The organism is Klebsiella sp. JN_Kp126 (assembly GCF_033843325.1).
GTDB classification, from domain to species: Bacteria; Pseudomonadota; Gammaproteobacteria; order Enterobacterales; family Enterobacteriaceae; genus Klebsiella; species Klebsiella michiganensis.
Genome location: NZ_JAWXQV010000054.1, coordinates 1 through 84,415, shown reverse-complemented (window position 1 = coordinate 84,415; position 84,415 = coordinate 1). Strand labels below are relative to the sequence as shown.

General features: G+C 55.2%; 78 protein-coding genes. 48 read left to right on the top strand and 30 right to left on the bottom strand.

Going from position 1 to position 84,415, the window contains the following annotated elements; translation table 11 throughout:
- Positions 1-114: 114 nt before the first annotated feature.
- Together mobB and mobA are read right to left on the bottom strand one after the other, a co-directional pair.
- Positions 115-633 carry a molybdopterin-guanine dinucleotide biosynthesis protein MobB gene (gene mobB, locus SIK97_RS11470; protein ID WP_032751769.1) on the bottom strand — a complete coding sequence of 173 codons (519 nt, stop codon included), beginning with the start codon at positions 631-633 and terminating at the stop codon, positions 115-117.
- On the bottom strand, positions 630-1,211 hold the full coding sequence (gene mobA, locus SIK97_RS11465) for a molybdenum cofactor guanylyltransferase MobA (RefSeq protein ID WP_057174238.1): 582 nt from the start codon (positions 1,209-1,211) through the stop codon (positions 630-632). The genes mobB and mobA overlap by 4 nt, the downstream gene beginning before the upstream one ends.
- Positions 1,212-1,282: 71 nt before the next feature.
- Here mobA and SIK97_RS11460 point away from each other — a divergent pair, with 71 nt between their 5' ends.
- From SIK97_RS11460 to dsbA, 3 genes are all read left to right on the top strand, one after another.
- On the top strand, positions 1,283-1,552 hold the full coding sequence (locus tag SIK97_RS11460; RefSeq protein WP_004855810.1) for a YihD family protein: 270 nt from the start codon (positions 1,283-1,285) through the stop codon (positions 1,550-1,552).
- 75 nt (positions 1,553-1,627) lie between these two features.
- Complete coding sequence (locus SIK97_RS11455; protein ID WP_014227364.1) at positions 1,628-2,614, top strand: serine/threonine protein kinase; 987 nt, start codon at positions 1,628-1,630, stop codon at positions 2,612-2,614.
- A gap of 27 nt (positions 2,615-2,641) precedes the next feature.
- Positions 2,642-3,265: a thiol:disulfide interchange protein DsbA gene (dsbA, locus tag SIK97_RS11450; RefSeq protein WP_004855816.1), complete on the top strand. Its 624-nt coding sequence runs from the start codon at positions 2,642-2,644 to the stop codon at positions 3,263-3,265.
- 49 nt (positions 3,266-3,314) lie between these two features.
- On the opposite strand, the gene SIK97_RS11445 is transcribed toward dsbA, so the two are convergent.
- Entirely contained in the window at positions 3,315-4,214 is a 900-nt protein-coding gene (locus tag SIK97_RS11445) for an acyltransferase (protein WP_032751768.1), read from the bottom strand.
- 396 nt (positions 4,215-4,610) lie between these two features.
- Here SIK97_RS11445 and polA point away from each other — a divergent pair, with 396 nt between their 5' ends.
- The gene (gene polA, locus SIK97_RS11440; RefSeq protein ID WP_025106523.1) at positions 4,611-7,400 is read left to right on the top strand and encodes a DNA polymerase I; all 2,790 of its coding nucleotides are present in this window, start codon (positions 4,611-4,613) and stop codon (positions 7,398-7,400) included.
- Positions 7,401-7,749: 349 nt separating this feature from the next.
- Here the strand turns inward: polA and yihA are convergent, their stop codons facing one another.
- Complete coding sequence (gene yihA / locus SIK97_RS11435) at positions 7,750-8,382, bottom strand: ribosome biogenesis GTP-binding protein YihA/YsxC (RefSeq protein WP_004855823.1); 633 nt, start codon at positions 8,380-8,382, stop codon at positions 7,750-7,752.
- A gap of 583 nt (positions 8,383-8,965) precedes the next feature.
- Between yihA and yihI the strand changes: the two genes are divergently transcribed.
- Both yihI and hemN read left to right on the top strand, forming a co-directional pair.
- Positions 8,966-9,472 carry a Der GTPase-activating protein YihI gene (gene yihI, locus SIK97_RS11430; RefSeq protein ID WP_014227367.1) on the top strand — a complete coding sequence of 169 codons (507 nt, stop codon included), beginning with the start codon at positions 8,966-8,968 and terminating at the stop codon, positions 9,470-9,472.
- A gap of 188 nt (positions 9,473-9,660) precedes the next feature.
- Positions 9,661-11,034, top strand: coding sequence for an oxygen-independent coproporphyrinogen III oxidase (gene hemN / locus SIK97_RS11425; protein WP_032751767.1), 1,374 nt, complete (start codon positions 9,661-9,663; stop codon positions 11,032-11,034).
- 36 nt (positions 11,035-11,070) lie between these two features.
- On the opposite strand, the gene SIK97_RS11420 is transcribed toward hemN, so the two are convergent.
- The 4 genes from SIK97_RS11420 to glnA form a co-directional block, all read right to left on the bottom strand.
- Positions 11,071-11,181, bottom strand: coding sequence for a YshB family small membrane protein (locus tag SIK97_RS11420; RefSeq protein ID WP_004855828.1), 111 nt, complete (start codon positions 11,179-11,181; stop codon positions 11,071-11,073).
- Positions 11,182-11,292: 111 nt separating this feature from the next.
- Positions 11,293-12,702: a nitrogen regulation protein NR(I) gene (glnG, locus tag SIK97_RS11415; protein ID WP_004107350.1), complete on the bottom strand. Its 1,410-nt coding sequence runs from the start codon at positions 12,700-12,702 to the stop codon at positions 11,293-11,295.
- An 8-nt stretch (positions 12,703-12,710) separates the two neighbouring features.
- Positions 12,711-13,760, bottom strand: coding sequence for a nitrogen regulation protein NR(II) (gene glnL, locus SIK97_RS11410; RefSeq protein ID WP_004127098.1), 1,050 nt, complete (start codon positions 13,758-13,760; stop codon positions 12,711-12,713).
- Between the two features lie 188 nt (positions 13,761-13,948).
- Positions 13,949-15,358, bottom strand: a complete 1,410-nt coding sequence (gene glnA / locus SIK97_RS11405; RefSeq protein WP_004127100.1) for a glutamate--ammonia ligase — start codon at positions 15,356-15,358, stop codon at positions 13,949-13,951.
- A 378-nt stretch (positions 15,359-15,736) separates the two neighbouring features.
- Between glnA and typA the strand changes: the two genes are divergently transcribed.
- The 5 genes from typA to fabY all read left to right on the top strand — a co-directional run bounded on the left by typA (position 15,737) and on the right by fabY (position 20,567).
- Complete coding sequence (gene typA / locus SIK97_RS11400) at positions 15,737-17,560, top strand: ribosome-dependent GTPase TypA (RefSeq protein WP_004127103.1); 1,824 nt, start codon at positions 15,737-15,739, stop codon at positions 17,558-17,560.
- A 133-nt stretch (positions 17,561-17,693) separates the two neighbouring features.
- The gene (gene yihX, locus SIK97_RS11395) at positions 17,694-18,293 is read left to right on the top strand and encodes a glucose-1-phosphatase (RefSeq protein WP_004127106.1); all 600 of its coding nucleotides are present in this window, start codon (positions 17,694-17,696) and stop codon (positions 18,291-18,293) included.
- On the top strand, positions 18,287-19,147 hold the full coding sequence (locus SIK97_RS11390) for a virulence factor BrkB family protein (RefSeq protein ID WP_004127107.1): 861 nt from the start codon (positions 18,287-18,289) through the stop codon (positions 19,145-19,147). Before yihX ends, SIK97_RS11390 begins: the two co-directional genes overlap by 7 nt.
- On the top strand, positions 19,144-19,581 hold the full coding sequence (gene dtd / locus SIK97_RS11385) for a D-aminoacyl-tRNA deacylase (protein WP_014227372.1): 438 nt from the start codon (positions 19,144-19,146) through the stop codon (positions 19,579-19,581). Before SIK97_RS11390 ends, dtd begins: the two co-directional genes overlap by 4 nt.
- Positions 19,582-19,625: 44 nt before the next feature.
- The gene (gene fabY, locus SIK97_RS11380) at positions 19,626-20,567 is read left to right on the top strand and encodes a fatty acid biosynthesis protein FabY (RefSeq protein ID WP_009652900.1); all 942 of its coding nucleotides are present in this window, start codon (positions 19,626-19,628) and stop codon (positions 20,565-20,567) included.
- Between the two features lie 17 nt (positions 20,568-20,584).
- Here fabY and SIK97_RS11375 read toward each other — a convergent pair whose 3' ends face one another.
- The 5 genes from SIK97_RS11375 to fdnG form a co-directional block, all read right to left on the bottom strand.
- Positions 20,585-21,502 carry an alpha/beta hydrolase gene (locus SIK97_RS11375; protein WP_032751765.1) on the bottom strand — a complete coding sequence of 306 codons (918 nt, stop codon included), beginning with the start codon at positions 21,500-21,502 and terminating at the stop codon, positions 20,585-20,587.
- 195 nt (positions 21,503-21,697) lie between these two features.
- The gene (gene fdhE, locus SIK97_RS11370; protein WP_004132861.1) at positions 21,698-22,627 is read right to left on the bottom strand and encodes a formate dehydrogenase accessory protein FdhE; all 930 of its coding nucleotides are present in this window, start codon (positions 22,625-22,627) and stop codon (positions 21,698-21,700) included.
- 342 nt (positions 22,628-22,969) lie between these two features.
- Positions 22,970-23,605, bottom strand: coding sequence for a formate dehydrogenase cytochrome b556 subunit (gene fdoI, locus SIK97_RS11365; RefSeq protein WP_004107380.1), 636 nt, complete (start codon positions 23,603-23,605; stop codon positions 22,970-22,972).
- Entirely contained in the window at positions 23,602-24,504 is a 903-nt protein-coding gene (gene fdxH / locus SIK97_RS11360; RefSeq protein ID WP_014227375.1) for a formate dehydrogenase subunit beta, read from the bottom strand. Before fdxH ends, fdoI begins: the two co-directional genes overlap by 4 nt.
- A 12-nt stretch (positions 24,505-24,516) precedes the next feature.
- Entirely contained in the window at positions 24,517-27,567 is a 3,051-nt protein-coding gene (gene fdnG, locus SIK97_RS11355) for a formate dehydrogenase-N subunit alpha (protein ID WP_014837000.1), read from the bottom strand.
- Positions 27,568-27,723: 156 nt separating this feature from the next.
- Between fdnG and fdhD the strand changes: the two genes are divergently transcribed.
- The 9 genes from fdhD (at position 27,724) to SIK97_RS11310 (ending at position 34,221) form a co-directional block, all read left to right on the top strand.
- Positions 27,724-28,560: a formate dehydrogenase accessory sulfurtransferase FdhD gene (fdhD, locus tag SIK97_RS11350; RefSeq protein WP_025106528.1), complete on the top strand. Its 837-nt coding sequence runs from the start codon at positions 27,724-27,726 to the stop codon at positions 28,558-28,560.
- 128 nt (positions 28,561-28,688) lie between these two features.
- Positions 28,689-28,901 (top strand): YdgH/BhsA/McbA-like domain containing protein, encoded by a 213-nt coding sequence (locus tag SIK97_RS11345; RefSeq protein WP_004127125.1) that lies wholly within the window; start codon positions 28,689-28,691, stop codon positions 28,899-28,901.
- A 499-nt stretch (positions 28,902-29,400) separates the two neighbouring features.
- The gene (locus SIK97_RS11340; RefSeq protein WP_004855882.1) at positions 29,401-30,381 is read left to right on the top strand and encodes a 6-phosphofructokinase; all 981 of its coding nucleotides are present in this window, start codon (positions 29,401-29,403) and stop codon (positions 30,379-30,381) included.
- An 11-nt stretch (positions 30,382-30,392) separates the two neighbouring features.
- Positions 30,393-30,707, top strand: coding sequence for a PTS sugar transporter subunit IIB (locus tag SIK97_RS11335; RefSeq protein WP_004855885.1), 315 nt, complete (start codon positions 30,393-30,395; stop codon positions 30,705-30,707).
- Positions 30,700-32,067, top strand: a complete 1,368-nt coding sequence (locus SIK97_RS11330; RefSeq protein WP_004855887.1) for a PTS sugar transporter subunit IIC — start codon at positions 30,700-30,702, stop codon at positions 32,065-32,067. The genes SIK97_RS11335 and SIK97_RS11330 overlap by 8 nt, the downstream gene beginning before the upstream one ends.
- Positions 32,054-32,896, top strand: a complete 843-nt coding sequence (locus tag SIK97_RS11325) for a class II fructose-bisphosphate aldolase (protein WP_014227379.1) — start codon at positions 32,054-32,056, stop codon at positions 32,894-32,896. The genes SIK97_RS11330 and SIK97_RS11325 overlap by 14 nt, the downstream gene beginning before the upstream one ends.
- A 57-nt stretch (positions 32,897-32,953) precedes the next feature.
- Complete coding sequence (locus SIK97_RS11320) at positions 32,954-33,223, top strand: hypothetical protein (RefSeq protein WP_014227380.1); 270 nt, start codon at positions 32,954-32,956, stop codon at positions 33,221-33,223.
- Positions 33,224-33,232: 9 nt separating this feature from the next.
- Entirely contained in the window at positions 33,233-33,670 is a 438-nt protein-coding gene (locus SIK97_RS11315) for a PTS sugar transporter subunit IIA (RefSeq protein ID WP_014227381.1), read from the top strand.
- Positions 33,667-34,221, top strand: a complete 555-nt coding sequence (locus SIK97_RS11310; RefSeq protein ID WP_014837010.1) for an AAA family ATPase — start codon at positions 33,667-33,669, stop codon at positions 34,219-34,221. Before SIK97_RS11315 ends, SIK97_RS11310 begins: the two co-directional genes overlap by 4 nt.
- A gap of 87 nt (positions 34,222-34,308) precedes the next feature.
- Here SIK97_RS11310 and SIK97_RS11305 read toward each other — a convergent pair whose 3' ends face one another.
- Positions 34,309-34,632, bottom strand: a complete 324-nt coding sequence (locus tag SIK97_RS11305; protein WP_009653628.1) for an AzlD domain-containing protein — start codon at positions 34,630-34,632, stop codon at positions 34,309-34,311.
- Positions 34,632-35,291 carry an AzlC family ABC transporter permease gene (locus SIK97_RS11300; RefSeq protein WP_057173624.1) on the bottom strand — a complete coding sequence of 220 codons (660 nt, stop codon included), beginning with the start codon at positions 35,289-35,291 and terminating at the stop codon, positions 34,632-34,634. The genes SIK97_RS11305 and SIK97_RS11300 overlap by 1 nt, the downstream gene beginning before the upstream one ends.
- A 100-nt stretch (positions 35,292-35,391) precedes the next feature.
- Here SIK97_RS11300 and SIK97_RS11295 point away from each other — a divergent pair, with 100 nt between their 5' ends.
- A complete protein-coding gene (locus SIK97_RS11295; protein ID WP_004855902.1) occupies positions 35,392-35,940 on the top strand; it encodes a helix-turn-helix domain-containing protein in 549 nt (182 codons plus the stop codon).
- 58 nt (positions 35,941-35,998) lie between these two features.
- On the opposite strand, the gene SIK97_RS11290 is transcribed toward SIK97_RS11295, so the two are convergent.
- Genes SIK97_RS11290 through SIK97_RS11270 form a run of 5 tightly spaced genes read right to left on the bottom strand, consistent with a single transcriptional unit; the run spans position 35,999 to position 43,122 of the window.
- Positions 35,999-36,916: a GNAT family N-acetyltransferase gene (locus SIK97_RS11290; RefSeq protein WP_032693306.1), complete on the bottom strand. Its 918-nt coding sequence runs from the start codon at positions 36,914-36,916 to the stop codon at positions 35,999-36,001.
- Positions 36,913-38,247, bottom strand: coding sequence for a phenylacetate--CoA ligase family protein (locus SIK97_RS11285; RefSeq protein WP_032751759.1), 1,335 nt, complete (start codon positions 38,245-38,247; stop codon positions 36,913-36,915). The genes SIK97_RS11290 and SIK97_RS11285 overlap by 4 nt, the downstream gene beginning before the upstream one ends.
- A gap of 41 nt (positions 38,248-38,288) precedes the next feature.
- A complete protein-coding gene (locus SIK97_RS11280; RefSeq protein WP_032751757.1) occupies positions 38,289-40,697 on the bottom strand; it encodes an acyl-CoA reductase in 2,409 nt (802 codons plus the stop codon).
- A 1-nt stretch (position 40,698) separates the two neighbouring features.
- Positions 40,699-41,826 carry an acyl-protein synthase gene (locus SIK97_RS11275; RefSeq protein ID WP_032751755.1) on the bottom strand — a complete coding sequence of 376 codons (1,128 nt, stop codon included), beginning with the start codon at positions 41,824-41,826 and terminating at the stop codon, positions 40,699-40,701.
- A gap of 36 nt (positions 41,827-41,862) precedes the next feature.
- The gene (locus tag SIK97_RS11270) at positions 41,863-43,122 is read right to left on the bottom strand and encodes an MFS transporter (RefSeq protein ID WP_032751749.1); all 1,260 of its coding nucleotides are present in this window, start codon (positions 43,120-43,122) and stop codon (positions 41,863-41,865) included.
- Positions 43,123-43,656: 534 nt separating this feature from the next.
- On the opposite strand from SIK97_RS11270, the gene SIK97_RS11265 reads away from it, so the two are divergent.
- From SIK97_RS11265 to SIK97_RS11155, 23 genes are all read left to right on the top strand, one after another.
- Positions 43,657-44,652 carry a substrate-binding domain-containing protein gene (locus tag SIK97_RS11265; protein WP_025106535.1) on the top strand — a complete coding sequence of 332 codons (996 nt, stop codon included), beginning with the start codon at positions 43,657-43,659 and terminating at the stop codon, positions 44,650-44,652.
- Between the two features lie 113 nt (positions 44,653-44,765).
- Positions 44,766-46,889, top strand: a complete 2,124-nt coding sequence (locus SIK97_RS11260; protein WP_032751747.1) for an alpha-galactosidase — start codon at positions 44,766-44,768, stop codon at positions 46,887-46,889.
- Positions 46,890-46,930: 41 nt separating this feature from the next.
- A complete protein-coding gene (locus SIK97_RS11255; protein WP_032751995.1) occupies positions 46,931-48,196 on the top strand; it encodes an MFS transporter in 1,266 nt (421 codons plus the stop codon).
- A gap of 54 nt (positions 48,197-48,250) precedes the next feature.
- A complete protein-coding gene (locus SIK97_RS11250) occupies positions 48,251-48,841 on the top strand; it encodes a DapH/DapD/GlmU-related protein (RefSeq protein WP_032751746.1) in 591 nt (196 codons plus the stop codon).
- A gap of 597 nt (positions 48,842-49,438) precedes the next feature.
- Complete coding sequence (locus SIK97_RS11245) at positions 49,439-50,134, top strand: winged helix-turn-helix transcriptional regulator (RefSeq protein WP_032751994.1); 696 nt, start codon at positions 49,439-49,441, stop codon at positions 50,132-50,134.
- Positions 50,135-50,459: 325 nt separating this feature from the next.
- Positions 50,460-51,020, top strand: a complete 561-nt coding sequence (locus SIK97_RS11240; protein WP_049079694.1) for a fimbrial protein — start codon at positions 50,460-50,462, stop codon at positions 51,018-51,020.
- A gap of 71 nt (positions 51,021-51,091) precedes the next feature.
- The gene (locus SIK97_RS11235) at positions 51,092-51,649 is read left to right on the top strand and encodes a fimbrial protein (protein WP_014227395.1); all 558 of its coding nucleotides are present in this window, start codon (positions 51,092-51,094) and stop codon (positions 51,647-51,649) included.
- 46 nt (positions 51,650-51,695) lie between these two features.
- Complete coding sequence (locus SIK97_RS11230) at positions 51,696-52,433, top strand: fimbria/pilus periplasmic chaperone (RefSeq protein ID WP_025106542.1); 738 nt, start codon at positions 51,696-51,698, stop codon at positions 52,431-52,433.
- A gap of 19 nt (positions 52,434-52,452) precedes the next feature.
- Positions 52,453-55,083 carry a fimbrial biogenesis usher protein gene (locus tag SIK97_RS11225; RefSeq protein WP_077270586.1) on the top strand — a complete coding sequence of 877 codons (2,631 nt, stop codon included), beginning with the start codon at positions 52,453-52,455 and terminating at the stop codon, positions 55,081-55,083.
- A complete protein-coding gene (locus SIK97_RS11220; protein ID WP_181251329.1) occupies positions 55,083-56,141 on the top strand; it encodes a fimbrial protein in 1,059 nt (352 codons plus the stop codon). The genes SIK97_RS11225 and SIK97_RS11220 overlap by 1 nt, the downstream gene beginning before the upstream one ends.
- 9 nt (positions 56,142-56,150) lie before the next feature.
- Positions 56,151-56,693 carry a fimbrial protein gene (locus SIK97_RS11215; RefSeq protein ID WP_049079695.1) on the top strand — a complete coding sequence of 181 codons (543 nt, stop codon included), beginning with the start codon at positions 56,151-56,153 and terminating at the stop codon, positions 56,691-56,693.
- On the top strand, positions 56,693-57,208 hold the full coding sequence (locus tag SIK97_RS11210) for a fimbrial protein (RefSeq protein ID WP_048263232.1): 516 nt from the start codon (positions 56,693-56,695) through the stop codon (positions 57,206-57,208). The genes SIK97_RS11215 and SIK97_RS11210 overlap by 1 nt, the downstream gene beginning before the upstream one ends.
- A 7-nt stretch (positions 57,209-57,215) precedes the next feature.
- On the top strand, positions 57,216-57,911 hold the full coding sequence (locus SIK97_RS11205; RefSeq protein WP_049079696.1) for a molecular chaperone: 696 nt from the start codon (positions 57,216-57,218) through the stop codon (positions 57,909-57,911).
- Position 57,912: 1 nt separating this feature from the next.
- A complete protein-coding gene (locus SIK97_RS11200; RefSeq protein ID WP_223852522.1) occupies positions 57,913-59,637 on the top strand; it encodes a PglL family O-oligosaccharyltransferase in 1,725 nt (574 codons plus the stop codon).
- 170 nt (positions 59,638-59,807) lie between these two features.
- Positions 59,808-60,098: a hypothetical protein gene (locus tag SIK97_RS11195; protein WP_025106549.1), complete on the top strand. Its 291-nt coding sequence runs from the start codon at positions 59,808-59,810 to the stop codon at positions 60,096-60,098.
- Positions 60,099-60,297: 199 nt separating this feature from the next.
- A complete protein-coding gene (mscS, locus tag SIK97_RS11190; RefSeq protein ID WP_032751741.1) occupies positions 60,298-61,155 on the top strand; it encodes a small-conductance mechanosensitive channel MscS in 858 nt (285 codons plus the stop codon).
- A gap of 13 nt (positions 61,156-61,168) precedes the next feature.
- A complete protein-coding gene (locus SIK97_RS11185; RefSeq protein WP_057174187.1) occupies positions 61,169-61,441 on the top strand; it encodes a YceK/YidQ family lipoprotein in 273 nt (90 codons plus the stop codon).
- Positions 61,442-61,472: 31 nt separating this feature from the next.
- Positions 61,473-62,054 carry a helix-turn-helix domain-containing protein gene (locus SIK97_RS11180; protein WP_032751739.1) on the top strand — a complete coding sequence of 194 codons (582 nt, stop codon included), beginning with the start codon at positions 61,473-61,475 and terminating at the stop codon, positions 62,052-62,054.
- Between the two features lie 323 nt (positions 62,055-62,377).
- Positions 62,378-63,388, top strand: a complete 1,011-nt coding sequence (locus SIK97_RS11175) for a LacI family DNA-binding transcriptional regulator (protein WP_025106553.1) — start codon at positions 62,378-62,380, stop codon at positions 63,386-63,388.
- Between the two features lie 70 nt (positions 63,389-63,458).
- The gene (locus tag SIK97_RS11170; protein WP_032751738.1) at positions 63,459-64,880 is read left to right on the top strand and encodes a glycoside-pentoside-hexuronide (GPH):cation symporter; all 1,422 of its coding nucleotides are present in this window, start codon (positions 63,459-63,461) and stop codon (positions 64,878-64,880) included.
- Positions 64,864-66,552 (top strand): glycoside hydrolase family 32 protein, encoded by a 1,689-nt coding sequence (locus SIK97_RS11165; RefSeq protein WP_057174186.1) that lies wholly within the window; start codon positions 64,864-64,866, stop codon positions 66,550-66,552. Before SIK97_RS11170 ends, SIK97_RS11165 begins: the two co-directional genes overlap by 17 nt.
- Before the next feature lie 59 nt (positions 66,553-66,611).
- Complete coding sequence (locus SIK97_RS11160) at positions 66,612-67,973, top strand: NosD domain-containing protein (protein ID WP_032751737.1); 1,362 nt, start codon at positions 66,612-66,614, stop codon at positions 67,971-67,973.
- 157 nt (positions 67,974-68,130) lie between these two features.
- On the top strand, positions 68,131-69,510 hold the full coding sequence (locus tag SIK97_RS11155) for a carbohydrate porin (RefSeq protein ID WP_057173941.1): 1,380 nt from the start codon (positions 68,131-68,133) through the stop codon (positions 69,508-69,510).
- Positions 69,511-69,557: 47 nt separating this feature from the next.
- Here SIK97_RS11155 and rhaM read toward each other — a convergent pair whose 3' ends face one another.
- The 9 genes from rhaM to rhaB all read right to left on the bottom strand — a co-directional run bounded on the left by rhaM (position 69,558) and on the right by rhaB (position 79,550).
- Entirely contained in the window at positions 69,558-69,872 is a 315-nt protein-coding gene (rhaM, locus tag SIK97_RS11150) for an L-rhamnose mutarotase (protein ID WP_014227413.1), read from the bottom strand.
- On the bottom strand, positions 69,869-71,017 hold the full coding sequence (gene fucO, locus SIK97_RS11145) for a lactaldehyde reductase (protein ID WP_057173940.1): 1,149 nt from the start codon (positions 71,015-71,017) through the stop codon (positions 69,869-69,871). Before fucO ends, rhaM begins: the two co-directional genes overlap by 4 nt.
- Before the next feature lie 115 nt (positions 71,018-71,132).
- The gene (locus SIK97_RS11140; RefSeq protein WP_014227415.1) at positions 71,133-72,137 is read right to left on the bottom strand and encodes an ABC transporter permease; all 1,005 of its coding nucleotides are present in this window, start codon (positions 72,135-72,137) and stop codon (positions 71,133-71,135) included.
- Positions 72,134-73,138, bottom strand: coding sequence for an ABC transporter permease (locus SIK97_RS11135; protein WP_025106559.1), 1,005 nt, complete (start codon positions 73,136-73,138; stop codon positions 72,134-72,136). The genes SIK97_RS11140 and SIK97_RS11135 overlap by 4 nt, the downstream gene beginning before the upstream one ends.
- Positions 73,138-74,649 (bottom strand): sugar ABC transporter ATP-binding protein, encoded by a 1,512-nt coding sequence (locus SIK97_RS11130; protein ID WP_057173939.1) that lies wholly within the window; start codon positions 74,647-74,649, stop codon positions 73,138-73,140. The genes SIK97_RS11135 and SIK97_RS11130 overlap by 1 nt, the downstream gene beginning before the upstream one ends.
- A 143-nt stretch (positions 74,650-74,792) precedes the next feature.
- Positions 74,793-75,779 (bottom strand): rhamnose ABC transporter substrate-binding protein, encoded by a 987-nt coding sequence (rhaS, locus tag SIK97_RS11125; RefSeq protein WP_004127197.1) that lies wholly within the window; start codon positions 75,777-75,779, stop codon positions 74,793-74,795.
- Positions 75,780-75,860: 81 nt separating this feature from the next.
- A complete protein-coding gene (gene rhaD, locus SIK97_RS11120) occupies positions 75,861-76,691 on the bottom strand; it encodes a rhamnulose-1-phosphate aldolase (RefSeq protein WP_032719438.1) in 831 nt (276 codons plus the stop codon).
- A gap of 136 nt (positions 76,692-76,827) precedes the next feature.
- On the bottom strand, positions 76,828-78,087 hold the full coding sequence (rhaA, locus tag SIK97_RS11115) for an L-rhamnose isomerase (protein ID WP_025106561.1): 1,260 nt from the start codon (positions 78,085-78,087) through the stop codon (positions 76,828-76,830).
- Positions 78,084-79,550 carry a rhamnulokinase gene (gene rhaB, locus SIK97_RS11110; RefSeq protein WP_032751727.1) on the bottom strand — a complete coding sequence of 489 codons (1,467 nt, stop codon included), beginning with the start codon at positions 79,548-79,550 and terminating at the stop codon, positions 78,084-78,086. The genes rhaA and rhaB overlap by 4 nt, the downstream gene beginning before the upstream one ends.
- 311 nt (positions 79,551-79,861) lie before the next feature.
- On the opposite strand from rhaB, the gene rhaS (SIK97_RS11105) reads away from it, so the two are divergent.
- Complete coding sequence (rhaS, locus tag SIK97_RS11105; RefSeq protein ID WP_004107487.1) at positions 79,862-80,698, top strand: HTH-type transcriptional activator RhaS; 837 nt, start codon at positions 79,862-79,864, stop codon at positions 80,696-80,698.
- A gap of 73 nt (positions 80,699-80,771) precedes the next feature.
- A complete protein-coding gene (gene rhaR, locus SIK97_RS11100) occupies positions 80,772-81,620 on the top strand; it encodes an HTH-type transcriptional activator RhaR (protein ID WP_004127212.1) in 849 nt (282 codons plus the stop codon).
- Positions 81,621-81,625: 5 nt separating this feature from the next.
- On the opposite strand, the gene rhaT is transcribed toward rhaR, so the two are convergent.
- The gene (gene rhaT / locus SIK97_RS11095; protein ID WP_004107493.1) at positions 81,626-82,660 is read right to left on the bottom strand and encodes an L-rhamnose/proton symporter RhaT; all 1,035 of its coding nucleotides are present in this window, start codon (positions 82,658-82,660) and stop codon (positions 81,626-81,628) included.
- Positions 82,661-82,951: 291 nt separating this feature from the next.
- On the opposite strand from rhaT, the gene sodA reads away from it, so the two are divergent.
- On the top strand, positions 82,952-83,572 hold the full coding sequence (sodA, locus tag SIK97_RS11090; RefSeq protein WP_004127220.1) for a superoxide dismutase [Mn]: 621 nt from the start codon (positions 82,952-82,954) through the stop codon (positions 83,570-83,572).
- A 71-nt stretch (positions 83,573-83,643) separates the two neighbouring features.
- The gene (gene yiiM, locus SIK97_RS11085; protein WP_032751724.1) at positions 83,644-84,318 is read left to right on the top strand and encodes a 6-hydroxyaminopurine reductase; all 675 of its coding nucleotides are present in this window, start codon (positions 83,644-83,646) and stop codon (positions 84,316-84,318) included.
- Positions 84,319-84,415: the final 97 nt, after the last annotated feature.

The following is an 84,415-nucleotide window of genomic DNA, read 5'->3' as shown; positions in this document are numbered from 1 at the left end:
GCATCAAACAAGTGAAGAGCCCATCCTGACGGATGGGCTTTTTGCGTTTTTGTCGCCTGAAAATATCAGCAGATGCCTTCAGAAGGCGCGATCATGGCTATATCTCTGCAATAACTATCGGTCCTCGTTAAACCCCGTTAACCACTGCATAATAAAAGCGGCTATTTGCGGGACATCATTTAAATCTAACAATGGAAGCGACGTCTCGACCGGCGTATCGCTGGCTATGGCAATCACGTCATCGTCATAAGCTAATTCTTCAATACTATGTCCGCTGTTTTGCCGAAAAAGCAGGATTTTGGGCACAGCTTCATGCTTAAAACCCTCAACCAGCACTAAATCTAACGTTGATGCATCCATTCGGCTAACCAGCCATTCCAGATCCAGCGGAGGCTCTTCGGGTGTTTCCGTCATTAATGCCCAACGCTGGGAGCTGGCGACAATCGTCTGAGCCGCTCCGGCTTTACGCAGTTCATAGCTGTCTTTACCGGGCTTATCCACGTCCATATCGTGATGAGTATGTTTAATTAGCCCTGGCCGTAAGCCTTCCGCGCGCAGTGCCGGAATCAGCGACTTCAGTAGGGTGGTTTTACCTGTACCGCTCCAGGCTGCGATGGCTAAAAGCGGGATCATGATGGCACCTGCATACGTTGCAAATCGTCGAGAGTATTGACGTTAATAAATGCTGATTTTACATCGCTAAAATCGACGCTATGACCGCCAATTTTGCGCAGAAATACCATTACCCGTCTTTCTCCTGCCGCCAGATACGTTTCCAGTTCGCCGATCGCCTCGCGATTCACCAGAGCAATGGCCGGATGGTCACGTTCACCATCGTATACCCAAACGGCTGGAGAGGATTTTCTCTGCTGTATTAAGCGCGTCGCCAGAAATGATGGGATAAATGGCGTATCACAGGGACAAAACAGAAACCACTCGCCCTCAACCTGATGCATTACGGAAAGCATGCCGGCCAACGGCCCGGGAAAGTCGTTCAGAGAGTCGGTAATAATCGGGTAGCCGCTGCTTCGCCAGCAATCAAGATTGCGGTTAGCGCTAATTACCAGCTTTGTAACCTGCGGCTGCAGCGCATCGGCGACATGACGCCACAGGGCTTTACCTTTCAGCAGCTGTAATCCTTTATCTATTCCTCCCATGCGCGAGCCTCTTCCTCCCGCCAGCACGACGCCGGTTATGACCTTGCCCTGCATATTAATATCGCCTCTTTCATTGTGGGATTGTCCCTGCTAACGTATTCCTATCAAGAGTAAGGAGCATTGCTATGAAATGTAAACGTCTGAATGAAGTCATTGAACTCCTCCAGCCAGCCTGGCAGAAAGAACCCGAGCTGAATTTAATGCAATTTTTGCAAAAACTGGCGAAAGAGGCCGGATACACCGGTGAGTTGAACGATCTCTCCGACGATATTCTGATTTATCATCTGAAGATGCGCGACTCGGCAAAAGAAGCCGTTATTCCCGGAATTCAGAAAGATTATGAAGAAGATTTTAAAACCGCGCTGCTACGCGCTCGCGGCGTGATTAAAGAGTAAAAGGTTGTAAGCGCTGCCGCGGAATCGGCAATGAGATGATATCCTGTATCATTCGTACGATTATCGGATGTCAGGATGCACGATAAGGCTTTCACTTTTCAGACGCTTCACCCGGATACCATCATTGATGGCTTATTTGATCTGGGAATGCGGGTGGACTCCGGTCTCACACCGCTTAATAGCTATGAGAACCGGGTTTACCAGTTTCAGGACGAAGATCGTCGCCGCTATGTGGTGAAGTTCTATCGTCCTGAGCGTTGGTCAGCCCAACAAATCCTCGAAGAACATCAGTTTTCCCTCCAGCTCGTGCAGGACGAAGTCCCTGTAGCGGCGCCGTTGTCGTTTAACGACAGTACCCTTCATCAGCATCAGGGATTCTTTTTCGCCGTATTCCCAAGCCTGGGTGGACGTCAGTTTGAGGCGGATAACCTCGATCAGATGGAATGGGTTGGGCGCTACCTTGGCCGTCTGCATCAAACTGGACGCAAACAGCGTTTTGTCGCGCGTCCGGAGATAGGGACGAATGAGTATCTTCTTGAGCCACGCCAGGTCTTTGAGCTTTCCCCGCTGATACCTGCAGGTCTGAAAGAGGCTTTTCTCAGCGCTACCGATAAGCTGATTGATGCGGTAATGGCGCAATGGCACGGACGCGCCAATATTTTACGGTTACACGGTGATTGCCATGCGGGAAACATCCTCTGGCGCGATGGGCCACTGTTTGTTGATTTAGATGATTCACGTAATGGACCTGCTATCCAGGATCTGTGGATGTTGTTGAACGGCGATAAAGCCGAACAACGGATGCAGCTTGAGATGATCATTGAAGCGTATGAAGAGTTCAGCGCTTTCAATACCGATGAAATTGCCCTCATCGAACCTTTACGTGCAATGCGGTTAGTTTATTATCTGGCGTGGTTATTAAGGCGCTGGGAAGATCCCGCTTTTCCTAAAAACTTCCCGTGGTTAACCGGGGAAGATTACTGGCGCGGGCAGACAACAACTTTTCTTGAGCAGGTAAAGGTTCTGCAGGAACCGCCTCTTCAGTTAACGCCAATGTATTAATGTGATATATCCAGGAGAGAATTAATCATGAAAAAAATTTGGCTGGCGCTGGCTGGTATGATTCTGGCTTTCAGTGCATCCGCTGCCCAGATCACCGACGGTAAGCAGTATATTACCCTCGATAAGCCCGTTGCCGGTGAGCCGCAGGTGCTCGAGTTTTTCTCGTTCTACTGCCCGCACTGCTATCAGTTTGAGGAAGTTCTTCATGTATCAGATAACGTGAAGAAAAAGCTGCCTGAAGGCGTCAAAATGACGAAATACCACGTTGAGTTCCTGGGTCCGTTAGGCAAGGATCTGACTCAGGCGTGGGCCGTTGCGATGGCGCTGGGTGTGGAAGATAAAATTACCGTGCCGATGTTTGAAGCGGTACAGAAAAACCAGACCGTCCAGACCGTGGCCGATATCCGTAAGGTCTTCGTTGACGCCGGCGTTAAAGGTGAAGATTACGATGCAGCCTGGAACAGCTTCGTGGTGAAATCCCTGGTGGCTCAGCAAGAGAAAGCCGCCGCTGATTTCCAGCTGCAGGGCGTGCCGGCTATGTACGTTAACGGTAAATACCAGCTTAACCCGCAGGGTATGGATACCAGCAACATGGACGCATTTGTTGCCCAGTATGCCGATACCGTTAAGCAGCTCGTTGAGAAGAAATAAAAAATAAACGCCGGTTATTGACCGGCGTTTTTCTTTTCTGTGCCCACAATTATTTCTCTGCCTGCTGCATTATTTCCGTTAGCTGCCGATCTTTCTCTTCCCAAAGCCTGTTTAGCCAGCGCTGAAAGCGTCGCTTAAAGTTTTTGTCATTGACATAATCGCCGTGCAGCTCTTCCGTCACAGGTTCAAGACTGACTCTCACCACAATCCGCGTCAATCGGCCGCTCAGCATGTCATAAAACGGCTTTTGGTTGTTTTCCGGATAGCATAACGTGACGTTCAAAAGCTTATCAAACTGCGAGCCGAGCACGCTTAATGCCATGGCAATACCCGCAGCCTTTGGCGATAACAGATTCTGGTAAGGCGAACGGGTCTGCTGTTGCTTTTCTTCCGTGAAACGAGAGCCTTCGACAAAGTTAACAATCGTTGTTGGATGCGCGCGGAATTTCTCGCAGGAGCGGCGAGTGGTTTCAACATCTTTGCCCCGGTGCTCTGGATGGCGGAGTAAATAACCTCGGGAATAGCGGCGCATAAAAGGCATATCCAGCGCCCAGCAGGCCAGCCCAATAAACGGCACCCAGGCGAGCTGTTGCTTGAGGAAATATTTATTCATCGGGATATGTTTGCGAAACAGCACGCAAAGCACCACGATATCTGCCCAGCTATGGTGGTTGCTGATGAGCAGATACCAGTTTTTCTTATTCAGGCCATCCAGGCCCTGTACATCCCATTTAAGCCAGGGATTAAGACGCAGCAGCAGGGCCAGCCCTTCACACCAGCAGTACATCATAAAATTGCAAAAAACGGATATCGAGCGCCAGACCGCAGGAATAGGCACAAGAAGTTTAATCAGCCCGGCGACGATGATTGGCACCGAGCAGATTATGGTGACTATGATAGTCAGGGCGATACTCAGCGGGAGCGTTATCGCGGCGAGTAATCTCGACATAGTTAATTTATTCAGAAAGTTAGACTGACAAAGAACGCGTTTAAACGGCGCAAGAGGCTGATTTTACCAGAAAATAGCGTAAATAACGGGTCTTACCAGAACAGAAAAATTTTCGGATCTTATATCCACATGGAACATTGAGTCGCCATGGTGTTATTAAAGCAAATTATGCGTGTATAACTCAATGATAAATATGAAATAATTTGTTTATGGATGATTTAATTAACGATTGTTTGGCTGTCGTTATAAAAATATTCACAAAGTTATCCACAGGATAGCCCATAACGCGATCGAAAGGATCGCAGAATCTTTTCGACGAAATGCGGGAAAAATTCAGGATTTAATGCCCGTCTGTGGCATCCTTTACCGATAATCTGATAAACAGGCACGGAAATTATGGTTCAGATCCCAGAAAACCCTCTCATCCTCGTTGACGGCTCCTCTTACCTTTATCGGGCATATCACGCGTTCCCCCCGCTGACGAATAGCGCTGGTGAACCGACAGGCGCAATGTATGGCGTGCTGAATATGCTGCGAAGCCTGATCCTGCAGTATCAACCGACCCACGCTGTCGTCGTGTTTGATGCCAAGGGGAAGACTTTCCGTGATGAACTGTTTGAGCACTATAAATCTCATCGCCCGCCGATGCCGGACGATCTGCGTGCGCAGATCGAGCCGCTGCATGCCATGGTAAAAGCGATGGGCCTGCCGCTAATGGCTGTTCCTGGCGTAGAAGCCGATGACGTCATCGGTACCCTGGCGCGTGAAGCTGAAAAGGTCGGGCGTCCGGTACTGATTAGCACCGGCGATAAAGATATGGCCCAGCTGGTTACGCCGGGTATTACGCTGATTAACACCATGACCAATACTATCCTTGGCCCCGATGAAGTGGTGACGAAATACGGCGTACCACCGGAGCTGATCATCGATTTTCTGGCTCTGATGGGAGATTCATCGGACAATATTCCAGGCGTACCTGGCGTGGGAGAAAAGACTGCGCAGGCGTTACTGCAGGGGCTGGGTGGTCTTGATACGTTATACGCTGAGCCTGAAAAAATCGCCGGGCTGACCTTCCGCGGCGCAAAAACGATGGCCGCAAAGCTGGAACAGAATAAAGAGGTGGCGTACCTCTCTTATCAGCTGGCGACGATCAAAACGGACGTTGAGCTGGAGCTGGGCTGTGAAGATTTGCTGGTTGCGCAACCCGTCGCTGATGAACTGCTCACGCTGTTTAAAAAATATGAATTCAAACGCTGGATCACCGATGTAGAGTCCGGCAAGTGGATGCAGGCAAAAGGCGCTAAGCCTGCGGCAAAGGCGGTTGTAGCGGTGGCTGACGTGGCCGATGCGGAGGAGGAAACCGCGACGGCGCTCTCTTCTGAAAATTATGTCACGATCCTTGATGAAGAAACGTTGTTGACCTGGGTTGAGAGCCTGAAGAAAGCGCCGCTTTTTGCCTTTGATACCGAAACTGACAGCCTCGATAACGTATCCGCCAATATGGTCGGCTTATCCTTCGCCATTGAGCCTGGCGTTGCGGCCTATGTACCGGTTGCCCATGATTATCTGGATGCACCGGATCAGATCCCGCGCGACCGTGTCCTTGAGCTGCTGAAACCGCTACTGGAAGATGACAAGGTTCTGAAGGTTGGGCAAAACCTCAAATATGACCGCGGTATCCTGGCTAACTACGGCATTGAACTGCGCGGTATTGCCTTTGATACCATGCTGGAATCCTACATTCTTGACAGCGTGGCGGGCCGCCATGATATGGATAGCCTCTCCGATCGCTGGCTGAAGCACAAAACCATTACCTTTGAAGAGATTGCGGGTAAAGGTAAAAACCAGCTCACCTTCAATCAGATAGCGCTGGAAGAAGCGGGCCGCTACGCGGCGGAAGATGCCGATGTCACGCTGCAGCTGCACCTCAAAATGTGGCCTGAACTTCAGCAAAATGAAGGCCCGCTGAACGTCTTTAAAAATATTGAAATGCCGCTGGTGCCGGTGCTATCCCGCGTGGAGCGTAACGGGGTGAAGATTGATCCGGCCGTGCTGCATGCGCATTCTCAGGAGATAGCCAAACGCCTGATTGAACTGGAGAAGAAGGCGTATGATATCGCGGGTGAGGAGTTTAACCTCTCTTCGCCGAAGCAGCTGCAAACCATCCTGTTTGAAAAACAAGGTATTAAGCCGCTGAAGAAAACCCCGGGCGGCGCGCCGTCTACCTCGGAAGAGGTGCTGGAAGAGCTGGCGCTGGACTATCCGCTGCCGAAAGTCATCCTCGAGTATCGTGGTCTGGCAAAACTCAAATCCACCTATACCGATAAGCTGCCGCTGATGATCAGCCCGAAAACGGGCCGGGTTCACACCTCTTATCACCAGGCGGTTACGGCAACGGGACGTTTGTCGTCTACAGACCCGAACCTGCAGAACATTCCGGTGCGCAACGAAGAAGGGCGGCGTATCCGTCAGGCGTTTATTGCTCCGGAAGATTATCTCATTGTCTCTGCTGACTACTCGCAAATTGAACTGCGCATCATGGCGCATCTTTCCCGCGACAAGGGCCTGCTGACCGCGTTTGCGGAAGGGAAGGATATCCACCGCGCGACGGCGGCAGAGGTCTTTGGTTTGCCGCTGGAGAGCGTCAGCAGCGAACAGCGCCGCAGCGCGAAGGCGATCAACTTCGGCCTGATTTACGGCATGAGCGCATTCGGCCTTGCGCGCCAGCTCAATATTCCACGCAAAGAAGCGCAAAAGTATATGGATCTCTACTTTGAGCGCTATCCGGGCGTGCTGGAGTATATGGAGCGCACCCGCACCCAGGCCAAAGAGCAGGGGTATGTTGAAACGCTTGATGGCCGTCGTCTCTACCTGCCGGACATCAAATCCAGCAACGGCGCGCGCCGCGCCGGTGCCGAGCGTGCGGCGATCAATGCGCCGATGCAGGGAACCGCTGCCGACATTATTAAGCGCGCGATGATCGCCGTAGATAGCTGGTTATTAAGCGAAAAACCGCGCGTGCGGATGATTATGCAGGTACACGATGAACTGGTCTTTGAAGTGCATAAAGACGACCTTGAGGCGGTTGCGAAAAAGATCCACGAACTGATGGAAAGCAGCACGACGCTGGCGGTTCCGCTGCTGGTGGAAGTGGGTAGTGGAGAAAACTGGGATCAAGCGCACTAAGTATTCGGTAAGGAAGGTCATTTCTTGTAAGTGAGTAACATAACTTATCGCATTTTGTGATGATCATTTGAATTTGCTATGTAAAGAGTGAAAAAAAACTACAAAAAATGCTTTATCCGTAACCGAAAGAAGAGTAGAGTTAAAGACGTAGGGTACAGAGGTAAGATGTTCTATCTTTCAGACCTTTTACTTCACGTAATCGGATTTGGCTGAATATTTTAGCCGCCCCGGTCATTTATGACCGGGGCGTTTTTTATTGCGCGAAAGAAAATTTTTTGCGTATCGATGCTGATCAGGCGGGCTACCCGGATAGAGCCTCACGCGCCGCTATCCGGAGAGGTTAGCGAGATTATTCGCCGTCTTCAGAGGCTTCCTGAGGAGGGATATCGTTATACCAGCTATCCAGCTTCTGCCGTAGTTTATCCACGCCCTGCTTCTTCAGGGAAGAAAACGCTTCGACCTGCACATCTCCGTTAAAGGCGGTGACCGCTTCACGAACCATGGCGATCTGCGCTTTTCGCGCGCCGCTGGCCAGCTTATCGGCTTTGGTTAGCAGCACCAGTACCGGGATATCGCTTTCCACCGCCCATTGGATCATCTGCTGATCGAGATCTTTAAGCGGATGACGAATATCCATCAACACAACCAGCCCTTTCAGACAGAGGCGTTTCTCCAGATATTCACCCAGCGCGCGCTGCCACTTGATTTTCATCTCTTCCGGAACCTGGGCATATCCATAACCCGGCAGGTCGACCAGGCGCTTGCCTTCAGCGACTTCAAACAGGTTGATAAGCTGCGTACGGCCTGGCGTCTTCGAAGTACGCGCGAGGCTTTTCTGGTTAGTCAGCGTGTTCAGCGCGCTGGATTTCCCGGCGTTAGAGCGGCCAGCAAAGGCCACTTCAATACCGGTATCGGCAGGAAGATGGCGGATATCTGGCGCGCTAGTGACAAAATGCGTCAGTTGATAATTCCAGTTGGTCAAGACGGTCGTCTCCGTTAAATCAGGCTTTGACGGGGATTATACCTGAACAACAGAAAAAGGCTGTTTTTACCGCACCTCATCGCTGTAAGTTAAAACCACAGTCTTTGTGAGACATTGGCTATTAGTTATATGCGAAATTCATGAGAAAAGTCTGATTAAAAATAATACAAAGATATATAAATCATTGCGTTAAAATGAAAGAAAATTCTGAAACTCGTTTTTTTTCTGTACAGTCGGTTGTAGGTTTCCCGCAAACCAGTAAAGTAGCGGTCAAGGGCGAGGATGCTAACAGGATTATGACTCAGGATGAGGAGTCAGGAAGCGCCAGGAGGCGAAGACTACGGATTGTCAGGATGACAAACGTCTGGAGACGTTTTAAAAGGAAATGGATGTAACAGGGATTGTTGGTAGCTAAAGGAAAGACAGGGTGTGTCGTTAGCTAACATGGAAAGTAGAAGCCCATTAAGGGTTATCAGTGCGGAAAAAGGCGACAGAGTAATCTGTCGCCTTTTTTCTTTGCTTGCTTTCTGCTAGATTCCGCCTCAATTCTATACTGAAGAAAACGGCCTGAAGATTACACAACATGAAAAAACCGACATCCGTACCTCGCGGCAAAAAAAATCGCAAAACGCGTGAAGAATTGAACCAGGAAGCCCGCGAGCGCAAGCATCAGAAGAAGCATCGCGGCCACGCGGCAGGAAGTCGTGCGACCGGCGGCGACACCGCTTCAGCAGGTAAAAAACAAGGTCAGCAGCAAGATCCCCGAATTGGCAGTAAAAAACCAATCCCGCTGGGCGTAACTGAGAATGCTCCGGCGATTAAGCAGCATAAACCAAAGAGCGAGAAACCTATGCTTTCACCGCAGGCTGAGCTGGATTTGCTGGAGAACGATGAGCGCCTGGACGCGCTGCTGGAACGTCTGGAAGAGGGCGGTACCCTGAATGCTGAAGAGCAAGCCTGGGTTGACGCTAAGCTGGATCGTATTGATGAGCTGATGCAGCAGTTGGGCCTCTCATACGATGATGACGAAGATGAAGAAGAGGAAGAGCGCAAAGAAGATATGATGCGCCTGCTGAAGGGTGGAAACTAACGTTTGCACCCCATCGGATTCCCGGTCCTGCTTATAACCCTTCTGGTTATATGTTATCTGCTGTGGTTATTCGTTAAACTACGACGGTTGTCGCGGCGTCAGAAATGGCTGCGCAACCGGCTCATTACCCGAGGTGCGGTTGGGCCGGGGCGGCGTACCCGCCGACGGTACCATCGGAAGGAGTGAGCATGTCTGTGCAGTTAATCGACTGGGATCTGGCCCTGATCCAGAAATATAACTATTCCGGGCCGCGTTATACTTCGTATCCCACCGCGCTGGAGTTTTCTCCAGAATTTGGCCCCGCTGAATTTGATGCGGCGGTAGCCCGCTATCCGCAGCGTCCCCTCTCGCTGTACGTGCATATCCCGTTTTGCCATAAACTCTGCTATTTCTGCGGCTGCAACAAAATCGTCACCCGTCAGCAGCATAAGGCCGACCAGTATCTGGATGTGCTTGAGCAGGAGATTATTCATCGCGCGCCGCTTTTTGCTGGCCGCAAAGTTAATCAGCTGCACTGGGGCGGCGGTACGCCAACCTATTTAAACAAGACGCAAATTAGTCGTCTGATGGGTCTGCTGCGTACCCATTTCAATTTTAACGCGGATGCAGAGATCTCCATTGAGGTTGATCCGCGCGAAATCGAACTCGATGTCCTGGATCATTTACGCCTCGAAGGCTTTAATCGCCTGAGTATGGGCGTGCAGGACTTCAACAAAGAAGTGCAGCGCCTGGTGAACCGCGAGCAGGATGAAGCGTTTATCTTCGCGCTACTCAACCACGCGCGCGATATCGGCTTTACCTCTACCAATATCGACCTGATTTACGGTCTGCCGAAGCAAACGCCGCAGAGCTTCGCGTATACGCTACAGAAAGTGGCGGAGCTCAACCCCGATCGTCTGAGCGTATTCAACTATGCGCATCTGCCAACGCTCTTTGCTGCGCAGCGCAAAATCAAAGACGCCGATCTGCCTTCTGCAGAACAGAAGCTGGACATTCTTCAGGAGACGATTGTTTCGCTGACGGCCGCGGGATATCAGTTTATCGGCATGGACCACTTTGCCCGTCCGGATGATGAGCTGGCGATAGCCCAGCGTGAAGGTATCCTGCATCGTAACTTCCAGGGGTATACCACCCAGGGAGACACCGATCTGCTGGGGATGGGCGTCTCGGCGATCAGCATGATTGGCGATTGCTATGCGCAGAACCAGAAAGAGCTGAAGCAGTATTATCAGCAGGTTGATGAAACCGGAACGGCGCTGTGGCGCGGTATTGCGTTGACGCGCGATGACTGCATTCGTCGCGACGTGATTAAGGCGCTAATTTGTCACTTCCGTCTCGACTTCGCTGCGGTAGAAGCGCAGTGGGATCTTACCTTCGATAGCTACTTTGCCGACGATATGAAATTGCTGGCGCCGCTGGCCAAAGACGGGCTGGTGGAGGTGGATGAGAAGGGCATTCAGGTGACGCCGAAAGGCCGGCTGCTGATACGCAATATCTGCATGTGTTTTGATACGTATCTGCGCCAGAAAGCGCGGATGCAGCAGTTTTCCCGCGTGATATAAAGCATACCCCCACTCCAGGAAGGAGCGGGGGTATTATCAGCTAAACAGCCCAACCATCGCCGCGCACAGAACGGCAGCTACCGCCGTCTGCGGCGTATGACCCGCTGCAACACCGCTCGATATAATATTAATAAATGATTCAAGCATGATTTCTCCCCCATCTTTCCGGGCAAGATCATACTCAACGCATGGCAACAGTAAAGTACAAAATAGCAGCAGTTTGCGCTGGATGACTATTTTTTACTCGCCGCCGCGCTGCTACTCCATTCCCAGCTCTTTTAGCTTACGCGTCAGGGTATTACGACCCCAGCCCAGCAGGCGAGCCGCCTCTTGTTTATGCCCCTGCGTGTGGCGTAACGCGGTGGTCAGCAGCGTGCGCTCCATCTCCGGCTGCGCTTCCGAGAGCAGGTTTTGATGACCGGAACGCAAAGCGCGATCGGCCCATTGCCCCAGCAGCGTGGCCCAGCTATCCGGCAGCATTTGCGTCGGGTTATCCGGTATCGCCGTTTCAAACAGCTCGCTGGGAAGATCCTGCGTCAGAACCTCCTGACCTGCGGCCATTACCGTCAGCCAGCGACAGGTGTTTTCCAGCTGACGTACGTTGCCCGGCCATGCCAGTCGGGTTAACGCCATCTCCGTCTCCGGATGCAGCTGTTTGGCCTCGACGCCCAGCTCACGGGCGGCGATTTGCAGGAAATGTCTCGCCAGTCGCGGGATATCTTCCCGACGCTCGCGCAGCGGCGGCAGATGGACGCGAATCACGTTCAGGCGGTGGAATAAATCCTCGCGGAATTTTCCTTCCTGGACGCGCAGCTCAAGGTTCTGGTGGGTGGCGGCAATAATGCGTACATCCACCTTCACCGGCGCATAGCCCCCCACGCGATAAAACTGGCCATCGGCCAGTACGCGCAGCAGACGTGTCTGTACGTCCAGCGGCATATCGCCGATCTCGTCGAGGAACAGCGTGCCGCCGTCTGCCTGCTCGAATCGCCCCTGGCGCACGGTATTGGCGCCGGTAAAGGCCCCTTTCTCGTGGCCAAACAGTTCTGACTCAATCAGATCTTTCGGAATGGCCGCCATATTTAGCGCGATAAACGGCGCCTTGGCGCGCGGGCTGTGGCGGTGGAGAGCGTGGGCAACCAGCTCTTTACCGGTACCGGACTCGCCGTTGATCAGTACGCTGATTGATGAACGCGACAGGCGGCCGATAATGCGGAAGACGTCCTGCATGGCCGGCGCTTCGCCGATGATATCGGCCGTTGGGCTATTAATCGGCGCATTACGCGGCTGCTGCTGTTCCTGGTAATGGCTAATGGCACGATCAACCAGCGCCACCGCTTCATCGATATCAAACGGTTTTGGCAGATAATCAAAGGCGCCCTGCTGATAGGCGCTGACCGCCGCGTCAAGATCCGAATGCGCCGTCATTATGATGACCGGGAGCATTGGATGGCGCTGTTTAATTTGCTTTAGCAGCGCCAGTCCGTCCATTCCCGGCATGCGGATATCAGACAGCAGCACATCCGGGGTTTTGGTCGTGAGGGCATCAAGCACCTCGTTGCCGCTTTCAAACGTTGTACAACTTAAGCCTGCCCCGGTGAGCGCGCGTTCAAGCACCCAACGGATGGAGCTATCGTCGTCAACGATCCATGCTATCCCTCGTTGCATAAACACCTCTACTTCCGAATAGGCAGGTACACCGAGAATTCGGTATGCCCTGGCCAACTGGTAAATTCAATTTTGCCGGAGTGCTGATCGATAAGGCTGCGGGCGATAGACAGCCCGAGTCCGGTGCCGCCTTCGCGCCCGCTCACCATCGGATAAAACAGCGTATCCTGTAAGTGAGACGGTATTCCCGGGCCGTTATCTTCAACGTCGATACGCGCAGCGAGGCGGTAGCGCACGCCGTGCAGGGTTAACTGAAAGGCCGTACGGGTGCGCAGAGTGATTTCGCCGCCCTCCGGTCCCAGAGCCTGCAGCGCATTACGGACGATATTCAGCAGCACCTGTTCAATTTGGTCCGGGTCGTGCGGCAGTTCTGGCAGGCTGGGGTCATAGTCGCGAACCAGCTTGACGTTATCCGGCAGCTCCATCGACACAAGCTTTACCACCCGCTCAGCGACCTTGTGGATGCTTTCTGTTACGTGCATTCCGGGATGCTGTGGTCCCAGCAGACGGTCAACCAGATTTCTTAACCGATCGGCCTGTTCAATAATGACTTTGGTATATTCCATTAGCGCAGGATCGGGCAGCGCTTTGCTCAGCAGCTGTGCCGCGCCGCGCAGACCGCCCAGCGGATTTTTAATCTCGTGGGCCAGGCCACGCACTAAGTCGCGAGCGGCAATCTGCTGTGCGTGCTGTAGCTGCTCCTGGCTCAGACGGCGCTGATTATCCATCGGCGCCATTTCCAGCAGGATATAGCCTTCAGGCAGGCGTTGCGCCGTCAGGGAAAGGATGTGCGAGCGGCCATCAATGACCAGCGTCACTTCGTTATCGGTAAACCCTTGACCCGCAGCGAGGCTCTCCTGCATGAGGCCGATATTCAGCGAGAAATAGCTCAACAGCTCCGGCAGCGGCGTGCCGAATAATTTACGCGAACTTTGCGCCAGCAGCTGCTGCGCCGCCGGGTTCGCGTAATGCACCGCCAGGTCGTCATCGACCAGTAAGATACTGTTGATTAAAGAGTTAAGGATCTGCCCAGCATCGGGCAGTGTGCCTGTTGCCATTCGACAGTCTCCTGAAAATGAGTGCACTATTTTAGTGCATTATAGCTTTTTATGTATAAAAAGCTCATGAGATCAGCGTGTTGGTGGAGAAAAAAGCCCATCCTGAGATGGGCTGAAAGTTTCCACGGCAACAAAACATCCTTGGTATCCCACGCCACAACACGGAATACCGCGGATTTACAGCAAAATTAGACGCTGTAGTACAGCTCGAACTCAACCGGGTGCGGAGTCATACGTACGCGGTCGTTTTCTTCAATACGCAGGGCGATGTAAGCATCGATAGCGTCGTTGGTGAATACGCCACCGGCGGTCAGGAATTCACGGTCTGCGTCCAGCGCGTTCAGTGCTTCTTCCAGAGAACCTGCAACCTGTGGGATCTCTTTCGCTTCTTCCGGCGGCAGATCGTACAGGTTTTTATCCATGGCTTCGCCCGGATGGATTTTGTTCTTGATACCGTCAAGGCCAGCCATCAGCAGCGCAGCGAAGCACAGGTACGGGTTAGCCGCCGGGTCCGGGAAGCGAACTTCGATACGGCGCGCTTTCGGAGAGGTGACAACCGGAATACGGATAGACGCGGAACGGTTACGGGCAGAGTAAGCCAGCATAACCGGCGCTTCGTAACCCGGCACCAGACGCTTGTAGGAGTTGGTGGTCGGGTTAGCCAGGGCGTTAATCGCTTTAGCGTGTTTGATAACGCCGCCGATGTAGTACAGCGCTTGTTCAGACAGGCCTGCGTATTTGTCGCCAGAGAACAGGTTTACGCCGTTCTTGGAGAGGGACATGTGGCAGTGCATACCGGAACCGTTATCGCCAAACATCGGTTTTGGCATAAAGGTCGCGGTTTTGCCGAAACGGTGTGCGACGTTGTGCACAACGTATTTGTAAATCTGAATTTCGTCCGCTTTTTTGGTCATGGTGTTAAAGCGGGTAGCGATTTCGTTCTGACCCGCAGTCGCCACTTCGTGGTGGTGAGCTTCAACAACCAGGCCCATCTCTTCCATGATCATACACATGGTGGAGCGGATATCCTGAGAGGAGTCTACCGGCGGAACCGGGAAGTAACCGCCTTTCACGCCCGGACGGTGGCCTTTGTTGCCGCCTTCGTATTTGGTGGAGGAGTTCCATGCGCCTTCGATATCATCGATAGCAACGTGGGAACCGGAGATGGACGCACCAAAACGGATGTCGTCGAACAGGAAGAATTCTGGTTCTGGCCCGAACAGTACGGTGTCAGCCAGGCCGGTAGAGCGCAGATACTCTTCAGCGCGCTTAGCAATGGAGCGCGGGTCACGGTCATAGCCCTGCAGCGTGCCGGGTTCCAGGATGTCGCAGCGGATGATCAGCGTCGGTTCTTCATAGAACGGATCGATCAGCGCGGTGGTTGCATCCGGCATCAGGACCATGTCGGATTCGTTAATACCTTTCCAGCCGCCAATCGAGGAGCCATCAAACATTTTGCCTTCTTCGAAGAATTCGGCATTTACCTGATGAGAAGGAATAGTAACGTGCTGTTCTTTACCTTTGGTATCGGTGAAGCGCAGATCGACAAACTTCACTTCATGCTCGTTCAGCATCGTCAAAACGTGTTCAGCGGACATACTTAAACTCTCCCGGATTGGTCATTGTCGTCGTGGAAACGAAAACTTTTTAACTACGAAAAGTGGCGTTGTTGCCTTAAAAAATATAAAGCGAAATCTGTGCCAACTTTTAAATTGCCCCCAAAAGGCGTTATCATGCACATCATCGTGCAAAAGGGCTGCACCAAAATGAATGCATTGCACCAATATAGTGCATTTGTGTGAACATTGGGCACTTATTTGGTGCAATTGACCTTTAATAACCCTTTTAACGCTCCGTGAAAGCGATCACAAAGAATCTCTGCAATACTTGTTTGCGGAGGATGTTTGTGATCCTGTTTTGTACTGCGATTAATCCGTGTACAATAACGCGCTATTTCTAATGCCTGAGGCAAAGTTGTGATCGAAAATTTGCGTAATATCGCCATCATCGCGCACGTTGACCATGGTAAAACTACCCTGGTTGATAAGCTGCTACAGCAATCCGGTACGTTCGACGCGCGTGCCGAAACTCAAGAGCGAGTGATGGACTCCAACGATTTGGAGAAAGAGCGCGGGATTACCATCCTGGCTAAAAACACCGCTATCAAATGGAATGACTACCGTATCAACATCGTTGATACCCCAGGGCACGCCGACTTCGGTGGTGAAGTTGAACGTGTCATGTCCATGGTTGATTCCGTTCTGTTGGTCGTTGATGCAATGGATGGTCCGATGCCGCAAACGCGCTTCGTGACCAAAAAAGCCTTTGCTCATGGCCTGAAGCCAATTGTTGTTATCAACAAAGTTGACCGTCCGGGCGCGCGTCCTGACTGGGTTGTCGATCAGGTATTCGACCTGTTCGTTAACCTCGACGCTACCGACGAGCAGCTGGACTTCCCTATCGTTTACGCTTCTGCGCTGAACGGTATCGCGGGTCTGGATCACGAAGATATGGCTGAAGACATGACGCCGCTGTATCAAACCATCGTCGATCGCGTACCGGCGCCGAACGTTGACCTTGATGGCCCGCTGCAGATGCAAATCTCCCAGCTGGACTACAACAACTACGTTGGCGTCATCGGCATCGGCCGCATCAAGCGCGGTAAAGTGAAGCCGAACCAGCAGGTCACTATCATTGATAGCGAAGGCAAAACCCGTAACGGTAAAGTCGGTAAAGTTCTGACCCATCTGGGCCTTGAGCGTATCGAGAGCGACGTCGCAGAAGCTGGCGATATTATCGCGATCACCGGTCTGGGCGAACTGAACATCTCTGACACCATCTGCGATACGCAGAATGTTGAAGCGCTGCCGGCGCTGTCCGTTGATGAGCCGACCGTCTCTATGTTCTTCTGCGTTAACACCTCGCCGTTCTGTGGTAAAGAAGGTAAGTACGTTACCTCTCGTCAGATCCTTGACCGCCTGAACAAAGAGCTGGTACATAACGTCGCGCTGCGCGTTGAAGAAACTCCGGATGCAGACGCATTCCGCGTTTCTGGCCGTGGTGAACTGCACCTGTCCGTTCTTATCGAGAACATGCGTCGTGAAGGTTTCGAAATGGCGGTTTCCCGTCCGAAAGTTATCTTCCGCGAAATCGATGGCCGTAAGCAAGAGCCGTTCGAAAACGTCACGCTGGACGTTGAAGAGCAGCACCAGGGTTCTGTGATGCAGGCGCTGGGTGAGCGTAAAGGCGATCTGAAAAACATGAATCCAGATGGCAAAGGCCGCGTACGTCTCGACTACGTGATCCCAAGCCGTGGTCTGATCGGCTTCCGTTCAGAATTCATGACCATGACCTCCGGTACCGGTCTGCTGTACTCCACCTTCAGCCACTACGACGACGTTCGTGCGGGTGATGTGGGTCAGCGTCAGAACGGTGTTCTGATCTCCAACGGCCAGGGTAAAGCGGTTGCGTTCGCACTGTTCAGCCTGCAGGATCGCGGTAAGCTGTTCCTGGGCCACGGCGCAGAAGTTTACGAAGGCCAGATTATCGGTATTCACAGTCGTTCTAACGACCTGACGGTAAACTGCCTGACCGGTAAGAAACTGACCAACATGCGTGCGTCCGGTACTGACGAAGCAACGGTTCTGGTTCCGCCGGTTAAAATGACCCTGGAGCAGGCTCTGGAGTTCATCGATGACGACGAACTGGTAGAAGTCACCCCGACTTCTGTCCGTATCCGTAAACGTCACCTGACCGAGAACGACCGTAAACGCGCGATGCGCGGTGCGAAAGAAGATTAATTAACGCTTCTTTCTGCTATCTGAACCCTGCCTCAATGGCAGGGTTTCTTTTTTGTACAAAGCCCTGCCGCCCGTAGTCAAACTCCCCCTTTCCCGCTACAGTTAATTTTCCACGGTGCAAAAGGAGAGGACCATGCTCTATATCTTTGATTTAGGTAATGTGATTGTCGATATTGACTTCAACCGGGTGCTCGGGACGTGGAGTGATTTAACGCGCATTCCCCTTGCGACGCTGCAGCAGCATTTCACCATGGGCGAAGCGTTCCACCAGCATGAGCGCGGTGAAATCAGCGACGAAGATTTTGCGGCGGCGATGTGCCATGAAATGAACATGTCGCTAAGCTACGAGCAGTTCTCCCACGGCTGGCAGGCGGTTTTCGTTGCCCTGCGCCCGGAGGTTATCGCGATTATGCAAAAATTACGCGAGCAGGGGCATCGCGTTGTGGTTCTGTCCAACACGAACCGTTTGCATACGACTTTCTGGCCGGATGAGTACCCTGAGATACGCGCCGTTGCTGATCATATCTATCTTTCTCAAGAGATGGGGATGCGTAAACCGGAAGCGCGGATCTATCAGAGCGTCCTCGACGCTGAAGGTTTCGCCGCTGACGATACGGTCTTCTTCGATGATAACGCGGACAATATCGCCGGGGCTAACCAGCTGGGCATAACCAGTATTCTGGTGACCGGGAAGGAAACCATCCCCAACTACTTTGCTAAACAGCTATGCTAAAAACCGTTCATCAAAAAACAACGCGCCATCTGCGGCCGCTGGTCGCCTGGCTAAAGCTGTTATGGCGGCGTATTGATGAAGATAATATGACGACCCTGGCAGGCAATCTTGCCTACGTGTCGTTACTCTCCCTTGTGCCGCTGATTGCCGTCGTGTTCGCGCTGTTCGCGGCATTTCCGATGTTTTCTGATGTCAGTATTCAGATTCGCCACTTTATTTTCGCCAATTTCATTCCGGCAACCGGAGATGTCATTCAGGGCTATATTGAGCAGTTTGTCGCCAACTCCAGCCGGATGACCGCCGTGGGCGCTTTCGGCCTGATTGTGACATCGCTGCTGCTGATGTATTCGATTGATAGCGCGTTGAACACCATCTGGCGCAGTACCCGAACCCGGCCCAAAACCTACTCCTTTGCGGTTTATTGGATGATCCTTACCCTGGGGCCGCTGCTGGCGGGGGCCAGCCTGGCGATCAGCTCCTATCTCCTGTCGTTACGCTGGGCCAGCGACCTGAATAGCGTGATTGACGATGTGCTGCGTATTTTTCCGCTCATTTTATCCTGGGTAGCATTCTGGCTGCTTTACAGCATTGTGCCGACGGCCGAGGTGCGTAACCGCGATGCGATAATCGGTTCCCTGGTCGCGGCGCTGCTCTTTGAGGCGGGTAAGAAAGCTTTTGCTTTATATATCACCGCGTTCCCGTCATATCAGCTGATTTATGGCGTGCTTGCCGTGGTGCCTATTTTGTTTGTCTGGGTGTACTGGACGTGGTGTATCGTCTTGCTTGGCGCTGAAATTACTGTCACTCTCGGTGAATACCGCAAACTGAAAAAAGAAGAAACAGAACAATCATGATTGCATTAATTCAACGCGTATCCCGAGCTAGCGTTACCGTGGAGGGTGAAGTGACGGGCGAAATCGGCCCCGGGCTTCTGGTGCTGTTAGGCGTCGAGAGAGACGATGATGAGCAAAAGGCGAACCGCCTGTGCGAGCGCGTGCTGGGATACCGTATTTTTAGCGATGCTGAAGGCAAAATGAATCTGAACGTGCAGCAGGCTGGCGGCAGCGTGCTGGTGGTTTCGCAGTTTACGCTGGCAGCCGATACCGAACGCGGGATGCGTCCTGGTTTTTCGAAAGGGGCTGCACCGGATAAAGCGGAAGCGCTGTACGAGTATTTCGTTGAGCGCTGCCGCCAGCAGCAAATGAATACGCAGACCGGGAGATTTGCTGCCGATATGCAGGTTTCTCTGGTGAATGATGGTCCCGTGACCTTTTGGTTGCAGGTATGAGCCAGCTTCCGGGCAGGCTGCGGGTAACAAAAGAGAGTACAGCTATGTATCACCTTCGTGTACCGCAAACAGAAGAAGAGTTAGAGAGCTACTACCAGTTCCGCTGGGAGATGCTGCGTAAGCCGCTGCATCAGCCGAAAGGGTCCGAGCGCGATGCGTGGGATGCGATGGCGCACCATCAAATGGTGGTCGATGAAGAGGGCAATCTGGTTGCCGTCGGGCGGCTGTATGTGAATGCGGAAAACGAAGCTTCTATCCGTTTTATGGCCGTCCATCCGTCAGTACAGGATAAAGGGCTGGGAACCCTGATGGCGATGACGCTGGAGTCCGTCGCCCGTCAGGAAGGCGTTAAGCGCGTGACCTGTAGCGCCCGCGAAGATGCGGTGGAGTTCTTCGCTAAGCTCGGTTTTGTGAACCAGGGCGAAATCACGACGCCGACGACCACGCCGATCCGTCATTTTCTGATGATTAAGCCGATAGCCTCGCTGGACGATATTTTACATCGCGGCGACTGGTGCGCTCAGCTGCAGCAGGCCTGGTATCAGCACATCCCTCTCAGCGAGAAAATGGGCGTGCGCATTCAGCAGTATACCGGGCAAAAGTTTATCACCACCATGCCGGAAGCCGGTAACCAGAACCCGCACCATACGCTGTTCGCCGGCAGCCTGTTTTCTCAGGCAACGTTAACCGGCTGGGGGCTTATCTGGCTGATGCTGCGCGAGCGGCATCTTGGCGGCACAATTATTCTTGCCGATGCGCATATCCGCTACAGTCAGCCTATTAGCGGACGCCCCAGCGCCGTTGCCGATCTTGGCTCGTTAAGCGGCGATCTTGACCGGCTGGCGCGAGGCCGCAAAGCGCGCGTTCAGCTGCAGGTTGAGCTATTTGGCGACGAGCGGCTGGGCGCGGTTTTTGAGGGTATCTATATTGTTCTTCCCGCGAAACCGTTCGGCCCCTATGAAGAGGGCGGTAACGAAGAGGAGTAGTCTCCCTTTACGCTTAACTATCGGCCTGGTGTTTTAACCCGCCAGGCGATATCTCTCATCGCGCTGCCTGCCGCCGGGCTGATGCCGCCCAGCTGAAAGAAGCCGTGAATCACCCCGAGATAACGCTGACAGGTGCAGTCAACGCCCTGCTCAAGCAGGCGCTGGTAAAGCGCTTCGCCTTCATCACGCAGAGGGTCGTATTCCGCAGTCAGAATATGCACCGGCGGTAAGCCGTGAAAGTCTTTACGCCACAGCGGGCTGGCTTCCGGATGGTGGAGCGCCGTCGCGGAAAGGTACATTTCATAGCCGCTGAGCAGGGTATCTTCGGTGATGATGTAATCTTTACCGTTATCGATATAGCTCTTCATGCTGGCGGTGGCGTCCAGCATCGGGTAAATCAAAACCAGCTGCGCGGGTTGCCAGGCATGCGCTGTTTTGAGCCGCAGGGCGGTCACTAATGCCAGGTGTCCCCCGGCGCTGTCGCCAGCCAGCGTAATACAGGAAGCGTCGATGCCTAACTGCTCCGCGCGGCGGTGAATAATCAGCGCGCCTCTCTCCGCATCGTCATGGGCGGCAGGGAAAGTATGCTCCGGCGCCAGCCGGTATTGCACGGCGATAACGCGGCAGCCGCTGTGGTATGCCAGCTGGCGGAGCTGATGGTCATGCGTGGCGAAACCGCCGCTGATAAAGCAGCCACCGTGGTAATAGATAATGGCAGGCAGTGCGCCGGAAGCGTTAAGGGGAGAAACAACGCGAAATGCCATGCCGTCGAGCTCGATATCTGCTACCTGAACGCGCTTTTCCTGTTCCCCAGCCAGTACCGTACTGGCGAGATAGCCGCGCCTCCGGTCATCAATATTCTGTTCGCGCGATGAGGGGCGGCCCGCATCGATAAATTCCCGCACCAGCTCTGCGATACCCTTTTCAAGCGCCATTTTTCATTCCCTTAAGCTGTTTGGATATACAGTGTTATAGCCTGATTGTGAACAAAAGAAAACCGGGGATTTTCGTCGGGAAGTGATTCTGGAAAGCGGCTCGCAAAACCAAAGATTTTGCCGGCATACCGGGAGTGTTTACGCCTTATCAATGGTAAGCCGGGCAGCAGGCGCCGCCCGACATGATGCCTGCCGTTATTCCCCTTCGCCAGGGAACAGGAACGGGTTGATGGAGCTGCGGGCGAAGCCCTCTTGTTCCATCCGTGCGTCCAGTACCAGCGAGGCGAGGTCGTCGGCTACGGCCTCCACTTTTGGGTCTTTTTCCTGATAGAGAATCTTCAGGTAGGTACCGCAGTCGCCGCAGGTTTCGGCTTTAATCGCCGACTGCTCGTTATCCAGTGACCAGTAGTGCAGATCGCGCGTCTGTTCGCAGTTGCTGCACTTCACGCGCACCACGTGCCATTCGGTTTCGCACAGGTTGCAGTGCAGATAGCGCAGGCCCTGTGTGGTACCAATTTGCACCATGCTGGAGACCGGCATCGAGCCGCAAACCGGGCAGAACTGACGCTGTTCACCATATTCAGCGCGGGCCTTTCCGGGGATCAGGCTGGCCATCTGCGCCCAATAGAGCGAGAGCGCGGCCCAGATAAACGGCGCTTTATCGCTGCTGACAGAGGCAAAATCGGAAGCAAACAGCGCGCTTGCCATCAGTTCCAGCTCCTGCTCGGAGGCTTTTTCCAGATTCTCGATGACCGCCAGCGCCGGGCCGCTCATCTCCGGCTTCAGTTCGGCAATCAGAGAATGCAGCAGCTTGTGCCAGTGCTTATCGCGCGGTAAAACGTGGATATCCAGCGGTGGTTTACCCTGGTCGTTCGCTTCTTTGATGCGCGCGGTGAGATCCATCTGCAGCGGATGGTCGTACAGCACCACTTCCTGCGCGTGGGCGATAAGCGCGGCAAAGCGCAGGTAATCACCCAGCGGGTTATTTTCAGCCAGTTCACGCAGGCGTTCGGCGCGACGGTTATATAAATTTTTGAGCCGGGGAAACAACAACGGCGGGATCATATCCGTCGCGCGTTTCTCGCTCTTTTCCAGCTCATCTTGCGGGATGATACGAATGCTCATTCAGTCACTTCCTGGTTTCAGCAGATTCGGCGATGGTCACGTCCGCTCTGCGATTTGGCGGGCATCATGCGCCCGCTCTGGTGATGTCATTAATGATAACCGCAATCGGCATACGGGATATAGCCACGACATCGCAATGTGTGCGCTACGATACCTGATATCGATACCCCCGACTATGCACCGTTAGGATTAGCTGCCCTGCGCCATGGCCTAAGCGAAACGGGAAACGTGCCGCTCCCGCCTGCGGCGCACTCTGGCTAACGTTGTCAAAACAGCGCGTTATCCGCAAAAAAATGGCGTCGATATACGACGCCATTTCAGAGACGAACAACGCGCTCGGGCCTACGACTGGCGCTTATCCTGCTTTTCGCGGACTTCACGATACCAGCGCGGGTGATGTTTCTTCGCCCAGGTCTTCGTAACCCAGCCTTCCACCATCGCGGTAATGGTGCCCTTCACCCACAGCGCAGCGTAAATATGCACCATGATCACCACAATCAGCGCCACCGCAGAGAAGGAGTGCAGCATCAGCGCGAAGCGGATAACCGGGATGGAGAAGGCCGGCGCAAAGTACGGACGCCAGATGATCACGCCGCTCACCAGCAGCAGCACCAGGAAGATAATCGCCGCCCAGAACACGCATTTCTGGCCGAAGTTATAGCGCCCGGTGTCGCCCACTTCCTCGTTGACGACAATCTTGCGAATATTTTTCGCCCAGAAAATATCGTCCCGGTTGATCAGGTTGTGGTGCCAGTAGCGGAAGAACATGATGATGAATGAAGCAAACATAATCACGCCCACGAACGGGTGCAGAATACGCGCCAGCTGCGGGGTGCCCATGATTTGCATCAGCCAGTTGAAGGACGGGAAGAAAAAGCCCAGCCCGCTCACCGCCGCCAGCACGAAGCAGAAGGCGGTGACCCAGTGGTTGATTCGCTCCGGCGCGGTGTAGCGCACGATGGTGTCACGTCTTTTCATTTGCGCACCTCGTCTTTCTCTTCATCCAGATTGTCCTCTTCCTCTTCCGCGCGGTTCGGGCCGACGCCGACGTAGTGGAAGATGCTGGCGGCGAAGGTGGCCGCAAAGCCGACCGCCGCGAGAGGCTTCCAGATCCCTTTCCAGAACTTAACCGTGGCGCTGATTTCCGGGTTCTCCGGCAGGCCGTGGTACAGATTCGGCTTGTCGGCGTGGTGCAGCACGTACATCACGTGCGTGCCGCCAACGCCTGCCGGATCGTACAGGCCCGCGTTGTCGTAACCGCGGGTTTTCAGCTCGGCGACGCGCTCGCCCGCCAGCGTTTTCATATCCTCTTTGGAGCCAAAGTGGATAGCGCCGGTCGGGCAGGTTTTCACGCACGCCGGCTCCTGGCCAACGTTAACGCGGTCCACGCACAGCGTACATTTGTAGACGCGGTTATCTTCCGGGTTCAGGCGCGGCACGTTGAACGGGCAGCCGGCGATGCAGTAGCCGCAGCCGATGCACTGCTCGGACTGGAAGTCGACGATGCCGTTGGCGTACTGAATGATTGCCCCTTCCGCCGGGCAGGCCTTCAGGCAGCCCGGGTCGGCGCAGTGCATACAGCCATCCTTACGGATGAGCCACTCCAGTTTGTCGTTCTGCTCCACTTCCGAGAAGCGCATCACGGTCCAGGATTTGGCGGTCAGGTCGGCGGGGTTATCGTACACCCCGACGTTGTGACCGACTTCATCCCGGATGTCGTTCCACTCGGAACAGGCCACCTGGCAGGCTTTACAGCCGATACAGGTGGTGACGTCGATAAGCTTCGCCACCTCTTCCTGATGGTCCCGAGCGCGGGGCGCGGGGGTGAAGCCGTTAGTCGCGGAACGACGGATAATGTCTTGCGATTGATAAGCCATAATTCGTCTCCGTTACGCCTTTTCCACGTTCACGAGGAAAGCCTTGAACTCCGGCGTTTGCGTGTTCGCATCACCGACAAACGGCGTCAGGGTATTAGCGATAAACCCTTTCTTCGCCACGCCTTCGTAGCCCCAGTGAATCGGAATACCGATAGTATCGATATCCTTACCGTCCGCTTTCAGCGTGCGAATACGCTTGGTCACCACCGCCTTGGCTTTGATATAGCCGCGGTTAGAGGAGACCTTCACGGTATCGCCATGGGCGATGCCGAGCTTGTTCGCCAGCTTCTCGCCGATCTCCACGAACTGTTCCGGCTGCGCGATGGCGTTAAGCAGCGCGTGCTTGGTCCAGTAGTGGAAGTGCTCGGTCAGGCGGTAAGTAGTACCGACGTAAGGGAATTTCTCCGCTTTGCCCATCTGCTCAAGGTCGCCTTTAAAGACGCGAGCAGCCGGGTTAGAGACCACGTTCGGGTGCAGCGGGTTGGTGCCCAGCGGCGTTTCAAACGGCTCGTAGTGTTCCGGGAACGGCCCTTCCGCCATCTTATCGATAGCGAACAGACGCCCCATCCCTTCCGGCTGCATGATAAACGGCCCGACATCGCTGTCCGGCGCCGCGGCGCTGTAGTCTGGAATATCCACGCCGCCCCACTTCGCGCCGTCCCATTTCAGGAGCTGGCGCTTCGGATCCCACGGTTTACCCTGCGGGTCCGCGGAGGCGCGGTTATACAGAATGCGGCGGTTAAGCGGCCACGCCCATGCCCAGCCCAGCGTATTGCCGAGGCCCGATGGATCGGCGTTATCGCGACGCGCCATCTGGTTGCCGTCAGGCGTCCAGCTACCGGCGAAGATCCAGCAGCCGCTGGAAGTCGTGCCGTCGTCACGCAGCTGCGCAAACGAGCTGAGCTGCTGGCCTTTCTTGACGATCACCGCCCCGGTTGCCGGGTCGGTAATGTCTGCCAGCGCCTTGCCGTTGCTCTCCATTGCCACTTCTTCCGACGCTGGTTCATGCGGCGTGGCGTAGTTCCACGTCATGTTCAGCACCGGTTCCGGCGCCGGTCCGCCCTGTTCGGCGTACATCTTGCGCAGGCGTAAGAAGATACCGGCAAGGATCTCACCGTCGGTGGTCGCAATCCCCGGGGCGTCCGCGCCTTTCCAGTGCCACTGCAGCCAGCGGCCGGAGTTAACGATAGAACCGTTCTCTTCGGCGAAGCAGGTGGACGGCAGGCGGAACACTTCGGTCTGGATTTTCGCCGGATCGACGTCGTTCGACTCCCCGTGGTTTTGCCAGAAGGTGGAGGTTTCGGTGTTGAGCGGGTCGATGGTCACCAGGAACTTAAGCTTCGACAGCGACGCGACAACCTTGTTTTTGTTCGGGAACGACGCTACCGGGTTGAAGCCCTGGCAGATATAGCCGTTCACTTTGCCCTGGTTCATCATCTCGAAATATTGCAGGACGTCGTAGCCCTTATCCCACTTCGGTAGCCAGTCAAAGCCCCAGCTGTTTTCCGCCGTGGCTTTATCGCCAAAGAAGGCCTTCATCATTGAGACGAAGAATTTCGGGTAATTACCCCAGTAGTTCACCTGGTCCTTCAACAGCGGTTTCGGCGTGTTGGCGGCGAGGTAGGTTTGCAGGTCAGTCTGTTTCTCGCTCGGCAGCGTCATATAGCCAGGCAGGCTCTGTGACAGCAGTCCCAGGTCGGTAAGACCCTGAATATTGGAGTGGCCGCGCAGGGCGTTTACGCCGCCGCCCGCCATGCCCATATTGCCGAGCAGCAGCTGGATCATCGCCATGGTGCGGATGTTCTGCGCGCCGATGGAGTGCTGCGTCCAGCCCAGCGCGTACAGGAACGAGGCAGTTTTATCGTGCGCGCTGGTTTCCGCGATGTACTCGCAGACTTTGAGGAAGTCAGCTTTTGGCGTTCCGCAGATGTTTTCGACAACTTCCGGCGTATAGCGGGAAACGTGCTGCTTCAGCAGGTTCCAGACGCAGCGCGGATGCTGCAGCGTGGTATCGCGTTTGGCAAAGCCGTTCTCATCCAGCTCATAGTTCCAGGACGTTTTATCGTACTTGCGGGCTTCGGCGTCGTAGCCGCTGAACAGACCGTCTTCAAAGCTGTAATCCTCACGCACGATCAGGCTGGCGTTGGTGTAAGCCTCGGTATATTCACGGTTAATTTTTTCGTTGTTCAACAGGTACAGGATGACGCCTGACAGGAAGGTAATGTCAGTACCGGAACGAATTGGGGTATAGAAATCAGCTACCGCCGCGGTACGCGTAAAGCGCGGATCGATCACAATCAGCTTCGCGCCGTTGCGAATCTTGGCTTCCATTGCCCAGCGGAATCCAACCGGGTGAGCTTCAGCGGCGTTGCCGCCCATCACCACGACGAGATTGGCGTTCTTGATGTCGACCCAGTGGTTGGTCATCGCACCGCGACCAAATGTTGGAGCAAGACTTGCTACCGTTGGTCCGTGTCAGACGCGCGCCTGGTTGTCGACCGCGAGCATACCGAGCGCGCGGGTAAATTTCTGGGTTAAATAACCGGTTTCGTTACTGGAGGCGGAGGCGCACAGCATACCGGTGGTTAGCCAGCGGTTGACGGTGGTGCCTTCGCTATTCTGCGCGACAAAGTTGGCGTCGCGGTCCTCTTTCATCAGCTTAGCGATGCGATCGAACGCTTCATCCCAGCTGATTTTCTGCCATTTATCAGAGCCTGGCGCACGGTATTCCGGAAATTTCAGGCGACTTTCGGAATGGATAAAGTCCACCAGACCGGCCCCTTTAGGGCAGAGCGCGCCACGGTTGACCGGATGGTCCGGGTCACCTTCGATATGGAAGATAGACGCTTTGGCATTTTTTGCGCCGTCGCCGAGGCTGTACATTAACAGCCCGCAGCCAACGGAACAGTAAGTGCAGGTGTTACGGGTTTCGCGGGTGCGCAGCAGCTTGTACTGCCGTGTTTCCGCGAGTGCTAAACCGGGCGCAAAGCCCAGCGCCGCTGCCGTGGTTCCTGCCATACCGCCAGCGCAGATCTTAAAGAACTGCCTTCTGCTGACCTGCATGGTTCGCTCCTTGTTTCGACATTGTCACGTATAGTTATTTGCTTTGCGGTAAGGGCCGCAAAGGTTCAGAATTGGGGGTAATTTCCCTCGTTCCCGAAGGGATATAAACAGAATACCACATTGTGTGTATGCCTGTTCCAATACGGTTAAGACAAAGTGAACAAGAAGCCTCTTGAACAAATCGAAAATGTGACAGATATCACAGGTTATCGCCAGGTGTCGCTCTGGAAGCGCCAAAATTTGCAACATCCTCAGCCAGACGAGTTAGCTGAAGAGGTACCCGTTGCGCTGGTTTATAACGGCATCTCGCACGTGGTGATGATGGCGACGCCGAAAGACCTGGCGCAGTTCGCCGTCGGCTTTTCCTTATCCGAAGGGATTATCGAAAACCGGGGCGAGATTTATGGTATGGACGTCGTTCAGGCCTGTAACGGCCTGGAAGTACAAATCGAACTCTCCAGCCGCCGCTTTATGGGGCTGAAAGAGCGCCGTCGCGCGCTGGCCGGACGCACCGGCTGCGGCGTATGCGGCGTTGAGCAGCTCAACGATATCGGGAAGCCCGTGCAGCCGCTGCCCTTTACCCAGACGTTCGATCTGGCGAATCTCGATCGCGCGCTGGCGCACCTGCATGATTTTCAGCCGATAGGCCGCCTTACCGGCTGTACTCACGCTGCCGCCTGGGTAAGTCCTTCCGGCGAGCTCGCGGGCGGCCATGAAGACGTGGGTCGCCACGTGGCGCTGGACAAGCTCCTGGGACACCGCGCGGAATCAGAAGGCGCCTGGCAGAACGGCGCGGCGCTGGTCTCCAGCCGCGCCAGCTATGAAATGGTGCAGAAGGCGGCCATGTGCGGGGTGGAAATCCTCTTTGCGGTCTCTGCCGCGACCACGCTGGCGGTTGACGTCGCCGAGCGCTGCAACCTGACGCTGGTGGGATTCTGCAAGCCGGGCAGGGCTACCGTTTACACGCATCCGCAGCGGTTAATCGCGGGTTAAATTTAAGTCAGTTTTTTTGAATGATGACAACAAATCCTTCCGCTTTTTGTTTGGCGATGTGAGGGCTACTATTTATCACATCAAGGCACGGCGCCTTATTCAAACAACTAACGTAAAGGGTTTATATCATGAAAAGCATCAAAACTTTTGTCGCAGTTATCGCTCTGGCCGCTTCTTTTGGTTCTTTCGCTGCGGAAACCGTGACCGCGACCGCCGCAACGATGGACGGTGCGGAAGCGAAAATCGCCGCTCAGGCCCAGGCCGCTGGCGCTTCATCTTACAAAATTACCGAAGCGTTTACCGGTAACCGCGTGCACATGACTGCGGAACTGAATAAATAAGCGTAAAGCTACTGTCGAAAGAGCGCCCAAGGGGCGCTTTTTTTGTGTCTGAGATTTATTCCCAGGGGGCTTAACGCAGGTGCTTTTGCCGTGAGGGGCGGCGATATCAGAATCAAAACAGGCTGAATGCAGCTTTACGTGTTGGTCCCTGCAAGAAGGCAGACAACAGATGAGAAAGCCGTGGACCTTCCTGACGCAAAAAAATGCGCTATTTATCACATTTCTGTCTTTTCATCATCGCTGGGTTTATGGGAGAAAACAGGCAGCCCACCCGCGCAATTATCGCTTCAAGCAACTTAATGATCTTAAAGAAAATAAAAAGATAATTGTTAAGGCGATCTCATTTTATAAAAGAGATATGCATCACAAAAAATGAGGAAATAAACCCACTGTCAATATTAGGCTCGGAGGAATTTATCAGCATATTGTGATCTCTATTGCAAATAACGGTCTTGAACTCAGGGAAAAATGTGGGCAAGCAAAGCAACGGAGACAGGCAATGAAAATTGGCATGGTTATTAGCGGCGGCGATGTTTCTGGAATTAATAATTTTATATTCCAGATAGCCAGACTGGCGAGTGCCGATATCACCCTTTTTAATGGCGGAATACCCGGACTGCTGGATAAAAATCATCACGAAGTCGCCTGGCGCGATCTGGTTGATTTCTCCATTGCCTCTATTCCGATCATCACCTCCGGGCGAACCAGCCGCAGGCTGCTGCGCAGTGAATATGAAACCATAGCTAAAAAAATTAAATCACTGCGCATTGATGTGCTGATTATGGCCGGCGGCGACGGCAGCCTGCAGTTTCTCAATACGCTGAGCGAATTTGATATTAACTGCTTTGGCGTCGGGATGACTATCGATAATGATGTATACGGCAGCGATTATACCATTGGTTTTTCCACCGCCTGCGAGCAGATTATTAAGGAGGTTTCCCGTTTAAGAAATACCGGAAGAGCATTACCGGGCCGCGTCTTTATGGTCGAAATATTAGGAGGCTATTGTGGAGAGTTAACGCTGCAATCCGCGATTAAATCTAATGCTGATATCGCCCTGATTCCGGAATCGCAGATGCCGTTAGAAACGCTGGCCGAGCGGGTGAAGCATAAGCTGACACAGCAGAACAGCGTGGTGATCCTGTGCTCTGAAGGCTACACCAGGGAGTACTCCCCCGGCTTTCAGGGGGCCATTGATACCATGATTAAGCAGCTTGAACCGCAAATTGGCGTGCGTATTCGTAAAACCATCGTAGGCTACGGTTTGCGCAATGGCGATCCGACCTGTGAAGAAATTTACCAGGGCACGATTATGGCCAGTGAAGTGGTTCGCTGTATTCAGTCAGGGATGAAAAATAAAGCCATCATAATTAATTCAAGCAACAAACCTATTCCGATTGATTTAGTTAGTATGAAAAAACGTCTGGTCGACACTGAAGGACATCATTATAAACTTGCCAAACAACTCAATATTATTTGAGGAGACCCTACATGCTGAAAATTCTATGCGTATGTGGCTGCGGCCTCGGTTCAAGCTTTGCCATTGAAATGACGGCGAAGGCAGTTTTAAAGAAGCTGGAGATTCCCGCACAGATTGAACATACCACTATTTCCGAAGCCGGGGCGTTTAAATCAGATATGATTCTGACGCAAAAAACCTTCGCCGATATATTAACGGCGGATGCCAGTGCGGAAGAAATTAAACGCGTGGTGGTACTGCATAAGCTCACCGATAAAGATGAAATTGAAGCTAAGATCGTCGCATTCTTAAAAGAGCGTAACCTGAAGGTAGCGGACTATGAATAGCTTTGTAGAGTTTATCGTTAAAGATTTACTCGGCCAGGCTTCAATATTAATTGCATTTATTGCGATGCTGGGCCTGATTCTGCAAAAAAAATCAGCGGGCAAAACGGCGGAGGGGACGTTTAAAACGCTGCTCGGTTTCTTAATTATGATGGCCGGCATCAACATTATTGTCGCCACGCTAACGTTCCTTAACGATATCTTCACGCAGGGATTCGGCATGAAAGGCTACATTACCGATGTCGCCGCCATCGCCGGATTAGCCAACCGTGAATTAGGTTCCGAAGTCGCGCTGACCCTGATGGTGATTTTTGCCGTCAACATCATTATCGCCCGCCTGACGCCGCTGAAATATATCTTTCTGACCGGCCAGGCGCTGCTGTGGATGGCAACCATCGGCGCGGTGATTGGCTATAAAGCCGGGCTGACCGGACTGCCGCTGATTTTAACCGGCGGTATTTTCGGCGGCGTGATGGCGGTACTGATGCCCGCCCTGGCGCAGCCGGTCGTCAGGCGCATCACCGGTTCCGATGACGTGGCGCTGGGGCATTTCTGCACTATCGGCTATCTGGTGCAGGCGGCGGTGGCTAAAGTGGTGGGTAAAGGTTCCCGCTCAACGGAAGATCTTGAATTACCGGATAACTTTAAGTTCCTCCAGGACACCTATCTCGCGATGGCTGTGGTGATGGTGCCGATGTATCTCATTCCCGCGATTGCGGCGGGCCCGGAATATATCGCTCAGTTCTCCAACGGCATTAACTACCTGATGTACGCCTTTATGCAGTCCATTCAGTTTGTGGCGGGGGTATTCGTTCTCTACAGCGGCGTGCGCCTGTTGCTCAACGAGCTGGTGCCGGCATTTCGCGGAATTGCGATGCGCATTGTCCCGGACGCTAAGCCTGCGCTGGATTGCCCGGTGCTGTTCCCGTATGCGCCCAATGCGGTGATCGTCGGCTTCCTGGCGACGACCGTCGGCTCCATCATTGGCATGCTGGTGTTCCCGATGTTTGGCCTGGCGATGATCCTGCCCGGTCTGTTAACCAACTTTTTTGCCGGCGGTACGGCGGGCGTCTTCGGTAACGCGCTGGGCGGCCGCCGCGGGGCGATGATTGGCGGCGTCATTCACGGCCTGTTTATCACCTTCCTGCCCGCCATTTTGGTACCGATGCTGGAAAGCTACGGTTTTACCGGCGTCACCTTCAGCGATTCGGACGTTATTAGTTCCGGTCTGGTATTAGGCCACGCCTTCCAGAACAACTGGCTCTTTGTCGCCTTGTTCATTGTTTTTGTTGCCGCACTGGCATGGTTCGTAAACGGTAAATCAGCGAAGCCGAAAGGGGAAAATGTTCATGAGTCTGTATAACTTCAACGCTATTCTGAAAATTGCGCAGGAAAGAGATTTTAAAGCCATTGGCTCATTTAATTTGCACTGTATTGAAATGCTGCCCGCCTTTTTTAAAGCGGCGCAACAAAGCGATAGCCCATTAATGATTCAAATCTCTACCGGGACGGCGGAATATCTCGGCTATCGTTTACTGGTGGATGCGGTTCGTTCATTAGCGGAAAGTGAAAACGTGCCGACCTGCCTGCACTTGGATCACTGCTCTGATATCAGCGCCATTGAAACGGCCATGGATGCCGGATTTTCATCGGTGATGTACGACGGCTCCCATCTGGATCTGGAAGAGAATATTGGCAATACCCGCATCGTGGTGGAAATGGCGCGCCCGCGGAATATCACGGTAGAAGGCGAGCTGGGGGCGATCGGCGGATCGGAAGATGGCAAAGCCGTGGCCGCGGAGGATATCTGCTTCACCACGGTGGAGGACGCCAAACGCTTTGTGGAGGAGACGCAGGTGGATATGCTGGCGGTCTCCGTGGGCACGGTGCACGGCCTGTATACCGGTAAGGCGCAAATTCAGCACCAGCGGCTGAAAGAGATTAGCGCCGCGACCGGCGTGCCGTTAGTGCTGCACGGCGGCACCGGCGTCAGCGATGAAGATATGCGCCTGGCCGTCACTGAAGGTATCAACAAGGTGAACGTCGGCACTGAAATGAATGTGCAGTGGGTCGATCAATGTAAAAGCACGTTTGAAAAAGGCAAAGTGAACGACAGCGTGCGCAAATTTTTAATTCCGGCGAATAACGCGGTCACCCATGTATTAATGGAAAAAATCGCTCTGTTTAAATAAACGCATATTTTTAAACCGTATTCCGTTGCCCTGCTGTCCGTCGGGGAGGAGCTCGCTATGTTTGAATCTTTGAAAACGCTGTGGAAAAAAGAGAATCAACCCCCGCAGGATTATGACGAACAGTCTCGCCAGCTGGCGGGGGAAATTGCCAGGCTGGAAGGCGAGTTACGGGGCAACCCGGCTAATGGCGAAGTGCAGAAAGCATTAATGCTGATATATAACCGGGCGCTGTCGGTCTATGCCAAAAGTCATACGCATCGCGAGGAAATCGATGCGCTTTTTATGCGCATTGATGAGTTACGTAACATTATTCGCCATAATATATAGGAAGTGATAATGACGATAAAAGAACTGCTGATTGAGGCCGATGCGATTCAGGTCGGCGTCACGGAGTCCGACTGGCAGAAGGTGATCCAGCTGGCGGCCAGCCCGCTGGTTGCAAAAGGCTATATCTCGGCAGATTACGGCCAGGCGGTGATCGATAATACCCTGCATCATGGCGCCTATTACGTGTTTGATGAAGGTGTCGCCATCCCTCACGCCAGGCCGGAATGTGGCGTCAAACGCAACTGCTTCAGCCTTGTGGTGTTGAATAAGCCGATTCAATTTGCCGATAGCGAGAAGGCGGATATCGTCATTATGTTCGGCGCGCAGGACAGCAATGCCCATATTGAAGAGGGGATTCGGGCGATTGTCGCTCTGCTTGATAATAACGAGACCATGGCGAAGCTGCGGGCCGCCAGCAGCAGAGAGGAGGTCGTCGCGTTGTTATGAACAGACATCTCACACCCGGCTGCAAAACGGTGATTTTAATTAATGGCATTCCCGCATCGGGTAAAAGCACCGTCACCCGGCAGCTATCGGCAGCGTTTAATCTGCCGCATCTGACCATAGACGGTATTAAAGAGCCGTTTATGGCGTGCTTTACCGGGATCGACCGGACCTTCAACCGGCAGCTGGGCTGCGCCGCGTATGAAGTCATCTGGTCGATCGTCGGCCAGTCGCCGGCAGGCTGTATCTGGCTCATTGACGCCTGGTTTGGCTTTCAACCGCGCGACACGCTACAGCAGCTGCTGCAACGCGCGGGCGTAGAGAAAGTGCTGGAGGTCTGGAACCACATCTCGCCTGAGCTTGCGGTGTCGCGCTATGCCAGCCGGTTGCAGGATCGTAAGCCGGGGCACCCGGGCGAGGAGTATCTTCCGGAACTGGCGCAGCTGGCGCAGCAGGCGGAACCGATGCGGCTGGGGCCGGTGTTCACCGTGGATCAGCACAAGCCGCTGGATATGGCGTCCGCTACCCGTTGGATCGAAGCACAAATAGCGTAAGCCCTTAAGGGCAGCTGCCCGGCGGCGCTTCGCTGGCACGGCCTACAATTGCATAACAATATGATGTTTCGCGTTTCGTAGGCCGGATCAGGCGACGCCCGCCATCCGCAGCAGCGCCGTCGCCACGGCGGCGGCGATAATCACCACGATCAGCGGCATCTTACGCCAGGCGAGGAACACCGCCAGGCCCACGCCCAGCACCCGCGCCATCCCGGCAAAATGTTCGCCTTCGTAAAAGGTGGTCGCCAGCGCCACGGAAAAGAGCAGCACCGTCGCCGCATCGGAGAGCAGGGCCTGGGCGCGCTCGGAAAACGCCAGCCGGCTGCCGAGCTTCGCCCCGCCTAAACGCATTAAGTAGGTGCCCAGCGACAGAATCGCAATACCGGCGATAAATAGCGTCATATTGCCCATTATTTTTTCCTCGTCAGCAGGCCAAACAGCGACAGCAAAACCGGCAGGCCAACCGGTGCGAAAGGAACGGCGGCCAGCGACAGGGCCGCTCCGCTGCAGGCGCGGATCAGGGTGGTGCGGTTTTTAAAGGCCGGCACCACCAGCGCCAGCAGAATCGCCGGGAATACCGCATCGAGGCCAATGGTTTCCGGGGCCGGGAGCAGTTTGCCGACCCCCGCGCCCAGGAGCGCCCCCAACGGCCAGATCAGCGCCACGCCCAGGCCGCACAGCCAGTAGGCGGCCCGCCACTGCTCGGGGGTTTTCTGCGACAGACCAAACACCACGCTTTCATCGTTCATAATATGGCAGCCGAGGAAGCTGGCGGCGCGCTGGCCGACCAGGTCGCGAACCGTCACGCCGAAGGGAATATGCCGCGCGTTGACCAGCAAACCGGCCGCCGCTGCCGCCAGCGGGTTGCCGCCGCTGGCGACAATGCCGATAAACATAAACTCTGAGGCTCCCGCCAGGACGCAAACCGAAAGCACAAAGGGGACCCAAATCGGGAAGCCGTAGGCGACGGCCAGCGAGCCGTAGGACATCCCGACGATGCCTACCGCGAGGCAGACTAAAACAATTGCTCTGAGGGTGTCGCCTTTAAGCGTAGCGAAGTGTTGTTTCATACTCTTTAGCCATATCGAACGAATTTCCATTATAATGAACGCAACAGAATCGCATTTCAAGACGAACGAAACGTTCGTTATAAAAAACACGGAGGGCTGTATGACTCAGCCAATTAGCCTGATTGCCAAAAGCCTGGTGCGGGAACGCGCGCGCACCGGTCTTTCCCTTGCCGAAGTTGCGCGACGGGCGGGAATCGCCAAATCAACGTTATCGCAGCTGGAGTCCGGCAACGGTAACCCGAGCCTGGAAACCCTCTGGGCGCTGTGCGTGGCCCTCGATATCCCCTTTGCCCGGCTGCTGGAGCCGCAGGTGAATACCACCCAGGTGATCCGCCGCGGCGAGGGAACGAAAGTGATCGCCGAGCAGGCAAACTATCAGGCGATTTTACTGGCCGCCTGCCCGCCGGGCGCGCGGCGCGATATTTATCTCCTGCTGACCCAGCCGGGCGCGGACCGCATTTCCCACCCTCATCCGCCGGGTTCGGTGGAGCATATTATTGTCACCCAGGGGCGCGCGCGGGTCGGCCTGACGGAAGCGCCGGAGGAGCTGGGGGAGGGAGATTACATCTGCTATCCCGCCGATCGGGAGCACGTTTTCCAGGCGCTGGAGCCGGATACCCAGGCGCTGCTGGTCGCCGAGCAGAACTAGTCAGGCCCGACACTGGGCCTTCGGTGTGCCAAAAACAGGCGTCAGATAAAAGGGATTGTCAGGCGCGCGCGTTATGATTGATATCGCCATCGGCCGTTTTCTGCAGGGCAATAGCGATAGGGCAGGAGAGGTCGAGCTGCCGGGGATGATAGCCGCGCTGCAGCAGCCAGAACCACTCTCCTCCGGCCGCTGGCTCCAGCCCCATATCGGTAAAACCTGCTCGCCGCAGCCTGGGTCGTAGCGACATCAGCGCGCCATCCACGCGCGCCCGGATATAAATCAGTTTACGGGCCGGCAGTCGGGAAATCTCGTCGACCATCTGTTGCGTTGATATATTCATCGTGACGTCCACCCGATCATCACAAAGGGCAATTTCAACGGGGGCTGCACAAGTTTCCCTGGCGGGCGGGATCTGCGCCGCGCCAAATTTTTCCTTTAGCAAGTTTATCCAACCATCATCACGGCTATCATCCGCGGTGAGCGGGACGGGGCGTGGCTGCAAGGGTAATACGCCGAGGATAATGCTTTCACGCAGGCCGGATTGAAAGGGGGAGGGGACGTAATCTCTGAGCAACCCCGTTGAGTAAAAGCCCAGCCTCTGCGCCAGGCGCTGCGAGTGTGGATGGCTGGATACCATTTTGATGGTTAGCGTGCCCAGGCCAAGCCTGCTTGCGGCAAGACGCAAATATTCCCCCAGTTGGGTGGCTACGCCCCGGTTTCTGAAGGCGGGGTGCACCGCGAACATGGCCAGTTCGGCCGTCTGCTTATCCGCGTGGTGCCGCCATAAGGCGGCATGCCCGATGATGATGCCATTCTGTTCGGCTATCGCGCTGTGCCATTCGTCCCGGGCGTTGCGCCAGCCAATCAGGCTGGGCATATAGATATCAGGATAGACATAGCGATCGCCATAAACCGTGCGAAATAAGGCGCTGATGCCTTCGCCGTCTTGTCGCTGGAACGCTCTGATTTCAATCATTTCACCGCCTCCTGCGCGAGGTAGGCGCGTTTGTCGATCACCCGCTGCAGCTTACCTGTTCGGGTATTGCGGATAAGTTCCGCCTGGCTGCACCAGTGAACCTGAACGCACAGCTGGCCGGCAGCCTGTAGTTCTGCGAGAGCGTGATCCCTGGCGAGTAATTGACCGCAGAGCCTGTCGGCCTGCTGCCGGGTACCGGAAAAGGCGATACGTAAGCTCAAACGATCCCGGTTATCGGCGTGCTCCAGCATCAGCTGCCACTGCTGATGCCCCATCTCTTCCGTAATAAGGGCCGCTATTTCATCAGGAAATAGCGAGGCGTAACCTACCCGCAAGCGGTGCCCGAGGCTACTGCGTCCCTGCAAAATAAACTTGCGATGTTTGCTTCCCGGAGGTTCACGCCAGGCGGCCAAATCGCCTACCGGATAGCGAATCAGCGGCATCAGCGTGCGCGTAAGGCTGGTGACCACCAGCATTCCGGAACGATTGATTTCGTCGATCGGCTCGCCCGTCGCTTCATCAATAATTTCCACGATAGTTTCGGGTTCAAAGACCCGATGCTCGTCCGCCAGGCAATCCGGCGTGCTGAGTCCGATAAGCCCGGCATCCACGCAGGCGCAGCCGATAGAAGCAATACGGGCGTTGGGAAAGGCGGATTTCAGCAGCTGTAGCTGTTCAGTAAAAAGACTCTCGCTGCCGTAAAGGATGGTCTCGATACCGGGCAGACGGCGGTTTTTTCCAGCGAGCTCTGCCGCATATTGCAGCAGCATCGCCGGGACGCCCACCAGTACGTTGATATCGTGCTGGACGATCTGTTCGGTGAGGGTGTGCGGTTCAAGCGATCCGGTGAAAGGGTACTCGCATACCGGTATCGACATGTGCGAAAGCGCGCCGTGGATAAATAAGAAGCTCGCGTACAAATCACCGGCGAAAAATAAATTTGCCACGCGCGCGCCTGGCTTGAGCTGGCTGGAGAGGCTGCGGCCAAAACTGGTGACGAACGCACGCCACTCCTGGCGGGAAAAAACCGACAGCTTGCCGCCGCCGGTGGTACCGCCGGTCTTAAAGACAATACCGTCCTCCACCGGCCCGGTGAGGACGGGCCAGTTTTTCAGGCCCTGGCTCCCCTCCCAGTAGCGTTCGGGATTAATAAGCGGCAGGTCCTTCAACTGCCAGCCGCGGGTGGCGAGATGGCGATAGTGTTCGGCATAGAAAGGCGAGCGGCAGCGAACCCTCTCGACAAGCTGTTCGAGACCCGGTGGGCTTACGGCTACTTCTTCCGTTTGGGTGGATTGCGGATCAAAGTGACCCATCATCTTTGCTGTTGTCATATTCAAATATCCTTATTGTGAACCGATCGGCGGGAGTGCGCTCAACGGCGTTTATCAATGACCAGCGGCGTCTTGCCGCTTTGCGGATGCCGTTCAAATTCGCTGAACGGGCGGCTGGTCACGGCTAACTCCAGCAAATGGGCGTCCAATGCCATTTTGAGCTCAGGGTCGGTGCAGACCCGCTGTTTGACAGTATCAATATTGCCGTCGGTGAAGATGTGGATACATTCGAGCCCGCTGCGCGGGTTATGTTGAAGAATCAATTGAACAGGGGCATCGGCGAGCGTTGCCAGCCGCTGGGGTTGAATAAACATCGTGCCGATACGCACCAGGCTGCCGTGGCGGCCTAAAAGTTCAAAGCGGGGGCTGGGGGCGCCGCAGGGGCATTCGCCCGGCAGCCAACGGCCCATATCGCCGATGTCATAACGAATCACCTTCTGACCTTCGCGGGCCGTCGAGGTAAAGAGCAGGCGGCCGGCATCGCCGGGCGCGACGGGCCGATCGTCGAGCGGGTCGACAATCTCCAGCCATTGAATATCCGTCATCAGGTGAAACACGCCATCCGGGCAATGCGTACAGGCATGTCCCAGCGGCCCGGCATCAACCGAACCATACAGCGCCGAGCGAATGGTTTTCACCCCGAAACCGTGAATATAGTCACGCTGGGCGACGCCCATATGTTCGCCGCCCAGCAGCAGTTTCTGAATACCGCCGTAGTCGCGCAGAATGGCCTCTTCTCGCGTAAAGAGCTGATACAGCGTGCTTGGCATACCAATGAGCGTGGTAACGCCCTGATTCACAATGGTCCGGGCGATCTCGTGATAGTCATCATCATGGGGGCCGCCCATGGGAAGATGGGTCACTTCAAGCATTTCCAGTAGGGTGAAAAAGCTGAGTAAACCACCGTAGAGATTGCCCGCGTACATCAGATTGAGCACTTTGTCGTGGGCGGGATCCAGCCCGGCGGCGAACATGCCTGCGGCGGCGGCCTGCATCTGGCGGCGATAGTCGCGATAGGTAAACCCGGCGAGTTTAGGCACGCCGCTGCTGCCGCCGCTGCGAAAGAAAAGCTGGGCGCTGGGCCGCATTGCGTGCTGTAAGAATGCCGTTTTATCCATAATCGGCTGCTGCGCCGTCAGCATCGGCGGCGGCGGGTTCGGATCGAGCGTGGCCTGCTGCGGCAGGACATCGGCATCCAGCGTCACGGTGACGCGGCGAGCCAGCTGACTTAAGGCGTAAACGCCGTCATGCGGTTCGCCGTGATAGCCGTCATGCATTTTACCGACGGGGGTAATTCGATTGACGCCGGCTGCCAGCAGCAGTTGGCTGAGGGGGATTCTGTCCCGATCGGCGACAACCAGCCCGCAGGTTTGCAGGTGGGTTCGCCAGGGGCGCAGCGTTTGCATCACTTTATTTTGCGGTAGCGGCCGCAGCAGGACGGTTCGGAACAGCGGTGAAGGCGTTATGGCCGAGGTGTGTTGCTGAATGATGCGCCAGCCATCTCCTGCCAGCACAGCGTTGTCAGCCCCGGCAAATACGGCGTCCAGCTGCGCGAAGGCGACGGCGCGGGTGATATCCGCCGCCGCCTTTTCATCGGGCATTAACGGTTGCCACCGTGCGTGACGGCGCCGCATGGTCTCCGCCAGTCTTTCGCCAATATCCTGCAATACCGCCGAATCATCGCTATCAACAAAAACGATTTGCGGGCTGGAACAGGCCTGCTGGTCAAAACAGCAAACGTCATCCGCCAGCGCGAGAAGGCTTTCTTCATTAACGGCATCCGGTTGTAGCCAGGCAAAGCTGATTTTATGTCCCCATGGGATCCAGCGACACCCGCCAGGGAGCTGTTGACGAATCGCCTCGAGGGCGGTATCGCCACCCCAGGCCGATATACCATCGGCGTGGGTAAGCAGTAGGGAAAGGCGCGTGGTTTCGACGGGAACCACGGCGACGAAGTTAGCCAGCTGGTCCGTTAAATCGCAGTGGATAAACGCCCGTAGCAGATCGATTGTCATTCCTTGTTCGCTGGCGCTCGGGCGCAGCCAGTTAATATTCCCGACCAGCAGGCTCTCTATTATTGCGAAGAAGGGAAGCAGTTCCGCATTGGCTGGGGTGACATGCACCACGACGCCCAAAGGACGCCAGCCTTCAAACTGCGGTTCACGGTAGTTAATGCGGCGCACGGAGAAGGGGTTATCGCCCAGCTCATGCTCGAGCTTTTGGCGCAGCGCGTCCGGTTGGCAAAACTTTCTGACCTCTTCCCGATAAGCCGGGCCCAGTTGAGGAAGGAAAGCGTGGTCTTTTAGCTGTTCGATAAAACGCCCGGCGCAGGCAAGCACGGTTTCCGGACGCGGCGGTTGGCTCAGCGCGCTATCCAGCCCGCTCGTCAACATGGCGATGGCCTCTTCTGGCGTGAGCGAGGGATAGTTTTTTCCCTGAATGAGATACATATTAATTTCCCTTAATCAGTTCTGACGCCGCCAGTGCGCAGCTACGTGCTTTGCTATGGCTGGCCCGGCCCAGCAGCTCAAACCAATCGGTTGTCACACCGCATCCGCACTCTTCGGCGCGGTGCAATTGTGCAAGATCGCTCATGACCACGCTGTGCGCAGGGCAGGAGGTGATATAAGGCGACACAAACTGTATAAAACCGCGCTGCCCATAATCTTTCACCGCCAGAGAGGCGGTATCGCGGATCCAGGCGCGGGAATAAACGGGAATATGGAAATGGTGATGCGCGCATTCAATGTAGGGCACGCAGTGCTCCACGGAACCATAGCCGTCGCGGCATCGGCTATCGGGGATCCCGAGCTGTTGGGTCAGCCGCGCATAGAACGCGGATTTAGGGATTTCACGGTCGGCATGCGTTTTCCAGCCGCCGCCGAAAAAGGCCAGCGATTGATGATGAAGCTGGAGCGGCGGTAGCTGCATTTCTCGCATCCGTTCAAGTATGAACCACATAAATGCCGGGAAACCCAGGATTCGTACCGGTAACCCCTCTTCAGCAAACTCTTGTAACGCGCGAATCACGTCGAAAGGGGCGAACTCATGCCCGCTCCCGGTGTGACGCAGCGCGTAAACGGCGCGTTTGACCGGCGCGTATTTACACAAGAACTGGTCGGTAAAAGAGGTGCCAAGCGTGATGATATCGGCGGGTTCGTAGCTGAGGAGCAGGTAGTTGCAGGGCGCATCGGGCGTTTCCCAGCCATAATGGCGGAAAATGCGATCGACCATTCCCTGGGCGGCTCCGATACTGCGCGCATCATAGCGCATTCGACTTTTCTGCCCGCTGGTACCGGAAGAGGTGAGTTCAAGCGCATCCTCACCGGAGCGGCCGATCGGCAGATTCTGTTTGAAATAGTCGGCAAAGATCGGCGGCAGCTGCGACCACGAATCTATATTGGCCGCATCTGCCGGAATATTGTGGCGGGCCAGCCACTGGCGGTAGCCCGGCGTATTCATAACATGAAATGCAACGATTTCACGCATGGCTTCATCAAAGAGCCGTTGTGAATCGCTATCTTCATGATAAGGGCTGTCGAGTGCGCAGAGGGCATCGACGCAGGATAAAGTGTCCATTTTATTCATCCTTAATAAAAAGTCGTCCGTGAGTGATTAATGGCCTGAAGCTGTTATTTTCGTTTTACTCCTCTTCTGCCTGGTGAATATATTAACGATAATGAATAATGCTGCCAGCATCGGAATAGTGGCCGCGATAATATATGCGCTGAGGCTGTCGCCGGCGCCCAATCCGGCCATTAATGCCCCCCCGAGGCTAAAAATAGCGACGGAAATCATGCCTATCATTGCCGATACTGAACCTTTTCCATGCTCGCTGGAAAATAGCGTGAGGCGATACAGCGTGGCGTTGCAAATGCCCAAGCCAAAAGCATAAATAGCCATGCCGATAATCAGCGCAATAATATTTTGCCATATTAGCGTCATGACCAGCGCCAGCATTATGCCGATAAATATGGGAGAGAGTGAAAAGTATAATAACTGCTCCGGCTTAAATTTTTCAGCGGTAAAGTTAAGGACGATATTCCCCGCAATCAACGCCGCAAAAACAGGTAATTGCCATAGCGCGTACTCCAGCATACTCATTTTTAGATGATGCACCAGCAGCAGCGGGGAGAGCGCGATCCACGCCATCAGCGGCAGCCCGACGAGGCCAAGCGCAACGCTGCCGGATATACAGCGTGGGTTCGTAAGCAAATCGCCATAAGCGCGCGCGAGGGTTTTTACCTCGAGCGGCTGACATTCAATTTTACTGCCATCCTCACGTACAACGCCGATCGTCTCCGGCATCCAGCGTAGCAAACCGAACCAAGTGAGCCCCGCCATCAATGCGATAGCAATAAAAAGCGTGCGCCATGACAGGTATGCAAGCACAACGCTACCGACCAAAGGGCCAAACAGCGGCGACAGCAGCGCGATATTGGCAAACAGGGCAATTAAGCGGATCGCATCCGATTCGTTGAATGCTTCCTGCAGGGCCGGATAGCTCACCACCACCACAAACCCCAAACCTATTCCCTGAATAAACCGCAGGAGAGTAAAAACCTGGATATTGTCTACCCATGGCGTGGCCAGGCAGGAAACAGAAAAAAGCGCACAGCCGATGAGTAATAAAGGCCTGCGGCCAAATCTATCCGACGCCGGTCCAATAAGCCACTGAAAGCTGACGCCGCCAAGTAAATAGGCATTAAGTGACCACGGTACGTAATGCGGTTGAGCATTTAAATCTTTAATAACCGTTAGCATTCCCGGCATTACTACATCGCTGGCGACATAAGTTAACAGCTCGAATGTTGAAAGAAATAAACAAAAAAATAAAGCGTGCCGTGAAGAAACAGGCAGTAGTGAGTTATACATAAAACCCTGTTATTAACATATTCCATTATTTTGCTTTTATATCACTCCCTCTTTTTAAAAACTTTTATCAAGTGATTCTTAGTTGATAAATATCAATGAACAGACCGTGTTCATGTTTGTTTTAACTGCGAATTATAATTACGATACATACTTCATATTTTAATTAAAAATAAATCGAATGATTTATGGGGATTAAATGTGCGTTTTCCAGACGCTGCGTTATTTTTCCAGGGTTGAGCGCGCAAGTCATTCATCTATCAACCATATGATTTGTATAGGGTAAACCTGTCGGATTCAAATATATTCAGCTTGGTGAATCACAGCGTATCTTCGTCTCTTTCTTATGAGGAAGGGGGCGTTTAATTTACCGCCACATTGAATAAACGGTCTTGCTGCCTCTCATTTCTTTGCGACGTATCATCAGGCGCCGAGGGCCGCGGTGTTCAGGTATTGCCGCGCGGCGTCGCTCTTGCTGGACGCCATGCCCGTATTGCGGGACACTAGCCGCATTCTCCCGCGAAGACAGGGATACTTATGTCGCTGAAAGCCATTGCTAAAGAACTTGGGATCTCGGTAACGACCGTCAGCCGTGCGCTAAACGGCTATGATGACGTGTCGCAGGAGACGCGCGCCCGCGTGGAGGCCGAAGCCCAGCGCCGTGGATATCGGCCAAATACCTTCGCCCGCCGCCTGAAAATGGGCAAAATTGACGCCGTTGGCCTCGTTTTTCCCGTGCGCCCCGCGCCGTTGAATAACAACGTCTTTCTCGAAATGGTGGGAGAAATCAGTCACGAGCTGGCGCGCTATGAGATTGATTTACTGCTGATTGCCGACGATGAACAGGCCGATAAGCACGGCTATATGCGTATGGTGCAGAGTCGTCGCGTCGATGCGCTGATCGTGGCCCATACCCTGGACGACGACCCGCGTCTGATTCAGCTGCTCTCTTCCGGCTTTCCTTTTCTCGCCCTGGGGCGCAGCCGCCTGCCGCAGCCCTACGCCTGGTTTGATTTCGATAACCAGGCGGGAACGTACCGCGCCACCCGTCATCTGATTCGCCAGGGGCATCAGCGCATCGCGCTGCTGAGCGAAAATAACAATCAGGCGTTTATTACCCAGCGCCGCAACGGTTACCTGCAGGCGCTGCGCGAAGCGGGCCTGGCGGAAACCTGGCTGCGCAGCGTGCCGCCCACCCGCCGCGGCGGGTTTCAGGCAACGATGGAGCTGCTGCGCTTGCCTGAACCGCCAACGGCGATTGTCACCGATTGCAACACCCACGGCGACGGCGCGGCGATGGCCCTGGCTCAGCTCGGACGCCTCACCGGCGCCGATCGCGTCTCGCTGGTGGTTTACGACGGCTTGCCGCAGGACAGCATCATCGAAACCCCGGTGGGCGCGGTGGTTCAGTCCACCCGGCAGGGCGTGGGCCGCCAGATAGCCACCATGGTCCGCCGCTTAATCGCCGGCGAGGATCTCGCCTCTCTCCAGGTGCTCTGGCAGCCTGAATTTATTCCCGGCGAAACCGCCTGATTCTCCTCCCGTCAGATTAATTTCCTGAACTCGATCACGGATCCGAAACGTTTTGGTTGGCACCCGAAACGTTTCGGATCAACAGTAAGGCATTCCTTGTTTGGAGATGTCTCATGTCTGATTCGATTTTACGCCTGCAAAGCGCAGCGGCCGATGTGGTGATAAAAACTCGTCCGTTCGCCGAAATTATCTACTGGGGGCCGCATTTAAGCCACTTTTCGCCGCAGGATGCGGCCAGCATCGCCCGCCCGGTGGCCAATGGCCGCCTCGACGTCGATTCCCCGGTAACCTTAATGGCCGAACTGGGCCACGGTCTGTTTGGCGCGCCGGGCATTGAAGGCCACCGCCAGGGGCTGGACGCCTCACCGATGTTTACCACGACCGAGGTGGTGCAGGATGGGCAGAATTTAACCCTTCTCAGCGAAGACGCGCAGGCGGGCCTGCGGCTGTGCAGTGAAATTCAGCTTGATAGCAGCGGCGTGCTCAGCGTTCGTCATGGTTTAACCAACCTGCGCCCGCAGCCGTGGCAGGTGGACCGCCTGGCGGTCACGCTGCCGGTCGCCGAGCGCGCCCGCGAAGTCATGGCCTTTCATGGCCGCTGGATCCGCGAATTCCAGCCCCATCGTCTGACCCTTGAACACGACAGCTTTGTGCTGGAAAACCGTCGTGGACGCACTTCTCACGAACATTTTCCGGCGCTGATTACCGGCAGTCGCGCTTTTAGCGAGATGCAGGGCGAAGTGTGGGGCGTGCATCTGGGCTGGAGCGGTAACCACCGCCTGCGGGCGGAAGTGAAAACCGACGGTCGCCGCTATCTGCAGGCGGAAGCGCTCTATCTGGCGGGAGAAATGGCGCTGGCGGAAGGGGAAACGCTGTGGACGCCGAACCTCTACGCCAGCTATTCGGCGCAGGGGCTGAACGGCATGAGCCAGCAGTTCCACCGCTATCTGCGCGAACAGATTATTCGCTTCCCGGACAACAAGCCGCGCCCGGTGCATCTCAATACCTGGGAAGGGATCTATTTCGACCACGACCCGCAGTACATCATGCGCATGGCGGATGAGGCGGCGGAGCTGGGCGTGGAGCGCTTTATCATTGATGACGGCTGGTTTAAAGGGCGCAACGACGACTGGGCGGCGCTCGGCGACTGGTATCTTGATGAGGAAAAATACCCTGACGGTCTGACGCCGGTTATCGACCATGTGAAGTCGCTGGGGATGGAGTTCGGCATCTGGGTTGAGCCAGAGATGATTAACCCGAACTCCGATTTATACCGCGCCCATCCCGACTGGCTGCTGGCGCTGCCGGGCTATACGCCGATCCCCGGGCGTCATCAGTTTGTCCTGAACCTGAATATCCCTGAAGCCTTTGATTATCTGCTGGAACGGATGAGCTGGCTGCTGGGCGAACACGCGGTGGACTATGTGAAGTGGGATATGAATCGCGAGCTGGTGCAGCCTGCCCATAACGGCAAAGCCGCCGCCGATGCGCAAACTCGTCAGTTCTATCGCCTGCTGGATACGCTGGTGGCCCGTTTCCCGCATATTGAATTTGAATCCTGCTCCTCCGGCGGCGGGCGTATCGATTATGAAGTGCTGAAGCGCAGCCATCGTTTCTGGGCTTCCGACAATAACGATGCCCTTGAGCGCAACACCATCCAGCGCGGCATGAGCTACTTCTTCCCGCCGGAAGTGATGGGCGCGCACATCGGTAACCGCCGCTGCCACGCCACCTTCCGCCAGCACAGCATTGCGTTTCGCGGCCTGACGGCGCTGTTCGGTCATATGGGGCTTGAGCTGGACCCGGTGACCGCCGATGAGCAGGAGCGCGCGGGCTATCGCAAATACGCGGCGCTGCATAAGCAGTGGCGCGATGTCATTCATCACGGCGTGCAGTGGCGTATCGATATGCCGGACGCTACAACCCTTGCGCACGGCGTGGTGAGCGAGGATCGGCATCGGGCGATTTTCCTCGTCAGCCAGCTGGCGATGCCGGACTACACCCTGATGGCGCCGCTGCGCGTGGCGGGGCTGGACGCGGGCGCCCGTTACGAGGTGACGCTGCTCGACCATCCCGATATTCAGATTACGGGAGAGGGCGGCCATACCATGCGTAAGCTGCCGGAATGGATGACGACGCCGCAGACCGTCAGCGGTGAGTGGTTGCAACAGGCGGGGCTGGCGCTGCCAGTCCTCGATCCGGAAAGCGCCATTTTGATTGGCCTGCAACGCGTGTGATGACGACGGGCCGCGCGTCGGCCCTTTTTGAGGAATACACCATGAACCCGACCGTCTGTACCCATAAAAACAACCCCAATTTCTGGATTTTCGGGCTGTTCTTCTTTCTCTACTTTTTCATCATGGCCACCTGTTTTCCGTTTTTGCCGATCTGGCTATCGGACGTCATCGGCCTGAATAAAACCGAGACCGGCATTGTTTTCTCCAGCCTGTCGCTGTTTGCCATCTGTTTTCAGCCGATACTGGGCGTGATCTCCGATAAGCTGGGGCTGAAAAAGCATCTGATGTGGATCGTGACGGTGCTGCTGGTGCTGATCGCGCCCTTTTTCCTTTACGTTTTTGCGCCGCTGCTGAAAACCAATATCTGGCTCGGGGCGCTGAGCGGCGGGGCCTACATCGGCTTTGTGTTCTCCGCCGGCGCCGGGGCGATGGAAGCCTATATCGAACGCGTGAGCCGCAACAGCGGGTTTGAGTACGGCAAAGCGCGGACTTTTGGCTGCCTCGGCTGGGCGCTGTGCGCCACCACGGCGGGGATGCTGTTCAGCGTTAACCCCGAGTGGGTGTTCTGGATGGGGTCGGCCGCCGCGCTGGTACTGGTCGTGCTGGTGGCCATCGCGAAACCGCAGGCCAGCCAGACCGCACAGGTGATGGACTCGCTGGGCGCTAACCGCTCATCGGTGGATTTAAAAACCGCCGTACGCATGTTCCGTCAGCGCAAAATGTGGATGTTTATTCTCTACGTCATCGGCGTCGCCTGCGTCTATGACGTTTTCGATCAGCAGTTCGCCACCTTCTTTAAATCCTTCTTTGCCACCCCGGAATCGGGCACTCGCGCCTTTGGTTTTGCGACCACCGCCGGGGAAATATGCAACGCGATTATTATGTTCAGCTCGCCGTGGATTATTAACCGCATCGGCGCGAAGAATACCCTGCTGATTGCCGGCATGGTGATGGCGGCAAGGATGATCGGATCATCGTTCGCCACGACGGCCGCTGAAGTGGTGGCGCTGAAAATGCTTCATGCGCTGGAAGTCCCGTTCCTGCTGGTAGGCGCGTTTAAATATATTACCGGCGTGTTTGACGTCCGCCTGTCGGCGACGATTTACCTGGTTGGCTTCCAGTTTTCCAAACAGGTGGCGGCGATCTTTCTCTCCGCTTTTGCCGGGAATATGTATGACCGTATCGGTTTCCAGGATACCTATATGATCCTTGGCGGCATCGCCCTGAGCGTCACGTTAATCTCCGCCTTTACCTTATCGGGTAAGGCAACGTCGGAAAAGATGAGCGATAGCGCGATGACGGTGTAGAAAACAGTCCGATAATTCACAAGGATGTGATTGATAAATGAGGAAATATTGACCATGGATATGAAGGAAAGAATGAACAGCGGCGAGCTTTATCTTGATTCAGGATATGGGTTACCGCAGCAGCGGCTGATGGGCAAGGCGCGAGCTTACGAATACAACCACTCGCACCCCTTTAATCAGGAATTAAGAAACGACATTATTCAGCGGATGTTCGCCGCCGTGGGCGAGCAGTGCTGGATAGAGCCTCCGATTCATGTGGCCTACGGCACCCACACCACCATTGGCGATAATTTTTACGCGAACTTCAACCTGACGCTGGTCGATGATGCCGACATTATCATCGGCAATAACGTGATGTTTGCGCCCAACGTGACCATTTCCACCGCCGGCCATCCGATTCATCCGGATCTGCGGCACACCCAGCAGCAGTTCTCTCAGCCGGTGGTGATTGAAGACGGCGTCTGGCTGGGCACCGGGGTGATTATCAACCCAGGCGTCACCATCGGAAAAAACTCGGTCATTGGCGCCGGCAGCGTGGTGAACCGTTCCATACCGGCGAACGTGGTCGCCGCTGGGGTCCCCTGCCGGGTATTAAGAGCGATCGCCGATAGCGATAAAGAGAAATTTCAGCTGTTTACAGCGTAAATTATCGCGGCGCCGGGCGGGCGCTTCATGCCCCCTCCCGGGTAGACGTCGCGCAATCTGCCTGCGCGGACGCATTTCCGCCGGGACATCATGATGCTTTTGCCTGACTATTCATTGCCCGGGTACTGCGCGCGTTACGCAGAATGCTTATTTCCCGTGAAAGTTAGCCCCTTCCACTATAATCAGACAAACGTTTGCCATCGTTATTTTTCGATTTTTTATTCATTTTCTGCGTCTTTTTCGGCGGAGGAGAGTACGCGTTAATATGGTTATTTACTGGCTTATTAATTATCATTTTAGCCATTATTTTTTATGATAATGTGATTTTTTATAGCATTTTTATGTGGTTTTTATGTGAATAAATTTATATCTTATGGATGGCGAAAGTAATGGATTTCTCCCCGATGAGCGTATTTTTTGCATGCAAAAAAAGAGAAATGCTTTTGTCGATATATCACCAGGGGGAGCGGCAACTTAAAAATAGAGTGATGATGTTAAATTATTGAACTTAAAGGATGTTTTAATTTTTTTTATTTCCTTTAAATTTGGTGCTAGTATTTTAATTGAGTAATGTCGCAGGCCAAAAATGAGAAAAAAATGTTTATTATCGATGAAGATTTTGACCGTGGTGCCTTACGCTCCTTTGCGTTTGGCCGTAATACCCGGCCTTTGTTGGCGATCCAGCGTATTATGCAGGCGCTGCTGCCGGTTAGCACGCCGTTTGAGCTGCAGCCGGACGAGCGATTTGAATTTTGCGATACTGAAAATAACGCGAATATATTCCTCCTGCTCGAGGGAACCGGCGTGGTTTGCCATAGTGAAAATAATATGGCGATAACCACGCTATTTTCCCCCTCGGTACTGGGGCTGATTGATGGATATAGTACCTTTTACGACGTAGAGGCCAGGCCGAAGCACTTTTTCTCTGCGGAAACCTCTTGCTCTGGTCAATTGGTTCCGCTTGCTAAGTTTGTGGAGATTATGGACGAGCAAAATCTCTGGCATGATATCGCCCGGATTCTGGCCCATCGCTTATTGGTAATGGCCATCCGCGAGAAGGAGTTTATTGGCGTGGAATCATTCATCATGATCCGGACGTTGATCCTGGAACTCGGCTCCTATCCTGAGGAATATCGCGAGCAGATTAACGTGCTCAATTTTATCCAGCGGCGCACCAATCTTTCCCGCAGCGGAATACTGTACGTCCTGTCTGAACTGCGCAAGGGGGAGTACATCAGCGTCCATCGAGGCGTGCTGAAGGGAATTAATAAACGAATTCCTATCGATTTTTAAATAACTTCATAACAGTATACTAACAACAACGCCTGTTTTTTAGACACACCAGCTCTTTGCATTATTAACATCATGATTTTTATACGTAATTATCATTATTGACTTGCATCATTTTCGAATGTCCAGTTTTGGACGAAAAAATTGATTTAGATTAATAAAATTCTCTGTAAGAATTATTCCCAGGACAACACGGAGTGTCTTCTTATATTTAAACCGTCTTTTTTATCGCCGCGGGGAACGTTCCCTGGTAATTGCTTCGGCCATAAAAAAGTAAACGGTAATTAATGAGGGAATACAAAATCAATTTAATGTGTATGGATTAAAAATGAAAAAAGCATTTATGGTAAAAAGCGTCGTTCTGGCAATGGTTATGGCTGGCGGTATTTCTTCTGCGATGGCAGCGACCAGCGGGTCTTCTTCCACCGTTCAGGGCGGCACCGTTGAGTTTAAAGGCTCTGTTGTCGATGCAGCCTGTGCGGTAACCGCAGATACCACCAACCAGGTGGTGAACATGGGCCAGGTTAAACTGTCTGCCTTCACCGGTAAAGACTCCGTGGCTAACCAGAAAACCCCGTTCACCATTAAGCTGGCTGACTGCGATACCACCATCGCTTCTCAGGCATCTGTGACCTTCGACGGTAACGCGGCGGCGGGCGAAGCTGGCGTGCTGGACAACACCTCTGGCGCGGGCAACGCGGCAGGCGTCGGCATCCAGATTTATGACAAAGACGGCTCTGCGCTGGATCTGGGTACCGCGTCTCAGGCAGTTACGCTGATCGACGGCGACAACACCCTGAACTTCTCCGCTGACTACTACCAGACTGCGGATACCGCGACTGCCGGTAGCGTGGACACCACTGCCACGTTCAACGTGACTTACCAGTAAGGTCGCGTCAGTCATTTTCATTTAGGGATCCTGTGCCAGGGACGGCGGCTGTGTCATTGAAAGGAGTAGATATGAATTTCACTACACAACGGCTGAAGGCGTTTTCCCTCGCGGGGGCGTTTTTGTTTCCCGCTCTGGCACAGGCGGGCAACCACCACGTGGTAACGGTAAAGGGCGGCGACGTTGAGTTTCAGGGCGCCGTGGTCAATGCCGCCTGCGCGGTGGATGCCGGTAGCGAGGATTTAACCGTTGAGATGGGGCAGGTGCGCTCCAATGAATTTCATGGGCTGGGAAGCTGGACAGATCCGCAGGCGTTTACCATTACGCTGAAGGATTGCGATACCACGGTAAGCCAGCAAGTCAGCGTGGCCTTTCGCGGCCTGACGGATGGCAAAGATCCGGGGGTACTGGCGGTGACCGACGGTGCGCAGAGCGCGCAGGGCGTCGGGTTAGGCATTTTTGATAATCAGGGAAATCAAATTATCCCGAACACGCAGCCGATGAATTTTACCGCTATTCAGGACAATACGACCGTACTCAATTTTGTCGCCAAATATCGCGCGACCTCGAGAACCGTCGTGGCAGGGGATGCAAACGCACAAACCTGGTTCACGTTAACCTATTTGTAATTTCCTGATGCCGTCCGCGGCAAATCTTTATTGTGAAAGGCACTTTATGTCCGTTATTTCTTTTTCCCGCCTGTCTCTGGTTGCGCTGGCGTTAGCCGGTGCCGGTCTGGCCGCGCCCGCGGCGCAGGCGCAAACCGAAACCCAGGCGCACGCCGCGGCGAACGGCGGGGTATCATTAGGTTCCACCCGCGTCATCTATCCGCAGGGCAATAATCAGGTCTCACTGGCGGTGAATAATACCGACCCGAAGGCCACCTTTTTAATTCAGTCATGGGTGGAAAACGCCAGCGAAAGCAAAAGCAGCGATTTTGTCATCACCCCGCCGCTGTTTGTGATGAAGCCGCAGAAAGAAAATACGCTGCGCATTATGTACGTCGGGCCGAATAATCTGCCGGCGGATCGCGAAAGCCTCTATTGGGTGAACGTTAAAGCGATTCCCTCGGCGGCAAAAGACACCAAAGGGAAAAATACCCTGCAGATCGCGGTGCTGAGCCGGATTAAACTTTTTGTCCGCCCGAAAAATCTGCCGATGGCCTCGATCGATGCGCCGGCGAAGCTGCGCTTCCACGAAAGCGGTAATACCCTGACGGTGAAAAATCCCACGCCCTATTATATGACGCTGGTACAGATTCACGCCGGTACCGCAACGTTACCGACGACAATGGTGGCGCCGATGTCGCAGGCGGATTTAAAACTGCCGGCGAACGCGCAGGGAAATATCACCTTCCAGACCATTAATGATTACGGGGCAAACTCGCCCGAACAGAAAGCCATAATAGAATAATAAACAGGTCGGCAAAATAATGACGTTAAAAATAAAATATATCACCCTCGCGGTGATGCAGGTTCTATTTGCCCGGCGTCGGGTATACCGTATTATTTTGCCGGCAACCTTATCGGCATTACCGTTATCCGCGCTGGCGGATAACTATTTTAACCCCGCATTCTTATCGGACGACCCTAACGCGGTGGCCGATCTTTCGCATTTTGAAAAGGGCGATAGCCAGGCTCCGGGTAAATATCACGTTGATATTTATCTGAATAAGCAGCTGGTCTCCACGGAAGACGTGAACTTTAAAGCGGCAAAAGGCGGCCAGGATGATACCGGGCTGGCGCCGTGCTTCACCACCGCGCGTCTGGAACAGATGGGGGTCAATACCAAAGCCTTCCCGGACCTGGCGAAGCTGGCGCCGGAGCAGTGCGTGCCCTTTGCCGCCATACCGGAAGCCACCACTGAGTTCGACTTTGAGCATCAGCAGCTGAACATCAGCGTGCCGCAGGCGGCGCTGAAGCAGAGCGCGCGCGGTTACATTCCTCCGGAAGAGTGGGACCAGGGGATCAACGCGCTGCTGCTGAACTATGACTTCACCGGCGGCAACAGCGGTGGTGATAGCAAAGAGGACAGCTACTATCTCAACCTGCAAAGCGGCCTGAACCTCGGCGCCTGGCGCCTGCGCGACTACTCCACCTGGAACTACACCAGCGGCGAGGGTGAAACGGAGAACAAGTGGGAGCATATCAGCACCTACGTCGAGCGTACGATTGCGCCGCTGAAGGCGGAGCTTACGCTCGGGGAAAGCTACACCCCGTCGGACGTTTTCGACAGCCTCGGCTTTCGCGGCGTCCAGATTGCCTCCGACGACAATATGCTGCCGGACAGCCTGAAGGGCTTTGCGCCGACGGTGCGCGGGATTGCGAAGAGCAATGCCAGGGTCACCATCAAGCAGAACGGCTACGTTATCTACCAGACCTACGTCTCGCCGGGCGCCTTCGCCATTAACGATCTCTACCCGACCTCGTCGAGCGGCGACCTGCAGGTGACGGTAAAAGAGAGCGACGGCAGCGAAAATACCTTTACCGTGCCGTACTCCGCGGTGCCGCTGCTGCAGCGCGAAGGGCGGCTTAAATACGCCCTGACCGCCGGTAAATACCGCAGCACCAACGACGATCAGGATGAGGTTAATTTCGCCCAGGGAACGGCAATCTACGGTTTGCCGCATGGCTTCACGCTATACGGCGGTTCGCAGGTCAGCAACGACTACCACGCCTTTGCGCTGGGCGCCGGGCTGAACATGGGGGACTTCGGCGCGATCTCCGCCGATATCACCCAGGCCAACAGCACCCTCGCCGACGGTAGCCAGCACGACGGCCAGTCGGTGCGCTTCCTCTACGCCAAGGCGCTGAACGATCTCGGCACCAACTTCCAGCTGCTGGGCTACCGCTACTCGACGGAGGGGTTCTACACCCTCGACGAGACGACATATAAAAGCATGAGCGGCTATACCGGCGACAATGAGTGGAAAGATGAGGATCACGACGGTAAGCAGGATAAGCCGGTGTGGACCGATTACTACGATCTCTACTACACCAAAAAAGGCAAAGCGCAGCTTAATATTTCGCAGCAGGTCGGCAAAATCGGCTCGATTTTTGTCACCGGCTCCGAACAGACCTACTGGCACACCGATGAGAAAGATCGCATGTTGCAGGTGGGCTATAACGGCAGCTGGAACGGCATCTCCTATAGCCTGACGTGGAACTATGACAAGTCGCCGGGGGAAGATGAGGCGGACCAGATCTACGCCTTTAATATTTCGCTGCCGATTGGCCAGTGGCTCTCCAGCAACCATAGCGCGGATATCTACCGTTCGGCCAACACCACCAATATGAGCTTTGGCACCACCACCGATCAGCACGGTAAGACCACCGGGACCACCGGCATCAACGGGACGCTGCTGGCGGATAACAACCTGAGCTATAACGTGCAGGAGAGCGACGGCAACCACGGCACCAGCAACAGCGGCAACGCCAACATGAGCTATCAGGGCACCTACGGTAACCTGCAGGCGGGCTACAACTACAGCGACGGCTACCATCAGGTGAACTACGGGGTCAGCGGCGGCCTGGTGGTTCACCGCAACGGCGTCACCCTCAGCCAGCCGCTCGGCGACACCAATATTCTGGTGAAAGCGCCGGGGGCGGCCGGGGTCGAGCTGGAAAACGCCACCGGGGTGAAAACCGACTGGCGCGGCTACGCGGTGATCCCGTACGCCACCACCTATCGCCAGAACCGCGTGGCGCTGGATACCAACTCCATGGGGCAGAACGTCGATATTGAAGACGCGGTCACCAACGTGGTGCCGACCCAGGGGGCGCTGGTGCGCGCCGAATTTAACGCCCACGTCGGGGTGCGCGCGCTGATGACCCTGATGCATAACGGCAAGCCGGTGCCGTTCGGCGCCACGGTCAGCCAGAAGGCGGGCAACAGCACCATCGTCGGCGACGACGGCCAGGCCTACCTCGCCGGGCTGCCGCTGAACGGCATGCTGGAAGTGCAGTGGGGCGAGAGCGCCGGACAGCACTGCGTGGTGAAATATCAACTTCCGGAGAGCGCGAAGCAGCAGCCGGTGAATAAATTAAGTGAAAGGTGTCAGTGATGAAGTTATTTACGCGGTTGTTTTTAATTCTGGGTATAACGCTGACGGGGTGGTCGTCGGTGGCATGGGGAGATACTGGATGGTGTACGCCGACTGGTGGAACACAATCTTTTTCGTACAATTTTGGAACAAAAACCATTACTGATAGTTCTCAGAACGCCACAGGCACTTCCTTTCCGGATGCTTTTAGTTGGGATTTAGGGCAGATGTATCATGCTACTTGTGCTTGTGGCGAAGACGGCAGTATTAAAGGGTTTGGTGAATATTTCACATCACAGACTTCTCTCCCGGTTGGGCATAATGACGGTGAGCAACAGTACTATTCTGTGAATGATTACTTAGAGGTAGCTGCTAGTGTTTATATGGCTGGCAAAGTTAATCAATATCTTCCTCTTCCATGGAATGCTGTACCTAATGGGGTATACGAACCATGCAGCGATTGGGAGGCGGGAACGCTAGATGTCAGTACTGGCTCGAAAGGTAAGTTATCACTTTATATAAAGAAAGCATTTGTTGGTTCGGTTGAAATACCGTCAACAAATATTGTAAATATTTACGCCTCTGTAGCTTTAGATAGTGAGCAACCCACCTTTGGGGGAATGCCATATGCGAGTGTATACATAAGTGGCCAGGTTATCGTCCCTCAAACCTGTTCCGTTAACGCCGGGCAAATCGTCACCGTCGATTTTGGCTCCTTTATGTCGGGCGAATTTAAAAATAAGGGCCAGATGCCCGCCGGCTATACGCCGAAAACCATCACCGTACCGATCAAATGTAACGGGATGGATGCTAACGCCAGCTTAACCCTGCGCTTCCAGGCGGAAGCCTCGGCGGATGAACCGGCGGCGATTAAGACCAGCAACGACGATGTCGGGGTGCAGATCACCGATGACAGCGGCAAGGTGATTGAGCCGAACAGCGGCCTGATCCCTTTCCAGCTGGACGACAACCTGCAGGCGACGGTGACCTTCCACGCCGCGCCGATTAGCACCACCGGAAATGCCCCGGCAGAGGGGACCTTTTCGGCGACGGCCTATATTCGCGTTGACTTCGCCTGAGGAAAAAAGATGAAAGCGGCAAAAACACTCTTTCCCCTGCTGTTGGCGCTCGCGGGTATGCATAGCGCTATCGCCGATGATATTGATAGCGGCCAGGTCGAGCTGGATATGACCGGCACTATCGTCGCGGAAAGCTGCGATATCGACACCGCCAGCCAGAACCAGACTATCCATATCGGCGATTTCAGCGCCGGGATATTTCAAAGCGTCGGCGATACCTCGGAGTGGAAGCAGTTTGATATCAAATTAAATAACTGCACCTCGGCGATCAGCCAGTCGACGGTGGCCTTTAGCGGCACGTCGGACGGCTCCGACCCATCGCTGTTAGCCCTCTCCGATACCTCCGGCGGCGGCGGAATGGCCAGCGGCGTGGCGATTGAGCTGCTGGACAGCAGTATGAACGCGATTGCGATTAACAGTACCGATAACGGGTACCCGATTACCCAGGGCAATAACGATCTGACGTTTCGCCTGCGCTATAAAGCTACCGCGGTGCCGGTTACGCCCGGCAACGCCTCTTCGGTACTCTATTTTGATGTGAGCTATCAATAATGAAAAAGACGATCCTGCTGTTATCGCTATCCGGCTTGTCCTGCTCAGCGCTGGCCCACGACGGCACCGTAAACATTACCGGCACGATCCAGGGAAACACCTGCACCGTGACCACCGATACCGCGAACCAGCAGGTGACCCTGGGCGACATTGCGGCGAAACAGTTTACCGCGGCCGGCAGCGCCTCCCAGCCGATAGCGTTCACCATCGGGCTGGAAAACTGCGGCAGCGCGGCGTCGGCGGTCTCATTAACCTTTACCGGCGAGGCGGATACGACCAACAGCGCCCTGCTGGCGTTAACCAGCCAGGCGGGCAGCGCCGCGGGCGTCGGGGTGGCGATCTTAGACAGCCAGCGTACGCTGGTGCCGCTGAACAGCGCCAGCCGCCAGTATACGCTCGACCCGCAGCAAACCAGCCAGAACCTCACCTTTTACGGTGAGATGGTAGCGACGAGCAGCCCGGTTACCGCCGGCAGCGTTGACGCCACGACCACCTTTAGCCTGACCTATCAGTAGCCTGTCCATGTTGAGAAAAATCGCTGTACTGCTGGCGCTCAGCGCCTTATCCCTTCAGGCGCAGGCGGGCGTGGTCATCGGGGGAACCCGCTTTATTTATAATGAGGGTAAGCCATCGATATCGTTCCGGGTGATCAATCAATCGCCCTCGCGCTACTTGATTCTGAGCAAAATCGTCGCCGATGGCGACCCGCACGCGGCGGTGCCCTTCGTGGCGACGCCGCCAGTCTTTGCGCTAAACGGCCACAAAGAAAATGAAATTCGCGTGATGTACACCAGCGGCCAGCTGCCGGCGGACCGCGAAAGTCTGTTTTGGGTCACGGTGGCCAATATCCCTCAGGCCGACAGTCAGCAGCAGAATACCCTGCAGATTGCGGTGCGCAGCCGCATGAAGCTGTTCTATCGCCCGAAAGGCGTACAAGGGGATTCACAGCAGGCTTATCGCCAGCTGACCTGGCGGCGCCAGGGTAAAACGGTAACGGTGCAGAACCCGACGCCGTTTTACGTCACGCTGCTGAATATGCAGGTCAACGGCCAGAGTATCGCCGGGGCCGGGATGGTCGCGCCGCTTTCCAGCCGCTCGGTGGCGTGGTGTCCGGCGCAGGGCGGCTGCGCGCTGCAGTGGCAGACCCTTAACGACTATGGTCGGGCCATGCCGGCCATGCGTATTTCGCCCGATGCGCAGGCCAGGAAGGGGCAATAAGATGCACGCAGAACTCAGGGGAGCGCCGGAAACGGCGGCCTCCCGCTGGCTCCTTATGATGCTGGCGCTGATCCTGCTTGGCGTCATGCATATTGTCCTGCCCAGCACCGGCGGCAGCGGCGCCGATTTACCGGAACCGCTGCTGGTCTGGTGCGTGCTGCTGGTCGCTATGGTCGGCTGCGCCTGGTTTTTGCGGCATCAGAGACTGCGCAGCAGCCCGTTCCTGCGCGGCATGGCGCTAGCGGCGTTACTGCTGACGCTGCCCCTGCTCTGGAGCCCCTCCGTCGACTGGCGGCTGGATGCCTTCCCGCGCCTGGCGGGCCTGTGGGCGGGCGTGGCGTTTTATTATCTGCTGCTGAACTGTCGGCTCACGCCGCGTCAGCAGCAGACCGTACTGTGGCTGAGCGTCGCCGCTACTCTGATTCAGGCGGTTTATGCGCTGGTGGGGATCGGCCATCCGGCGTGGCTGCCGCTGCCAGCGCAGGCGGCGCAGCGCCAGGCCGGTCAGTTCGCGATCGGCGTTTTTCTGCAACGCAACGTCACCGGCTCCTTTATTGCCACCGGCGCCGCGGTGCTGCTGTGGCTGGCGGCCGACGCCCGCTTTGTCTGCCGCAGCGTCGCGAGGGAGAGATATCGTCAGTGGGGAAGCGCGCTCGGGCTCGGGCTGCTCTACGCCACGCTGACCCTGCTGAAATCCCGCACCGGATGGCTGGGCGGCGTGGTCTGCTGGCTGATGATAGTGACCATTTTTTGTTTCTCGCCGTTACGCCGCTCCGCCGCGCGCGGGGCCCGCTGGCGTGTCGTGCTGGCGCCGGTGGCCGGCGTGCTGCTGGGGCTTGCCCTGCTATCGGTCTCGTTACTCAACGCCCTGCATGAACATGACGGCTCGAATCTTGAGCGGGTTTTTATTCTGCAGCAGACCTGGAACATGATACTGCAGCATCCGATCGTCGGCTGGGGCTACGGGGGATACGCCTGGTCCTTTGCCCATTTCGTGGCCGATAGCGTCCCGCCGTTGTCCCGTCGGGTCCCGGGGTTAACCTATCCGCATAATGACCTGCTGTTCTGGTGGGTCGAGGGCGGAGCGGTCGCCCTGCTCGGGCTGCTGGTGCTGGGCGTTAGCGGATTCTGGCTACTACTGCGCCGCCCCGGCGTACGGCAGCTGGCGCTGCTGGCTTGCCTGATGCCCATTTTGCTGCACACGCAGCTGGAGTATCCGCTGTATCAATCGCCGGTACACTGGTTGTTCGTTCTTATCCTGGTTAACCTGGCCGATCGCTGTCCGTCCGGCGAACAGGCGCCACTGCCCGCATTCACCGCGCCCTCCACGCGGCCGGTACCCTGCGCGCTGATGATCCTGGCCTGCTACGGCGCGCTGCTCACCGGCTGCGCCTTCTGGCAGGGGCACTACCTGACCGCTTTTCAGCAGTCGCCGCAGCGTTTTGCCAGCCGCGTACTGCGGCTGCATGACATCGGCATCGGCAGCGAAAGGCTGCGTAAAGATCGGGCGCTCAGCTATATCATCCGCTATCAGTCGAGCGCTAACGTGGAGGACCTGGAGGCTTTCAACCAGATCGGCAGGCGCTGGATTGCGGTGTGGAACGACGCCGATATGTACAACAATCTTATTAACGTCGAGCGGTATCTTGGGCAACAGAAAAACGCCCGGGCTTTGCGCGAGGAGGCCCGGCGGCTCTATCCTGAGGACCGGCGTTTTTCATCGTAGTGCCGATGCCGGTTATGACCGCGGGCTCAGCGTCGCAGAGGCAGCTGAGCCTTTTTACGTATATTGCCGGTCGGGGCTAAAAAAGCATTGATCGAATATAATTAGCAGTGTAATTATCTCCTGTGGTTTGAAATTGATTTCAAAAATGCCCAACACAGGAGTGTTACCCCATGGACGCACGTAAATGCACTGCCGCAGCGGCTTTACTTCTCGCCTGCACTTCTTCTTTCTGCTACGCCGGCCATACCGGAAAAGTCCGCTTCATTGGCACCGTTGTGGAGTCGGGATGCTGGAACAAGCCCGGTCAAAATGAATTATTCTGTTATCGCGATAAGACCGTTTCTCATTATTCCGCGGCGCACGTCAGCAGCGTTTCGCTGGATGTCAGTAATGCCGTGGTGCAAAAAACATTTCTTGATAAACAAAAGCAGCTGGAACAGTTAACGATTAATTACTATTAAGTTTAATGACATTTAAATATCTTCAGCTCATCGGGTTGAAGATATTTATCTCATCTCAAAATTAAGATGTTAGCAAGAAATTACATAATTTTATTATTCTTACAATCTACGATCGTTTTATTACCGCGAGTTGATTGAATCCCCACATATTCCTCTATACTATTCCTCATATATTTTACGCAGAAAAGATATAATATATATGGCTAAGGTGGTTTTGTTTCCGGAGATCTCTTCTTCGCTGGAATGGTTAAAAGGGCATGGTGATACAATTCTTCAGTATGGCTGGAACGTGATTGCCGCTTGTATTCTCTTTTTTATCGGCCGGGTTGTCTCAACCTTATTATCTAAAGGTATCGAGAAAATACTTCTGCGGCGCAGGGTAGATATTACGGTTGTCCATTTCTTTGCCGCCCTGGTGCGCTATATCACGCTGGCGTTTGCGGCCATCGCCGCGCTTGGCCGTTTAGGTATAGAAACGTCCTCAATTATTGCGGTCATCGGCGCGGCAGGGCTGGCGGTGGGGCTTGCGCTGCAGGGATCGCTATCAAACTTTGCCGCTGGCGTACTGTTAGTCACGCTACGTCCTTTCCGGGCCGGAAACCTGGTGCAGATCGGCGCCATTACCGGAGTGGTGGAAACCGTACATATATTTTCCACCACCTTACTCACCGCGGATAATAAAGACGTGGTGATCCCGAACGGCAAAATTATCGCCGACAGTATCGTTAACTATTCGCGCCATCCCTTCCGGCGTATCGATTTGATGATTAGCGTCGGCTACGATAGCCGAATTGCGGAAGTGAAGCGCGTTATTCTGGCGGTCATCGATGCTGACAAACGCATCGATCGGCAGCGTGATACCACCGTTCGTCTGGCCGAACTTGGCGCCTCGTCACTTAATTTTACCGTGCGCGTGTGGGTGAAAAACACCCACTACTGGGATACCTATTACGATCTGCTGGAGAATATTAAAGAGGCGCTGGACGAACATCATATTGCGATTCCTTATCCGCAGATGGATATTCGCGTCGCCGGCACGGTACCGACGTTATCCTGATGGCTGAGATGATATGAATGCGAAAGCGATGGTGTGTATGGCTGTCTGTTTCCTGCTGACGGGCTGCGGCAGCGTCATGGGAAGAACCTCTTTGGCGGAGGGCGAAACGTGGTATCCAGGGGTTAAAACGGATATCGCGGTGATCCGCGGTGACAGCGAGTATGATTATAATTATCTTCAGGGGACATTATGGACTCTGGATACGCCGCTGTCGTTTATTGGTGATACGCTGATGCTGCCGATTGATTATTTTCACGGCCCGTGGTCAATTCACTCCGCAAAATAAAAAATATATTATAAAATGGTGTTAATTCATTATGAGTTCTATTTTAGATGTGGCCGTAATGTCCCCGAATCGCTATTTCTGTCTGGGGCTAAGTAGCCTGCAAGAACAAAAGTCACTGACCGCCATTCGGCTGCACTTTTGTCATGATCTGAAAAGCTTAAAAACGCTAATGGAGAGCATTGCGCTCTCCGGCGTGCTAATGGAAACGTTTGGTGAAGGAGAAAACATCTACGATGCGTTTGTTTTTGGCGATTATCTAAAAAGGCAGGCCAGAGACATCGCCGTGTTTGTTTTTCGCTCATTCTGGAGCAGCCTTTCCGATTTGCCGCATTATGCGCGCTATCATGTTTCCTCAACTGAAGATGAAATATGGCAATATTTTACACTGATACTGAAGGGCTACCATTGTAATAATTATATCTCCCGCTGGGAGGCCCTGCTGACCCATAAAGAGTATCAAGTTATCAGGATGCTGTGCTGCGGAAAACAGTATCATCACATAGGGAAATCACTGGGTATTACGATTAAAACCGTGAGCACGCATAAAATCAAAGCGCTGAAAAAACTCGGCGCGCCCAGCATGTCATCTTTAATTCTACAATTTAAACGCTAATGGTCGCGCGCCGCAGGCTGCCGTGGCCAGGCGTTCATAGGCCATCCCCGGATCCCCGCATGCTGCGTATTTATCGCGCCAGCCAACGCCATCCCGCAGCAATAGCATAATCTCTTATTCTCCCTTCCTGTATTCTGCTTTCCTGTTGATGGTGTCCGTAATATATTCTCGCCAGGTTTTAATAAAAACCCCTAATAGGGTGATGAATTTGCGAAGGCTAAACGTGATTCCATGTAACAAAGCAACATGTGAACTGGCTTACATTTTCAACCGCGCTCGCCATTTATAGTGAGCGCCAGTGTTAGGGGGCGTATTCAATCATCATGGCATCCATTAAAGACGTAGCGAAAAGAGCTGGGGTCTCGACGGCGACCGTGTCGCGAGTGCTCAACAATCATCCCAGCGTCGTGCCGGAAACGCGGCAGGCGGTGCGTGATGCGATGGATTACCTCTGCTATGTCCCCAGCAAGAGTTCGTTTCAGCTTAGCGGGAAATGTTCAGGGCTGATTGGTGTGGTGTTGCCTAATCTGGTGAATCCTCACTTCTGCGAACTGTTGGCGACGGTGGAAGAAGAGGCCCGGTATATCGGCAAATCGGTGATCGTTAAAACGCATCAGAATCAGCCGCAGCAGGATAAACATATTATTCAGACCTTAGTGGGGATGGGCATTGACAGCTTGCTATGGGTGCCGACAGAAGCTGAAGCTGAACTTTCAGAATGGTTAAGCATTACCCGGATCCCGGTCGCCGTTGTCACCCAGGTGTCCCGGTTCTTCAATTCCGTATCGATTAACCAGGATCGGGGGGCGGAAAGTATTGCGGAACATTTTATTCATACGGGCCATCTTTCATTTGGCTTTGTTGCCCAGGAAGGGGTGGATAGCCGCAAGGTTTCGTCGTACAGCAAAAAAATAGCGAGTCACGGTTTAAAGCTTGCTAGAGATAATTCGTTCTGGATAGCCAAAGGCGAGGGTGAAAAGATATCAGGCCATATTAGTATTCTTGATGACATTATCGAGAAACTCAGCGAGCCGACGCGAACCTGTACATGTCTGTTAGTGTATAACGATATTGCGGCAAACTATATTATCGATGGGCTAAAAGAAAAGGGTATCTCCGTTCCTGAAGATATTGCAATTGCCAGCTTTGATAATACCCTGCTGGCGCAAACTAAAAAAATCACCAGCGTTGCACAGCCGGTAAATGAAATTGCGCACCTCGCGTTTCAGATGGTGAAACATCAACAGCAGCCGGACAGTATTGAAATGCACGAAATTGTCTCGCGGTTAATTATTCGTGAGAGCAGCGTAAAAATTAATATTACTTCCCTGTAAGGGATTTATGTTTAGAAATGGCGCGACATTTGGCGCCATGGGCTCCTTTTAACAAAAAATAGGTATATTTATGTCTGCTACCGCAATGGAAAAGCCAAGCGCTTATGAAAAGCTGGGGCTGAGGGAGAAGATCGGCTACGGCATGGGTGACGCTGGTTCAGGAATGATATGGAGCGTACTGGCCCTCTATCTTACGTGGTTTTATACCGATGTATATGGCCTGAACGCCGGGGTTGTGGGCACATTATTCCTGGTTATCCGCATCTTTGACGCTTTTAGCGATCCGCTGATGGGGGCCATCTGCGACCGCACCGTGACGCGCTGGGGAAAATTCCGTCCATGGATATTATGGATGGCGTTTCCGTTTGGTCTGGGCGCGGTACTGATGTTCACGACCCCAGAACTGAGCATGAACGGCAAGATTATCTATGCCTGGGTTACCTATCTGGTCATGTCGCTGATTTATACCGCGATTAATATTCCCTATTGCTCGGTCGGCGGCGTCATTACGCTCAATCAGAAAGAGCGCATGGGCTGCCTGTCGTGGCGCTTTTTCCTTAATGGCCTGGCAACATTAATTATCTCCTCCTCTATTCTGCCGTTAACGGACTGGCTGGGTAACGGCGACCGCGCCTCAGGTTTCCAGCTAACCATGATCATTATGGGCGGTGCGGCAACGCTGATGTTCCTGTTCTGCTTTTCCAGCATTAAAGAGCGGGTGGTGTCGGTTAAGCAAAACGAGTCGTTGAAGAAAGACCTGCGGGATATTATCAAAAACGATCAGTGGCTCTTGATGATCACTATTACCTTCCTCAACGTTTTCCCGGCATTTATCCGCGGCGGCGTCACTATCTATTATGCTACTTACGTCATGAAAGAGTCGGTCGGATTTATTACCTTCTTTATGGCGCTGGGCGTGGCCTGTAATATGCTGGGCAGCGTGCTTGCCAAACCGCTGACCGATCGCTTTGATAAGCTGGCGCTGTTCCGCATTATTAATATTATTCTCGGCATTCTCTCATTTGCGCTGTGGTTTGTTGATCCGCAATCCCTGACCCCGCTGATGACGCTATTCATCATTATCAACGTTCTGCATTTAATTCAGTCTGGCCCCATTCTGTGGGCAATGATGTCCGATGTCGATGACTACGGCGACTGGAAATTTGGTAAACGCCTGACCGGCATCTCCTTCGCGGGAAACCTGTTTATGCTCAAAATGGGGCTGGCGGTCGCCGGCGCTATCGTCGCCTGGATTCTGGCGTTTACCGGCTATGTCGCGAATGAGCCGCAGCAAAATTCGCAGACCATTCAAGGCATTATCATGATGTTCTCACTGCTGCCGATGGTGAGTTATTTCATCAGCGCGTATCTGGTGCGCTACTTCAAGCTGAATAACGCGTTCCTTGAGAAAATCAAAACGGATCTTGCAAAACGTGAGCTGGAAAAAGGTCGCGGTCAACCACAGGAGGTTCAGGATGTCCCTGTCATTTAATATTAAACAAGGTCAGCGCATTGATTTGTGGCTGAAAGCGTCCGAACCGGCGGCGCAACCCCTGTTTTCTATTCGCGTGAACGGTCAGGTTGTATTTAAGATTCAGGAGGCGCCGCGCTACTTCCAGTATTTTACCTGGACCTCGTTTCAGGACGGCGTTGCCACCCTGGAGTGGCTGCCGGAATATAGCGAGATATCGCTTTGTTACACCTGGCATCCGGATTCACTGCGCGCGCGCGGCGTTACCTTTATCGCGACAGCCGGGCAGGATTTGCGCCTGATGAGCGGTCAGGATATTGCTGACGAGTATCTGCGGGAGCCGCTGCGTCCGGCATTGCATTTCTCGCCCCGTACCGGCTGGATGAACGATCCTAACGGGCTGCACTACAAGAACGGCGAGTGGCATCTGTTTTACCAGTATCATCCGCACTCCAGCCAATGGGGCCCCATGCACTGGAATCATGCGGTGAGCCGCGATCTGTATCACTGGCGGCATTATCCGGTTTTCCTCCAGCCAGAGCAGAATCTTTCGGCGCTGGGCGCGACGGGCGGCGCGTTTTCCGGCAGCGCGTATATTGATAAACAAGGAAAAACCCGCTTCTGGTATACCGAACGGCTCCCGGCTTACGATCTGTATCGCGGCTACCGGGAAGTGCAGAAAATGGCCGTTGCGCACGACGACTACGATAAGCCGGAATGGGTAAAAACCGTCTTAACCGACCTGCCTGCGGGCGTGGACTGCGATTTCCGCGATCCAAAAGTGTGGTACGAAGAGGCCGATGCCACTTTTTATATGATCCTCGGCGCGTCGGTAAACGGCGATCCGGCGATGCTGCTCTTTCACTCTGCGGATAGTGAACGCTGGACGTTCCATCATGTGCTGTATGTCGCTCCCGGCTATTTTCGCGAAAACGGCGGTCGCTGCGTCGAATGCCCGGATTTCTTCTGCCTGGATGGCGTATGGGTATTAATTATCGGCGTCGTTGGCTACACGGAGCCGACAACCAGGCGGCATAATTTGCTTTTTGCCCAGACCGGTACTTTCCGGAACGGCTATTTCACGCCGTCCGAGCAGCCGCTACAAACTTTAGATTTCGGTACGGATTTCTACGCCCTGCAAACCTGGGGCGAGGACGACCGAAGAATCGGCTTTGCCTGGTTATATAACTGGGCGACCCAGAAACCGGTGGATTCCGCTTACTCGGGGGAAATGTCGCTCCCGCGTCGCTTTCATCTCAATGCGCAGCAGCGGCTATGCATGATGCCGGAGCTGCCGCCGGAATCATTGGTCGTCAGCCGCCATGCGCTGGATGACGGTGATATCTGGGTTAATGAGAAAGGCTGTAAAGCCGGCATTGTAACCTTTATGCCTGCCGGTGGTTTCCGTTTGACGTTAACGGGCGATAGCGGCCAGCAAATCATCCTCGAACAGGAGGGTAAAAATCTGACGCTATATGAAAAAGGCCGGGACGATGGGCGTTACCGCGCGCCGGTGGCCGGCGTCAGCGACGTCACCCTGTGTTTTGATGCCGGGATTGTTGAGGTCTTCGCAAATCAGGGCAGCGTATGCGGTACGCGACGCTATTACTCATGCAGTCAGCTCACCCGGATCCAGCTCTCCGGCGCGCCGGCACAGCTTACGCAATATCGCTCGACGTATTCGCAGGAATAAGCAAAGTCAAATTTAAGCGTTGATGTTCGATTTCTTATTATCATTAGAGGCGGTTTTTCATGGTACGTAAAAATTATTATGATGTTACGCAGTGGCACGTCGGCAACCCGTATGAGGATATTGGCGAAGTCATTAACAGTATTCTCGCCGATATTAAATCACGACAAACTGAAACCGATATTAACGACGGGGGTAAACCGGGCGCCGCGATTTATATTCCGCCCGGCGATTATCATCTGAAGACGCAGGTCTTAATTGATATCAGTTATTTAAAAATTATGGGTTCCGGGCATGGTTTTGTCTCCTCGAGCATTCGCTTTAATACGCCGGCGGACGAGTGGGCGAATTTGCACGATATATGGCCGGGCGGGAGCCGTATCCTGGTCGATCTCTGCCCGCAGCCCGGCGATGAAGAACACGCTGGCGCTGCATTTTACGTGAAACGCAGCGGGGCGCCGCGTATCAGTTCGGTGGCGTTCGAAAACTTCTGTATCGATGGTCTGCACTTTGTTGATGATGGGCTGGGAAACAACGACCCGGAAAATAGCTATACGAACGGCAAAACCGGGATTTATATCGCCAGCGCGCAGGACGCTTTCCGCATTACCGGGATGGGATTTATCTATCTGGAGCATGGCCTCACCACGTACAATAGCGATGCAATGGCGATCCATAATAACTTTATCGCCGAATGCGGTAACTGTATCGAGCTGCGTGGCGCCGGGCAGGCTTCAAAAATAACCGATAACCTGATTGGCGCGGGCTATAAAGGCTATTCTATTTACGCGCAAAACTTCGGGGGGTTATTGATTTCTACCAACAATATTTTCCCCCGTGGCGCAAGCAGCGTGCACTTATCGGGCGTGGTCCGCTCTAGTATCACCAGCAATCGATTCCATTCATTTTATCCGGGAATGCTCGTTCTCGAGAACAACTGTGCGGAGAATCTGATCTCGGCAAACCATTTCTTGCGCGATCGTGAACCCTGGCCGCCGATGCAGGCCTATGACAACGGCCTGGATGATGCCTATGGCTTGCTGCATATAAACGGCAGTAATAATTCGGTTATTGCTAATCATATTTCCGAAACGATTGATGTCCAGTATCTCAAGCCGCAGGGAATAAAACCGGTCATCATCCGCCTTGTTTCCGGCAAAGGGAATTATATTGCGAATAACCATATCGTGGCGACCACGGAGACGTCAGCGGCGCAGGCGCAGCCCTCCGAAGAGGATGCCTGCTTTGCGGCGCAGGTCAGCGCTTTGCTTACGACGGCCAGGTTAAAAGAACTCGATGCGGTCGCCGTGCAGGTAGAAAAAGAATCCGCGCAAAACACGATACTTGATAGCGGCAGTGACGCACAGGTGGTCATAGACCGAGCGCGTAATGCCTTCAGGGCGACACCGGTTGCTGGAAATTAATATTCACTCTGTTTGTTAATCCGTATAGCGAATGACGTTATTTAAGGAGGCAGATTACACGTTATTTCATTCATTCTTCTGCTAAATAAAAAAGAAAATATAAAAGGTGAATATTTTTATTCACCTTATCCCACCTTTTACCTCTGGGAAAATAAAAATGAATAAAACAACATTATCAATAGCGCTAGGCTTGTGTTTAATTACGGGATCGGCGGCCGGGAAAAATAATCAACTGACGCTGGAACAACGAATGGAACAGCTTGAAGCGCGGCTTGCCGCCGCGGAAAGCCGGGCGACGGTAGCGGAAGGCCAGGTGCGGGATTTACAGGCGAAGCAGAATGCCGCTATTCAGGCGGCGCAAACCCGTGTGCCGGTAAACAGCGCGGCGGCAACCGCGGAGAGTAAAAAGAATCTTAGCGTCCCGGAGCTGAAATTATCCGGCTATGGCGATCTGAAAATCTACGGCGACGTGGAGTTCAACATGGACGCGGAAAGCAAACACGGCCTGCTGGCGATGACCAACGCCGATGTCGGCAGCGATCCCACCTACGATAAGTGGGATTTAAACGGCCGTATCCTGCTCGGCTTCGACGGTATCCGCAAAACGGATAACGGCTATTTTGCCGGTTTCTCTGTCCAGCCGCTGGCGGATATGACCGGCTCGATGAACCTCGACGACGCGGTTTTCTTCTTTGGTCAGGAGAACGACTGGAAGGTGAAAGTGGGGCGCTTTGAAGCGTACGATATGTTCCCGCTGAATCAGGACACCTTCGTCGAGCACTCCGGTAATACCGCCAACGACCTCTACAGCGACGGCCATGGCTATATCTATATGATGAAAGAGGGTCGCGGCCGCTCTGACGCAGGCGGCAACTTCCTGCTGAGCAAGCAGCTTGATAACTGGTATTTTGAGCTCAACACCCTGCTGGAAGACGGTACGTCGCTGTACGACAACGATGGCTACCATGGTCGTGATATGGAGCAGAAAAAGAACGTCGCCTATTTGCGCCCGGTGGTGTCATGGGCGAAAGACGAATTTTCCGTTGCCGCGGCCATGGAAGCGAACGTGGTGCAGAACGCCTACGGCTATAAAGATGCCCAGGGCAACTTTATCGATCAGTCGGGGCGCACCGGCTATGGCCTGACTATGACCTGGAACGGCCTGAAGCGCGACCCGGAGGACGGGGTGGTGGTGAATCTGAACACCGCTTATATGGACGCCAGCAACGAACAGGATTTGACCGCCGGGGTGAACGCGCTGTGGCGGCGCTTCGAGCTGGGATATATCTACGCGCATAACAAAATCAGCGATTATGCCGGGGTGATTTGCGATAACGACTGCTGGATTAAGGATGAAGGCACCTACAATATTCATACCTTCCACGCGTCGTATCAAATTCCGAACGTGATGAATATGCAGAACTTTAATATCTATCTCGGCGCCTATTACTCCATTCTGGATAGCGACAATAAGCTGAGCCAGGGGGATGACGACGATCGCTACGGCGCGCGCGTGCGCTTTAAGTACTTCTTCTAAGCGCTTGAAACGGCTGCCCCGCTCAGCACAACGGGGCAGCCATAGTTTTACTCCAGATAAAACACCTCTTTAAGCTCCGCGCTTACCGGACTGTTGTCCGGATTGGCAGGCATCACATCGCGCATATGCTGCCACCAGCGCTGGCACACCTCGGTGCCGGCGACGGCGTCCCAGCGCGCTTCGGATTCAATCTCCACCGTGGCGAACAGCAGATGGCGCTCTTTATCGAGATAAATCGCGTAGTGGTGCGCGCCGTGGGCTTTCAGCACCGCTTCCAGCTCCGGCCAGATGGGGTTATGACGGCGCTGATACTCTTCATGCGCGTCCGGGTTTACCTGCATCACGAAAGCTTTACGGATCATAATGCCTCCAGATAGAGTTCGCGGACTTCATCGCGGCTGGCGGTGCGCGGATTGCACGGCGCGCACGGGTCGGCCAGCGCTTTATCCAGCCAGCCTTCAATATCGGCTTTGCTGACGCCAAGCTGGCTGAAGCCTTGCGGAATGCCGACGCGTTTGCTCAGCGCGCGGATGGCGTTGATGGCCTCCATGCTGGCCGCTTCATCGCCCATACCGCGGGTATCGACGCCCATCGCCTGCGCCACGCGCGCGAAGCGGGCAACCGCGTTCGGCCGGTTAAAGTTTTCGATGATCGGCAGCAGGATGGCGTTGCACACGCCGTGCGGCAGGTTGTGGGTAGCGCCCGGCTGATGGGCCAGCGCGTGCACCAGGCCGAGGCCGGCGCTGTTAAACGCCATGCCCGCCAGATACTGGCCAAACGCCATCTGCTCGCGGGCTTCAAGGTGGTGTCCATCGTCGACGGCTTGCGGCAGCCACAGGTTGATCAGGCGAATCGCTTCCAGGGCGTTGGCATCGGTCAGCGGATGCGCGCCCACGGAAACAAAGGCTTCAATGGCGTGAGTCAGCGCGTCCATGCCGGTGGCGGCGGTAATGGATGGCGGGATATCCAGCATCACGCTGGCGTCATCGACGGCGATATCGGGAATGATATTGGGGTCGATAATCACCTCTTTTACCTGGCGCTCGGCGTCGATAATAACCGCGTTGCTGGTCATCTCCGCCGCGGTACCGGCGGTCGTGTTGATGGCCACCAGCGGCACGCCGGCGTTTTTCACTTTGCCGACGCCGGAGTAGGCGGTCGATGGCCCCGGGTTGGCGGTGAGGATTTTTATCGCTTTGGCGGTATCAATCGGGCTGCCGCCGCCGAAGGCGATAAGGTAATCACACCCGGCCTCGCGATACGCCGCGTAGCCTTTTTGCACCAGCGCTTCCGTTGGGTTAGGGAACACCTCGTCAAACAGATGGTAAGACATCTGCTGTTCATCCAGGGCGGTAAACAGGCTGTCGAGCAGCCCCAGCTTCACCAGCTGACCGTCGGTGACGATCAGCGCTTTGCCCCAGCGTTTACCCGCCACCAGCTTGACCATATCGCCGATTGCGCCCGCGCCGTGGAGGCTGATTTTGGGCAGTGCCAACATAAAACTCATGATAATTCTCCTTAATGTTGATTTTGGGTAATCCGTTTCCCTTCACCCGCCCCCGGGTCGCGGCTGGCGCCTTACCCGGGCTACACGTACCGGTCAGATTAGGGTGAAGGGGAAATTAAATTCGTCTTCGCTGCATCATCCGCCGGGTAATAATCGGCAGCGAGATCACCACGATCAGCATCGCGCCGATGATGATCGACATCACGATCCCCGGCACGTTGAGTAGGCTCAGGCCAAACGTCACCAGCCCCATCAGGAAGGCGGCGATAATCACCCCCACCATGCTGCCGGAGCCGCCGAGAATATTGACGCCGCCGAGCACCGCCATCGTGACGACCGCCAGCTCCCAGCCCATCGCCAGCGTCGGGCGGGTGCTGCCGAGCCTCGAGGTCAGCAGGACCGCCGCCAGCCCGGCCATCAGCCCGACCAGCGCGAACAGCACCAGATTGTGGCGCTTGACGTTGATTCCGGAGAACCAGGCTCCGGTCGGGTTATTGCCGATGGCGTAGGTCCGGCGACCAAAGTTGGTTTTATGCAGCAGGAAGGTAAAGGCGGCGGCGAGGAGGATAAACAGCGCGAACTCAAAAGAGAGCGCCCCCCACACGTAGCCCTGGCCGAACCAGGCGAAGCTGTCCGGGTAGTGATTGAGCGCCTTGTCGCCCAGCAGAATGTAGGTTATTCCGCGATACAGGCTCATGGTGCCGATGGTGATCACAATCGACGACAGGTTAAAGCGCGTCACCAGGATACCGTTGAACAGGCCGCACAGCAGCCCAACGCCCAGCCCGACGGCCACCAGCAGCGGCGTATCCATACCCGCCGCCGCGCAGAAGCCCATCGCCGTTGAGCTCAGCGCCATCGTCGAGGCTACCGAAAGGTCGATCTCTCTGGCGATAATCAGCATCGCCATCGGCAGCACGATGATCGCTTTTTCGGTAAAGTTAAACGTGGCGTCCGACAGGTTCCAGATATTAAGGAACCAGGGTGACGCCAGGGCGTTAACCACGAATACCGCCAGGGTTACCGCCAGCAGAAACCCTTCCCAGCACAGCAAGCGGCGCAGCGGCGACGGCGCGGCCGGGGCGCTTTTCATCTCTTCAGACATCATTATTTTGCTCATGATTTCACCGCCTGTTTCTGCCGCGCCAGCGCCGCGTTGCGCAGAATTAATCGTCCGCTACCTTTATTACCGCGTTCGTTAAGCAGCACCGCAATGACGATCACCGCGCCGGAAATGGCCATTTGCCAGAACGGCGAAATGCCGATCACCGGCAGGGCGTTATTGATAACGCCGAGGAACAGCGCGCCGCACAGGCAGCCGAGCACGCGACCGGTTCCGCCCATGGTGCTGATGCCGCCGATGACGCAGGCGGCGACCACCTGCAGTTCAAAACCGTTGGCGACATCGACATAGGCGACGGCGAAGCGCGAGATCCACAGATAGCCGCAGAACCCGGCCAGCGCGCCGGAGAGGCAGAAGCTGACAAACTGCATTTTCCCGGCGTTAATCCCGGTGTAGTACGCCGCCGTCGCGTTGCCGCCCGCGGTGTACAAGGCCCGGCCGGTGCGGCTGTAGCGGAGGAAATAGCCCACCAGCAGCAGCGCGGCGATGGCGCACCAGCTCAGCAGCGGCAGCCCCAGCAGCGAGGCGCGCGGCAGGCCGAGAAAATCGGCGCTCATCTGGTGCGAGTTAACCCAGCCGCCGTCGGAAAGCAGGAAGATAATCCCGCGATAAATACTCATGGTGCCCAGCGTGACCACGATGGCCGGAATGCCGAGCCGCCAGACCAGCAGGCCGTTAATCATCCCCATCAGCAGGCCAAGCAGGGTCGCCAGCGCCAGCAGCGCCGCCACCGGGATACCCGGATAGTGGGCGTTGAGCAGCGCGACGATCATCCCGGTCAGCGCCAGATTGGCGGCCATCGACAGATCGATGCCTTTGGTGAGCAGTACCATCATCTGGCCGAGGGCGAGGACGATCAGAATGGCGGTGTCGTTAAACATCTCCACCAGATTGCCCGGCGAGACGAACGACGGCGCCCGGCTGCCGATAGCGCCGATCAGCAAAACGATCACCGCCGCCAGCAGCGCTTCGCGGTGTTTAAGCAGTTGTTTACCCATTACGCTGCCTCCCGACCGGCGCCGCTGGCGGCGCTGACGATGGTTTCCGCCGTCGCTTCACCGGCGCGATACTCGGCCACCATCAGCCCTTCGTGCATCACGATAATCCGGTCGGCCATGCCCATCACTTCCGGCAGCTCCGAAGAGACCATAATGACCGCCAGCCCCTGGCTGACCAGCTCGGACATAAACTGGTGCACCGCCGCTTTGGAGCCGATATCGATGCCTTTAGTCGGTTCGTCGAGGATAATCACCTTGGGATGGGTCGCCAGCCATTTGCCGATCACCACTTTTTGCTGATTGCCGCCGGAAAGGGTTTCCACCGCCTGCCGCCAGCTAAAGGCCTTAACCTGCAGGCGCGAGGCGTACTCGTCCGCCAGCCGCCATTCGCGGGCGTCGTTAAGCACGCCGCCGGGGTTCAGTTTGCTGAGCTGCGGCAGGCTGATGTTCTGGGCGATCGGCAGGGCGATAATTGCTCCCTGCTTCTGCCGCTCTTCCGGCACGCAGACGATACCGGCGCCGATCGCGTCGGCCGGCTGGCGAAAGCGCATCGGTTTTCCCTTCAGCACGATATCGCCGGAAGAGGGATGCGAGACTCCGGAGAGCGCCTGCATCAGCTCGGTGCGCCCGGCGCCCACCAGCCCGTAAAAGCCAAGGATCTCCCCTTTGCGCAGGCTGAAGCTGATATGGGCGAACTCGGTGGGGTGGCAGAGGTCTTTCACCTCCAGTACCGTTTCCCCTGGGATACAATCGACTTTCGGGTAGGTTTGGGTAATCGCGCGGCCCACCATCATCGCCACCATCCGCTCTTCGGTGATGTCGTTAATCGCACCGGAGCTGACGTACACGCCGTCGCGCAGAATGGTGTAGTAGTCCGCCAGCTCGAAAATCTCATCGAACTTATGCGAAATAAACAGGATCGCTTTGCCGTCCTGCTTCAGGCGCTCAACGATCTGATAGAACTCCAGAATTTCATGCTGCGAGAGCGCGGCGGTCGGCTCATCGAGGATTACCACCTGAGCTTCAAAGGAGAGCGCCCGGGCGATGGCGACCATATGGCGCTGGGCGATACTGAGGGTTTTCAGCGTCGCGCGCGGGTCAATCTGTACCTCGAGGCGGGTGAGAATTTCGCTGGCTTTGCGGTGCATGGCGGGCCAGTCGAGCTTCTTCAGCAGGCCGCGATGCAGATACTGGCCGACGAAGATATTTTCGGTGACCGAGAGTTCGTCGAACAGCACGGTTTCCTGATGAATCGCGGTGATCCCGACTTTATGCGCCGACTCCGGGTTCGGCAGTTGGATAGGGATCGCTTTATAGAGAATCTCGCCCTCTTCGGGCTGATAAATGCCGGTCATCACTTTGACCAGCGTCGATTTCCCCGCGCCGTTTTCGCCGATTAAAGCGGTCACTTTGCCGGGCCAGAGATCGAGCTGTACGTTTTCAAGGGCGCGCACACCGGGAAAAATCTTGGTGATGCCCTTCAGCGACAGCAGTGGGGTGGATGCTGACATGATAGTTCTCCGTAAAATCACCCCTCACCCTAACCCTCTCCCCAAAGGGGCGAGGGAACCGTTCAGTGCTCGCTGGCAGCAGTGCGCAGAGGGCCTGACTTTCTCCCTCTCTTTTGGAAGAGGGCCGGAGTGAGGAAACAGGGTTAGAAAATTTTCGAGAACTTATCGATGTTGCTCGCATCGTAGACGAACGGTTCGGCCATCGCGCCGCTACCGTCGGCGTCCAGCTTCACTTTGCCCAGCTTGCCCATATTGGCTTCGGTTTTGGTCGCCGTGCCTTTGACTAAATCGTCGGCCAGATACGTGGCGGCGTAGCCGAGGTCAATCGGGTTCCAGATGGCGAAGCTTTTGCTGGCGCCGGACTTAATCGCCCCGGCCATTTCCGACGGCAGCCCCAGCCCGGTGACGTAGACCTTGCCGATTTTGCCCTGATCTTTCACCGCCTGCGCGGCGGCCACGATCCCCACCGACGAAGGCGAAACAATCACTTTCAGGTCAGGGTATGACTTCAGCAGGCCCACCGCTTCGCGGTAGCTTTTATCCGACAGATCGTCCCCGTAGGCGACGGTCACCAGATTGACGGACGGGTACTGCGGCAGCACCTTTTTCATCTCCTCAATCCAGATGTTCTGGTTGGTGGAGGTTGGGGTGGCGCTTAAAATCGCCACATCGCCTTTTTCTACGTTCAGCGCCTTCAGCGCATCGGCGGCGAGCTTAACGTTGGTTTCGCCAATCAGCGCGTTATTGGACGGGTTAAGATGGATCTGGCGGCCCGCCGGCGCGACGCCGGAGTCCCAGGAGACCACCTTAATGCCGCGCTGCATCGCTTTTTTCAGTACCGGCACCACGGCGTCGGGATCGTTAGCGGAAATGGCGATCGCATCCACCCCCTGGGCGATCAAACCATTCAGCACTTCGATCTGCGCTTCGGCGGTGGTGGTGGTCGGGCCGGTATAGATCACTTTGACATCGCCTAACTCTTTGGCCGCTTCCTGCGCGCCGACGTTCGCTGCTTCGAAGAATCCATTTCCCAATGATTTCGCCACGAGGGCGATTTTGACTTCGGCTAAAGCGGAACCGGACAACGCCAGGATGGCAACGGTGAGGATCAAGCTTGTGTTTGTTTTCATTGCTTTTACTCCACATGAGTTAGTTTGTAGGGTTTGCAGGTGATTTTTTCGCCCCGTCTCGGTGAGCGGGGCGCGATGTTGTTATGGATAAAGGTCTAACGCGGACTGCAGGGGTTGAACGTTGAAGCGTTTGCCAAGGGCGACCAGCTCTTCGCGGGTGATGGTTTGTTTCATCCCGCCCATTGAGTAAACTTTCACCAGCACCTCGGCGGATTTCTCAGCGGTATCGATCAGGCCGAAGGTTTCGTCCAGATTGGGGCCGCTGCCGAAAACGCCGTGGAACGGCCACAGCACCAGCGAATGTTTCTGCATCGCCTCGGCGGTGGCCTGGCCGATTTCGTCGGTGCCCGGCACCATCCACGGCAGGATGCCGACGCCGTCCGGGAAGACCACCAGGCATTCGGTACTCCCTTCCCACAGCTTGCGGGTAAACAGATCGCTGTTGTTCTCCAGCACGTAGGTCAGGGCGATCAGATTGGTGGCGTGGCAGTGCATGATCACCCGGTCTTTACCGTTGGTCAGCCGGATGCGCTCGCTGTGCGACAGGAAGTGCGCCGGCAGCTCGGATGTTGGCACCGCATCGTTGGTCAGGCCCCAAAGAATATGGTATCCCGCGCCGTCGCTGTCGACTTTCACCACCCCGAGGTTCGCCGCCGGGTCGAGCTGGACGTTACGGAAGAATTTACCGGAACCGGTGACGATAAACGGCTGGTTAGCCAGCGTCGGCATCGGCTGGCTCAGGGCGATATAGCGCGGTTTAGCGTGGAAATCCGCCGCGTAGGGTTCGATATCCGCTTCGTCCAGGCGCAGCGTCAGGTTGCCGCCGTTGCGCTCGTCCCAGCCTTTCAGCCAGGCGTCGGAAGTGGCTTTAATCATGCCCTGGACGAACCAGGCGTCGATAATGGTCTGCATAGTCTTGTCTTTCCTGTTGATTCGGCGCGGGGGTGGCCCCTCACCCTAAATATGTGCGAGCCCCGGATTGCGCCGTAAACGGCTTATCCGGGCTACCGGTTCGTAGCCCGGCCGCGACCCGGGGAACGTCCGGGCATTACCCGCGCTGGCTCAGAACCGCATTTTCATAAGCGCGTACGTTATCCAGCCACTGGCTGCCTGCCGGCGTATCGTGACGCTGACAGTACATCTCCCAGATGGCCTGCCACGGCAGGCACTTCTGCTCTTCCAGCAGCGCCAGACGGGCGGTGTAGTCGCCGTCGACTTCCAGCTGACGCAGCTGGGCGGTCGGTTCCAGCAGGGCGCGCAGCAGCGCTTTCTTCATATTGCGCGTGCCAATCACCCACGCCGCGATGCGGTTAATCGAAGCGTCGAAGAAATCGAGGCCGATATGCACGCGGTCGAACAGATCGTGACGGATGATTTCGCTGGCGATGGCCTGGGTTTCGTCATCCAGCAGCACCACGTGGTCGCTGTCCCAGCGTACCGGACGGCTGACGTGCAGCAGCAGGCGCGGGATATAGAGCATGGCGGCGGAGATTTTGTCGGAGATGACCTCCGTCGGGTGGAAGTGGCCGGCATCCAGGCACAGGGCGGTCTGGCGGCTGGTGGCGTAGCCCATATAGAACTCATTGGAGCCGACGGTGTAGCTTTCCGCGCCGATACCGAACAGTTTGCTCTCGACGGCATCAATGTGGTGCGCCGGGTCCAGCTTCTCGCTGATCACTTCATCGAGCGCGTTCAGCAGGCGCTGGCGCGGCGCGAAGCGGTCAACGGTAATATCCTTCATGCCGTCCGGGATCCAGATATTCATTACCGACGGCGTGCCCAGCTGCTCGCCGAAGTAAGCGGAAATACGGCGGCTGGCCTTGCAGTGATCGATCCAGAACTGGCGGATTTCATCGTTGGCGTGCGACAGCGTAAAGCCGTCGGCGCTTAGCGGATGCGAGAAGCAGGAGGGGTTAAAATCGAGCCCCAGCTTGTTGGCTTTCGCCCACTCAACCCAGTTTTTAAAGTGCTCCGGCTTAATTTCATTGCGCGGCACCGGCGCGTCGGATTCGAGATAGAGCGCGTGCAGGTTCAGACGTTTTGGCCCGGGGATCAGGCTCAGCGCCTGCTCAAGGTCGGCGCGCAGCTCGCTGGCGTTACGCGCTTTACCCGGGTAGTTGCCGGTGGCCTGAATACCGCCGGTCAGGCTTCCTTCCGGGTTTTCGAAACCGACGACGTCATCGCCCTGCCAGCAGTGCATGGAAACGGGCAGGCGATCCAGCTGGCGCAAGGCCTCCTCGACGTCCACGCCGACGCTGGCGTAGCGCTGTTTGGCAATTTCCCAGGCTTGTTCAAGTTGAGTGGTCATGCGCAAAGCTCCTTGGTCTGTTGTGGCTGAAACTGCGCGACGAAGCGGGCAATTTCACTTTCAGGATTGGGGGTAAAGGTGGTGAGGGCGTAGTTTTGCCGCACCACCTGACGGAATTCATCGACGTTGTGCAGCTCGTCCAGGGTCATCAGCTGAATGCCGATATTGCCCAGGGTGGAGGCCTCAATCGGGCCGGCGGTCACGGTGATGCCGCAGGCGTCGGCGCACAGCTGGTTGAGCAGTTCGTTCTGGCAGCCGCCGCCGACAATATGCAGCTGGCTGAACGGCTGACCGCGCAGCGCCGCCAGCTCGTTGAGCACCCGGGCGTAGAGCAGCGCCAGGCTGTCAAAAATACAGCGCGCCAGCTCGGCGTCGGTATCGGGAACCGGCTGCCCGGCTTCGCGGCAGGCGGCCTGGATTTCCGCGCTCATGTTGTCCGGGTTGATAAAGCGGTCATCGTTGCAGTCAATGACGAAGCGGCAGGCCGGAAGCGCAGCGGTACGCGCGATCAGCGCCGGCAGGTCGCCGACGTTTTGCTCCTTGAGCACCCGCTGCAGCAGCCACAGGCCCATAATATTTTTCAGCACCCGATAGCGGCCTTCGGCACCGCCTTCGTTGGTGATATTGGCCCTTAGCGCCGCATCGCTGGTGCAGGGGGTTTTGCTTTCAAAGCCCATCAGCGACCAAGTGCCGGAAGAGAGATACGCGGCGTTTTTGCTGGCCAGCGGCGAGGCGATAACCGCGCTGGCGGTATCGTGGCTGGCGACGGCGACCACCGGGATGTTATTGCCCTGCGGGCAAATCCAGTGGCCAATAACGTTGCCGGGATGGGTCGGCGTACCGAACCAGTCGCGCGGCGCGCCGCTCCAGTTCAGCAGATCTTCGTCCCAGCTATCGCTGTTGATATTGACCAGCTGCGTGGTGGTGGCGTTGGTGTATTCCCAGTTCATGTTGCCGGTCAGGCGGAAGCTAAAGTAGTCCGGGATCAGCAGCGCGTGCGCGGCCTGGCTGACCAGCTCCGGCTGCTGTTCAACCAGCGCGCGCAGCTGATAAAGGGTATTAAACGGCAGAAACTGAATACCGCTGCGGCGATAGATCTCCGCCCGGCCCAGCTGCTCTTCGGCATGGCGCATCAGGCCCTGGGTGCGGGAGTCGCGATAGGAAACCGGCAGGCCGACGCGCTGACCCGCTTTATCCAGCAGGACATAATCCACGCCCCAGGTATCGATGCCGATGCTGTCGATCAGGATGCCCTGTTCGCAGACCTTCTCCAGACCGCGGCGAATTTCCCCTTCCAGGCTATCGAGATCCCAGCAGTCGAAGCCATCCACCTTTTGCAGGCTATTGGTAAAACGGTGAATTTCACGCAGCGCCAGCGTTTGCTGACCGGGCTGATAACCGGCGAGCATCACCCGCCCGCTGGAGGCGCCTAAATCGACGGCGACACAATGACGAAAACTCATGGGAAGATCCTTGTGAAAATCATTGCATGCAGTCTAAAAAAGTCGCGTCGGGCTCACCTTCTTGTTACTGACAGGGAAAATTGGCCGCTGGCAAGAAAGCAAAGGTGACCGTGAGGGAGGTCACAGTTTCGTTTTCTCCGCGCTGGGGTGAGGGATGTGATGTTGTCCGCAGTTCCCGATCTTTCCCGTCATTTCTTGAAAAAGCGGCAGGCTTTACGAATTTTGCGGTCAAAAATTGAAGGCCGGATCGCCGACCCTTAATTACTATTTGCTCCACTGATTGATAACTTTTCTCATCTCGAGGAGCGGCTATGACTATGTTGCACAGTGTGGATTTCTTTAAGTCCGGCGTTTCAGCTGTCGCCATTGAGCCGCGGCTCCCGCAATCCGCTTTTCCTGAGCATCACCATGATTTTCATGAGATTGTTATTGTGGAGCACGGCACCGGGATTCACGTTTTCAACGGCCAGCCCTACACCATCAGCGGCGGCTCGGTCTGCTTTATCCGCGATCACGATCGCCATCTCTACGAGCACACGGATAATTTATGCCTGACTAATGTGCTCTATCGCGCGCCGGACGCGTTTCGCTTTTTGTCCGGCCTGAACGAGCTGTTGCCGCAGGAGCAGGAGGGGAACTACCTCTCGCACTGGCGGGTGAATCAGAATGCGTTGCAGCAGGTGCGCCAGATTGTGGAGCAGATGGAGAACGTTGGCGCGGATGCGGATATGCACGCCATCGCCAGCCGCGAGATTTTATTTATGCAGCTGCTGGTGCACCTGCGTAAAAGCAGCCTCGCCGAAGGGGCCGCCAACAACGACGCGCGGCTCAACCATTTGATGGCCTGGCTGGAAGACCATTTTGCCGAGGATATCTGCTGGGAAGAGGTGGCGGCGCGCTTTTCGCTCTCCTTGCGAACCCTGCACCGTCAGTTAAAACAGCAAACCGGGCTGACGCCACAGCGCTATCTGAATCGGGTGCGGTTGATGAAAGCGCGCCATCTGCTGCGCCATAGCGATGATAGCGTGACCGATATCGCCTATCGCTGCGGATTCGGCGACAGTAACCACTTTTCGACGCTTTTCCGCCGCGAGTTTGACTGGTCTCCGCGCGATATTCGCCAGGGGCGCGACGCCATTCTTCAGTAACGGGAGAGCAGTCAACGTTTTGACAGACATAAACGCGAATAATGAAACGTTATTCACGTCCGGAGTTGATGTCGTGGCAGGTCAGCTGATTCTTCGCAAAGATGAATTTTTTGCCTCTCCCGCTCAGGCGGTGGCGGTGGCGGATCGCTATCCGCAAAACGTCTTCGCCGAGCACACCCATGAGTTCTGTGAACTGGTGCTGGTGTGGCGGGGTAACGGCCTGCACGTCCTGAACGATCGCCCGTGGCGCATTACCCGCGGCGATCTGTTCTATATCCGCGCGGAAGATAAACACTCCTACGCCTCGGTGAACGATCTCGTCCTGCAAAACGTCATTTATTGCCCGGACCGGCTGCGGCTTAACTTTGACTGGGCGGCGCACATTCCCGGCCTGTTCGGCACCCCGTGGGTTCCGCACTGGCGGATTGGCAGCAGCGGCATGGCTCAGGTCAGGCAGGTGATTACCCAGCTGGAGCATGAAAGCAGCCGCAGCGATGCGCAGGCCAATAATATGGCCGAACTGCTGTTTGCGCAGCTGGCGCTTATTCTTCAGCGCTATCGCTACGCCACCGATAATTTGGCGGCGACCCAAAGCGAAGCGCTGCTCGATAAGCTGCTCACCGAGCTGGCGGGCAGCCTCAATCGTCCTTTCTTTCTTGACCGTTTTTGCGAGCGCGAAGGGTGCAGCGAACGCGCGCTGCGCCAGCAGTTTCGTCAGCAGACGGGGATGACCATCAACCACTACCTGCGCCAGCTGCGCATCTGTCACGCGCAGTATCTGCTGCAGCATACCGAACGGCTGATTGGCGAAGTGGCGATGCAGTGCGGGTTTGAAGACAGCAACTACTTTTCGGTGGTGTTTAACCGCGAGATAGGCATGACGCCGGGGCAGTGGCGGCAGCGCAGTCGCACCGCCGCCTGACGACGCTAGTTCGCCATTCCCAGACCAACGATATTGGCGGCGATAATAATCACCACGCAGCCGAGGCTGAGGACGCCCACCGGACGACGACCGGCGTTGTTCCACTCTTTCAGTATCAGACCCACGAGGCCGCCGCACAGCACGTAGAAGCTCATATGCAGCATCCAGCTCATGTAGTCGTACTGCGCCGGAATGCTGGCGTGGCCCCAGGCGTAGAAAAAGAACTGCAGATACCACATCAGGCCGCCTAACGCCGAAAGCAGGATATTGCTGATGATGAGCGGTTTTGCCAGCGAGAAGTCGGCTTTTATCGACAGGTTTTTTACTTTTGCCAGACGGATAAAGCAGAAGCCGAGGTTGACCAGCGCGCCGCCGCCCATGATCACCACATAGCTTGGCAGCGCGGTGTAGAGCGGATCAACGCCGAGCGCGGCGGCGGCTTCATGCATCGGCTTGGCGGCATTCATGGCGAACGACATACCGGCCGAGAAGATGCCGCACATCACCGCCAGCAGCAGCCCCTTTTTCAGGTTGAAGTCTTCGGCTTTGATGCCCATTTTGCGCTCTTTCAGCTGGCCTGCGCGGGTGACGATACCCACGCCAATCACCGCGACCAGCACGCCGAGCAGCGTCATCTGGCCGCCTTTAGTGTTAATGAGAACATCAAACTGACCGTTAAGAATCGGCGTCATTAACGTGCCGACAATCAGCGTGATACCAATGGCGATGCCGATCCCCATCGACATCCCCAGGTAACGCATCGTCAGGCCGTAGTTGATATTACCGATACCCCACATGGCGCCGAACAGGAAAACGGGCAGCAGAGTGGAGGCGTTAAAAGAACCGTAATAGGCCCAGAAATCGGGCAGCAGCATGGCGCTGATGGCCCAGGGGAGGATCAGCCAGGAGACAATACCGCCGATAGACCACATGGTTTCCCAGGACCAATGTTTAACTTTCTTGAACGGGGCATAGAAACAGGCTGCACTGGCCGCACCTATCAAATGCCAAAAAATACCCATCGTAATCGCGTGATTCATTGATTTTATCCTCATCTATTTTTTATCGGATAAATCTTCTTCCGACCCGATGAGTGTAAAAATCGGTCAGTTTTTCCGCCTTTAAGCTGTTGCCACCCGAAGCCTGAACCTGGCAACCAAAAACTTAATTAGTTGTTCTGTATCACAAAACGACATCTATTACCTGTTGTTATAACCTTATTAAAAATACGGCATTGATAAGCGTTTTCAATATCATTTAATTAACTATAATGAACCAACTGCTTACGCGGCATTAACACTTTCCGCCGCTCGACAATAATGGAGATGATTATGAGTTATACACTGCCTGCCCTGCCGTACGCTTATGACGCCCTGGAACCGCATTTTGACAAGCAGACGATGGAAATCCATCACACTAAACACCACCAGACCTACGTAAATAACGCTAACGCAGCGCTGGAAAGCCTGCCTGAATTCGCGAGCCTGTCCGCAGAAGAGCTGATTACCAAACTGGATCAGCTGCCGGCAGACAAAAAAACCGTGCTGCGTAACAACGCAGGCGGCCACGCTAACCACAGCCTGTTCTGGAAAGGCCTGAAAACCGGTACCACCCTGCAGGGCGACCTGAAAGCGGCTATCGAGCGTGATTTCGGTTCCGTTGACAACTTCAAAGCGGAATTTGAAAAAGCGGCGGCGACCCGTTTCGGCTCCGGCTGGGCGTGGCTGGTGCTGAAAGGCGACAAGCTGGCGGTGGTTTCTACCGCTAACCAGGACTCCCCGCTGATGGGCGAAGCGATCTCCGGCGCTTCCGGCTTCCCGATTATCGGCCTGGACGTGTGGGAACACGCTTACTACCTGAAATTCCAGAACCGCCGCCCGGACTACATCAAAGCGTTCTGGGACGTGGTGAACTGGGACGAAGCCGCAGCGCGTTTTGCCGCCAAAAAATAAGGTTGCATTGTGCTGAGCGAGAAGCGAGTCTGATGACTCGCTTTTTTTATATCCGCAGCAAAGGAGCAGCGATGCACTATCCGGTGAATGTCTTTGTGGGCAAGGTAAGGGATTATGACGGCAGCCGTCCAAGCGCCATCGGTAAAATTCAGGTCGATGGTGAACTGACCCTCGGCGATTTGGGGCTGGAGGGCGATGAGCAGGCGGAGAAGAAAATTCACGGCGGGCCGGACCGCGCGCTGTGCCACTATCCCCGTGAACACTACGCCCACTGGGCCCGTGAGCTTCCGCAGCAGGCGGATCTTTTCTGCGCCCCGGCGTTTGGCGAAAATCTCTCGACCGAAGGGCTGACCGAAAAAAACGTCTACATTGGCGATATCTTCCGCTGGGGAGAAGCGCTGATTCAGGTCACGCAGCCGCGATCGCCGTGCTTCAAGCTCAACTATCACTTTGCCGTCAGCTATATGGCGCAGCTTATGCAAAACAGCGGCAAAACCGGCTGGCTGTATCGGGTGGTGGCGGGCGGGCAGGTGTCCAGCGATGTGCCGCTGGCGCTGGTTTCCCGGCTCAGCGACGTGAGCGTTCACGAAGCGGGCGCCATCGCCTGGCAGATGCCGTTTGATGATGAGCAGTACCACCGTCTGCTCTCCGCGGCGGGGCTGTCGGTAAGCTGGAGCCGTACCATGCAGAAACGGCGCCTGAGCGGGAAGATCGAAAATAATTCGCGGAGATTGTGGGGAAAATAGCGCTTCCGTGTGCGTTCCCGGATGGCGGCGCGTTGCGCCTTATCCGGGCTTGTATTATTAAAAAATCCAGAGAGAACCGGCCAGTTCCCTCTGGTGG

Coding starts and splice junctions, on each gene's coding strand:
- SIK97_RS11460 (WP_004855810.1), top strand. CDS start 1,283: ATGAAATGTAAACGTCTGAATGAAGTCATTGAACTCCTCCAGCCAGCC.
- SIK97_RS11455 (WP_014227364.1), top strand. CDS start 1,628: ATGCACGATAAGGCTTTCACTTTTCAGACGCTTCACCCGGATACCATC.
- SIK97_RS11320 (WP_014227380.1), top strand. CDS start 32,954: ATGTTTGAATCTTTGAAAACGCTGTGGAAAAAAGAGAATCAACCCCCG.
- rhaD (WP_032719438.1), bottom strand. CDS start 76,691: ATGCAGACCATTATCGACGCCTGGTTCGTCCAGGGCATGATTAAAGCC.
- SIK97_RS11345 (WP_004127125.1), top strand. CDS start 28,689: ATGAAAAGCATCAAAACTTTTGTCGCAGTTATCGCTCTGGCCGCTTCT.
- SIK97_RS11420 (WP_004855828.1), bottom strand. CDS start 11,181: ATGCTTGAATCATTTATTAATATTATATCGAGCGGTGTTGCAGCGGGT.
- rhaT (WP_004107493.1), bottom strand. CDS start 82,660: ATGAATCACGCGATTACGATGGGTATTTTTTGGCATTTGATAGGTGCG.
- SIK97_RS11315 (WP_014227381.1), top strand. CDS start 33,233: ATGACGATAAAAGAACTGCTGATTGAGGCCGATGCGATTCAGGTCGGC.
- polA (WP_025106523.1), top strand. CDS start 4,611: ATGGTTCAGATCCCAGAAAACCCTCTCATCCTCGTTGACGGCTCCTCT.
- SIK97_RS11175 (WP_025106553.1), top strand. CDS start 62,378: ATGGCATCCATTAAAGACGTAGCGAAAAGAGCTGGGGTCTCGACGGCG.
- SIK97_RS11220 (WP_181251329.1), top strand. CDS start 55,083: ATGAAGTTATTTACGCGGTTGTTTTTAATTCTGGGTATAACGCTGACG.
- SIK97_RS11245 (WP_032751994.1), top strand. CDS start 49,439: ATGTTTATTATCGATGAAGATTTTGACCGTGGTGCCTTACGCTCCTTT.
- dtd (WP_014227372.1), top strand. CDS start 19,144: ATGATTGCATTAATTCAACGCGTATCCCGAGCTAGCGTTACCGTGGAG.
- SIK97_RS11445 (WP_032751768.1), bottom strand. CDS start 4,214: ATGTCGAGATTACTCGCCGCGATAACGCTCCCGCTGAGTATCGCCCTG.
- SIK97_RS11335 (WP_004855885.1), top strand. CDS start 30,393: ATGCTGAAAATTCTATGCGTATGTGGCTGCGGCCTCGGTTCAAGCTTT.
- rhaB (WP_032751727.1), bottom strand. CDS start 79,550: ATGAGTTTTCGTCATTGTGTCGCCGTCGATTTAGGCGCCTCCAGCGGG.
- SIK97_RS11200 (WP_223852522.1), top strand. CDS start 57,913: ATGCACGCAGAACTCAGGGGAGCGCCGGAAACGGCGGCCTCCCGCTGG.
- mobA (WP_057174238.1), bottom strand. CDS start 1,211: ATGCAGGGCAAGGTCATAACCGGCGTCGTGCTGGCGGGAGGAAGAGGC.
- sodA (WP_004127220.1), top strand. CDS start 82,952: ATGAGTTATACACTGCCTGCCCTGCCGTACGCTTATGACGCCCTGGAA.
- SIK97_RS11180 (WP_032751739.1), top strand. CDS start 61,473: ATGAGTTCTATTTTAGATGTGGCCGTAATGTCCCCGAATCGCTATTTC.
- SIK97_RS11305 (WP_009653628.1), bottom strand. CDS start 34,632: ATGGGCAATATGACGCTATTTATCGCCGGTATTGCGATTCTGTCGCTG.
- fdxH (WP_014227375.1), bottom strand. CDS start 24,504: ATGGCTTATCAATCGCAAGACATTATCCGTCGTTCCGCGACTAACGGC.
- SIK97_RS11230 (WP_025106542.1), top strand. CDS start 51,696: ATGTCCGTTATTTCTTTTTCCCGCCTGTCTCTGGTTGCGCTGGCGTTA.
- SIK97_RS11300 (WP_057173624.1), bottom strand. CDS start 35,291: ATGAAACAACACTTCGCTACGCTTAAAGGCGACACCCTCAGAGCAATT.
- SIK97_RS11260 (WP_032751747.1), top strand. CDS start 44,766: ATGTCTGATTCGATTTTACGCCTGCAAAGCGCAGCGGCCGATGTGGTG.
- yiiM (WP_032751724.1), top strand. CDS start 83,644: ATGCACTATCCGGTGAATGTCTTTGTGGGCAAGGTAAGGGATTATGAC.
- SIK97_RS11160 (WP_032751737.1), top strand. CDS start 66,612: ATGGTACGTAAAAATTATTATGATGTTACGCAGTGGCACGTCGGCAAC.
- SIK97_RS11340 (WP_004855882.1), top strand. CDS start 29,401: ATGAAAATTGGCATGGTTATTAGCGGCGGCGATGTTTCTGGAATTAAT.
- hemN (WP_032751767.1), top strand. CDS start 9,661: ATGTCTGTGCAGTTAATCGACTGGGATCTGGCCCTGATCCAGAAATAT.
- SIK97_RS11210 (WP_048263232.1), top strand. CDS start 56,693: ATGAAAAAGACGATCCTGCTGTTATCGCTATCCGGCTTGTCCTGCTCA.
- SIK97_RS11225 (WP_077270586.1), top strand. CDS start 52,453: ATGACGTTAAAAATAAAATATATCACCCTCGCGGTGATGCAGGTTCTA.
- rhaS (WP_004107487.1), top strand. CDS start 79,862: ATGACTATGTTGCACAGTGTGGATTTCTTTAAGTCCGGCGTTTCAGCT.
- mobB (WP_032751769.1), bottom strand. CDS start 633: ATGATCCCGCTTTTAGCCATCGCAGCCTGGAGCGGTACAGGTAAAACC.
- SIK97_RS11235 (WP_014227395.1), top strand. CDS start 51,092: ATGAATTTCACTACACAACGGCTGAAGGCGTTTTCCCTCGCGGGGGCG.
- SIK97_RS11265 (WP_025106535.1), top strand. CDS start 43,657: ATGTCGCTGAAAGCCATTGCTAAAGAACTTGGGATCTCGGTAACGACC.
- SIK97_RS11140 (WP_014227415.1), bottom strand. CDS start 72,137: ATGAGCAAAATAATGATGTCTGAAGAGATGAAAAGCGCCCCGGCCGCG.
- fabY (WP_009652900.1), top strand. CDS start 19,626: ATGTATCACCTTCGTGTACCGCAAACAGAAGAAGAGTTAGAGAGCTAC.
- SIK97_RS11290 (WP_032693306.1), bottom strand. CDS start 36,916: ATGATTGAAATCAGAGCGTTCCAGCGACAAGACGGCGAAGGCATCAGC.
- fdhE (WP_004132861.1), bottom strand. CDS start 22,627: ATGAGCATTCGTATCATCCCGCAAGATGAGCTGGAAAAGAGCGAGAAA.
- mscS (WP_032751741.1), top strand. CDS start 60,298: ATGGCTAAGGTGGTTTTGTTTCCGGAGATCTCTTCTTCGCTGGAATGG.
- rhaA (WP_025106561.1), bottom strand. CDS start 78,087: ATGACCACTCAACTTGAACAAGCCTGGGAAATTGCCAAACAGCGCTAC.
- SIK97_RS11195 (WP_025106549.1), top strand. CDS start 59,808: ATGGACGCACGTAAATGCACTGCCGCAGCGGCTTTACTTCTCGCCTGC.
- SIK97_RS11310 (WP_014837010.1), top strand. CDS start 33,667: ATGAACAGACATCTCACACCCGGCTGCAAAACGGTGATTTTAATTAAT.
- rhaM (WP_014227413.1), bottom strand. CDS start 69,872: ATGATCCGTAAAGCTTTCGTGATGCAGGTAAACCCGGACGCGCATGAA.
- SIK97_RS11185 (WP_057174187.1), top strand. CDS start 61,169: ATGAATGCGAAAGCGATGGTGTGTATGGCTGTCTGTTTCCTGCTGACG.
- SIK97_RS11330 (WP_004855887.1), top strand. CDS start 30,700: ATGAATAGCTTTGTAGAGTTTATCGTTAAAGATTTACTCGGCCAGGCT.
- SIK97_RS11155 (WP_057173941.1), top strand. CDS start 68,131: ATGAATAAAACAACATTATCAATAGCGCTAGGCTTGTGTTTAATTACG.
- SIK97_RS11240 (WP_049079694.1), top strand. CDS start 50,460: ATGAAAAAAGCATTTATGGTAAAAAGCGTCGTTCTGGCAATGGTTATG.
- glnG (WP_004107350.1), bottom strand. CDS start 12,702: ATGCAACGAGGGATAGCATGGATCGTTGACGACGATAGCTCCATCCGT.
- glnL (WP_004127098.1), bottom strand. CDS start 13,760: ATGGCAACAGGCACACTGCCCGATGCTGGGCAGATCCTTAACTCTTTA.
- SIK97_RS11275 (WP_032751755.1), bottom strand. CDS start 41,826: ATGGACACTTTATCCTGCGTCGATGCCCTCTGCGCACTCGACAGCCCT.
- SIK97_RS11165 (WP_057174186.1), top strand. CDS start 64,864: ATGTCCCTGTCATTTAATATTAAACAAGGTCAGCGCATTGATTTGTGG.
- SIK97_RS11205 (WP_049079696.1), top strand. CDS start 57,216: ATGTTGAGAAAAATCGCTGTACTGCTGGCGCTCAGCGCCTTATCCCTT.
- fucO (WP_057173940.1), bottom strand. CDS start 71,017: ATGAGTTTTATGTTGGCACTGCCCAAAATCAGCCTCCACGGCGCGGGC.
- yihI (WP_014227367.1), top strand. CDS start 8,966: ATGAAAAAACCGACATCCGTACCTCGCGGCAAAAAAAATCGCAAAACG.
- SIK97_RS11255 (WP_032751995.1), top strand. CDS start 46,931: ATGAACCCGACCGTCTGTACCCATAAAAACAACCCCAATTTCTGGATT.
- SIK97_RS11295 (WP_004855902.1), top strand. CDS start 35,392: ATGACTCAGCCAATTAGCCTGATTGCCAAAAGCCTGGTGCGGGAACGC.
- SIK97_RS11135 (WP_025106559.1), bottom strand. CDS start 73,138: ATGGGTAAACAACTGCTTAAACACCGCGAAGCGCTGCTGGCGGCGGTG.
- SIK97_RS11250 (WP_032751746.1), top strand. CDS start 48,251: ATGGATATGAAGGAAAGAATGAACAGCGGCGAGCTTTATCTTGATTCA.
- SIK97_RS11285 (WP_032751759.1), bottom strand. CDS start 38,247: ATGACAACAGCAAAGATGATGGGTCACTTTGATCCGCAATCCACCCAA.
- rhaS (WP_004127197.1), bottom strand. CDS start 75,779: ATGAAAACAAACACAAGCTTGATCCTCACCGTTGCCATCCTGGCGTTG.
- glnA (WP_004127100.1), bottom strand. CDS start 15,358: ATGTCCGCTGAACACGTTTTGACGATGCTGAACGAGCATGAAGTGAAG.
- dsbA (WP_004855816.1), top strand. CDS start 2,642: ATGAAAAAAATTTGGCTGGCGCTGGCTGGTATGATTCTGGCTTTCAGT.
- SIK97_RS11390 (WP_004127107.1), top strand. CDS start 18,287: ATGCTAAAAACCGTTCATCAAAAAACAACGCGCCATCTGCGGCCGCTG.
- SIK97_RS11280 (WP_032751757.1), bottom strand. CDS start 40,697: ATGTATCTCATTCAGGGAAAAAACTATCCCTCGCTCACGCCAGAAGAG.
- yihX (WP_004127106.1), top strand. CDS start 17,694: ATGCTCTATATCTTTGATTTAGGTAATGTGATTGTCGATATTGACTTC.
- SIK97_RS11375 (WP_032751765.1), bottom strand. CDS start 21,502: ATGGCGCTTGAAAAGGGTATCGCAGAGCTGGTGCGGGAATTTATCGAT.
- SIK97_RS11325 (WP_014227379.1), top strand. CDS start 32,054: ATGAGTCTGTATAACTTCAACGCTATTCTGAAAATTGCGCAGGAAAGA.
- SIK97_RS11130 (WP_057173939.1), bottom strand. CDS start 74,649: ATGTCAGCATCCACCCCACTGCTGTCGCTGAAGGGCATCACCAAGATT.
- SIK97_RS11270 (WP_032751749.1), bottom strand. CDS start 43,122: ATGTATAACTCACTACTGCCTGTTTCTTCACGGCACGCTTTATTTTTT.
- SIK97_RS11215 (WP_049079695.1), top strand. CDS start 56,151: ATGAAAGCGGCAAAAACACTCTTTCCCCTGCTGTTGGCGCTCGCGGGT.
- fdoI (WP_004107380.1), bottom strand. CDS start 23,605: ATGAAAAGACGTGACACCATCGTGCGCTACACCGCGCCGGAGCGAATC.
- SIK97_RS11170 (WP_032751738.1), top strand. CDS start 63,459: ATGTCTGCTACCGCAATGGAAAAGCCAAGCGCTTATGAAAAGCTGGGG.